This window comes from Lachnospira eligens, from assembly GCF_009680455.1.
Lineage (GTDB): Bacteria > Bacillota > Clostridia > Lachnospirales > Lachnospiraceae > Lachnospira > Lachnospira eligens_A.
This window is the reverse complement of sequence record NZ_WKRD01000003.1, coordinates 57,672-173,014: the sequence shown is the minus strand read 5'-3', so window position 1 is coordinate 173,014 and position 115,343 is coordinate 57,672. Positions and strand designations below refer to the sequence as shown.

Annotated in this window: 98 protein-coding genes, 1 pseudogene and 1 other annotated feature (1 of these 100 only partly in view); of the genes and pseudogenes, 21 read left to right on the top strand and 78 right to left on the bottom strand. The window is 37.5% G+C overall.

Annotation, left to right across the window (positions count from 1 at the left end):
* Window positions 1–225: 225 nt before the first annotated feature.
* Window positions 226–1,095 carry a DegV family protein gene (locus GKE48_RS04800; RefSeq protein WP_022097929.1) on the top strand — a complete coding sequence of 290 codons (870 nt, stop codon included), beginning with the start codon at window positions 226–228 and terminating at the stop codon, window positions 1,093–1,095.
* Between the two features lie 25 nt (window positions 1,096–1,120).
* Here GKE48_RS04800 and GKE48_RS04795 read toward each other — a convergent pair whose 3' ends face one another.
* Genes GKE48_RS04795 through add form a run of 3 tightly spaced genes read right to left on the bottom strand, consistent with a single transcriptional unit; the run spans window position 1,121 to window position 4,416 of the window.
* Window positions 1,121–1,501: a response regulator gene (locus GKE48_RS04795; RefSeq protein WP_022097928.1), complete on the bottom strand. Its 381-nt coding sequence runs from the start codon at window positions 1,499–1,501 to the stop codon at window positions 1,121–1,123.
* A gap of 26 nt (window positions 1,502–1,527) precedes the next feature.
* Entirely contained in the window at window positions 1,528–3,357 is a 1,830-nt protein-coding gene (locus GKE48_RS04790) for a hypothetical protein (protein ID WP_055214389.1), read from the bottom strand.
* Between the two features lie 3 nt (window positions 3,358–3,360).
* Entirely contained in the window at window positions 3,361–4,416 is a 1,056-nt protein-coding gene (gene add / locus GKE48_RS04785) for an adenosine deaminase (RefSeq protein ID WP_022097925.1), read from the bottom strand.
* A 218-nt stretch (window positions 4,417–4,634) separates the two neighbouring features.
* Between add and GKE48_RS04780 the strand changes: the two genes are divergently transcribed.
* Entirely contained in the window at window positions 4,635–4,997 is a 363-nt protein-coding gene (locus GKE48_RS04780) for a metal-dependent transcriptional regulator (protein WP_022097924.1), read from the top strand.
* A gap of 79 nt (window positions 4,998–5,076) precedes the next feature.
* Here GKE48_RS04780 and GKE48_RS04775 read toward each other — a convergent pair whose 3' ends face one another.
* A complete protein-coding gene (locus GKE48_RS04775; protein WP_022097923.1) occupies window positions 5,077–5,937 on the bottom strand; it encodes a CAP domain-containing protein in 861 nt (286 codons plus the stop codon).
* Window positions 5,938–6,155: 218 nt separating this feature from the next.
* Between GKE48_RS04775 and GKE48_RS04770 the strand changes: the two genes are divergently transcribed.
* A complete protein-coding gene (locus tag GKE48_RS04770; RefSeq protein WP_022097922.1) occupies window positions 6,156–6,503 on the top strand; it encodes a helix-turn-helix transcriptional regulator in 348 nt (115 codons plus the stop codon).
* A gap of 68 nt (window positions 6,504–6,571) precedes the next feature.
* Here the strand turns inward: GKE48_RS04770 and pflA are convergent, their stop codons facing one another.
* The 3 genes from pflA to thrS all read right to left on the bottom strand — a co-directional run bounded on the left by pflA (window position 6,572) and on the right by thrS (window position 11,019).
* Window positions 6,572–7,333 (bottom strand): pyruvate formate-lyase-activating protein, encoded by a 762-nt coding sequence (gene pflA, locus GKE48_RS04765; protein ID WP_022097921.1) that lies wholly within the window; start codon window positions 7,331–7,333, stop codon window positions 6,572–6,574.
* Window positions 7,334–7,516: 183 nt separating this feature from the next.
* Window positions 7,517–9,148, bottom strand: coding sequence for a helicase-related protein (locus tag GKE48_RS04760; protein ID WP_022097920.1), 1,632 nt, complete (start codon window positions 9,146–9,148; stop codon window positions 7,517–7,519).
* Window positions 9,149–9,243: 95 nt separating this feature from the next.
* Window positions 9,244–11,019 (bottom strand): threonine--tRNA ligase, encoded by a 1,776-nt coding sequence (thrS, locus tag GKE48_RS04755; protein ID WP_154300556.1) that lies wholly within the window; start codon window positions 11,017–11,019, stop codon window positions 9,244–9,246.
* 220 nt (window positions 11,020–11,239) lie between these two features.
* Window positions 11,240–11,445: a binding site (T-box leader), on the bottom strand.
* Between the two features lie 122 nt (window positions 11,446–11,567).
* On the opposite strand from thrS, the gene GKE48_RS04750 reads away from it, so the two are divergent.
* A complete protein-coding gene (locus GKE48_RS04750; RefSeq protein ID WP_243138439.1) occupies window positions 11,568–13,004 on the top strand; it encodes a methyl-accepting chemotaxis protein in 1,437 nt (478 codons plus the stop codon).
* 109 nt (window positions 13,005–13,113) lie between these two features.
* Here the strand turns inward: GKE48_RS04750 and GKE48_RS04745 are convergent, their stop codons facing one another.
* The 17 genes and pseudogenes from GKE48_RS04745 to GKE48_RS04670 all read right to left on the bottom strand — a co-directional run bounded on the left by GKE48_RS04745 (window position 13,114) and on the right by GKE48_RS04670 (window position 31,148).
* Window positions 13,114–14,208, bottom strand: coding sequence for a PTS sugar transporter subunit IIC (locus GKE48_RS04745; RefSeq protein WP_154300554.1), 1,095 nt, complete (start codon window positions 14,206–14,208; stop codon window positions 13,114–13,116).
* A 221-nt stretch (window positions 14,209–14,429) separates the two neighbouring features.
* Window positions 14,430–14,582, bottom strand: a complete 153-nt coding sequence (locus tag GKE48_RS14510; RefSeq protein WP_022097916.1) for a hypothetical protein — start codon at window positions 14,580–14,582, stop codon at window positions 14,430–14,432.
* Between the two features lie 88 nt (window positions 14,583–14,670).
* Entirely contained in the window at window positions 14,671–14,847 is a 177-nt protein-coding gene (locus tag GKE48_RS04740) for a hypothetical protein (protein ID WP_022097915.1), read from the bottom strand.
* Window positions 14,848–14,862: 15 nt separating this feature from the next.
* Entirely contained in the window at window positions 14,863–15,207 is a 345-nt protein-coding gene (locus tag GKE48_RS04735) for a MerR family transcriptional regulator (RefSeq protein ID WP_022097914.1), read from the bottom strand.
* Window positions 15,208–15,388: 181 nt separating this feature from the next.
* Window positions 15,389–15,835 (bottom strand): DUF4230 domain-containing protein, encoded by a 447-nt coding sequence (locus GKE48_RS04730; RefSeq protein WP_022097913.1) that lies wholly within the window; start codon window positions 15,833–15,835, stop codon window positions 15,389–15,391.
* Between the two features lie 486 nt (window positions 15,836–16,321).
* Window positions 16,322–17,947, bottom strand: a complete 1,626-nt coding sequence (ptsP, locus tag GKE48_RS04725) for a phosphoenolpyruvate--protein phosphotransferase (RefSeq protein WP_022097912.1) — start codon at window positions 17,945–17,947, stop codon at window positions 16,322–16,324.
* A gap of 16 nt (window positions 17,948–17,963) precedes the next feature.
* Window positions 17,964–18,221: an HPr family phosphocarrier protein gene (locus tag GKE48_RS04720; protein ID WP_022097911.1), complete on the bottom strand. Its 258-nt coding sequence runs from the start codon at window positions 18,219–18,221 to the stop codon at window positions 17,964–17,966.
* 18 nt (window positions 18,222–18,239) lie between these two features.
* On the bottom strand, window positions 18,240–20,144 hold the full coding sequence (locus GKE48_RS04715; RefSeq protein ID WP_154300553.1) for a PTS fructose transporter subunit IIABC: 1,905 nt from the start codon (window positions 20,142–20,144) through the stop codon (window positions 18,240–18,242).
* Window positions 20,145–20,161: 17 nt separating this feature from the next.
* Window positions 20,162–21,082, bottom strand: a complete 921-nt coding sequence (gene pfkB / locus GKE48_RS04710; RefSeq protein WP_055288018.1) for a 1-phosphofructokinase — start codon at window positions 21,080–21,082, stop codon at window positions 20,162–20,164.
* 255 nt (window positions 21,083–21,337) lie between these two features.
* Window positions 21,338–21,936: pseudogene (locus GKE48_RS04705) on the bottom strand (ECF transporter S component).
* A 30-nt stretch (window positions 21,937–21,966) separates the two neighbouring features.
* A complete protein-coding gene (locus GKE48_RS04700; protein WP_012740791.1) occupies window positions 21,967–22,443 on the bottom strand; it encodes a hypothetical protein in 477 nt (158 codons plus the stop codon).
* 109 nt (window positions 22,444–22,552) lie between these two features.
* Window positions 22,553–23,458 (bottom strand): DNA/RNA non-specific endonuclease, encoded by a 906-nt coding sequence (locus GKE48_RS04695; protein ID WP_154300552.1) that lies wholly within the window; start codon window positions 23,456–23,458, stop codon window positions 22,553–22,555.
* A complete protein-coding gene (locus GKE48_RS04690) occupies window positions 23,455–24,384 on the bottom strand; it encodes a DMT family transporter (RefSeq protein WP_022097906.1) in 930 nt (309 codons plus the stop codon). The genes GKE48_RS04695 and GKE48_RS04690 overlap by 4 nt, the downstream gene beginning before the upstream one ends.
* Window positions 24,377–25,930, bottom strand: coding sequence for a Na+/H+ antiporter NhaC family protein (locus GKE48_RS04685; RefSeq protein WP_022097905.1), 1,554 nt, complete (start codon window positions 25,928–25,930; stop codon window positions 24,377–24,379). Before GKE48_RS04685 ends, GKE48_RS04690 begins: the two co-directional genes overlap by 8 nt.
* 32 nt (window positions 25,931–25,962) lie before the next feature.
* Window positions 25,963–28,620 carry an AAA family ATPase gene (locus GKE48_RS04680; protein WP_154300551.1) on the bottom strand — a complete coding sequence of 886 codons (2,658 nt, stop codon included), beginning with the start codon at window positions 28,618–28,620 and terminating at the stop codon, window positions 25,963–25,965.
* Entirely contained in the window at window positions 28,620–29,741 is a 1,122-nt protein-coding gene (locus GKE48_RS04675) for a metallophosphoesterase family protein (protein ID WP_154300550.1), read from the bottom strand. The genes GKE48_RS04680 and GKE48_RS04675 overlap by 1 nt, the downstream gene beginning before the upstream one ends.
* Before the next feature lie 30 nt (window positions 29,742–29,771).
* Window positions 29,772–31,148, bottom strand: a complete 1,377-nt coding sequence (locus tag GKE48_RS04670; protein ID WP_154300549.1) for a M56 family metallopeptidase — start codon at window positions 31,146–31,148, stop codon at window positions 29,772–29,774.
* A gap of 153 nt (window positions 31,149–31,301) precedes the next feature.
* On the opposite strand from GKE48_RS04670, the gene GKE48_RS04665 reads away from it, so the two are divergent.
* Window positions 31,302–32,279, top strand: a complete 978-nt coding sequence (locus GKE48_RS04665; protein ID WP_154300548.1) for an aldose epimerase family protein — start codon at window positions 31,302–31,304, stop codon at window positions 32,277–32,279.
* A gap of 85 nt (window positions 32,280–32,364) precedes the next feature.
* Here GKE48_RS04665 and GKE48_RS04660 read toward each other — a convergent pair whose 3' ends face one another.
* The 4 genes from GKE48_RS04660 to GKE48_RS04645 all read right to left on the bottom strand — a co-directional run bounded on the left by GKE48_RS04660 (window position 32,365) and on the right by GKE48_RS04645 (window position 36,694).
* Entirely contained in the window at window positions 32,365–33,267 is a 903-nt protein-coding gene (locus GKE48_RS04660) for a carbohydrate ABC transporter permease (protein WP_154300547.1), read from the bottom strand.
* Between the two features lies 1 nt (window position 33,268).
* Entirely contained in the window at window positions 33,269–34,219 is a 951-nt protein-coding gene (locus GKE48_RS04655) for a carbohydrate ABC transporter permease (protein WP_022097899.1), read from the bottom strand.
* Between the two features lie 88 nt (window positions 34,220–34,307).
* Window positions 34,308–35,663 carry an ABC transporter substrate-binding protein gene (locus tag GKE48_RS04650; RefSeq protein WP_154300546.1) on the bottom strand — a complete coding sequence of 452 codons (1,356 nt, stop codon included), beginning with the start codon at window positions 35,661–35,663 and terminating at the stop codon, window positions 34,308–34,310.
* 32 nt (window positions 35,664–35,695) lie between these two features.
* Window positions 35,696–36,694 carry a LacI family DNA-binding transcriptional regulator gene (locus GKE48_RS04645; protein ID WP_022097897.1) on the bottom strand — a complete coding sequence of 333 codons (999 nt, stop codon included), beginning with the start codon at window positions 36,692–36,694 and terminating at the stop codon, window positions 35,696–35,698.
* Between the two features lie 274 nt (window positions 36,695–36,968).
* Here GKE48_RS04645 and GKE48_RS04640 point away from each other — a divergent pair, with 274 nt between their 5' ends.
* Together GKE48_RS04640 and GKE48_RS04635 are read left to right on the top strand one after the other, a co-directional pair.
* The gene (locus GKE48_RS04640) at window positions 36,969–39,422 is read left to right on the top strand and encodes a glycoside hydrolase family 94 protein (protein WP_154300545.1); all 2,454 of its coding nucleotides are present in this window, start codon (window positions 36,969–36,971) and stop codon (window positions 39,420–39,422) included.
* Window positions 39,423–39,445: 23 nt separating this feature from the next.
* Window positions 39,446–40,831: a GH1 family beta-glucosidase gene (locus GKE48_RS04635; RefSeq protein ID WP_154300544.1), complete on the top strand. Its 1,386-nt coding sequence runs from the start codon at window positions 39,446–39,448 to the stop codon at window positions 40,829–40,831.
* A gap of 325 nt (window positions 40,832–41,156) precedes the next feature.
* Here GKE48_RS04635 and GKE48_RS04630 read toward each other — a convergent pair whose 3' ends face one another.
* Genes GKE48_RS04630 through GKE48_RS04615 form a run of 4 tightly spaced genes read right to left on the bottom strand, consistent with a single transcriptional unit; the run spans window position 41,157 to window position 45,651 of the window.
* A complete protein-coding gene (locus tag GKE48_RS04630) occupies window positions 41,157–43,016 on the bottom strand; it encodes an ATP-dependent nuclease (RefSeq protein ID WP_154300543.1) in 1,860 nt (619 codons plus the stop codon).
* Window positions 42,982–44,898, bottom strand: coding sequence for a DUF975 family protein (locus GKE48_RS04625; protein ID WP_055214450.1), 1,917 nt, complete (start codon window positions 44,896–44,898; stop codon window positions 42,982–42,984). Before GKE48_RS04625 ends, GKE48_RS04630 begins: the two co-directional genes overlap by 35 nt.
* A gap of 16 nt (window positions 44,899–44,914) precedes the next feature.
* Window positions 44,915–45,226: a hypothetical protein gene (locus GKE48_RS04620; protein ID WP_012740807.1), complete on the bottom strand. Its 312-nt coding sequence runs from the start codon at window positions 45,224–45,226 to the stop codon at window positions 44,915–44,917.
* A 2-nt stretch (window positions 45,227–45,228) separates the two neighbouring features.
* Window positions 45,229–45,651, bottom strand: coding sequence for a hypothetical protein (locus tag GKE48_RS04615; protein ID WP_154300542.1), 423 nt, complete (start codon window positions 45,649–45,651; stop codon window positions 45,229–45,231).
* Between the two features lie 191 nt (window positions 45,652–45,842).
* On the opposite strand from GKE48_RS04615, the gene GKE48_RS04610 reads away from it, so the two are divergent.
* From GKE48_RS04610 to GKE48_RS14920, 3 genes are all read left to right on the top strand, one after another.
* Window positions 45,843–46,241 carry a hypothetical protein gene (locus GKE48_RS04610; protein ID WP_154300541.1) on the top strand — a complete coding sequence of 133 codons (399 nt, stop codon included), beginning with the start codon at window positions 45,843–45,845 and terminating at the stop codon, window positions 46,239–46,241.
* 92 nt (window positions 46,242–46,333) lie between these two features.
* Complete coding sequence (locus tag GKE48_RS14505; RefSeq protein ID WP_022097890.1) at window positions 46,334–46,477, top strand: hypothetical protein; 144 nt, start codon at window positions 46,334–46,336, stop codon at window positions 46,475–46,477.
* 22 nt (window positions 46,478–46,499) lie between these two features.
* Window positions 46,500–46,628, top strand: a complete 129-nt coding sequence (locus GKE48_RS14920; RefSeq protein ID WP_278286691.1) for a hypothetical protein — start codon at window positions 46,500–46,502, stop codon at window positions 46,626–46,628.
* A 57-nt stretch (window positions 46,629–46,685) separates the two neighbouring features.
* Here GKE48_RS14920 and GKE48_RS04600 read toward each other — a convergent pair whose 3' ends face one another.
* On the bottom strand, window positions 46,686–47,681 hold the full coding sequence (locus tag GKE48_RS04600) for a J domain-containing protein (protein ID WP_117914329.1): 996 nt from the start codon (window positions 47,679–47,681) through the stop codon (window positions 46,686–46,688).
* Window positions 47,682–47,845: 164 nt separating this feature from the next.
* Here GKE48_RS04600 and GKE48_RS04595 point away from each other — a divergent pair, with 164 nt between their 5' ends.
* Genes GKE48_RS04595 through GKE48_RS04585 form a run of 3 tightly spaced genes read left to right on the top strand, consistent with a single transcriptional unit; the run spans window position 47,846 to window position 49,688 of the window.
* On the top strand, window positions 47,846–48,199 hold the full coding sequence (locus GKE48_RS04595; protein WP_119211548.1) for a GntR family transcriptional regulator: 354 nt from the start codon (window positions 47,846–47,848) through the stop codon (window positions 48,197–48,199).
* A gap of 19 nt (window positions 48,200–48,218) precedes the next feature.
* On the top strand, window positions 48,219–48,908 hold the full coding sequence (locus GKE48_RS04590; RefSeq protein WP_119211547.1) for an ABC transporter ATP-binding protein: 690 nt from the start codon (window positions 48,219–48,221) through the stop codon (window positions 48,906–48,908).
* Window positions 48,909–48,923: 15 nt separating this feature from the next.
* Complete coding sequence (locus GKE48_RS04585; RefSeq protein WP_154300539.1) at window positions 48,924–49,688, top strand: hypothetical protein; 765 nt, start codon at window positions 48,924–48,926, stop codon at window positions 49,686–49,688.
* A gap of 374 nt (window positions 49,689–50,062) precedes the next feature.
* Here GKE48_RS04585 and GKE48_RS04580 read toward each other — a convergent pair whose 3' ends face one another.
* The 19 genes from GKE48_RS04580 to GKE48_RS04495 form a co-directional block, all read right to left on the bottom strand.
* Window positions 50,063–50,779 (bottom strand): DUF6198 family protein, encoded by a 717-nt coding sequence (locus tag GKE48_RS04580; protein ID WP_119211545.1) that lies wholly within the window; start codon window positions 50,777–50,779, stop codon window positions 50,063–50,065.
* Window positions 50,763–51,209, bottom strand: coding sequence for a MarR family winged helix-turn-helix transcriptional regulator (locus GKE48_RS04575; RefSeq protein ID WP_154300538.1), 447 nt, complete (start codon window positions 51,207–51,209; stop codon window positions 50,763–50,765). Before GKE48_RS04575 ends, GKE48_RS04580 begins: the two co-directional genes overlap by 17 nt.
* 50 nt (window positions 51,210–51,259) lie before the next feature.
* On the bottom strand, window positions 51,260–53,107 hold the full coding sequence (locus tag GKE48_RS04570) for an ABC transporter ATP-binding protein (protein WP_154300537.1): 1,848 nt from the start codon (window positions 53,105–53,107) through the stop codon (window positions 51,260–51,262).
* The gene (locus tag GKE48_RS04565; protein ID WP_243138438.1) at window positions 53,107–54,834 is read right to left on the bottom strand and encodes an ABC transporter ATP-binding protein; all 1,728 of its coding nucleotides are present in this window, start codon (window positions 54,832–54,834) and stop codon (window positions 53,107–53,109) included. The genes GKE48_RS04570 and GKE48_RS04565 overlap by 1 nt, the downstream gene beginning before the upstream one ends.
* 77 nt (window positions 54,835–54,911) lie before the next feature.
* The gene (locus GKE48_RS04560) at window positions 54,912–56,237 is read right to left on the bottom strand and encodes an MATE family efflux transporter (protein WP_154300611.1); all 1,326 of its coding nucleotides are present in this window, start codon (window positions 56,235–56,237) and stop codon (window positions 54,912–54,914) included.
* Between the two features lie 74 nt (window positions 56,238–56,311).
* Window positions 56,312–59,197, bottom strand: a complete 2,886-nt coding sequence (locus GKE48_RS04555) for an FtsX-like permease family protein (RefSeq protein WP_243138437.1) — start codon at window positions 59,195–59,197, stop codon at window positions 56,312–56,314.
* A 31-nt stretch (window positions 59,198–59,228) separates the two neighbouring features.
* The gene (locus GKE48_RS04550; protein ID WP_070098743.1) at window positions 59,229–59,897 is read right to left on the bottom strand and encodes an ABC transporter ATP-binding protein; all 669 of its coding nucleotides are present in this window, start codon (window positions 59,895–59,897) and stop codon (window positions 59,229–59,231) included.
* Between the two features lie 28 nt (window positions 59,898–59,925).
* The gene (locus GKE48_RS04545) at window positions 59,926–62,781 is read right to left on the bottom strand and encodes an ABC transporter permease (protein ID WP_055214469.1); all 2,856 of its coding nucleotides are present in this window, start codon (window positions 62,779–62,781) and stop codon (window positions 59,926–59,928) included.
* Window positions 62,782–63,167: 386 nt separating this feature from the next.
* The gene (locus tag GKE48_RS04540; RefSeq protein ID WP_243138436.1) at window positions 63,168–63,848 is read right to left on the bottom strand and encodes a response regulator transcription factor; all 681 of its coding nucleotides are present in this window, start codon (window positions 63,846–63,848) and stop codon (window positions 63,168–63,170) included.
* A gap of 56 nt (window positions 63,849–63,904) precedes the next feature.
* On the bottom strand, window positions 63,905–65,080 hold the full coding sequence (locus tag GKE48_RS04535) for a sensor histidine kinase (protein ID WP_055287998.1): 1,176 nt from the start codon (window positions 65,078–65,080) through the stop codon (window positions 63,905–63,907).
* A 369-nt stretch (window positions 65,081–65,449) separates the two neighbouring features.
* Window positions 65,450–66,577, bottom strand: coding sequence for a YibE/F family protein (locus GKE48_RS04530; RefSeq protein ID WP_154300534.1), 1,128 nt, complete (start codon window positions 66,575–66,577; stop codon window positions 65,450–65,452).
* The gene (locus GKE48_RS04525; RefSeq protein ID WP_154300533.1) at window positions 66,565–68,658 is read right to left on the bottom strand and encodes a purple acid phosphatase family protein; all 2,094 of its coding nucleotides are present in this window, start codon (window positions 68,656–68,658) and stop codon (window positions 66,565–66,567) included. Before GKE48_RS04525 ends, GKE48_RS04530 begins: the two co-directional genes overlap by 13 nt.
* A gap of 176 nt (window positions 68,659–68,834) precedes the next feature.
* Window positions 68,835–70,187 (bottom strand): aspartate aminotransferase family protein, encoded by a 1,353-nt coding sequence (locus GKE48_RS04520; protein WP_022098916.1) that lies wholly within the window; start codon window positions 70,185–70,187, stop codon window positions 68,835–68,837.
* Window positions 70,156–70,287: a hypothetical protein gene (locus tag GKE48_RS14915; protein ID WP_012740830.1), complete on the bottom strand. Its 132-nt coding sequence runs from the start codon at window positions 70,285–70,287 to the stop codon at window positions 70,156–70,158. Before GKE48_RS14915 ends, GKE48_RS04520 begins: the two co-directional genes overlap by 32 nt.
* Window positions 70,288–70,335: 48 nt before the next feature.
* The gene (locus GKE48_RS04515) at window positions 70,336–71,856 is read right to left on the bottom strand and encodes an extracellular solute-binding protein (RefSeq protein WP_022098915.1); all 1,521 of its coding nucleotides are present in this window, start codon (window positions 71,854–71,856) and stop codon (window positions 70,336–70,338) included.
* Window positions 71,849–72,658, bottom strand: a complete 810-nt coding sequence (locus GKE48_RS04510; protein WP_022098914.1) for an ABC transporter permease — start codon at window positions 72,656–72,658, stop codon at window positions 71,849–71,851. The genes GKE48_RS04515 and GKE48_RS04510 overlap by 8 nt, the downstream gene beginning before the upstream one ends.
* Window positions 72,658–73,443: an ABC transporter permease gene (locus tag GKE48_RS04505; protein ID WP_012740833.1), complete on the bottom strand. Its 786-nt coding sequence runs from the start codon at window positions 73,441–73,443 to the stop codon at window positions 72,658–72,660. The genes GKE48_RS04510 and GKE48_RS04505 overlap by 1 nt, the downstream gene beginning before the upstream one ends.
* Window positions 73,444–73,455: 12 nt before the next feature.
* Entirely contained in the window at window positions 73,456–74,898 is a 1,443-nt protein-coding gene (locus GKE48_RS04500; protein WP_154300532.1) for a polyamine ABC transporter ATP-binding protein, read from the bottom strand.
* A 151-nt stretch (window positions 74,899–75,049) separates the two neighbouring features.
* On the bottom strand, window positions 75,050–75,394 hold the full coding sequence (locus GKE48_RS04495) for a HEAT repeat domain-containing protein (protein ID WP_242865567.1): 345 nt from the start codon (window positions 75,392–75,394) through the stop codon (window positions 75,050–75,052).
* Between the two features lie 108 nt (window positions 75,395–75,502).
* Between GKE48_RS04495 and GKE48_RS04490 the strand changes: the two genes are divergently transcribed.
* Window positions 75,503–76,390 carry a LysR family transcriptional regulator gene (locus GKE48_RS04490; protein ID WP_055214485.1) on the top strand — a complete coding sequence of 296 codons (888 nt, stop codon included), beginning with the start codon at window positions 75,503–75,505 and terminating at the stop codon, window positions 76,388–76,390.
* Here GKE48_RS04490 and GKE48_RS04485 read toward each other — a convergent pair.
* Both GKE48_RS04485 and GKE48_RS04480 read right to left on the bottom strand, forming a co-directional pair.
* Window positions 76,387–77,817 (bottom strand): sensor domain-containing diguanylate cyclase, encoded by a 1,431-nt coding sequence (locus GKE48_RS04485; protein WP_055214487.1) that lies wholly within the window; start codon window positions 77,815–77,817, stop codon window positions 76,387–76,389. The two genes, GKE48_RS04490 and GKE48_RS04485, sit on opposite strands and share 4 nt — an antisense overlap.
* Before the next feature lie 140 nt (window positions 77,818–77,957).
* Entirely contained in the window at window positions 77,958–78,302 is a 345-nt protein-coding gene (locus GKE48_RS04480) for an Hpt domain-containing protein (RefSeq protein ID WP_154300531.1), read from the bottom strand.
* A gap of 193 nt (window positions 78,303–78,495) precedes the next feature.
* Between GKE48_RS04480 and GKE48_RS04475 the strand changes: the two genes are divergently transcribed.
* On the top strand, window positions 78,496–79,818 hold the full coding sequence (locus GKE48_RS04475; protein WP_154300530.1) for a sodium-dependent transporter: 1,323 nt from the start codon (window positions 78,496–78,498) through the stop codon (window positions 79,816–79,818).
* Window positions 79,819–79,931: 113 nt separating this feature from the next.
* Here the strand turns inward: GKE48_RS04475 and pdxR are convergent, their stop codons facing one another.
* The gene (gene pdxR, locus GKE48_RS04470) at window positions 79,932–81,323 is read right to left on the bottom strand and encodes a MocR-like pyridoxine biosynthesis transcription factor PdxR (RefSeq protein WP_243138435.1); all 1,392 of its coding nucleotides are present in this window, start codon (window positions 81,321–81,323) and stop codon (window positions 79,932–79,934) included.
* A gap of 153 nt (window positions 81,324–81,476) precedes the next feature.
* Between pdxR and GKE48_RS04465 the strand changes: the two genes are divergently transcribed.
* Window positions 81,477–82,265 carry an SDR family oxidoreductase gene (locus GKE48_RS04465; protein WP_154300529.1) on the top strand — a complete coding sequence of 263 codons (789 nt, stop codon included), beginning with the start codon at window positions 81,477–81,479 and terminating at the stop codon, window positions 82,263–82,265.
* Between the two features lie 18 nt (window positions 82,266–82,283).
* Window positions 82,284–82,616, top strand: a complete 333-nt coding sequence (locus GKE48_RS04460) for a nuclear transport factor 2 family protein (protein ID WP_012740843.1) — start codon at window positions 82,284–82,286, stop codon at window positions 82,614–82,616.
* Between the two features lie 268 nt (window positions 82,617–82,884).
* On the opposite strand, the gene GKE48_RS04455 is transcribed toward GKE48_RS04460, so the two are convergent.
* Genes GKE48_RS04455 through GKE48_RS04445 form a run of 3 tightly spaced genes read right to left on the bottom strand, consistent with a single transcriptional unit; the run spans window position 82,885 to window position 86,241 of the window.
* Entirely contained in the window at window positions 82,885–83,346 is a 462-nt protein-coding gene (locus tag GKE48_RS04455; RefSeq protein WP_154300528.1) for an NUDIX hydrolase, read from the bottom strand.
* A 5-nt stretch (window positions 83,347–83,351) separates the two neighbouring features.
* Entirely contained in the window at window positions 83,352–85,829 is a 2,478-nt protein-coding gene (locus tag GKE48_RS04450; protein ID WP_154300527.1) for a glycosyl hydrolase family 95 catalytic domain-containing protein, read from the bottom strand.
* A 16-nt stretch (window positions 85,830–85,845) separates the two neighbouring features.
* On the bottom strand, window positions 85,846–86,241 hold the full coding sequence (locus tag GKE48_RS04445) for a hypothetical protein (RefSeq protein WP_243138434.1): 396 nt from the start codon (window positions 86,239–86,241) through the stop codon (window positions 85,846–85,848).
* Window positions 86,242–86,524: 283 nt separating this feature from the next.
* Here GKE48_RS04445 and GKE48_RS04440 point away from each other — a divergent pair, with 283 nt between their 5' ends.
* Window positions 86,525–88,702: a sodium-translocating pyrophosphatase gene (locus GKE48_RS04440; RefSeq protein ID WP_154300526.1), complete on the top strand. Its 2,178-nt coding sequence runs from the start codon at window positions 86,525–86,527 to the stop codon at window positions 88,700–88,702.
* Window positions 88,703–88,767: 65 nt separating this feature from the next.
* Here the strand turns inward: GKE48_RS04440 and ttdB are convergent, their stop codons facing one another.
* The 3 genes from ttdB to GKE48_RS04425 form a co-directional block, all read right to left on the bottom strand.
* Window positions 88,768–89,400, bottom strand: coding sequence for a L(+)-tartrate dehydratase subunit beta (ttdB, locus tag GKE48_RS04435; RefSeq protein WP_022098899.1), 633 nt, complete (start codon window positions 89,398–89,400; stop codon window positions 88,768–88,770).
* A gap of 12 nt (window positions 89,401–89,412) precedes the next feature.
* Entirely contained in the window at window positions 89,413–90,318 is a 906-nt protein-coding gene (gene ttdA, locus GKE48_RS04430) for a L(+)-tartrate dehydratase subunit alpha (protein WP_022098898.1), read from the bottom strand.
* Between the two features lie 78 nt (window positions 90,319–90,396).
* Complete coding sequence (locus GKE48_RS04425) at window positions 90,397–91,662, bottom strand: SLC13 family permease (RefSeq protein WP_154300525.1); 1,266 nt, start codon at window positions 91,660–91,662, stop codon at window positions 90,397–90,399.
* Window positions 91,663–91,851: 189 nt separating this feature from the next.
* Here GKE48_RS04425 and GKE48_RS04420 point away from each other — a divergent pair, with 189 nt between their 5' ends.
* On the top strand, window positions 91,852–92,739 hold the full coding sequence (locus GKE48_RS04420) for a LysR family transcriptional regulator (protein WP_154300524.1): 888 nt from the start codon (window positions 91,852–91,854) through the stop codon (window positions 92,737–92,739).
* On the opposite strand, the gene GKE48_RS04415 is transcribed toward GKE48_RS04420, so the two are convergent.
* On the bottom strand, window positions 92,732–93,526 hold the full coding sequence (locus GKE48_RS04415) for an AAC(3) family N-acetyltransferase (protein ID WP_154300523.1): 795 nt from the start codon (window positions 93,524–93,526) through the stop codon (window positions 92,732–92,734). The two genes, GKE48_RS04420 and GKE48_RS04415, sit on opposite strands and share 8 nt — an antisense overlap.
* A 121-nt stretch (window positions 93,527–93,647) precedes the next feature.
* On the opposite strand from GKE48_RS04415, the gene GKE48_RS04410 reads away from it, so the two are divergent.
* Entirely contained in the window at window positions 93,648–94,589 is a 942-nt protein-coding gene (locus GKE48_RS04410; RefSeq protein WP_154300522.1) for a M15 family metallopeptidase, read from the top strand.
* Window positions 94,590–94,624: 35 nt separating this feature from the next.
* Here GKE48_RS04410 and GKE48_RS04405 read toward each other — a convergent pair whose 3' ends face one another.
* The 11 genes from GKE48_RS04405 to GKE48_RS04355 all read right to left on the bottom strand — a co-directional run bounded on the left by GKE48_RS04405 (window position 94,625) and on the right by GKE48_RS04355 (window position 108,386).
* Window positions 94,625–97,477, bottom strand: a complete 2,853-nt coding sequence (locus tag GKE48_RS04405; RefSeq protein WP_154300521.1) for an ABC transporter permease — start codon at window positions 97,475–97,477, stop codon at window positions 94,625–94,627.
* Window positions 97,474–98,154, bottom strand: a complete 681-nt coding sequence (locus GKE48_RS04400; RefSeq protein ID WP_154300520.1) for an ABC transporter ATP-binding protein — start codon at window positions 98,152–98,154, stop codon at window positions 97,474–97,476. Before GKE48_RS04400 ends, GKE48_RS04405 begins: the two co-directional genes overlap by 4 nt.
* Window positions 98,155–98,220: 66 nt before the next feature.
* The gene (locus GKE48_RS04395) at window positions 98,221–99,384 is read right to left on the bottom strand and encodes a sensor histidine kinase (RefSeq protein ID WP_055214510.1); all 1,164 of its coding nucleotides are present in this window, start codon (window positions 99,382–99,384) and stop codon (window positions 98,221–98,223) included.
* 18 nt (window positions 99,385–99,402) lie between these two features.
* Window positions 99,403–100,074, bottom strand: coding sequence for a response regulator transcription factor (locus GKE48_RS04390; protein ID WP_055214512.1), 672 nt, complete (start codon window positions 100,072–100,074; stop codon window positions 99,403–99,405).
* Entirely contained in the window at window positions 100,071–100,430 is a 360-nt protein-coding gene (locus GKE48_RS04385; RefSeq protein WP_022098889.1) for a hypothetical protein, read from the bottom strand. Before GKE48_RS04385 ends, GKE48_RS04390 begins: the two co-directional genes overlap by 4 nt.
* A gap of 5 nt (window positions 100,431–100,435) precedes the next feature.
* Complete coding sequence (locus GKE48_RS04380; RefSeq protein WP_330583088.1) at window positions 100,436–101,443, bottom strand: glycoside hydrolase family 5 protein; 1,008 nt, start codon at window positions 101,441–101,443, stop codon at window positions 100,436–100,438.
* Window positions 101,444–101,479: 36 nt separating this feature from the next.
* Window positions 101,480–102,046 (bottom strand): cellulose binding domain-containing protein, encoded by a 567-nt coding sequence (locus GKE48_RS04375; RefSeq protein WP_154300519.1) that lies wholly within the window; start codon window positions 102,044–102,046, stop codon window positions 101,480–101,482.
* 85 nt (window positions 102,047–102,131) lie between these two features.
* On the bottom strand, window positions 102,132–103,478 hold the full coding sequence (locus tag GKE48_RS04370; protein ID WP_041689145.1) for a citrate/2-methylcitrate synthase: 1,347 nt from the start codon (window positions 103,476–103,478) through the stop codon (window positions 102,132–102,134).
* A gap of 41 nt (window positions 103,479–103,519) precedes the next feature.
* Complete coding sequence (locus tag GKE48_RS04365) at window positions 103,520–104,884, bottom strand: MATE family efflux transporter (protein WP_041688986.1); 1,365 nt, start codon at window positions 104,882–104,884, stop codon at window positions 103,520–103,522.
* Between the two features lie 231 nt (window positions 104,885–105,115).
* A complete protein-coding gene (uidA, locus tag GKE48_RS04360) occupies window positions 105,116–106,951 on the bottom strand; it encodes a beta-glucuronidase (RefSeq protein ID WP_055214516.1) in 1,836 nt (611 codons plus the stop codon).
* A gap of 34 nt (window positions 106,952–106,985) precedes the next feature.
* The gene (locus tag GKE48_RS04355; RefSeq protein ID WP_022098883.1) at window positions 106,986–108,386 is read right to left on the bottom strand and encodes an MFS transporter; all 1,401 of its coding nucleotides are present in this window, start codon (window positions 108,384–108,386) and stop codon (window positions 106,986–106,988) included.
* 352 nt (window positions 108,387–108,738) lie between these two features.
* Between GKE48_RS04355 and GKE48_RS04350 the strand changes: the two genes are divergently transcribed.
* Window positions 108,739–109,950, top strand: a complete 1,212-nt coding sequence (locus GKE48_RS04350; RefSeq protein ID WP_022098882.1) for a helix-turn-helix domain-containing protein — start codon at window positions 108,739–108,741, stop codon at window positions 109,948–109,950.
* Window positions 109,951–110,003: 53 nt separating this feature from the next.
* Here the strand turns inward: GKE48_RS04350 and GKE48_RS04345 are convergent, their stop codons facing one another.
* From GKE48_RS04345 to GKE48_RS04325, 5 genes are all read right to left on the bottom strand, one after another.
* Window positions 110,004–110,666 carry a GntR family transcriptional regulator gene (locus GKE48_RS04345; protein ID WP_012740864.1) on the bottom strand — a complete coding sequence of 221 codons (663 nt, stop codon included), beginning with the start codon at window positions 110,664–110,666 and terminating at the stop codon, window positions 110,004–110,006.
* Window positions 110,667–110,711: 45 nt separating this feature from the next.
* On the bottom strand, window positions 110,712–112,319 hold the full coding sequence (locus tag GKE48_RS04340; protein ID WP_154300518.1) for a mannitol dehydrogenase family protein: 1,608 nt from the start codon (window positions 112,317–112,319) through the stop codon (window positions 110,712–110,714).
* A gap of 39 nt (window positions 112,320–112,358) precedes the next feature.
* Window positions 112,359–113,426, bottom strand: a complete 1,068-nt coding sequence (uxuA, locus tag GKE48_RS04335) for a mannonate dehydratase (protein WP_041688990.1) — start codon at window positions 113,424–113,426, stop codon at window positions 112,359–112,361.
* A 136-nt stretch (window positions 113,427–113,562) separates the two neighbouring features.
* Complete coding sequence (locus tag GKE48_RS04330) at window positions 113,563–114,777, bottom strand: VanZ family protein (protein WP_055214521.1); 1,215 nt, start codon at window positions 114,775–114,777, stop codon at window positions 113,563–113,565.
* A 3-nt stretch (window positions 114,778–114,780) separates the two neighbouring features.
* Window positions 114,781–115,343, bottom strand: the end of a protein-coding gene (locus GKE48_RS04325; protein WP_330583087.1) for a pyridoxal phosphate-dependent aminotransferase. The gene runs 622 nt beyond the window's last position; 563 of the gene's 1,185 nt are visible here — the last part of the coding sequence; its start codon lies off the right edge, out of view; its stop codon occupies window positions 114,781–114,783.

Below are 115,343 nucleotides of genomic sequence, written 5' to 3'. Positions count from 1 at the left end.
ATTCTTAAATATCAACCCGAGTCGCCCTATGCGCTGAGGTGAGAGTGGATACTCTGCTTTGCTTTGCAACCATTGTATGATATCATCCTAAACAATATATGTCAACCCCATTATTAAAATTTATTCGCAAAATTTATTACAATGCAATTAATCTTATATCTTGGAATATCACTTCATTAATGATATTATAATACAGAAAATAAATCAAGAAAGGATCTGACATTTATGAAAGATTTTCTTATATCAACTGACACAACTGCCGATTTACCTGCAAGTTATGTTAAAGAAAACAACATTGATATCCACACTCTTTTTTATGCATTTGGTGAAGTAATCTACGGAACAGATAACATTATGCCTGAGAAGGAATTCTTTGACCGCATGCGTAACGGCGAGATGCCAACAACTATGGCATGTAATCCGCAGGATTGTAAGACAATATTTGAAAAGCGTATCAATGAGGGCTTTGATATTCTTCACATTGCATTTTCATCTGCACTTTCAAGCAGTTACAATAACGCCTGCATAGCAGCCAATGAAGTTATGGAAGAACATCCGGGAGCTAGAATCGTTGTAGTAGATTCATTAGCTGCTTCAATGGGTGAAGGTCTTATCGTGTATAAAGCTGTTGAGATGAAGAAATCAGGAAAATCTATGGATGAAATAATAGATTTTGTCAACAATCATAAGCTTAATGTAGTACATAATTTTACGGTTGATGACCTTAACCACTTATACAGAGGAGGTCGTGTTTCTAAGACTACTGCCATTATCGGTACGCTTGCCAACATCAAGCCAATCCTTCATGTAGATAATGAAGGCAGACTTATTAATATAGGAAAAGTCCGTGGCAGAAAGAAATCACTTATTGCTTTAGTTGACCGTATGGAGGAACATATTGGTTCATACAGAGATAAGAATGATGTTGTATTCATCAGTCACGGTGACTGCTTACAAGATGCACAGTTCGTAGCAGGTCTTGTTAAAGAAAGATTCGGCATAGATAACATATGGATTAATTATATATGTCCTACAATCGGAACACATTCCGGTCCTGGAACAGTTGCACTCTTCTTTATGGGTGAATCAAGATAATATACACGCAAAACTGGCAGAGTGTTTACCACCCTGCCAGTTTTGTTATATGTTCTACCAATGTATTCACATCCACAGGCTTAGATATAAGTCCGTTCATGCCTGCCTTTTGCAGCATACCTATATCTGTTTCAAAACCATCTGCTGTCATTGCAATTATTGGCACTTCCATACATTTTCCATTCTTAGTCCTTATAATCTTAGTGGTCTCTATGCCATCCATTCCCGGCATTCTCATGTCCATAAGAACTACATCTATGTCGTCCGCCTGTTCACTTTCAAGCAGTTCAATCGCCGAACTGCCATCTTCTGCCTCATAAACTGTTATATCCTCGTCTTCAAGAATATCTTTTACAAGTTCCCTGTTAAAATCATTATCATCAACTATCAGGACACATTTATCCATTCTGTTCTCTCCTAATTTAACACTTACTAAAGTACGTTATTCTCTCTTATTTCTGAAACAAGCTTTCTTCTGTATGCCCTGCAGCCATTTTCATTCCAATATTTTCTCTTTTCAACCTTAATAACTTCAAATGTTGTATGGAATATATCTGTCTTATAGCTTGTATAAGGCTCTCTTCCCGGATAAAATACTGTTATCGAATCTGCACATTCATCTATCTTAAGGCCGTAATCCTTAGCAAATTTTCGTGATTCATAAGGGCTTCTTATCATCTTGATATGTGCATAATAACCCACAAGATAAGCGAAATAGTTCATATCAAATTTATCAAGCCATCTGCCATCACTTGCCATAAATACTATAACAGGAAATGTTCTTTCTTCCTCTGCAATCAGTGTTGTAAGATCATCGTAATCCTTGCTGTCCTCAACGTATCTTACAGACTCCCTCATTCTTTCCACATCAACAATTCCTATATTGTCTGCAATCTCTCCAAAGAAATTAGGTCTTGAAAACAGAACATTTTCATTATCTCTGTATCTGTCTGCTGGTTCTGCATATCTGTTAGATACCGTGAATTTCAGTCTGTCACCTTCCCTGCATATAACCGCTTCAGATATCCATACTCTTGTTGGTATCTTAGTATCAAGATGTGTAGTTTTTTCAGAAAAATACACATTTTCTGCATCATACGAAAGATTAACTGAATATCCAGGCTCTGCATTAACATAAGTTTCTGCACTCTCAGGTAAATCTGTGAATACATCCTCATATCTTGACTTAACCCATGAATATATGTACCCTGTGGCTTTTCTGAAAGCATCAGGCATTGCAAGATTGCTTAAGTCGATATATGTATCAGCCTTAAATACCATAAAAGAGCCAAGCTGTTTAAACGGCTCAAATCTTCTTCTCTTGGCAACGCTTTCTGTCTCCTGCTTCTTCTCATGTTCTATCTTTACAAATGCTTCTTTGAGTCTCTCATCCTCAGGTCCTATCTGATTAACTATCTTAACAATATTATTAACAGTAATCTCCGGACCTTTATCTCCTGTATTATCCCATAGCTGTCTTAGTAACGGTTCTCTTTTAAATTTATAAAACTTCTTGGCAAGCTCTGTATCTTCATCAAATATCTCTTCAATATATGGATGCAGCGGTTCTCTTGTAAACTTCAGTCTGTAATGACATCTTAACATATAGTTCCATTTTCTGTCTTTGTAATGCTGATGTCCTAAATCTTCAATCAGACCCACAACTGAATCATCACATAACTCCAGCGTTGCAAGAATACTGTTCATCTTTCTTGCAAGTGCTTCATTACCCGTGCCAAAGGCTGAGCCTTTATATCTCATATCATGTTCAATCTCATGCCAGCCCTCAAAAGAATTAGTTCTTACCTGTATCTCAAATGTATCATCCACATAATCTCCAAGCTCCGGATTAACAATGGTCTTGCTAAGATATCCCGGCAGCTTGAATATGCCGTTAATCTTCATTGCCCTGAACTCATATTCATTAGCCTCTGTTGTATTCCACACGCCCGGCATAGAGAATATTGTATCAAGAAAATTCTTAACAATTTCAACATCATCCGCATAATACAGAATAATTCTTATTCCTATAAGATCCTGCATCTTTTTATCCTGATTCTCTGTCCCCGGTCTTCTGTAATCCTTTAATATAAGTTTATCAAGCATTGAATCAGGAGCTTTCACCCTGTATGCAACCCTGTAATAGAATCCTGCTTTCTTAAGCTTTTCTTCTATAATACTTAGCAGATCATCCTTAACAATATCCGGAACATATATCTTTTCTACATTTTCTTTAGTAAATAATTCATTAACTTCATTCATACCCTAACCTCTGATTCCAGCCACTTTGGCAAACTGTGTCTCCACTCTTGCCCTTAAGCGGTTTTTTATTCCCTCTGTTGTAAATGCAGCTTCAACACCATTCATTATCAGCTTCTTAACATCTTTCTTCTCCATATTGAATGTATCTGCAACTAATGCAAGTTCCCTCGCCTCTGTTGTGTTAGAAACCATCATATTATCCGTATTAACAGTAACTTTTATCCCCTTATTCATAAGCTTCTGTATCGGATAATTCTCTATTGTATCGTATATTTTAGTATTCAGATTGCTTGTCGGACATAATTCCAATGCAGTCTCTCTGTCTGCAAGCTCCTGCATAATTAAAGGATTCTCTGTACTTCTTACGCCATGTCCTATTCTTACAGCTTGAAAATTCAATGCACATTCAACACTTTCTGCTCCGGCTGCCTCACCTGCATGAATAGTAAACGGAACGCCTCTCTGAACGGCATCTCTGAATACATCTGCAAATGTATCTGTTGCATAAAGTCCTTCTGCACCTGCAAGGTCTGCCGCCACAACACCTCTTCCCCTTTCGGCATATAATGCAGCAAGTCTTACTGTTTCCATATTAGCATCCTTATTATCATCCGAACGCATACAACATAATATCAGATTGTGACAGGAATATGACTTCCAGTACTTTCTTGATTCATCAAGTCCCTCACATGCTGCTTCAACAATCTCCTGCTGTGACAATCCTTTTCTTGTATGAAGCTGTGGTGCAAATCTTATCTCGCTGTATATTACTCCCTGTTCTTCCTGCTCTTTAACAAGCTGACACACACTATATTTAACAGCCTCACGCGTCTGCAAAAGCTGAAGCGGAAACTCGAATTTTTCAAGGTATTCATTAAGATTCTTACAATCTGATGATACGCTCAGCTTTTCTGACAATTCTATCTCATCACCTGTTTCTATATTCTGCATATCACAAAGATGTCTTACAGATTCAAGCGACAGTGAACCATCAAGATGTACATGCAGGTCTGTAAGGCAATCCAGTTTTTCTATCCATTCTATATTGCTGATTTTCAAAAAAACACCCTCTAACATAATAATATCTTACATACACTTCTTTACATTTTAAACTGCATTCAGTATATTTGCAACACCGATAAGCTTTTGTCTCCATATTTTACCAAGTATTTTGACAAATTTTATGATTAATTTATATTCAGCACATTTGCATTAAATATACATGCGTGTTATAATCTATGTATCAATATCGTTATAAGTAATCGGGGGATATAATTATGTCAGTTATTCATGAATCAGCAGAAAACTATCTTGAATCAATATTAATGTTAAGCAAAAAGCTTCCTGTGGTTCGTTCAATAGATGTTGCCAATGAGTTAGGTTTCAAGAAATCAAGCGTCAGTATTGCGATGAAGAATTTGAGGGAATCTAATCATATAACGGTAACTAAAGAGGGGTACATATATCTTACAGAATCAGGTAAAGAGATTGCTGAGATGATATATGAGCGTCACCAGCTCCTTACATCATGGCTCATAAGGCTTGGTGTTAATCCTAAAGTTGCTGAAGAAGATGCCTGCCGTATCGAACATGATATAAGCAAGGAATCATTTAACGCTATTAAGAAAGCTATATCTTAATTTTTCTCATATAATTTCCTTCTCGGAAAGAGCCATACCTGATTATCCGGCATGGCTCTTTCTATTTTACATATTCTTTTTATCCAGCAAATTCCTGTGCCCAGTAATGACTGTACCTTCCTGCTCCACAGCCTGAATTACTATAACCCAGCCCCATTTTTGTATATATAGGATCTAATATATTCTCTTTATGTGCAGGAGAATTCATCCAACTTTTTACCAATTCTTCTGGTGTCATTTCGTAAGTTGCTCCTGCGATATTCTCACCACACTCTTCCCATGAGACTCCGCATTCATCCAAAGCTGATCCCGACATATTATCATTTTGAGGTCTGTTAGGTCTACTATGGCTCAATTTTCCTGTGTAATCTAACTCAACCGCTCTTATACCAGCCGCCTTACACATTGCTGCATCTAATTCAAGCGGTTCAATACCGCACTTTTGCCTTTCAGCGTTCACAAGTTTTATAACATCTATGTCATATTGTCTAAAAAAACTTGTATTATAATTTTCTTCACAGGAATTTCCCAATTCAGCTTTATTGTTCTCATTCTTTTCTCCTAAATGTTCCACATCTCCCGAATCACTGTCTTCCCATGATTCCTGTCCGGAATTATTCTCATAACCACCTGCCTGTGACAAATCATCAAAAGCCTGTTGTTCTGATGCCTCTGTATTACCAGCAATATCATTATCTGTCAGGTTATTCTCTTCACTGGTTACTTCCTGTGTAAAATCCCCGGTTTCTTTATCAGCTGTCTTAACATTATTACCATCAGTTTTGGTTTCTCCATTGACAACGGTTCTTACTGTAGTCTGTGTCTCTACAGTATTGTCAGAATTCTTCCCATTAGCATTATTGTATGCACTGCCACAGCTTGTAAGCAGTCCTCCAATAATGACTGCTGTCATTAATACAGCTGCATTTTTTCTTTTCATAATTGTATACCCCTGTTTCCTCTCTACAACAGCAATGCTGCTATTTAGAATAATAACACAATATCATATATTTTACCATATATCTTTTTTACCCTTTATTACCATATCAGCCTATATAATTACCATATTTTACCATTCTCACCACTAATATCAGGCTTATAAAATGTTATTTTTCTTATAGTGGATTTGCAATCAGATAAACTATGGAGGAATACCAGATGCAGGAATATCATAACAGAATCCGTGAATTACGCGAGGAAAAACATATAACACAGGTAAGATTAAGCACCGAGCTTGGAGTTGCCCAGGAAACAATAAGTGCATACGAACAAGGAAGGCATCTTCCAAGTGTCTCATCTCTTATGAAATTAAGCAGTATATTAGATGCAAGCATGGATTACATAATGATGAAATCTAATGTCAGAAATATGATTCAGGTTCAGTCTTTATCCGACAACGAGACAAGATTATTAGGCTACTATAAGAAGCTTAATGCTTCTGGAAAGGAAAAGGCTCTTTCATATATTGAAGGTCTTAATGACGGTTTAAGGTCAGGCTGCAAATAATTTCATTAAACACATTAAGCCCCCGGACGCAATCTTGTCCGAGGGCTTATTATTTCTGTTCCAATATCTTATTTTTCAAGATATCCTGTGTATTCTGCTGTTCTTAATATATCATTAGCTCTTGCTATCTGTTCCTTATCAGGTGGCATTACATCAGAAAGTGTATACGGAATTCCTAATTCCTCCCACTTAAATACTCCAAGTGTATGATATGGAAGCACTTCAAATCTCTTAACAGTCTTTAAACTGGCAACAAAATCCCTTAACTGTTCAAGGTCTTCCTGTGCGTCTGTCACTCCTGGAACAAGAACATTTCTTATCCACATATCCTTATCATGGTCAGAAAGATACTTTGCAAGGTCAAGGATGTTCTTATTAGTCCAACCTGTAAGGTCCTTGTGCTTCTCATCATTAATCTCCTTAATATCAAGAAGAAAAAGGTCTGTAACAGCCATCAGCCTGTCAAACTTTTCCAGATATTCCGGCTCCATCTTAAAAGGATTACCTGACGTATCAAGAGTTGTATGCACACCATTCTTTTTCGCAATTTCAAAGAGTTCTGTCACAAATTCCATCTGAAGAAGCGCCTCTCCACCACTTACAGTGATTCCGCCACCATTCTTCCAGTAATTTCTGTAACGATAAGCTTTATCGAACACTTCCTGCGCTGTTTCTAATGTTCCGCCTTCTTCTTTCCATGTCTCAGGATTATGACAATATCTGCATCTCATATGGCAGCCCTTAAGAAATACAATATATCTTACCCCTGGTCCATCAACCGAACCAAAGCTTTCTACCTGATGAATTCTACCTTTAATACTTTCACTCATAGCATTTTCCTCTTCCAATAATTATTACTTTATAATGTATTATCACTTAATAACGATAATTTACTCCAAAAATGTCTACATTTTATAAAAACATATATTTGGTGCATTAAATATAACATATCCCCTATATATTGTCAGTTCGAATTGCTTATGTTCGCATAAAAAAGCAAAATGTAGACCTTTTTATCTCCATTTATCTGCTTTATAGCGCATTCTTTCCAGCTTATTTATCTCGTAACATTTTTCACACATGCCAAATCTATGATTCCATTCCAGTCTCTTCCCACAGCGTTTACATTTGTTGAAGAATTCACCATTAGTAAGTTCTCTTACTATGCGTTCTGATATCTCCTCTTTAAGCATTCTGATACGCTCATCATATTCTGATATATTAAGAGCATTACAGTACGAATTAAGCAGATCCATCTTCTTATACAACTGTTCAAGGTCATCCAGCTTCATGGCTTCTATATCTTCAGATTCAGTATCTACATAATACCACATCCTGCTTACCGGTTCACCGTCAGCTGTCATATCAACAAGATCCTGCCACAAATATTTAAGTTTCTCGCTATTCTCATCAAATGGAATGTTAATAAGACTGTATTCAAGATCTTTATTAATCTTCTCACCATGTTTTTTCTCAATGTATTCAGCAAGTTTAATCCTGTTCTTTAAGTCAGCAACTGAAAAGCATTTCTTTTCAATCGTCTTTAACCATATCTTAAATATCTCTGAAAGGCTGTATGGCATATCCAGAACTTTTCTTGGCGGCTGTATAACGCAGCTTGTTATCTGCTCATATCTTCCATGAAGCAGTTCACCTATCTGGTCCCTGTCCTCTATTGAGTTGACATACCCCTGGTCATACATCCCCTTTCTTCCTGCTCTTCCGGCAATCTGCTTAACCTCACTCATGTTAAGAAATCTTTTGGATTTGCCATCGAATTTTTTCGACTCAGTAAATATTATTCTTCTTATAGGAAGATTTACTCCCATTCCAATAGCATCTGTACATACTACAATTCTGCTCTCTCCATTTAAGAATCTGGCAACCTCTGCTTTTCGCACACTGTATGGAAGTGAACCGTATATAACACTTACTTTATACCCTTCCTTCTTTAGAAGGGTTGCAAGCATAAGAACTTTTCTACGTGAAAATGCTACTAAAGCATCTCCATCCCGTATATCATCCGGAAATATGAAATCATGGTCTTCAACTATAAGTCTTGAATTCCTTTTATGTCTTATATCCGTATATGTATCTCCACACATTTTTATAAGCATTTTAACAATATGTATTGCATTCGGCGACATGCATACATGTACAACATCAGCATTAACGCCAAGAATTGCCTCTGTCCACGCCCAGCCTCTGTCTGAGTCGGCTACCATCTGTGCCTCATCTATTACACAGACATCAAAATGTCTGCTCATATCCATTTTCTCAACTGTACAGGATAAATGCTTTGCACCATCTCTTATATCCTTCTCCTCGCCTGTCGTCAACGAACAGTTAATTCCTCTTGCAAGACTCATCTCCTGAATCTCAAGTGCAAGAAGTCTCAGGGGTGCAAGATACATTCCTGAACCGGCATTATAAAAATCTTCTAGTGCATCATGTGTCTTTCCTGTATTAGTCTCCCCTATATGAAGTATAAAATGTCTCTTTATATTTCTGGCTTCAGGATACAGCTGTGTTATATCCTCAGGAATACTCTCCATTAATGCAGTCTTTATCTTAAGTTCTTTAAGACTTGCTAAATCTTTAGGTACGAATTTCTTCTTTTTCTTTTTATAGTAATATCTAGCCATTTATTTTCCTATTGTTTTATGAAATATAAACAAGAAGCATGACAATACATAAAACATTACATATTGTCACGCTTCTTTCTGTAAGGTCAGTCTGATTATTTAGCTGCTACAGGATTATTCTTCTTAGTAGCAATCTCATCTTTAAGCATTGCAACAAATTCGTCCTTAGATACTGTAGTTGACTTCTGCTCTCCGTGGAGTCTGTAGCTTACAGTTCCTTCTGCTGCTTCATTCTTACCAAGTACAATAAGGTAAGGAATCTTCTTTACCTGAGCTTCTCTTACTCTGTATCCAAGCTTTTCTGCTCTCTCATCAATCTCAACTCTGATTCCATTATCTGCAAGATAATCATAGAGCCCATGAGCATAAGCATTTAACTCTTCATCTTCATTCTTAACCGGAAGAATTGTAGCCTGTACAGGAGCAAGCCATAATGGAAGGTTACCCTTTGTCTCCTCAAGTATATAAGCCATGAATCTGTCAAGAGAACCAAGGATAGCTCTGTGAAGAACTACAGGTGTCTTTCTCTGTCCATCTTTATCAATGTATGTTAAGTTGAACTTAGATGGAAGACAGAAATCAAGCTGGCATGTTGATAATGTATATTCATTACCTATAGCAGGCTTAACATTTACATCAAGCTTAGGTCCGTAGAATGCAGCCTCTCCGATTTCCTCTGTGTACTCAATTCCGATATCATTAAGAACCTTTCTTAATGCGTTCTCAGCATTGTTCCACATTTCATCATCATCATGATACTTTACCTTATCCTCTGGATCTCTTAATGAGAGAACACAGCGGTAATCTGTAATATTGAAATCCTTGTATGTCTCAAATATAAGGTCTACAACCTTGGCAAATTCTGACTCAATCTGCTCTGGTGTTACGAAAAGATGGGCATCATTCTGGCAGAAATGTCTTCCTCTCTCAATACCCTTTAATGTTCCACTTGCCTCAAATCTGAAGTCATGTGCAATCTCACCGATTCTTATAGGAAGATCCTTATAAGAATGCATTTTGTTAGCATATATCATCATGTGGTGAGGGCAGTTCATTGGTCTTAAGACAAATGATTCGCCTTCAACTTCCATAGCTGGGAACATGTTTTCCTTGTAGTGATCCCAGTGGCCTGATGTCTTGTAAAGATTAACTGTACCAACACATGGTGTCATTACATGAAGGTATCCAAGCTTTCTTTCCTTGTCCTTAATGTAATTCTCAAGCTCCTGCCATACTGTATATCCCTTTGGTAAGAACATTGGAAGTCCACGGCCGATTAAGTCATCTGACATGAAAAGTTCCATTTCCTTGCCAATCTTTCTGTGGTCACGCTCCTTTGCTTCCTCAAGAAGCTTAAGATGTTCTTCAAGCTCCTCAGCTGTTGGGAAACATACACCATAGATTCTCTGCATTACATGATTGTTAGCATCGCCCTTCCAGTATACACCAGAATATTTAACAAGCTTGAAATTCTTGCAGAGCTTAGTATTATCAACATGAGGGCCACGGCAGAGGTCTGTGAAATCGCCCTGGTCATATACTGTAATGTTGCCATCTTCAAGACCGCTTATAAGGTCAAGCTTATACATATCATCCTTGAACATCTCAAGGGCTTCTTGCTTAGAAACTTCTCTTCTGTATATCTTCTTGCCTTCCTTGCAGATTTTCTTCATTTCTTTTTCGATAGCTTCAATAGCTTCGTCATTGATTACATTATCTCCAAGGTCTATATCATAATAGAATCCCTCTTTAACTACTGGTCCAACCCAGAACTTAGCATGTGGATATAAATGCTTAACTGCCTGTGCCATAACATGTGCACATGAATGATTAAGAGTATTCAGTCTTTCATCTTCCTTAAAATTAACCATGATAAATCTCCTTTTGTGTTAATATTTTTGTTGCTATTCTCATCGCTGCTTGTGCTCGTAGCTCATGTTCCAGAGCTTCGCTCTGTCACTGTCGCGGTGCTCCTCGAATATCCATGCAAAGTCCACACCCTGTGCAAGCACAGCTGTTGACTTTCCCTGTATATTCTCATCGCTACTCGCGCAAAAAAGCCCCTTATACAGTGGCTTTCCAGCTTGCTGTATAAGGGGCGAATATTCAATCCGCGGTTCCACCCTTATTATTCTCTCAATCAGGAGAACATCTCATTATGATTATAACGGAATCACCGTGCCGTATTGGGGCCGCTCAGAGGTGGTTTTCCCATATCCGTATTCTAAAGCACTTCCACCATATATGCTTCTCTCTGTAGAACCGTAACATAGTACTCTTCTCGTCAACGCTTTAGTAAGAAGTATATTTCAAATTTTACATAATGTCAACCTGTTAATCATTGATTTTTGTATTTAAAAATGCTATTATTTTTATATTAATTTTCGAACAATTTAATATTATTTTTAGGGAGGAACTAATGGATAAATTACATTCACACAACTATCTTATTGTTTTAGTTGGAACAATTGCATTATCAGTTATGACATTTTTTTCAGAAGGGATTAATATCCGTGCATTTATCGGAATTGGCATAATGCTTGCCAGTCTTATTGCTGCTGGTATTGGTAAGTTCTTAATTCAGAATCATTTTATTAAAGCTTTGCTCATTAATCTTACGCCTTCAATTGCTACATTTGTATATGCTTTTGTTTTAGGCGGCAACTCAGTTGCATTTCTTGCCAACTTTGTATTTCTATCAATGATGGCATTATATTTTGATAAGAAGTACATTATATATTACTCTGTTCCTGTTGCTAATATTGCACTTATATGTACCATATTTTTCCCATTCGTTATTGATGGGGCTAATTACGACAGAGTAGATGCCTTTACAAAGGTATTCCTTTTTGACCTTGTTGCTATTATTTTATACAAAGCTGTTGACAGAGGACGAGAGCTTCTTTCTCAGAGTGAAGAAACACTATCTACTATTAACAGCAACTCACATGCAGCCAATGACATAGCCATTAATCTTAATTCAGCTATCGAAAATTGTAAAAACGGTCTTGATAACTTATCTGAACAGGCAACTAAGGTAAATGAAGCTGCTTCTCAGATGAATACCGTTATTGACGATACAACCAATGCAACTATATCTGTAACTGAGAGAATTCAGGATGCCACCGATGAAATCAATAAGAATTATGAGCTTTCCAAAGAGCTTGATGCTGGCTTCGAAAAAGTTGATACATCAGTCAGAGCCGGTAATAACGAAGTAAATGTTGTTAAAAACACTCTTTCGGAGATGGCAGAAACTGTTGGCTCTGCCAGAGGAGCTATGTCTGAGCTTATGAACGAGATGTCTAAGATTACTTCAATTCTTGAAGAAATCAACGCAATTGCAGCCCAGACTAATCTTCTTTCCCTTAATGCCTCAATTGAAGCCGCAAGAGCCGGTGAACATGGTAAAGGATTTGCTGTAGTTGCAGATGAAATCCGTCATCTTTCTGAACAGAGTTCAGAAGCTGCAGACAATATACACAAAATCATTAACGGTCTTTCAGGTATGACAGATGAAGTTTCTAACCGCGTGAATGCAGGTGCTGAATCAGCTAATGATGTTGTTTCCAAGATGGACACTCTTGTCAATGTCCTCACCGGAATTAATGATTCAACAGAAGTTGCACACAATCTTGTAAGGGAACAGTATAAGGTAATCGAATCTGTCAGGACAGCTTTTGACAACGTTAACTCAGACATTCAGACGCTTGTTGCTACCTCTGAAGAGAACGCTGCAATGATATCTAATATTTCAGAGAGCATCCGCCAGCAGGAAGAAGCCGTTTCGAATGTTGACGATGGCATCGAGCATGTCTTAAAGCTTTCTGGTGAATTGAAAGAACATTTTAATTAATATGCATATAAAAAGTGGCAGTCTTCAGAAATACCTGAAGTCCTGCCACTATTTTTAACATAAACCTATCTTTTTATCCAATCTAGTTTCTCCAATTAAGTTCCCCCAATCAAGAAAGCTTCATATCTCCATCTTTAACCCAGCCAATCTTTTTAAGAAGCATATTAATAAGCGGACATATCACTGCCGGAAGAATGAATGATATAAGTATCAATCCAGCCCAGTCAAATCCTGTAATTGCAGTCTTTGTTCCATTAGCAATATCAGCTACCCAACCAGAATATACACCAATCTGTCCAACAAATCCGCAAGTTCCCATACCAGATGATACCGGAGTGCCATTCATCTGCAGCTTAAACAGGCATGTTGCCATAGGACCTGTAATTGCAGACGTAACTATCGGTGCTATCCATATTCTCGGATTCTTAATTATATTTCCCATCTGAAGCATAGATGTACCAATTCCCTGAGAAACAAGTCCTCCCCATCGGTTCTCCTTAAATGACATAACTGCAAATCCAACCATCTGCGCACAGCAGCCTGCAACTGCTGCTCCGCCTGCAAGCCCAGTAAGTCCAAATGCAGCACATATCGCGGCTGATGATATAGGGAGTGTAAGTGCAATTCCAACAAGAACTGATACTACAATTCCCATAAGGAAAGGCTGAAGATTAGTTGCAAGCATAATAAGTTCGCCAATCTTCATTGCCGCTTTTCCCAAAGCCGGTGCAATAAGAGCCGCTACTCCTGTTCCAACACCTATAGTAACAAGCGGTGTAACAAGAATATCTATCTTAGTTTCTTTAGAAATCATCTTACCTGCTTCTGCTGCAATAATGGCAACAAAATATACTGCAAGTGGACCACCTGCACCGCCAAGCGCATTAGATGCAAATCCAACAGTTATAAGTGAAAACAGTACAAGTGGAGGGCATTTCAGTGCATAACCGATTGCCACTGCCATTGCCGGTCCGCTCATTGCTGACGCAAGCCCTCCAACTGTATAATTGACACAGCTCACTGTTGCCACAGTATTAGTAAGAAAACCAATATGCAGCTGTGTTCCCAATGTATTAAGAATTGTTCCTATAAGAAGTGAGCAGAACAATCCCTGCGCCATCGCACCCAGTGCATCAATTCCATACCTTTTAACTGAAACTTCAATATCCTTGCGTTTCAGAAATGTCTTAAATTTCTCCCACATAATAAACCTCACTTTGTAAATTTTCTTTATGATAGCATATTATGGGGGGGATTGTGAATATAGCAATTTTTACTCACCCTATATCATCCAAATTTCTTTATAATATAACTCATTCGTCAGCTTCCTTTCGGCTGATTTCTATTTTTATTATATTTTAGCCGAAGCATAATTGTTTTATTCCAAGAGCCATCATTATATGAAAAATTTTATAGCATTATTATTCAAAGCATTATAATTCTAATTAATCTGGTATTAAACAGACTGAATATAGCAAATCCGAAAGCATCAAACTTTCTAAGGTATGTGTGATTTACATATCTTTGTTTATCGGCTAATAATGTGTAATCTTTGTTTACATCTAATTTTTCCAACATAATAAACCTCCCTTTTGCAAATTTTCATCATGATAGCATATTATGGGGGATTGTAAATTGTCCATGGCGGATTAGAAATTAATGTTTATCAGAAAGTAATGGTGCCTATTATCCCATCCATTTTCCCAAGAGCTGATTTTCTTTCTCTTATAGCCCTCTCTAATGACATTTTTTCATAAGATGTACCTTTAAGTTCTTCAATAGTCCATTCATCTCCTAAATCTGCCATCTCATCAATAAAAATTTCTTTTTCATTTTCTTTCATAACTATATATCCTCCTTAATGTGACCTCAAATTTTCCAATAATTGTTCTGCCATCTCAATAAGTTCTGCCGTTTCTGACTGATTATCATACATATTATTAATCTTTTCTTTAAGACTCATTACCTGCTCATCTACTGTCATGTATTCAAGCTTTGCAATTTCTGATAATCTGTATCCAAACCGTTGATACAATCTTATCTTTTTAATCTTTTTTACTGCAGCATCATCATATAGCAGGTAACCATACTTATTCTTTTTAGTTGCTTTAACCAAGCCATAGTTTTCATATGTCTGCACAATCTTTCTCGTCACTCCTGTTTCCTTGCATACTTCTTTAAGTGTCATTAAATCATTCCTCATAGGCCCTCCTTTAACCTATGACTGCTCCAACGGAGCAGTCAAATGGTTTTTACAAAAAATTTGATTTTCATAAAAGGCCATGTAAATTTCGCGAAAAATGATTGTGATGATGCAGGTGAAGGTAAGAAAAAAGCGCCCTAGTCAATTAACTAGAGCGCTACTCTTAATATTCAACCCCCAATTACATGTAAATAATTCTATAATCTTCATATCCCGACAAAAATCCTTTTATAATATTTTTTATATTTTCAGACGCTTTATCATAAATGCCCTTAGATTCAACATCTTCAAGTCCCATTCGTTCAATTTCATCTACTATTTCCTCATACTGCGAAAACTCAATAGGATTCAAAATATTATTTGATTCTGAACATGTTACTGTGTCCCATATTACATAATTATCATTCAGCTGTATTTCAGGCAACTTAATATATATTTTACTACTATCATTATCAACATTAATAACCATTTTGCTCATATCATATCCAACTTTAACAACACCACTTGCTTTAATTTCAATAGAATTCGTTGTTCCCAAAATTTTGATGTTATCAAACCAATATCTTGCAGTATCTTTACCATAAGTTACAGTATACTCACCACTATAACTTGATATATGAAATAACATATCAATTCTAATCCCTTAAATCTCTCCTATTTTTAAGGGAATAAGCAATATAATAAGCGAATATCTCCTTAGAGTTCTATCCATGCTCAGTTCTCAATATACTAATCATATATATTCTGCCACACAAATATAATACAATCTAACACCTGATACCTATCAATAGTCGCATTTTACAACTTCTTATGGGTAATTTTTCCATCAAATCATCATATTCAAGTCAATACTGCATCAAAAAAGCCTATAAGATGTTCAAGCAAAACAATCTTATAGGCTTTTCAACTCTAAGTATTCAATTTACCTGCCAAAACTACCTATCAGTCAACATAAAAAATGTTTCTTATAGGAAGACGACAATTCCACATTATATTTTATACATTAACGACTGAATTTCCTCATGCGAAATCGCCAAATCTACCAGATCTCGCCGATGCAGTGATGCTGCCATCACCAACGCCGCAGCAATCAAGCAAACTAGCCAGCAAGCCCCTAAGACACTCTCGTCTCACGAATCACCTTCCTCACAGCCAGCACCTTGCCTGCTGAAACTGAAAGCTCATCGACACCCATCTTAAGAAATTCTTCTGTGAGTGTTGTGTCTGCACCGAGTTCACCACAGATACCTGCCCAGATGCCCTCTGCATGTGCATTCTCAACAACCATTCTTATCATGGCAAGAATGGCTGGATGATGAGCATCGTAGAAATCATCAAGCTTTGTATTCTGACGGTCAATCGCTAGCGTGTACTGTGTCAGGTCATTAGTTCCGATACTGAAGAAATCCACCTTCTTAGCAAGCTGGCGGCTCATAATTACAGCAGCCGGAGTCTCAATCATAATTCCACTCTTAGGATTACCAAATTCAATTCCCTGCTCTGTAAGCTCAGCCTTAACTTCATTCTCAATAACCTTAATCTTATCAACTTCCTGTTCACTGATTATCATAGGATACATTATAGATATGTTTCCATACGCACTTGCTCTGTAAAGGGCGCGTAACTGTGTCTTGAATATCTCAGGTCTTGTAAGACATATTCTTATTGCACGAAGACCAAGAGCAGGATTATCCTCTTTATCGAGTCCGAAATAATCACACTGCTTATCAGCACCGATATCAAGAGTTCTTATAATTACCGGTTTTCCAGCCATGCTTTCAGCTACAGTACGGTATATGTTGAACTGTTCTTCTTCTGTTGGAAATGTATCAGATTCAAGATATATGAATTCACTTCGAAACAGTCCGATTCCTGCTGCATCATTGGCAATAACATTTGCGAGATCCTTAATGTTACCAATATTAGAGTAAAGCTTAATCTTCTTGCCATCTAAAGTCACATCTTCCTTGCCTTTAAGTTCCTGCAAAAGAGCTTTCTTCTCATTGTCTTTGCGCTGTTCCTCCTGCATTGCTGACAGGGTTGCCTCATCAGGTTCAATATATACGACACCGTTAGTTCCATCGACAACGCCAAGCTTGCCATTAAGAGATTCATCAATAACAATATCTGAACCAATTAAAGCCGGAATTCCCATTGTTCTTGCAAGAATGGCAGTATGTGAATTAACTGAACCCTTCTGTGTAACAAATGATAATATCTTGCTCTTATCCATCTGGACTGTCTCTGATGGTGCCAGATCCTCTGCCACCATAATAACAGGCTCGTCTACATCTACACCGCTTCCTGTATTGCCAGAAAGTATTCCTAACAGTCTTTCTGTAATATCTTTGACATCTGCTGCTCTTCCACGCATATATTCATCGTCCATGGCTGCAAACATCTGTGAAAAATTATCCCCTGTCTGGGCTATGGCATATTCTGCATTCACCATCTGACTCTCGATAATATGCTCAACAGATTCCTTATAATCGTCATCCTCAAGCATCATCTGATGAATCTCAAATATTGCCGCATTAGCCTCGCCAACTTCGCGAAGTGCTTTATCATGAAGTTCCCCCAGTTGTTTAAAGGCTATTTCTACAGCTTCATAATAACGGTTCTTCTCTGCTTCTGCATCAGTAATCTTTACACGCTTAACCTGATGTTCACCTTTCTCATACACCATTATCTTACCTATAGCAATGCCTCCAAATACACTTTTTCCAGTATATTTATTCATGTGCACCTCCTGACTGCTACATATTGCTCTTCATGAATTCTTCAATCTTAGCTGCTGCAGCCTCTTCATCTTCACCTTCTACAGTAATTGTAACTTCATTTCCACATTTTACTGCAAGTGCCATAACACCGAAGATTTTCTTGCAGTCTCCTGACTTGCCATCCTTAATAATTGTAATCTTACTGCTAAATTCCTTAGCAGCCTTTACAAGCTCTCCTGCTGGACGAGCATGTATGCCTTCTGCATCTGTAATAACGTACTTAAATTCCTTCATAATTAAAAACCACCTTTCTTAGGCTGCTTTCTTCTTAAAGAGCCCTAAACATATTGTTGAGATGATAGTTCCTGCCACAAGTGCAATCACATAATATATTGCATTGCCTACTACAGGGAATACGAAAATGCCGCCATGTGGTGCCATTAAAGTACATTTGAAAAACATACTGACAGCACCTGCTGCACCTGAACCTATGATACATGCTGGTATTACATGTAAAGGATCTGCTGCCGCATATGGTATTGCACCTTCTGTTATAAATGCAAGTCCCATAATAAAGTTAGTTGGACCAGCATCTCTTTCTTCCTTAGTAAACTTATTCTTAAAAAGTATTGTTGCAAGAGCAATCGCACATGGTGGAACCATACCACCTATCATTACTGCTGCCATTATATCATAATTACCTGCTGCAATGGAAGCAGTTCCAAAAACATATGCTGCTTTATTGAACGGACCACCCATATCAATTGCCATCATGGCTGCAAGTATGAATCCAAGAAGAACCCTGCTTGTACTTCCCATTCCTGCAAGGAAGCTGTTAAGTCCTGTGTTAATCCCACCCATTACAGGCTCTACAATAAATGTCATTCCAAGTCCTATTACCAGAATACCCACTACCGGATATATAAGTACAGGTGCTATCTTTTCCAATGCCTCTGGTAACTTATCACATATCTTTCTTAAAAGAACTATAATATATCCTGCTGCAAAACCTGCTACCAGAGCGCCTAAGAATCCAGACTTTCCATTAGCTGCGATATAACCACCAACAAAACCAAGTGCAAGTGCCGGTCTGTCACCAATGGCCATTGCAATAAATCCTGCCAGAACAGGGAGCATGAAGCCAAATGCTGCTCCACCGATAGACTTAAACAGTGCCGCAACAGGTGTTATCGTACCAAAGTTGCTTCGTTCTGCCTCTGACAGTGCATTCATATCAACATTAAGTCCATCAATAAGAAATGCTATGGCAATCAGAATACCTCCGCCTACAACGAAAGGTAACATATGTGATACACCATTCATAAGCTGTGTATATATCTTATGTCCAATTCCGCCGCCTTTCTTTGCTGATGTGCTTTCCTTCTTTTCAGAAGTTCCTGCCTTATATACAGGTGCATCTCCTGCAAGAGCTTTCTTTAAAAGTTCATCTGCTTTATTAATTCCATCTGAAACCTGACACTCAATTACTTTCTTTCCATCAAATCTCTCCATTGGAACCTGTGCATCTGCCGCAACAATAATACACTCTGCCGATTCAATATCTGCATCTGTCAGTACATTCTTAGCTCCGCCAGAACCTCTTGTCTCAATCTTAATTGCACATCCAGCCTTAGCTGCTGCCTTCTCAAGTCCTTCTGCTGCCATGTAAGTATGTGCAATACCTGTAGGGCAGGAAGTAACTGCAAGAATCTTAGCCGGCTTATTGTCTTCCTTTTCAAGTCTTTCATCTATACTCTTGGCTTCTTCGTCAGCCCCATCTATGATTTCAATGAATTCCTCAGGGCTTCCAGCTTTCATAAGCTTTGCTACGAAATCCTCATCCATAAGAAGCACTGATAACTTACTTAATACATCAAGATGTACGTTATCCTTAGTATCCGGCGCTGCAATAAGGAAAAGAACCTTTACCGGCTCATCATCAAGCGATTCAAAATCAACTCCATCCTTAATAATCATTGCTGCAAGTCCTGGTGCATTAACAGCACTGCATTTGCCATGAGGAATTGCTATTCCTTCTCCTACACCTGTTGTACTTTCTTCTTCTCTTGCATATACTTTAGCCCTGTAGCTTTCAATATCATCAATCTTTCCGCTCTTTGCCATAAGTTCTACAGCCATATCAAGAGCCTCACTCTTTGTCTTAGGAGCAGCATTAAGATTAATGCTTCTCTTATCAAGTAAATCTGTAATTCTCATAAAATACCTCCTTTACATTATCTCTTGCAGGTAACCTCTACCCGCTTTAATACCTCTGAAATCTCTCTTTTTGTTGCAAGATTTTCTGAAAATGCACTGGCACTTCCTGTTGCAACGCCCATTCTGAATGCATCTTCATAATTACATGTCTGAAGATATCCCGCCATAAATCCTGCAACCATTGAATCACCTGCACCTACTGAATTCTTAAGCTCGCCCTTTGGTGCATCTGCTTCATATACGTTTCCATGTTCATCAATAAGAACTGCGCCTTTTCCACCCATCGATATAAGCACATTGACAGCTCCCATATCCTTCAGCTTCCTTGCATATGGAATAACCTCTTCCTTAGATTCAAGCTTAACACCAAATATATCTCCAAGTTCATGCTGATTAGGCTTGATAAGAAATGGGTGATATTCAAGGACATTAAGTAAAAGCCTGCTTGTCGCATCAACTATAATCTTAACATCTCTTCCCTGTAGTCTTCCCATTATTCTTCTGTATATATCGTCTGATATACATGAGGGAATACTTCCTGCAAGCACAAGAACATCTCCACTTGAAAGTCTGTCAATCTTACTTACAAGAGAATGGAGATTATCTTCTGATATCTGAGGTCCCATTCCGTTAATCTCTGTTCCATCTATGTTCTTAATCTTCATGTTTATTCTTGAAAAACCATTATCAACCTGAATAAAATCTGTATTAATGCCATACTCTGATACCATGTCACATATCTGTTTTCCGGTAAACCCGGCTACAAAACCAAATGCTGTTGTATCAAATTCAAGATTATTAAGAACTATTGAAACATTAATTCCTTTACCCCCTGGAAGCATATGCTCATATGATGTTCTGTTCGTCATCCCCAGTTCAAAACTCTTAACTTCCACTATATAATCCAGTGACGGATTAAATGTTACTGTATATACCATTGTCTCTCCTTTCTGGCTTCACGACCTTTTTGTTATAATTATAATACAATCGCATTCGTTCAAAATCAATCACATTCATTCACAAACTTTTAGATTATTTTTGTGCATTTTTCACAAATTATCATCAAAATATTTTCTCTAAATATGCATTGTGTATCAACTTCATAACTTTCAGTATCGGTCAAAAACAAAAAAATATGCCAGAACTTCAGACTCAGCCAAAGTTCCGGCATATTAGTATTATATATTATTATATTAATGTTTTCCCTTAAGAAGTGGTGATAATGGCTTATATATAAGCATTGATATTCCTACATCTATAAGACCTTTAACTATTGTAAAAGGAAGATTAAAGCATATCAGACACTGCATGATTGATTTCATGATGGAATTATAGCCTGATACAGACTTAATATTACCACCTCTGGCATTGCCAGTTTATAATACACAGGATACACTATTAAATAATTCGAGAACACACTGAATACACCCATTGCCATGGCACCGCATAAACCGCCAAGCAATGCTCCTGTCTTAGACTTTTTCTTCTTATAAACAATTCCTGCTGTAAACACGAATACGGAACCGAGTATAAAGTTAGAAAGTTCGCCAACAAGCATACTCTGTGAAGCTGCCAGATGTACAACATTCTTAATGAGACATATTATAATGCCTGCCACTGGTCCGAGTGCATAAGCACCAAGTAACGCCGGAAGATCCGAAAAATCAAACTTAATAAATCCTGGCATAATAGGAATCGGTATCTCCAGATACATAAGAACTACTGCTACTGCTGAAAGCATACCCGTCACCGCTATCGTTCTCACATTATTCTTAGTATTAACATTACTCATTGCTTTTATTCTCCCTTATATTCTGTAATATTATTCTGCCTCCTTAAGGTGCATCTTTTTTGATGCATGCTCCATAGCTTCAACAAGAGTTCTCATATCACTAAGTATCTGTGTAGTTCTTTCTTCACCAAGTTCAGCAATAACATTACCATAATATTCTCTGTTATTGTCCTCTCTTTTTTTCAAGAAATCCCTTCCGGCATCAGTGAATACGAGATATGTACCATCTGTTCCTTTGCCATCATGTTTCCATAAAGCATAGCCCATATCCTTAAGACTGCTTGCGATTGCCGATGTCTGTGGAATTGATATTCTCATAAATGAAGACAAATCCTTAAGATATGTCTTATCCTTGCCATCAATACAATCTTTCTCCATTACCTTGAGCGCAATATAATCTGCCAGCTCAAGACCATTGTAAAAATTCTTTCTTCTCTCCTTATCCATCAGGAACCTCTGAAATATAAGTTCTGTAGATAATTCGAAGCTTTCAAAACTATTGTTCATGCCCCTATCTCCTCTCTGTTTTAAAATAATGATTCGATAGATTTATATTATCAGAAAAATCCTTATATGTCTGTATAACAATCATAAACAATTGTAAAAAAGTTATAAACTATGGATTACAGCATTCCGCTGCCGTATATCCCGCTCCAATAAGTTCTTCTCTTTCTGCATAAGAATATATCTTATTCTTAGTTCCAATTCTTGATGCCTTTTCGCATTCCGGTTTATGAAATGTCATTGTTTTACTGTTAAGAATATAATTGAAATCCATTGATGAATCCTTCATCTGTGCAGCCATATCTAGGAATTCTCCTGTATATTCAGACTCTCCTGTTGAATATATGTAATTAATACCCGGCTGTACATTATATAAAAATATATTAAAGCATATTCCTTCTCCACTGTCCTCTACAGAATAAGCCTCCATAAGAACCCCCCGGCACATAAGTTCTTCACCAACAAATACCGGAGTAGTCCTGTACATAACGTGATTAGAAGTTTTCTCAAGATATCTTGCAATCTTTACCACATATGCATTCATATAGTTCTTCATATATGGAGTTGCTGTTATATAATTCTTCTTATCAGTATCAGAACCTCCAAAGCACCATGCAATGCTCTGCGCTCTGCTCTGGCAGTATCCATCTCCCGCAATACTGTCATACTTGATATTATTCCATCCTGTAGGACAGATACTTTTTGATTCACCTTTCTTATCATCTTCAGATGGCATTGAATCATAATCTAAACATGCCATCGCAGAAGTAACCCTTTTGATACTGTCAAGCGGTCCATATTTTATATATGAATCCTTAACTATCTCAGAGCTTGTAAAATACGGCTTATTATCATTAACTACAACATATGGATTATCTCCATTATATGCCGGAATATCCTCATAGGAAAACTGTATACTGTTTGAATTAACATTATTAGCAGACACATTTGCAAAAAGTTTATATCCGCCAAACACAATCAACACAAGTAATATTATCCCTATTATTTTCTTTCTCATTTCGTATCACCCTTCTTCATTCCTGGTATCTGTGCCAGAATAACCGCTGTAAACACAAGTACACACCCCATTATCTCTTTTGGTTTTAACAATTCCCCAAGTACAATCCATCCGGCAAGCACTGCAAACACTGATTCAAGACTCATGACAATAGATGCCACCGAAGGCTGTGCATATTTCTGTCCAACCATCTGAAGTGTATATGCTATACCGCCTGACAATACACCTGCATAAAGTATCGGAATAAGCGCAGCTTTAATTCCTGCAAATGTAACATTTTCCGTAAATATCATAGCAAATGTTGAAATAATTGCAATAGCCATAAATTGTATACAGGACATTTTCATGCTGTCAGCACTTGAAAATTTATCAATAACCAGAATGTGTATTGTAAAGCATATTGCTCCCAGGAACACAAGGACATCTCCAAGATATATTCCTGATACACCACCAGACATACATAAAAGATACATTCCGGCAACGCATCCTGCAACAGAAACGCCGGTTATCCAGTGCATTTTCTTACCCATAAAAACCGAAACTACCGAAACCATAACAACATAAGTTGCTGTAATAAAGCCCGACCTTCCTGATGCCGCGACCCCTTGTGGATATACACTTATTCCATACTGCTGGAAAGTCATCGCTGCAAAGAGAACAATTCCACATATTATGCCTGCACCCAGTGGCCATGTCTGTAAACGGCTTCCATTCTCTGTACTAATCACTTTCCCTGAATTATTTCTTTTATCCAATACATTTTTAATTATAATTACGACTGCCAGAAATAGTGCTCCGACTATAGACCTTGCAGCATTAAATGTAAATGTTCCCACTGCTCCTGCACCACTTGTCTGTGCAACAAATGCCGTTCCCCAGATAAATGCAACAAGAAGCAGTATCAGGCTTCCCTTTATATTATTCATTGCTCTTACCCTTATTAATATATTTGATACCTGTAAATGCACCTATAAGAATAACTAAACCTATAATAAGAGGAACAACAGGATTCTGTACAAATCCTGCAATAACATATGTCACACAAGAAATAACTGCAACTACAATTACATATGGAAGCTGTGTAGACACATGATTCATATGATTACACTGTGCTCCTGCCGAAGCCATAATTGTCGTGTCAGATATTGGTGAACAATGGTCTCCACAGACAGCTCCAGCCATACATGCTGAGATTGATATAATCATCATTGTATGGTTCGTTCCTGAAAATGTATTTACAACAATAGGAATAAGAATTCCAAATGTTCCCCACGATGTTCCTGTTGCAAAAGCAAGGAATACCGCAACCAGAAATATAACTGCTGGCAGAATATTTAACCAGCCGCCCGATACTCCTTTTACAAGTCCGGCAACAAACTCCTTAGCGCCCAGACTGTCTGTCATTGCTTTGAGTGTCCATGCAAATGTAAGAATAAGGATTGCTGGTACCATTGCCTTGAATCCTTCCGGTATGCATGAGCATGATTCATTGAATGAAAGTACCCTTCTTACTGCATAGAACACAATTGTTATTATAAGTGCAAAGAAACTTCCAAGCATAAGTCCTACCGAAGCATCACTTCCTGAAAATGCATCAACAAAACCTACTCCCTTGAAAAAATCTCCTGAATATAGCATTCCAATTATGCAGCAAACTATAAGTGTAATAATTGGAAACAGCAGATCTAACACTCTTCCGCGTCCCTTAATTACATCTTCTGTTGCGTTAGCATATGGCCTGTCAGGAGTTGTATACAAGTCTCCCTTAGCTGCATTTGCTTCATGAACTGCCATTGAACCAAAGTCAACCTTTAACGCTACAATAAGAATCATTGCTGCAATAGTAAATAACGCATAATAATTGTAAGGAATAGCCTTAATAAATATTCCAAAACCATCTTCGCCCTCAACAAAACCTGTTACCGCTGCTGCCCATGAAGATATAGGCGCAATAATACAGATTGGTGCCGCTGTTGCATCAATAAGATATGCAAGCTTTGCTCTCGAAACATTATGCTTGTCTGTTACTGGACGCATAACGCTTCCAACAGTAAGACAGTTAAAATAATCATCAATAAATATAAGAATTCCAAGAAGCACCGTAACAAGCTGTGCTCCAACTCTTGTCTTAATATGTCTTCCAGCCCATTCTCCAAATGCTGCAGAACCACCTGCTTTATTCATCATGCACACCATGATTCCCAGTACAACAAGGAACACCAGAATTCCTACATTGTAAGGATCTGACAATACTCCTACAAGACCATCTTCAAATATATGAAGAACTGATTTTTCAAAACTGAACCCGCTCTGGAATATATTTCCATAGAACAGTCCTCCTATTACAATTCCTACAAAAAGTGAACTGTAAACCTCTTTAGTAATTAATGCTAATATAATAGCAACCAGCGGTGGTATAAGTGCCCAGAAGGTTGCATACAGATTAGGTACATACTGAATAACTTCTTCCATTGTATCTCTCCTTAATAAATGTATATCCTACACTAATTGTGTATTCTGCTTTCACTGCAAGTAAAATATATAACCTGATAATTCTTTGCAATCTCGTCGAGAAGCTTCATAGCCCCCTTAATATTATTATCATCAAGATTGACAAATGGGTCATCAAATATAAGAAATGGTTTCTCTTCTTTATACATTGCCTCAACAAGCGCCATTCGCATGCATACGCCAACCAGATCCTGCTTTCCTGCACTAAGATATCCAATATCTCTTGGCATATTCTGCTCCATGACAGTAAGCTTTGTATCTGCATCAAGATTGTATGCATCAGGCTCACATCCGGTAAGTATAGTATAATACTTCCTAAAGCCCGACATAACAGGTCCCATATATTCAGAAGTAAAAGACTGCTTTGAATCCTCCATAATCTGTTTTGTAAGCTTCAGCAATCTCTCTTTATTCTTTTCGCTTTCCTGAATATCTGTAAGCCGGTTAAGTTCCTGCCTGCAGTTTTCACACTCATCAGCCTGAATCTGAAGATTCTCTAACTGCTTATTGCACTGAGATATCTGTTGTGCATATTCTTCAATCATGTTGTCAATCCGTGTCATATCTGACGCTATCTCTTCCAGTGAAATCTTATCAGCATCATTTTGTGCCGCAAACATACTGATATCATTCTCTGACTCAAAATCAGCTTTAATCATCATTGCATTATCATACTCACTTTTAGCACAATAATATCCATCAAGCTTTTTGTCAAGGTTTCTAAGTGTTTCTCCAATACTTTCCTCGCCATTAAAGCTTTTAATATATTTTTCCAGAAAGCATTTAATACCTGACATATTCTGCTCGTACTGGTTTCTATAGATATCTTGTTTAGACATTTCTTGATTAATTCTTTTATAGTCAGCAATGTCATTTCTTATGCGTTCAATTGCCAGACTATAATTATTACCATTAGCGGCACAGTTATACCGTTTCAGAAATACATCCAGCCTGTTCTCAAGCTGTTTTATCTGTTCAGATAATTCGTTGTCCTGACCAGCCGCCCGTTTCTCAAGTTCACGATAATCTTCTATATCATGACATAAACCCGAAAGCTCCCATGCAATATTATCTCTGCTAAATGTAATCTCATATTCTTCACAGAACTGCCTTACAACATTCTCCGTTCCGCTGATAAAATTCTTATCATCATTAATATCCGCTTCAATTGCCTTAATCTTATTATCAGATTCAGCACTTATATTCATAAATTCACTATCATGCTGTTTCTTCTTCACAGTTCCAATCACTGAAAATACTACTGCCATACACAAGCCGACAATAATCATGGCAATTCCAACTTCCATTACAGGCACAACAAGCACACCGCCTATTACAGCCATTACGATTCCTGCTATAATTCCAGGCACACATGAATTTTTATATAACTTAGCTCTTTCAAGTCTTGCTTGTTCATTCTCTCTTGCAAGATCCAGCTTCATTTCCTTGCCAACAATAGAATTCTGCTTGTTCTGTGCTGAAATCCAGATATCATGAATCTTCCCGACTTTGTTTTCATCGGGAATTCCTCTTGCAAACCTTTTCTTATACCCTTCAAGCTTTTCCAGTTCATCATCAGACAAACGGTTCTTCGCAGCAGCTTCTTTAAGTTCATCTAATTGTCTGGCAGTATTCTGCCATTCATCAATAGTTTCACTATCAGGAACCCCCTGTTCAAACATACCTCTAAGTTGTTCAAGCCTTTTACTGTCATCATCATCAATGTGTGTGAATTTTCCACTTAATCTTCCTGCTTCATCAAAGATTTCAATCTGCTTGTGCACATCTTCCTTTTCAGGCAGTTCCCCATTAAAGTAATGTTCATATTGTTCAAATGCATTCTTCTTATTATTACATTCCTTATCAAGCAGCTGATACTTCTCTTTCAATGCCTGTATATCCTTCTGCACACTTAAATGCTTCTGCTGTTCCTGCATTTTCTTTCTGTCAGCTCTAAGTTCTTCTCTCTTAACACACAGATTATCTCTTATATCTGTCTGCTCTTCAATAATTCTGTCTGTCTGTGAATAATTGTTAATCCTGGCAGCAAGCTCTGTTATTCTTGATTTCCTCTTAGATATAGATCCTGTAGACCTCGTACTTGTTATATTATTAAGCACCGCGGTCAGTCTTCCCACAGCAGTTTCAAAATTATTAATATCATCTGTATTATCTGCAAGATTTCCAATCTTGGCATTTATGCTGTCAGTAGTTGACGTAACACAATCACTCTGACCTATAAACACAGTTCTCTCAAAAGACTGTGCATCTATCTTGAACAATTCTTCTCCAATATCACACGAAAAATCATCACATTCAACATTAGTGTCTTTTCTTACAAGCAGGAATTCATCATCCGCCTGCTTTTTTCCAAAGGTTCTTCTAAGTGAATAAACCACTCCACCAGTTTCAAATACTATCTCACCACCATAAACACCCTTCTGCCACGGCATAAGACGATTTCTTTCCTTATCGACTAATTTCTTCTTGCTTTCATTCTTAAATCCATAAAACATAACACGGATAAATGATGCAAGTGTACTCTTTCCCCAGCCATTATCCTCACATATCGTATTACATTCACCAGAGAAATCATATGTAACATTATTCAGTTTTCCAAAATTTTCGATTGTACAACTGATAAGTTTCATCAGACTATCTCCTCCCCCTGCAATGCCTGTAATCCATATCGTATAATTACAGCTTTATCTTGTTCATTGATATCGTCTCTCCCCATAACATTTCTAATAAACTCTCCCTTAAGTGAAACATCATGCTCATAAGACATATAATCAACTCTATAAGCGGTGCAGTCCTTTATCTTAAATGCATAAAACCTGTTCTCAAACTGCTTACACAGATAGTCCGTATCTTTCTCACATTCAACATCCAATTCACCTGTAAGTTCAAGCTTAACCAGACTATCTTTCGTAAAACCTGCATTATTAAGAAAACTGCTTAATTTCTGTTCAATTTCAAATGTGCTTTCACACCCTGTAACATCAACCTGTGCAACATAAATATTTCTTCTTGCAAATGGAACAAAATATGTATCAGAACTTCCAGAAGTTTCATCAATATCAAGTACTACAAAGCCATGCTCTCCAGCCTCATCAAAGCCCCTTCCCTCAAGACATCCCGGATAACAATACACTCCTCTGGCATCCAGCCTGTCACTTGAATATTCATGCACATGTCCAAGTGCAAGATAATCAATTCCACGGCTTCTTAAATCCTTAAGACTTATTATCTGTGCGTTATTCTTAGAAACATGAGAAGCCTCCTGCCCATGCAGTACAACAATATTATAATTGCCTGCATTGAGAGAAAGGCTTCCATATATCTTACCAACATTATCACTGTCAAGCTCCACGCCGGTAATAACAATATTCTTTGTAATACTGCCATTATTGATTATACCGGCGTTATAACTTGTCCATTCTTTTCCAAACATACGAAGATTAGCAGGAATCTCATCCAGATACGACACAAAGCTTCCATTGTCATGATTACCCTGCAGATAATAAAATGTAATACCTGGATTGTTAATTATTATATTATATACTTCTTTCTTTGCTCCGACTGATATGTTCCTTGTATCAAACAAATCCCCCGCAATTATAATAACCCCGATACACTCCTTCACAGCATATCCGACCATATCCTTAAAAGATGCCAGCAGCTCACTCCTGCGTTCTCTTGCCTTATCTTTATCAAGATTAGCCGTCATTGCTGAATCCAGATGAATATCTGCACAATGCAAAATCTTCATATCTTCTCAACCTCAACTAATACATACTAATTAATATGTAGAATACGCTCCTTCAACATGAACACTCTCTGTTGTTTCATTCTGGATATATATTCTGTATGATCCGCTCATTGTCAGCTCAAATACGTGTGAATCATTGCCATTGGCAATAATATATCTTTTCGAACCATCAGGCTGTATAATTCCTGCTCTGACACTATGAAATGGTTCCACCGAAAATACACTTAAAACTATCCTCTGTCCAGAAGATGCATGAAAGCTTGATGTTGACCTCCTTACCCCGGCATACACATCCCATGAGATTGTACCATTTGAAGCGCATGGCATTATTTCATCAGGATTAACATCTTCTTCATACATGTCTGTAACAGCTGAATCTTCATAATCAGCAGCCTCATAATATTCTGTTTCTAATACCTGTATCTCTCTTTTTTCATCAGCAGTTACCTCCGCAACCTTAACTGATGTTTCAGTTACGGTTGTAGCTGCTCCCGCCACCATAACAGAACTCATAGCAACAAATAAAGTCAGTATAGCTGCTGCAACAGCCATTGGTCTTTTCTTAACATTATAACTCTTCATAACATGCTCCATTCTTTCTCTTAAACTGCTTTTATTTTCATACAGACTTGCAGACAGCATGTCATAAAGATTATTATTTCTCACAGCAAGATTAAATATTGTTTCATAATATTCATGTAGTCCATTCTCTGACATACATACAGAATAGTCACATGCATACTCAGCATATTTAATAAATCTTCTGTAAAAAATCCATATAACCGGATTAAAGAAATTAAGTATACTTGCCACCGCAAGAAGATATCTGAACCATATATCATTATGAACCACATGTGTAAGTTCATGTGCAAATACAACTCTCATCTCTTTCTCAGAAAAATGATCTGCATTAACAACAACACACGGTCTGTGTATTCCTGTCACGTATGCAGTAGTTGTTCTGTATGACTGCCTTAATGTAATTTTACATTTTCCAAGTCCCATCTGTTCTTTTATCTCATAGAAAATCCTGTTCATCTCCTTATTACAGGCAAATGATTCTTTCCTTATTGATAAAATTCTAAATCTCTTAAACACATAAATCATTATTGCAACAGCCAGACCTGTTATCCACACAATAGCAACAGCTCTTGTCACATTAATAATAAGCGGTGATGTATCAAATGCGTAACCATTCCACACGAACCTTAAGCGGTCAATCATTCTTATCGCGTAATACATTACCGGAATTATCCAGAACAATACAACAACTTTTCCAAGTCTGTATGACATATTAAGATATCCTGTCTTATCAAGTAAATATGAAGTTATAAGCCATGCAACAGTAAGTACGCTACCTGTAAATGTAGTTATGACAATCATGTAAAACAAATCTGTCCATAGCATAATCTGCTGCACTCCTAAGTTAAATATATTAATCCGACATATAAATAAATATATCACATTTTTATATAAAAACATAGAACTTCTTTGTATAAAATGGTATACTTAATTCATATTTATTGTTCGTATTAATCATATACACAGAAGGGAGTATTTATGCAATATAATGTGAAAAAATGGGGGCTTCTCCCCGATGGTACAATGTGTCATATTATTCAACTTTCATATAATGACATATCGCTTTATGTTTCAGACTATGGTGCAACATTTCAGTCAATGTTCGTGACTGATTCATCCGGTACACAACACGACATAATCCTTGGTTATGATACCCCGGAAGAATATTATTATGACCAGCAGAACTTCGGTGGGACAATGGGACGATTCGCCAACAGAATTGCAGGGGCATGCATAACTCTTAATGGTAAAGACTGGCATCTTCCTGCCAACGAAGGTAATAACACTCTTCACAGCGGACACGGCTTCAACAAATGTATGTGGCAGTATGATGTTAATCCTGAGGCTCTCATCCTCACACTTAACAGCCCGCATCTTGAGAATGGATTCCCTGGAAATCTTAAAGTTACCCAGACAATTACTATTACTGACAGGAATTCAATACTTGTGCATTATGACGCAGTATCAGATATGGATACAGTATGTAGCTTCACCAATCATAGTTACTTTAATTTTTCCGGAGTAAAGAATGTCTGTAATTATATAGTATCTGTAGGAGCAGATTGCTACACCCCTGTAGACAGCAGCAATATCCCCACAGGTGACATTCTGCCTGTTGAAGGAACAATGTATGATTTCCGTAATCCAAGAAGAGTTGGAACAGATTATATTGATATCAATTACGTTCTCTCTGATGCATATGAATATGCCGCTAAAGTAACCGACCCAGAAGCAGGCATAAGCATGTCTGTAAAGACCAGTTTCCCAGGATTGCAGCTGTATAACGGTAATTATATAGGTAACTGTACCGGTAAATACAATATGCCATACAACGATCAGCATGGCATATGTTTTGAACCTCAGTTTTTCCCTGACTCAATGCATCATAATAACTTTCCGTCCCCTGTTCTTAAAGCCGGAGAGCATCTTGACAGATATATAGAATACATTTTCTAAACAGAAACTGCATTACCAAAGCGCACGACGCAAAAAAAGAACCGCCCCTGAAATCAGGGCGGTTCTTTTTAATCTAAAAGCATATCTAACCTTTAACACCACCAAGTGTAACTCCTCTTACAATGAACTTTGAAAGACAGATATATACTATAATTACCGGAACAATAGCAAATGCTATCATCATATATACCTGACCCATATCAAACTTCAGGAAATCTGCACTACGAAGCTGTGCTATTAACAAAGGAAGTGTTTTCTTACTTGCCTTGTTAATAAGGAGTGAAGGTATAAAATAATTATTCCATGATGATACGAAAGTAAATATCAACTGAACAGCCAGAGCTGGTTTCATAAGAGGCAGAACAATCTGGTTAAATATTCTAAATTCTCTTGCGCCATCAATTCTTGCCGCCTCTATAAGTTCCATTGGAAGCACACTGTCCATATACTGCTTAATAAAGAAGAATACTACAGGCGCTGCGATTGAAGGAACAATAAGAGGTATATATGAATTCAGAAGTTTCCAGTCTCCGATCATCTTAACAAATCCAAGTGCTGACACCTGTGTTGGCACCATCATTACAAGAAGAATGAATGTAAATGCAAACTTCTTTAGCCTAAAGTTATATGCATGAATAGCAAATGCTGTAAGTGCTGAGAAATACACCGACAGAACTGCTGAGCATGCCGCAACAAACAAACTGTTAAACATACCCTTAATAACCGGAATATTCTCATTAGCAAGAACATTCTTCATGTTGACTATAAACGACTTTCCTGGAAGGAACGAGAATCCTTTCTGGATATCAGGGTGTGATCTTGTTGTATTAATAATAAGTACATAGAATGAGAAAAGGCACAAAAATGTTATAAGAATAAGTACAATATAACATAACACTCTCTCTGTTGTAAGTATTATCCTGTCTTTCACTCCAGCATTAGCGCCTTTAATATCAGCACTTGCAGAGGCTTTACCTGAATTACTCATATTACTTCGCCTCCTTTGCTTTTTTCTTCTTAGCTTTTCTAATTCCTGCTGCTTCCATATCCTTTGTTATATAATTAAATACAAATATACTAAGTACTGCTGTTACAATAAACAGAATAACTGAAAGCGCACCTGCCATGCCATAATTCTTACTATAAAGATGCTTGTTAAGATACATGATAACCGTCATACTTGTTCTATCCGGATTACCATTACCATTCGTAAGAATCTGAGGAACATCAAACATCTGGATACCACCAATCAATGATGTAATAAGTGTGTATGCCAGAATAGGCTTAATAAGCGGAAGTGTAATCTTTCCAAATATCTGTCTTGAATTAGCACCATCAATTCTTGCTGCTTCAAAAAGACAAGGGTCAACGCCCATGATGGCAGCCATAAGAATAATTGTTGTATTACCAAACCACATAAGGAAGTTCATAAGAGCAATCAGTCCTCTCGCTCCTGCTACCTCCGCAAGGAATCTATATGTAGGCAATCCCATACTGTTAAGCATGTTATTGATTGGACCCTGATCTGCAAATATTGCGTAGAATAACATGGCAAATGCAGATGCCATAATCAAATTAGGCATATAGATTATAGTTTTGAAAAATCCTGTACATTTTAATCTTAATCTAAGATCTGTAAACCATGACGCCAGAAGCAATGATATAAGAATCTGGGGAATAAATCCCATCAGCCACATTATCATTGTATTCTTCAGATAGAGCAATGTATCACCGTTAAACAGTATGGCCTTGTAATTGTCAAATCCAACGAACTTAGGTCCGACCTGCATAAGTCCAACCATATAGTTCTCAAAAAAACTATTATAAAATGTAGATATCAGTGGTATTAATGAAAACACAATATATACTGCAAAGAACGGTATAAGAAATATGTATCCCCATTTTGCATAGCTTACAAACTTTTTCTTCTTTTTATTCATACATATCTCCATTCCTGCCATATAAAAAGGCACAGCCATATAACATACTTATTATAATGACTGTGCCTTAATGACTAGCAATTACTAATTACTTTGAAAGGTTTGGATATTTCTCAATAGCTGCTTTATAGAAGTTATCAAGAGCCTTATCCTTAGTTACATTGCCATCGAAGTAATCCTTCATAGCCTTCTGGAATTCTTCGTTAAGACCCTGGTCATAAGAAGAAATATTCTTCATGCTGATCTTAGGAGCTGACTTAGCAAATAACTTGATATGATTCTGACCGCCAAGGAAATCTGACTTGAAGTTACTGCTAGCGATTTCATTCATACCTGATGCTGTATTAGTGTAATCCTGAGTATCTTCTGTAATCTTCTTCATTGTAGCCTTATCACAGCAAAGTGTCTTCATAACATCTTTTACAATGTTAGCGTTATCTGTTCCTGCTGCTGCACAGATCCATGTACCACCCCAGTAGTAGCTCTGTGGACCTTCACATACTGCATAGTCGCCGTAGATACCGTTGCCAACTTCTTCCTTACCACCTTCCTTAACAGGTGTAGCAAGTGAGTTACCTAAAAGTGTAAAGTTAATTCCCCATGTTGAGTAGAAGAATCCGAATACCTTACCAGAAGGTCCCTGATCTGCTGCCCATGTTGAATCCCAAAGAGATGACTTATTATTATAGCCCTTATCTGTATATTTCTTAGTCTGATCAACCCACTTCATAATGTTATCATCAATAACAATCTTGTTATTAGAATCAACCCAAGGAGCTGATACATTATTAGAGAATACTCTGTATGAATCATCATAACCTGAAAGCATCTTGTAACCCTTAGCAGCAGCCTGTTCAGCTACCTTATCAAACTTATCCCAAGTTGAAAGTGCTTCCTGAACCTTATCCGGATCATCTGTTCCAAGAACATCCTTAGCAATAGAACGTCTGTAAGCAAAGAGTCCTGGAGTTGCCTGCCATGTTGTAGCCTTAAGTTTTCCTTTGCTGTCAGTTGCGATATCCTTTGTGTACTGATACATGTCCTTAAGATCATCATCTGTAAGACCTACATCTTTTACATCAAGTGTGTAATCACTGTTAACATACTTTAAAGCATAATCAGCTTCGATAAGGAACATATCAATCTTATCATCTGCTGCTGCATCCTTCTGCTTTAATAATGCAGCATCAAGAGCATTCTGATAAGCGTTGTTTTCGTTAGGAGTAATTACCCAGTTTACCTTAACATCTGAAGGAACATTCTTATAATATCCTTCAAATCTGCTCTTAAACTCATCGTTCCAGCAGTAAATGTTAAGTACCTTACCCTGTTCCTCAGGCTTAGTATTAACTGTTGCCGAACCACCATCCTTTGATCCACAACCTGCTAATGTGGAAAGCACCATCATTGTACCAAGTGCCAGACTTAATAATCTCTTTTTCATAAAAAACCCTCCATAAATCTTAGACGACACCTTTAGTTTCCTATTCTTTTAATTGTTTCCCCTTCGATTAGTTCCGCATCTACAACAACCCTCTTTACTATCGTTGCCCTGGGATTCTCTATAGCACTTATAAGCTCATCTGCGGCAATCCTGCCGATCTCCCTGGTGTTCTGACGAATTGTTGTAATCTTAGGATTTAACATCTGCGAGAATCTTGTTCCATCGTAACCTGCAACAGACACATTCTTCGGACTATGCAATTTCATATTCTTAATAGCATTCTTGCCTCCAACAACAGATAAATCATCTGGATAAAAAATACATGTTGGCGGTTCCTTTAATTTTAACAGCTCATATGTAAGCTTCTCAGCTTTTATCGAATCAAGATAGGTTGATTCTTTAATGTATTCATCTGGAACTTCTACCCCTAATTCACCCATTGTCTTATAAAAGGCTGCCAGACGTTCTTTCGTAACCTCTGATTCAACGTTTCCATAAATATAAGCTATCTTTCTGTGTCCCCTGCTGTACGCGTAACGTACTAATTCACTCATCCCTTTCACGTTGTTAGAATTGACCGATGTACTGCCATTGAAAATGTAGTCGATGGTCACAACTGGTAATCTCCCGTTAACCATTTCATAGATTTCAGGATTGCTGAAATCCTCACAAGCTACAAGCACGCCATCAAAATTCCTGTATAAACAGTGTTCGTAGAAAGTCATCTTCTTAGAGTGATTGCTTACAAATGTAATATCATACCCCTTCTTCTCTGCTTCATTCTTAAAACTCTCAAGAACCTCGGCAAAATACTCATGTGCAAGACCATTATTAAGAAGAACTCCTATGTTATATGAACGGTTCGTCTTAAGTGCTCTGGCTGCTGAATTCGGATAATATCCAAGTCTGTTAGCTGCCTCTTTAACTTTCCTGCGTGTCTCTTCACTGATGTCACTATGGTCATTGAGAGCTTTACTTACTGTAGCAATTGAAACTCCACATTCTACAGCAACATCTTTCATAGATACCATAGATTCATTCCTTTCATGCATTACTTAATCGTTTTCGTAGCTTTACTATAACTCATATCAGATATAAATGCAAGTACTTTTGTAAATTTTACTTATTTTTCTATATATCATCGTATTTTTTGTGCATTTCTACCAATTCTTATTCAAATTCAAAATAATCATTGATTTAATCCAAGCCTTAAAATATACTTATTACTATAAAATCAATATTAGAACTTGTACCTTAATGCACTTAATCGTTTTCTATAAATTATATGTGTACAGGAGGTATAATATGCAATTCGGTTTTTTTGATGACATCAATAAAGAATATGTCATAACCACACCAGAAACTCCATTGCCATGGATTAATTACTTAGGCTGCGAGAATTTTTTCAGTCTTAAGAGCAATACCGGCGGAGGATACTGTTTCTATAAGGATGCCAAGCTGCTCCGACTCACAAGATATCGCTATAATAATTCTCCTTTAGATAACAACGGCCACTACATTTATATTAAAGATGAGGATACCATATGGAATCCTGGATGGCAGCCATCCCAGACACCAGTTGAGGATTATACATGTCGTCACGGACTTGGATATACAGTGATTTCTTCATCTAAGAATGACATTAAAGCTACACAGACTGCTCTCGTTCCTATTGGAGATAATTGTGAACTTGATAAACTTACTATTAAGAACACAGGAAATTCTGTTAAACATTTATCTGTATATTCTTATATAGAATTCTGTTTATGGAATGCAGTTGATGACTGCAACAACTTCCAGCGTAACTTCAGCACAGGCGAAGTTGAAGTTCAGCCAGAGATTAATATTGGCACCGCTGCCATGTCAGCAATATATCACAAGACAGAATACCGTGAGCGGCGTAACCATTATGCTGTTCATGCCGTCAGCACTGCTGCCAACGGTTTCGATACAAGCAGAGAAAGTTTCATCGGTACATACGGAAGTCCTGCAATGCCTAAAGCTGTTAAAGAAGGTATATCTTATAATTCTATTGCAAGCGGATGGTCACCTGTTGGATCTTTCAGAATCGATATTAACCTTGAGCCGGGCGAGGAAAAAGAATATGTATTCATTATAGGATATGCAGAGAACCCTGATGATAAGAAGTGGGAATCATTCGGAATCATTAACAAAGAACCTGCATATGCCCTTCTTGAAAAATACAACACTCCGGCAAAATTTGATACAGCTCTTGCTGCTTTAAAAGATTACTGGACTCATCTTCTCTCGTCTTATATTGTTGACACAGAAGACAAGAAGCTCTGCCGTATGGTTAATATATGGAATCAGTATCAGTGCATGGTAACATTTAACATGTCAAGATCTGCTTCCTATTATGAGTCTGGAACCGGACGTGGTATGGGATTTAGAGATTCCTGCCAGGATTTACTTGGCTTCGTACATCTTATTCCTGATTCAGCAAGACAGAGAATTCTTGATATTGCTGCTACTCAATTTGAAGATGGAAGTGCTTATCACCAGTATCAGCCATTAACTAAGAAAGGTAATTCTGATATTGGTTCAGGCTTTAACGATGATCCTCTCTGGCTTATTGCAGGAACAGCTGCATATCTTAAAGAAACAGGCGATTTCAGCATTCTTGATGAAAAGGTAGCATTTGACTGCGATACAAGTAAGGCACAGCCACTTATGGAACATTTAAGAAGGTCCTTCAATTATACAACTACTCATCTTGGACCGCATAAGCTGCCACTTATCGGAAGAGCTGACTGGAATGACTGTCTCAACTTAAACTGCTTCTCTTCTGCTCCGGGTGAATCTTTCCAGACTACCGGACCATCAGAAGGACCTGTTGCTGAATCGGTATTTATCGCTGGAATGTATGTAAAATATGGCAATGAATATGCAGACATATGCCACATAGTAGGTCTTTCAGAGGAAGAAAATGCTGTACGTTCCCATGTTGATGACATGTATAAAACTGTTCTTGATGCAGGCTGGGATGGTGAATGGTTCCTTCGTGCATATGATGCCGAAAGCCGTAAGGTTGGTTCACATGAATGTGAAGATGGACAGATATACATTGAGCCACAGGGCTTCTGTGTTATGGCAGGTATAGGTGTCAAAGAAGGACTCGCACAGAAAGCTATGGATTCAGTAGAAAAAATTCTTGATACAAAGTACGGAATTATGATTTTACAACCAGCTTACAGGTCATATCATCTTGAACTCGGCGAGGTATCTTCTTATCCGCCTGGATACAAAGAAAATGCTGGAATATTCTGTCATAATAATCCTTGGGTATCTATTGCTGAAACCGTTATTGATGATAAAAACAGAGCATTCGAAACATACAAGAAAATATGTCCGGCATATCTTGAAGAGATAAGTGAGATACACAGGACTGAACCTTATGTATATTCACAGATGATTGCCGGCAAAGATGCCGCAAGCTTTGGTGAAGCCAAAAACAGCTGGCTTACAGGCACCGCTGCATGGACATTTACAAGTATATCTCAATATATACTTGGTGTAAGAGCTTCATTTGAAGGACTCACCATTGACCCTTGTCTGCCTGATTCCATTAAGAATCTGACAATTACAAGAAAATTCAGAGATGCTGTATATAACATTACTATCAGCAATGAGAAGCACGAAAGAGTTTCTTCTCTTATTGTCAATGGCAGTGAAATCAGTGGCAACACTGTTCCATATAATAAAGACACTAAAGTATATAATGTAACTGTTAACATCTGACAACTATAAAGAAAGGAATTATTATGTTTGATAAGAACTTTTTATGGGGTACCGCCTCTAGTTCCTATCAGATAGAGGGAGCCTTTACCGAAGATGGCAAAGGTCTTTCTATCTGGGACACATTCTCTAATAAACCGGGTAATATTGCACATGATGAGAATGGCAATAAAGCATGTGACCACTATCACCGCTATCGCGAGGATATTGCACTTATGAAAAATCTTGGTATTCAGGCATACCGCTTTTCAATTTCATGGTCACGAATATTTCCTGATGGAATTGTTAAGGATTCTGACGGCAATATCCGCTACAACAAAGCCGGACTTGATTTCTATGATAAGATTGTAAACTTATGCCTTGAAAATAATATCAAACCATTCATAACGATTTATCACTGGGATTTACCTCAGGCACTTGAAGATAAAGGTGGATGGCTCAACCGTGAGACAGCTTTCGTATTTGCTGATTACGCTGAATTCATATGTAAACATTTTTCAGACCGTGTAACTAATATTGCTACCATCAATGAACCACAGATTATATCCGGACTCGGATACATGCTTGGACTTCATGCTCCTGGCAAGAAGCTTGACACAGTATCTGTCCTGTCTGTAATCCACCATCTTGCACTCGCTCATGGTCTTGCTGTCACTAAGATGCGTGCCGTTGCAAAACAGCCTGTAAAAACCGGTTTTTCCAGCACTGGCGACTTGTGTTTTCCTGCAAGTGAATGTGACGAAGACATTGATGCTGCAAGAGCTGAATGTTTCAATATTGTTAAAGGCAACATGACATTTAACCACACTATATTCTGTGACATGACATGCCTTGGCAGATATCCTGACATTGCTGGTACAGAATTACATCTTGAACCTGATCTTGAAAAAATCGGACATTATGAAGAACTGCCATTCGTAAAAGATGGCGATATTGAACTGATACATCAGCCAATTGACTATCTTGGCATAAATGTATATAACGGACATGAAATAAATGCAGCCGGCCATATTAACAAAAAACCAGGCAGTCCACGAACAGCTCTTGGCTGGCCTGTAACTCCCGGTGTTATGAATTATGGTATAAGATATCTGTATGAAAGATATAATCTTCCAATATATATATTTGAGGATGGACTTGCCTGCAACGATATCATAAGTCTTGATGGCAAAGTCCACGACAGCAACCGTATCGACTTTCTGACAAGATATCTCACAGAGCTTGAGAAAGCCTACAAAGCCGGTGTTCCAATACTCGGCTACTTCCACTGGTCATTCACAGATAATTTCGAATGGCACAGCGGCTACGACCCAAGATTTGGGTTAGTATTCGTAGACTATGAAACACAACAGAGAATTCCTAAAGATTCCGCTTATTGGTATTCTGATTTAATTAAGAAGTCATCCAACTAAATATTGGTATTCATAAGTGTGCATGACGCCGTGGCATCTGTATATATGACATGTTCTCATGGATTCCTGCATCTAGTGTGAGTAAATGCTGCCATCTATAGAGTTTATTACAGTGCTGGAAATCAAACGCGCTTCGCTTGAACGAGATTTCCAGCACTGAACTTTTATAGATAACGGCATTAACTCACACACGATTCGGAATAAATCGAACATATCATATATACAGACGCCACGGCTGTTATTCACTTAATATACGGCAATTCATTAGGATATGCATATATAGAAGTACCTCGGCGGTTGTACGCCCTCATGCCCATAACCCAATTTAATCATTCCTACGATTATTAAAGTACACAAAATTATCAATTGCATCGAATATATCATCAAAATTCTCCCTTGGAGCTGCGTCTATGTATGCTTTTAGAATTGCATTTTCTTTCTCGCCCTTGTAACGTCCATAGAATATGTCATACAGGTTATGTCCTCTGACATATTTTCTGATATTCTCCATGTTGTCTATGATGTCCTGTCTTGTCTCAATTGTTATGTTCAGTTTTTCTAACATATTCTTAGTGCTGACAAGGCGGTACAGGTATTCTTTATATTTGGCATATAATATATCATAGAACTGGTCTACACTTTTTACGACGCCTATTTTAGTCATTATCTCAGGGTCAAGAAAATAATTCTCAAATGAATAATATTTTAATATAAGCACATTACGGTCTGTTACTCTTGGCAGATTGCCATAATCCTGCTTTGCACGCTGCTTATAGTAATTGGTAAGCTGGTCTCTTAAACGGTCAGCATCCTTACCATCTCCATCTCTTATCATAAGGAACTCATCCTTAAGATATAATGTATTTATATATTTCAGATTGGCATAAGTCTTGATGTTTGTACAACTGTTAGTTGCAATTATCGCTATACGATTGAGATTGCCATTCTCATCTATAACTTCTGAATAATATTTCTCCAGAAGTAGCGGCAGACGGCTTCTGTCCTGTTTTCCTTCCACTATAAATACAAAGCTCACATTCATAAGGTCATTAGCAGCATACCCAAGATCATCTAATATATCATCAATATCCGCCTCCGGAGTAGCAACTGTATTATTATCTCTATCGTTAATCACCTGACGAATCTGTCTTGTAGTAAAGTTAAATAACATCTGCGGTGAATGCGTGCAGAATATAACCTGATTCTTTCTTGAAAGCTTGTACAGAATTTCACTTGCTATCTTCTGTAACTGAGGATGAAGATATATTTCCGGATCTTCAATCAGAATAATGTATGGCACAGTACTTCCATATTCCGCATAGGTTTCAAGCAGTGACAGGATGTAGATACTGTTCAGTCCATCAGAAAGGTCATTGACATCCCCATCAGTGTCACGCATTTCATTGTGAACAATTGTATCAACATGCATGAGTTTTTCTGCATCAAATGTAATCTGATAATGAATTCTTTCTCCAATGCCACCATTGTTCTTAAATTTTTCATTAAGTTTGTTCTCAAAATTAGCAAGATTAAAATTAAACAGCTTATACTGCATAAGTCTCGCTGTTTCTAATAAAGATAACTGTTCCGGTTTCTTGCGGTTAATAATTCCTATGCAATTAAAGCACTGATTACACATCTTATGCTTATCAAATATACACACGTTATCTTTAAGGTCTGCATATTCCGTTCCACCCTGCAGCATGATAAGATCTTCCTGAATTGATGACTTACGTCTCTCGTGGTCAACATAGAATATTCTCGGAAGGACTGTTTTTATATAAATATTGTTCTTCTTAACTCCGTCCCTGTACTTAATCTTACCATCACGGCTATATACATATTCAAATTCAAGAATACCATCCTTTAACGATGGAAGTTTATTGCAAAAATCCTTATACCACAAGTCATAATGCTTAAAAGAACTGACCTGTCCCTTCTGATACAATACAGCCAGATCCTCATCTTCAATACTGATGCGAACTGTAATGCTTATATTACCTTCGTTATCATTGAAATCTCTTAATGAAACTTCATAATCCCCGGTAACCGCTCTTATTGCGTCAAGAACCACACTCTTTCCTGCATTATTTCTGCCAACAAGAATCAGTACATCTTCAATATCATTAATCTCAAGTTCTCTGATTGATTTAAAATTTCTGATTAAAAGATATTCTATCCTCATACCTGTCCTCTGCCCCCTGATACATTTCTGCCAGCATATATTCTGGTGTATTATCATTAAATGTTGATATTCCTTTACCCGTATTAGGATTCTTTTTGGAATATACCATATCCACAATGAATGCAACTATCAATGCCGCACACACTGCACCAACAACCCTCAGTTTAATCTTTCTGAAGAAATTATCAAGAAGCGGTGCAATAATATATACAATTGCAACTCCGCCAAGTCCAAATACTAAAAGACCTTCCGCACATATTCTTCCATTAAGGTTAAGAAAATATCCGTTATAATTCCACCATCTTCTTCCGCAGCTGATTTCCAGATACAGCGATGTAAAATATTCAACAAATCCGCATAAAACTACTGATGCAAAGAATTCCACAACAGGCTTATTTCTTAATTTTTTAAGACATATCAGTATGAGTATCCCACCTGAACCATATATAGGAAGCCATGGCCCATGAAGAACACCTCTGTTTACAAATGTATGTGACGATATCAGATGAAGCGTAACCTCCCATATCCATCCCACAAAACATAACGAAAAGAATATCAGTATAAGCGATGGTATTGAATAATTACGCATATACACTGTATTTTCAAGGTCAACTCTGTGTTCCTTAAGATTGAAAAGGCGGGCAGGATAGGCTTTTCCAACTGCTTCTGCTTTATTCTTACTCATACGAAGCATTTCCTTCTTTTTTTCTTCAAATTCCAGCTCTGCCTTGCTGTTAATAAGTATTATGCCAAATGTGTTGGCTAAAAATACTCTTAATTTCTTCAATCTTCTTATTCTCGAATTGTGGTAATCATCAAAATCCATCTGTGGCTGTGGGCTATCTATAAGTTTAAACACATCTGCATATGCATTTTTAAGCTGCTCTTCTGATGGTCTTTCATACAGATATGAATCATTAAGCCACTGAACCGCCTCTGGTTCTTTTTCAAGATATACTGCTCTTACATTTGCATAGAATTCTGCATAAAATGCAGCTTTATAAGGATTCACAAACAGCACTCCTACAACTCCTAATGTTGCCATTCCAATCACTGTCCAGCCAATGAATGATAATCCATACAGAAATGCCCTCCATTTGTAGCCTTTCATCATCTTTCTTGATAAGGTTATAGCCTCATTTGCCTTCATATCAGGATTCTCCGCGATAATGTATGGCACAAGCATGTAAGAAAAATGCTTCACAAATATACCTACAATTGTAAGTGACCATAATATTTCATATACATTATTGACAATAAGCACCCACGATGCTTTCATCCATCTTTTTACCCGGAGAAGAAACATGAACTTTCCAGGTGGAACAGCATCATATGTGCGCGTTTCAAGCACTATTCTTCTTGATATAACAAGATAAGTTTTCTTGATAAAAAATGTTATAAACACATATACCATAAGTGCCGCTATAAGAAGTATAAGCACTACTGCTCTTCTTGAACTTATGACTGATGATAGTGAATCCACAAATGTAAATACAATTCCACCTGATGTTATAGCATTAACTAAAGATGCAAATACTCCTCTTGTTCTGCCCAATACCTTGGTTGAATTGTCTTTGGCCTCTGAAACCTTCGCATCAGACTGCGTCCTTCCAAAATCATCGTCACCCGTGATTACTGCGCCCATTGCCTGAACCACAGAACTTACAACCGAACTGTTAGCGACAGTATCAACATTTGCTTCAACCGATGCTGCACCCTGAATTTCATTGTTAACTGTTCCTAAACTTTTAAAGGCTTCCATTGTCTCTGTAAATTCAGAGCCAATGAAAGCCGCAAAAAGGCAGACTGCTACTAACAGCCAGTAATGTTTTTTTAAGTTCTTCTTAGCATTTTTAGCAAGTTCTTTTCTCTTAAAATCCATATCCCAACAATCTTCTTTACTTATTAAGTACAGTCTTGCGTACTACTCCAAGCGGATCTTTAACCATAAGTATAACAATCCATATGATAAGTCCGAAAGCTACCACTGATAAACCCAAAAATGCGTCATTAAGCATATCTGATGATGCCGGAGTAAAATACTCTGCCCCCAGTTCAATATATTCCACAACTGCATCTACCATCCACATAAGTGATGCACCCCAGTACATAAGCGCAAGTGTTCCAAGTTTTAACTGCGAACGCTTGTCATTAGTATACCATATAATAGTAGTTATAACCGCTGCGAATACAGCTATAAGTAATGTCATAATTATCTCTCCAATCCTTTAACTTCTGCTTCCTTAGCTGCTTTCTTTTCTACTCCGGAAGCTATTGCTACCATGCCGACCCACACAGCTGTAACAACCACTGCCATGCCAACACCGGCAGTTGCCATCTCTTTAAGCATCTGCACAGCATCCTGAGCATTACCTGCTGCTGTTAAGAATGGAAAGAAAGGAGTAACTTCTCCATGCCATACATGCTCGAATGCAAGTAAAGCTGTTCCTCCCCAAAGCATATTATTAAGCCATCTTAGATTTCTTGAAAATGGAAGCACCTTTTCTTCCTTAACTGCTTCTACAGCTCCTTCTGTCTCGCACGAACATATTTCCTTCTTCTCTTTCTTTTCAACAATCTTAGTTATCGCTGTTGTAACGATAGCTTCAGTACCTGGTACTATAAAACATGCCATATTAAATTCCTCCTGATTCACGATGCATTTTCATGTCCCAAATGCATATATTTATATGTATTTTACCTATTTCACATTGGATTGTCAAACATTGTAAAATATACATTTTCACATATATTTTCTCTTTATTCCCTCTGCTGAATATGATATAGTAAAGCAGATGAGATTCACTTTGGAAAGGAGATGTTCTTATGAAAAAGAGCTTTAAAAGACTGTTAAGCTGCATATTTATAATAACTTTCTTCCTTGTTGGCATGTGCCTTGACAGAGCCAATGTATCTGTTCCTGAAGTGGACTCTTTTTCTGTATCAGAAGCTAAGGTATTCGCTACGCCTGAGCCTTCTGTCAGTGATACCATGCCATGTACAACTGAAATGCTTGGACTTGTGAGAACATCAATCACCAATCTTACAGCAGACAGAAGCAGTTCCCGCAATGTATTACGCATATTCCAATTCTTACTTTGCGGTCTGTGTGCAGCTATCGGTATCAGTATCTATTTCAAATCGACAGGCGTAATGCATGATTCTATCACATGCAGCACTACTGTCACTCTTAATTATATCCATCAGACTGACGGCAAAAAATAACAGATTATCATTAAATCAGAACATTTTCTGGTAATACATTATTTTTATATATTATTAGTAATATTAAACAACTATGTGAAGAGGCAATAAATATGAATATTTTAATGATAATCGGTATTATTCTGGGTGGAGGTGTATCTGTTGCATCCACCGTTGGAATAACTGTAGGTATTTTCGGGACCATTGTATATAAATTTTACAGAAAGCTTCGTTTCGGAATATCTATGTTTGACTAAGTTTGAAAGGATGAATAATAATATGTTAGGTAATATAACAGTAGGTATCGTCATTGTTCTTGCTGTTGCTGCCTGTGGACTTGGTGTGTGGCTTGACAGAGCCAAGTCAGACAGCCAGGACAACAGCACTGACGCACAGTCTAAGAATTAAATGATAAAGGCGGTCACATCAGATTATGTTCTGATATGACCGCTTTTCTTACCACTTTTACTTGCTTTCATGGTAGCTGTTAAGCAAATCTTCAATTCTCATATTAATATTTTCAGGAAATGTTGCATCATTTCCGATTTTAACCCACAAATCAATGTTCTTATATTTCTTCTCTCCCATTGTATTATGTCTGTCCTGCTTCGAAGATACTTCTATCTTTACCATTGCACGCTTCTGCTCAAGTATCGGAATAAGCACATAATATAATCTGTCATCTTTAAATGATATGTATCCCGCTTCTTTTCCCGAACGAGTCATTAAATACAGTCTATGCTTTTTTATTCCTGCCGGAAACAGCTTCATTCCAGCTTTGATAAATCCAGATTCAGGTGACATTTCAAGCATTGCTCCGACATAAAATACATTTGCAGCATCATCAATTGATGTAAGAATATTTCCCAATGTATCTGATGTTGCAGTAAACTGCTGTGCTAACAGATATGCAAGTTCTGCCTGATATATGATTTTGTATTCTGAATCATGCACTCTTCCTGTTTCTTCATCAATTCTGTTAAGAAGTTCCTCACTACATTCATATATACTGCGCAGAAACAACTTAAAATCCTCATCTGGCATCCACATATATCTGCCTCGTGCAACCTTAAATCTTCCAATGTTGTTGCCATTGTAATCTTCAGCATAATGATACACATTGCGTTGGCAAAAGGCATGTTCATTCTCTGGAGCTGTAAAATCATATTCTTCATTTTCCTGATCAGTGCCATAATATTTCTCATCATATTCGGAATATTTATAATCATATTTATAGTTACTCTTCAATGATTCCTGCCCAGTCTGATTGAAAAGAACAGTATATGCTTCATTAATTTCATATGCACTGTATCTATATACATTTTCTTTGTTTGATTTATCTCTGTTTAGCACAGCATCCGGATGCACCATATGCATAAGCCGTCTGTACCGCTTCTTCAATTCCATCTTAGTAATATCTGATCTGACATCAAATATTTTATATGCCTGCTGAACCGTCATAAATACTGTATTCCTTCTACATTTTTTCTAAGTTATCATACACCATTTTTAAAAATTTTACTATTTTTATTATTCCTGTTGACAGTTATATTGTTATAGTGTACTATTGTGCTAGTACACAGGTACGCGTCATGTGTACATTACCTATTACAGGAGGAGGGATTATGGATTATAAGGCTAATACACCGATTTATCTTCAGGTAATTGATGACATTAAGAGAAGAATTCTTACCGGAGAGATTAAGCTTGGCGACAAACTCCCTTCGACAAGGGAACTTGCCGTACAGTACACGGTCAATCCTAACACTGCTGCAAGAATATACAATGAACTTGAACAGTGTGGTCTGTGCTATACCAAAAGAGGTCTTGGCACATTTGTATCAGAGGATGTGCATCTGATTGATACATTAAAGGCAGAACTTTCCAGTGAAATGATTGAGACTTTCGTTTCCGGAATGACAAGCCTTGGGTTTTCTAAAGATGAGATTATTAATCTCATTAAGAATTATCACGAATAAAATATGGAGGGATTTAATTATGCTGCAATGTAAAAATGTTACTAAAAAGTATATGAAGATGACTGCCGTTAATGGTGTTTCCATCGACTTCATGCCTGGCAGAATATACGCTCTGCTCGGCTCTAACGGAAGCGGTAAAACAACTTTAATGAAGATGATAGCAGGTCTGGTAAAACCCACTTCCGGGGACATCACTCTTTCAGGTGTTCCAATAGGAGTAGAAACTAAGAAACACATAGCTTATATGCCTACTGAAAGTTATTTTTATAACTATATGAGCTGTGCTGATATTGGAAAATATTATGATGATTTCTTTGAGGATTTCTCACTTGACCAGTACTACAACTATCTTAATGAGATGAAGCTTACGCCTGACATGAAAGCCAGCAAGATGTCATCAGGAATGATGGCTAAACTTAAGCTTGCTGTTAATCTTTCAAGAAATGCATCTGTTATTATGCTTGATGAACCACTTAACGGTGTTGATATTGTTGCAAGAGAGCAGGTTATCAATGCGGTAATCAGCAAGGCTTCACCTGATAAGATTATCATCATGTCGAGCCACCTTGTTGATGAGCTTGAAGCTGTTATTGACTACGCAGTATTTATCAAAGACGGTGTTATTGTTTCACAGGGAGATGCTGAAAATTTACGAACAGCTTCGGGCATGTCAATCGTTGACCAGTACAAACGCATTTATGCATATTAAAAGGGGGAATCTTCAATGTTAAAATTAACAAAATACGAATTGAGAAAGAATCTTCTCGGTATAGGAATCGTGGCAGGTATTATCTGTGTACTTCAGGCTCTGTTTATGTTTTTCTGCCTGACTGAAAATCTTAACTATACAAGCCTTTTCGGAGGACTTTTAATAATAGCTGCCTCTGTAAGTTATTTTATTGTATTTATATTTGGAGTTGTAACATATTATAGAGAACTTTCAAGCAAAAGCAGTTACCTGATATTCATGACACCTAATTCATCTCTTAGCATAATTACATCAAAGCTGCTCTATACACTGATTATTGGAATAGGAATTTCAGCAATATTCATCGGCTTTGGAGTTCTTGATATATTCATGATGGCTGGTGTCTTTGGTGATCTGGCTGACGCACTCAAGAATTTCTCAGAAATGTTAAAGATTATGGGTATTGATGTTGTCAATATAATTATTAATATTGTAGCTGGAATAATATCATTCCTTATAGCTTTCTTCTTCCTTATATCACTTGCATACTTTGCCATAACACTATCTTCAACTGCCTTGCAGAACAATAAGATTAAAGGATTTATCTCAGTTATATTATTCTGTGTCCTTGCATATGCAACAATTAAGATTTCTTCTTTGTTGCCTGAACTTTATAAGAATCCAGACAGCTTATCCCAGGCATTAATGTCAAGCCTTCCAGCTACCATATTCCAGTTATTAATGGTGGTTGCATGCACATTCGGAAGTGCTGTGCTTCTTGATAAGAAGGTAAGTCTGTAATCATATTCTTATTGAATGAAATGTTGACTGTTTACATTTTTTGGGATGATACATTTCACTGTCTCTGGATAAGTGACAAAACCTACCAAAAGCTTCATGGTATTTAATTGTGTAGGTTTAATTCTTACAAATACATATGAATTTTACTTAAAAGACCTACCAACTTGATGTTCTCATCGAATATAGTAGGTCTTTTTATAATTATTCTATTGTTCAAAGACAGATTTCATCTCCAAAACACCTACTAAATTTCAGATATCATTCTATCTAGTAGGTTTCCAGACCTTACATGCCATACATCTCACAGCCAATTGACCTACTAATCTCCTAATTCATCTCTATCCAGTAGGTTTTCAACCTGCAATTCAAGTCTCTTACTCTTCCACATAATCAAAAGCAACAGCTTTCATGCGCTCCTTGAACAGCTTGTTAAACACTGCAATTACACGACCAACGCCAATCATCGAAAGAATTGTTCCAAGTCCAAGACCAAGAAGTATATGTCCAGTAAAGAGTCCTATTAAAAATGTTGTGCAGACATTGAATATATCAAAACAATTCTTGCAGAAGCCCACACCCTTGCCGGTTCTGCCTTTAAGCCTTGTAGTATCACTTATTGCCTGTACAATTCCATCTCCCGGATTAGGTATAATTCTCATATTCAGTGACATTGCTGCTCCTATTCCTGTCAATAATACAGCAAGCAGCAATACTACAATCTGTAATACAATGTTGTTATGTACAGATGGAATAAGTGCTGAGAACACATTCAAGAAGCGGGTAAATACTATACTTACCGGTATCTGTAAGGCATCTCTTATAATATACATTCCAAGATACTTAGCTTCTTTTCTGTCTGTAAGATACCACACAGTATGCATTATCATCTCAATCAAAACAAAGATAAAATATACAATCATCGTCATATTGGCGAAGTTAAATCCTATGATATGAGATATCGAATATGGCACTGAAATTATTGGTGAAACACCAAGATTAGCTTTCGTATTAAGCATAATTCCAAGTGCAAGTATCAGTAATCCCAGAAGATAAAACACCCATCTGATAATAAGTTTATTTCTGCTCTTCATTCTTAATTGCCTCCCAGAGGTTTTTCTCAACTTTGCCTGCCATAACAGATAGTGTCTGCACCTCTTCTTCACTGAATCCATTATATATAACATTATCGATTCTGTTAAATATCCTGATAACTTCATCAGCCTTCTGGCTGCCATAATCAGTAAGTAACACATTCCACGACCTTCTGCTTACCGGATTATTTTCTCTCTTTAACAGACCATCCTTTTCCATTCTGTCTAATGTTCTTGACATCGTAGTTACATCCATAAGGCAAGCATCCGCCAGCTCTTTCTGATTCATAATCCCATGTTCTCTTAATTCCTTAAGAATTCTTGGCTGCCCCTGGCCAACTGTAAGCCCAAGTTCAATAAAAAATGGCCTTATCAGCCGTCTTCGAAGCATTTCAATATCAAAGAACACATTTTTAATTTCATTATCCATAATTACATTTCCCCTCTTAAGCACTGATTTCATGCGGTATACGACACTGTCTAATCAAGCTCAAATTGTCCTGTATACAACTGGTAATATCTTCCCTTCTGCTCTAACAGTTCATCGTGGCTACCTCGTTCAATGACTTCACCCTTTTCAAGAACCATTATAGCATTGGAATTTCTTACTGTCGAAAGTCTGTGAGCGATAACAAATACTGTTCTTCCCTCCATTATTGCGTCCATGCCATTCTCAATAAGCCGCTCAGTTCGCGTATCAATCGAGCTTGTCGCCTCATCTAGAATAAGCACCGGCGGCTTGGCAATCGCTGCTCTCGCGATAGCAAGAAGCTGTCTCTGTCCCTGCGAAAGATTGCTGCCATCAGCAGTAAGCATCGTGTCATACCCTTGAGGAAGTCTTGTTATAAATGAATCAGCATTAGCAATCTTAGCTGCCTCCCTGATTTCCTCGTAAGTTGCATCAAGCTTTCCATATCTTATATTATCTGCAATAGTTCCTGTGAACAAATGTGTATCCTGAATTACCATTGCAAGTGAACGCCTCAGGTCGTCTTTCTCAATATCCTTTACATCAATGCCGTCATAAGTAATCGTACCTGACTGGATATCGTAAAATCTGTTTATAAGATTAACAATAGTAGTCTTTCCCGCTCCTGTCGAACCAACAAATGCTATCTTCTGTCCTGGCTTTGCAAACAACGAAATCTTGTTAAGTACCCTCTTTTCAGGCACATATCCGAACACAACATCATTAAATCTTACATCACCCTTAAGCTCAATAAGCTCCCCTGCCGGCAGCTTCCATGCAAATAATCCTGTCTTATCAGAAGTTTCTGTAAGGGTATTATCCGCATTTTTAATGACATTGCACAAAGTTACTTTCCCTTCGTCAAGCTCCTCTGCCTCATCCATCATGTCAAATATTCTCTCAGCTCCCGAAAGCGCTGAAAGTATGAAATTAACCTGCTGTGTGAACTGGTTTAATGGCATGGCACTCTGTCTTACATACACAAGATATGCAGATATGCTGCCAAGGTCCATGATTCCTTTTATTACAAATATGCCTCCAACGCAGGCAGAAAGCGCATAATTGAAATATGACAGACTTACAATTATCGGGATAAGCATGCCCGAATATGCAAGTGCATTAGTCGATTCCTTTCTAAAGCTCTCATTCATCTCACAGAATTTTTCAAAATTCTTCTGCTCATGGTTAAATACCTTTTCAACCTTCTGACCTGCCATCATTTCTTGAACAAAACCGTTGATATTGCCAAGCTCCTTCTGCTGTCTGTGATAATATTTCTTGCTGCGTTTACCATTGTATTTGATAAAGATGAACATAAGAATAAGAAAAACAACAACAATAATAGTCAGCCTTACACTTAATACCAGCATCATTGTTATAGTTCCAAAAAGCGTAAGAAAGCTCTGTATTACCATGGCAAAACTATTGTTCATTGCTTCCTGAACCGTATCAACATCATTAGTGAAATGACTCATAATCTCACCATGTGTATTATTATCAAAATATTTTAACGGAAGCTTCTGTGTGTGCTTAAAAAGGTCCATTCGAATCTCGCTTACTACCTTCTGGGAAGTATGCACCATAAGCCTGTTGTAGCCAAGCGTTGAGAGCGCACCGCACGCATACATGACACCCATTCCGCACACAGCAATGATAAGCCCCTTCATATTGCCCGGCACGATAAAATTATTAACTACAGGCTTTATTAAAAATGTTCCCATAATTCCTGCACCTGCACTTATAAATACAAGAATTGCTATAAGCAGGAATGCCCATTTATAATGACCCAGATATGAAAGGAGATGCTTAACAGTCTTTTTTGTGTCCTTTGGTCTTTTATATCCAACATACTTAGCCATTAAAGATCAGCTCCTTCCTTCTGTGATTCATATATTTCCTGATATATCTTATTAGTCCTTAACAGGCTTTCGTGTGTTCCGATTGCGTCCACACGACCGCCGTCCATAATAATTATCTGGTCTGCATGACACACTGACGATATTCTCTGTGCAATTATAATCTTTGTCATATCAGGCAGCTTCTTTGCAAGTGCATTTCTTATCTTTCCTTCTGTTGCAGTATCAACCGCACTCGTTGAATCATCAAGAATAAGAACCTTCGGCTTCTTTAATATTGCCCTTGCAATACATATTCTCTGCTTCTGTCCTCCTGATACATTGACACCTTCCTGTCCCATCTCTGCATCAAGTCCTCCAGGGAGCCTGTCTATGAATTCATCAACACACGCTATGCTGCATGCCTCTTTAATCTCATCCAGAGTCGCATTTTCATCGCCCCATCTTAAGTTATCAATAAGTGAACCTGAAAACAGTGTATTCTTCTGCAATACAACTGAGATTGCATCTCTTAAATGTCTTACCGGGTATTCCTTAACATTTATTCCATCTATCTTAATCTCACCCTTACTTGCATCATAAAGTCTTGGAATAAGCTGGATAAGCGTCGTCTTTGATGAACCTGTCTGGCCAATTATTCCGACTGTCTGTCCTGCATTAATGTGAAATGAAACATCTGACAGCACATATTCTTTAGCAGTATCCTTATATTTAAACCAGACGTGATTAAATTCAATCTCACCCTTCTTAACTTCAATGTCCTTTGCATTCTCATCAGTTATATCAATCGGCTCGTCAATTACCTTCATAATTCTTTCTGCAGAAGCAAGTGACCTTGTCATAAGAAGGAACACATTTGACATCATCATAAGAGAATTAAGTATCAGAAGGACATAGCTTAAGAAAGAAGTAAGCTGTCCAATCATCATCTGTCCTGAATTAATCAGTCTTCCGCCTATAAGAAGAATACCAAGAATTGTAGAATACATAACGAACTGCATAGCAGGCATGTTAAGTACAGCTATTCCAAATGCTTTCTCTGATTCGTTTTTCAGATTATCATTAACATTCCTAAATTTTTCAATCTCATAGTCACCACGCACATATGATTTAACAACTCTTACTGCTGTAAGATTCTCCTCTATACACCTGTTTACAAGGTCGACTGCTCCCTGCATTCTTCCATATCGTGGACCAACATTAATGATTATTATGATGAGCATGACTGCCAGAACTGGCAGTGCCACAAGAAAGACCAGTGCCAGTGTTGAATTAATCTGAAATGCCAGAGTCGTTGCAAATATCAGCATTACCGGACTTCGTCCAAATGGACGCATTCCTGTCGATACAGCATTCTGAATATTAGTTACATCACTTGTGAGTCGTGTAACCAATGACGAAACACTGAAATGGTCTATATTAGAAAATGAATAAGACTGAAGTTTCTCGTACTCAGCCTTTCTTATATTAGCACCCAGTCCCTGACCTGCAAGTGCAGAAAATCTTGCACTTCCCACACCTAATATAAGCGCAGCAACTGCACATACAGCCATCTGGATACCTTTGTTTATTATATATGGAACATCTGAATTGGTCACACCTATATCAATCAGGTCAGCCATCAGCTTAGGCACCATAATCTCAAGCACAACTTCAACACCTATACATATAAGCGCCAGCCATGCGTATTTCTTATATTCTTTCATATAAGAAAAAATTCTTCTCAACATTACTTGCACCTCCAATTGTTGCATATGCAACTATTGTATTTTCAAGTTCAAGCAATGTCAAGAAGGCATTTTTATAATTATTTTACATTTTTCTTATATACTATATAAGAAATTACTGATGTAATCACTTCGGTAATCCAAAAAGCATGCCATACACCAACAGCACCTGTTATCCTTGACATAACGAATGCAACCGGAATTATTACCGCAACATATCTGCACACAGATATGATAAGTGATGGAAATCCTTTTCCAAGTCCTTCAAGTGCCCCCGCCGAAGTAACTGATACAGTTGATACAATAAATCCGGCACTTATGATTCTTAATGCTGTCTCTCCTTCATTTATTGTGTCAGGATTGCTTGTAAACAGACCGATAAGTGAACCCGGTATTGCAAGACAGAGAATTGTACCTGCTGCCATAATAGCAAATATAAGTACCATTGATGTCTTATATATCTTTCTTACTCTCTCATGCTCTCCTGCTCCGTAATTATATCCCATAAGTGGTCTCATTCCCTGCACAACTCCGTTGGCTGGAAGATAAAGGAATGTCTGCAGCTTGTAATACACGCCAAGCACGAATACATACACAGCCGAGTAAGCCGCAAGTATTACATTAAGCACTGATATAAGAATAGATGGAAGTGCTAGGCTTAAGCTTGCCGGCATACCGATAGAATAAAGTCTCTTTGCCATTGAACCTTCTATCCTCATCTCTGATTTTCTGAATTTAACCGGAATAGGCTTAACAATATATATTATTATATATAGCACTGCTGCCGAAGTCTGACCTATTCCTGTCGCAAGTGCAGCGCCCTCAATTCCCATTGCAGGAAATGAGCCTATTCCGAATATCATCATCGGGTCAAGCACAATATTAACTATACAGCCTGTCATAAGACAGACCATAGAAGCATTCATTCTTCCAACTGCCTGAAACACCTTCTCAAACATAAGCTCAATTCCAAGCATTATTGAAAATGCAAATGCAATATTGGAATATTTAAGTCCCAGTGAAACTATCTCTGCGTCCTTTGTAAACATTTTTAAAAATACCGGCATGCCTGCTATGCATATCACAGTAAGCACAACAGCGTGTATGCAGCTTAAGAGCATGCCCTGACTGGCTGCCTTGTCTGCCTGCTTCTGATTCTGTGCACCCATAAAAAATGATATGACTGCATTAATTCCTATTGCAAATCCTATCATAACCGAGCTTATAAGATTCTGTACCGGAAATACAAGTGACAAGGCTGTCATCGCATTTTCACTTATCTTAGCAACAAAGAAGCTGTCAACAATGTTGTACAATGAATTAACCATCATTGATATTACCATTGGAAGCGACATTTTTAATAACAATGGGAGTATCTTCTGCTCCTTCATATATGTCTGATTCATATTATCTACCTGTCCTTTTCGTAAAAAAAGAGCCATCGAGTGGCTCTTTTTTAATGATACACGATAATATTTAATTATTCAACCAGATTCTTTCTCGTATACATAAGCAGTTCCATTATAAGTATCAGTGGCATTGTGAATATGCACCATACTGATTCTCTTAATGCTTCAAGCATACAGATTCTTACTATCGTTCCCCTTCTCATCCCCAGACCATGAAGCAGCTTATATCTTTCTTTTCTGCGTTCAATCCTGTTTCTTACAATGATTGCCATTATAAGAAGCTGGATTACAACTGCCGCTGCTATTGTTATTCCATATTGAAGAATATTGTTGATAAGCTGTGTTCTGTATATATTCTTTGCGTCAACATTAGAACCATATGCAAGGTCATTATTCTCGAAGTACACTGACAGCTTGTTATTAGTTGCTGAAAATGCTGATGATAAATCATACTGTACACTCAACTGGTTATAATGCAGGCTGAAATCAAGGTCACCCGTCATCTCATCACCTGTCATTCTCTCCATAAGGTTTCGCTGGTTATCAACTGCCTGCTCTGCCAGTGACATTCCGGCAAGTGCTGTGTAATAACCATAATCGACCATTATTCCGTTGAAATCCTCTCTTACATCATTGGTTACTTTTATAACTGCTGCAACAGTTGGTGATACACATGCGTCAAATAATACTTCGTATCCGTCCAGAATCTGTTTATCATTAGTTTTATCATAACCACCTATACTGCTTCCCCCATGACCATCATAATCAACATACAGATTGATTTTACCGGAATTATTATATTTTTCATAAAATGCCTTATCATACGGATATACGTAATTTCCTGATGTCATATCGCTCTCAAGATGTATGTTTGGATCTACCGGCAGCTGATAATAATTATAATTAAGGGTATCACCTGCTTTTAGTGTGTCATCATATGTTCCGTCAGGGGCGTCCTGCAGGAATACTACAACCTGTCTGCCATTAACGAAATCATCATAATTTCTGTACTTTTTATCAATATATTTCTCAAGCTTATTATACAGTTCTTTAGTAGGATTAACATACTCTGTAGAATATATATAACGATACCCATAATCTGTAATTGGTGTATCTCTTCCGTAACCATTATCTGGTGAAATAGTATCCAGTCCCATCTTGTGGTAGTCCTGATTATCCCAGAACCATGTCCTTTCTGATTCAAATGCAAAATATGATATTGATTGTATTCCTCCGATATTATCAAGCTCTGCAAGGAATTCTTCGGTAAATCCATCAAGCAGATTGGTATTACCCCTTTTACAATATCTGTTAAGATAATTTACTAATAAAGGTTCCAGCATTATCAAATCTTCATCATTATATTTTATAGAATAGACAGGTCCTCCGTCATCTTTAAGTTTATTCTTTAATTCACCAAAACTTATATTGAATCTGTTTCGTTCTTTCCACGGATTATTTAAAAGCTCACTTCTTTCCTGGCTATAATCATCACCTTCCGGTATATTATAAAACCCTTTTACATACGCATAATAATATATATACATTTCATACACTGAATCTGTCGGGTCTAGATATCCATATATATCAGGAAGCGCATTGTTAGCCTTATATGCTGTATATGATTTTCTTATCATTAACGCTGAGAACACGAGTATTCCGCATATACATAATGCAAATGCCCTGAGTCCCACAGCCATAAATATGCCATCTCTTCTCATTAATCTCGAGCTTATTGTCCTGACAAGATTAGCTGGCTTAATGCGAGATGGCTTTCCTGCGACACTGACAGATTCATGTGTCCTGCTCTTAACTTTTTTCTTACCGCCTTTATGTTTTCTTAACCTGTTAGCGATAAGTCCCGCAAGTTCTTCTACCACAATTGCAGCAATTACTGAGCACACGCTCTTTATTATTATACCTGCAGTAATTTTATAGAAATGGAATCCATTATGAATCTCAAGTCCCTTTCCTATCGCAAATCCTGTGAGCAGTGCCAGAATAAGCCCCACAATACCTGCCGGAATAATTATAAGTGCATTCTCAGTGATATACATTTTACGCATCATGGACTTGTCCATGCCAAGTCTTCTGAATCTCTGGTATGCTGTCTGTCTCCTGCCACGGTACTCTATTAACTGGTATGAAAGTGCAAGAATTCCAATTACCATAACAACTATGTACATATAAGCATATACAAGTGCTGAACTCCAGGGCTGGTAATCATATACTGCGGAATTATATTCTGTCTCTGTCTTTGCGTCTTCTTTAATCTTCTTATACACAGTATTGTAATCTGATGTTCTGACCGATTCTTTCAATGAATACAAATATGAATTCCTACTCTTTGTGTTAAATACTGAAAGTGCATTTTCAGTTACGACAGCACCTGGCATCTTCCTGCCATATTTCCATATGCTTGTGTAATTGGCAAATATGCCACACAGACGGAACTGTCTTTCCTGTCTTGCTGACGCATTATACACACTGTTTTCTTCACAATATCTGATTGTGATTGTCTCCCCTATCTCACCCACATAGCCAAGCGACAATAGTGTGTTCCAATCCATTGCTATCTCGTCATCATTCTCCGGAAGATGTCCCTCATCAAGCTTAAGTCTTCCCTGTTTTACAAATGCTTCATCAAAGCTTCCTAGTATGTACCCTGTCATCTTCCAGTCCTGATTGAACATATCAACACATGTAACTGCCTTAACAGGCGGATTAAGATATGCATGTTCACTTAAAGACTTATTAGGTTCTTTAGATGTAACTTCACATAAAAACCAGTCCCCAAATCTTGATTTATTAGACGACATCTGCCACTGGTACATATTCTCCTGAAATATAAGAACCGCTGTTACAAAAAACACGGCTGCAAGCGTGGTACACGCTGCTTTGATAATCTGCGGCATACGTCTTTTAATGCTCAACAGAGTAATCCCAAATACCGACATACGCAATCCCCCTTTCGTATGTACTTCTATGTTACTGACACACACCATCTACTATAGTAATTATCTTATCCGCATAATCTGCCATCTGTCTGTCATGCGTAACCATAATTATTGTCTGATTGTGCTTCTGGCTTGCCTTGGATAACATCTGTGCAACTGTTCCCGCACTTCCTGCGTCAAGATTACCAGTCGGCTCATCAGCAAGGATTACAGCCGGATGAGTAATCAGCGCTCTTGCTATCGCAACTCTCTGCTGTTCACCACCTGACATCTGCGATGGAAACTTATTCTTACAATGCGATATTCCCAATTCCTCTAACAAATCATCAACTTCATTCTCATCAGGCTTCTTGCCATCTATAAGAATCGGCATAACAACATTTTCATATGCTGTGAATTCTGGAAAAAGGCTGTAATCCTGATATATATATCCTATATTTCTTCTTCTGAACTCTGACAATTCCTTGTCCTTCATTCCTGTTATCTTCTTTCCGGCAATAATAACACTTCCGGTATCCGGCTCGTCAACACTTCCAAGAATCCTCAAAAGTGTTGATTTACCTGAACCACTCTTTCCTATTATTGCTGTAAATTCCCCCTGTCCAAACTCAAGTGTGCAGTTCTTGAGTGCCGGAACATCAACGCTTCCGGCATGATAAGTTCTTTCAATGTTCTCCGCTCTTAACATAATCTCGTTCATAATATACCCATCCCTTCTATCCATATTTTTATAGTTTCCTCACAAATCCAGTAAACATCAGCAGTTCCATTAACAATAACAATGGCATTGTAATCACGCACCATACCGATTCCCGAAGTGCCTCAAGCATACATACTGAAACAATCTTTCCACGCCTCATTCCCAGACTGTGCAAAAGCATCATTTTTTCTTTTCTTCTGTTAATACGGTTTCTTATAACAATTGCCATAATTAACAGCTGCATAACTATCATTGCAATAATAGTGATTCCATACTGCAGTATACTGTTGATAAGCTGTGTTCTGTATGTATTCTTGATATCAACATTACTGCTATAAGAGATATCGTTATTGTTGAAATACACACCTATCTTATTATTGGTTGCTGAAAATGTTGATGTCAGGTCATACTTTATGCTTATCTGGTTGTAACACAGTTCAAAATCCATATCACCGCTTAACTCTTCTCCAATAAGTCTCTCCATAATATCTTTCTGTCTGTCAACCGCCTGCTGTGCCATGTTAATACTTGCAATTGCGGTATAATAACCAAATGTCGGAATTATTCCATTGAAATCCTCCATAACCTCGTCAGTAACTTTGACAACAGCAGCAACCTGTGGAGCAACGCATGCATCATAAGCTGCTTCGAGCTTTTCCATAAGCTTATAATCAGGATTAAAATCATGTGTATTGTTGTAATCTAATAAATACCTGTTATATGCTTTATCATAAGGAAATATTGAAAAATATGAAGAATCAATTATATTACTCTCATCACCATACGTATTCTCATCTACTCTGTAATAATTATAATAAAGTGTATCTCCGGCATTAATAGTGTCATCATATCCACCCTCTGGCAGATCTCTTAAGAATAAAACCACCTGTTTTCCTTCCTTAAATGCTTCATAATCAACATACTCTTTATCTATATATTTCTCCAGTTTGCTGTATAGTTCTTTGGTTGGCTGTGCATATTCTGTAGAAAACAAATACCTGTCTCCATAATCAGGAAGATGCTCTTTATGATATGAACTTTTTTCAGGATGAAATGTAAATGTCTGCATCTTTTCATAATCCTGTGAATCCCAGAACCAGCTTCTTTCTGATTCAAATACAGAATATGACACGGAATTTATTCCATTAATCTCCATCAGCTCGTCAATAAATTCCTTAGAAAATCCTTCCAGAATATTATTATTAGGATCTTTTAAATATTTACTCTGCCCCATATTAATAAAGCCAAGTGACCTTCCTATGCTGTCACTGTCATTAACCTTGATTGCATCATTCCAGTCCCACATATTTCCGGCTTCAACTAATTCCTTTATCTTATCAAAATGTATGTTATATCGTATTCTCTGCTTACTGACATACTCACTCATGTCATTCCTGCTTGTGATTTCACCAGTATAATTCATTGACTTCAGCGGCAGATTATTATAGTCCTTAAGATAATACCAGTAGTTCATAAATAATGCCGTTTTATCCTGATTAACATCAATATATCCATATATATCCGGCACACTGTCATTGCTCTTATATTCTTTAAAAGCATTTTGAATCTTCAAAGCAGAAAATATAATAACTCCACATATACATAATGCAAAAAGCCTTATTCCGACAGCCATCAAAGCCCCATCTTTTCTTATAAATCTTGAACTTACAGACCTTACAAGATTATGCCTGTTCATACGGCTTTTCTTATAATGCATATGTACCGGTCTGCTTACCCATTTCTTGGACACTGCTTTCTTTCTATAGAAATGTATGTTGGATATTATTCCGCTAAGTTCCTCAACTATAACTGCAATCACCACCGAACTGGCACTTTTAATAATAACCTCCATATTCACCCTGTAGAATTCATAACCAGACTTGGCTTCAAGTGCCTGTCCTGTAAAGTGTCCTACTGCCAGTGCAAGCAGAATGCCAATAATTCCTGCCGGAATCAGTATAAATGCGTTCTCTGTTATATACATTTTACGGATGCCTGCTTTAGTCATTCCCATCTGGCTGAACATATTATACGACTTGCGTCTTGTATTCCTGTATTCAATAAGCTGGTATGACAATGCGAGAATTCCAATAACCATGACTACAACATACATATACATGTAAACTGTTGCTGACTTCCATGGTGAATAATCATATACTGCCGCATTATATACTGTCTCGCACCTTATGTCTTCCTTTATCTTCTTATAAACATTTGCATATTCACTTGTTCTTATCGAATCCTTGAATCCATACAGATACAGATTATCAATTTTATAATCAAAATCGTTTAACTTCTCATCTGTAACTAATGCTCCTGGAATCATTTTCCCGTTCTGCCATATATTGGTATAATTCTGAAATATTCCTACTAATGTATATGTTTCGATTCTTTGATCTGACTCATAATTAATATTATCTGCACGATAATAATATATTGTTATCTTCTGTCCTAACTCCCCTGCATATCCAAGCTTTAACAATGTATTCCAATCCATTGCAATCTCATCATTATTCTGTGGCATACGGCCTTCGTCAAGTTTTAATCTGCCCTGCTTAATGAAATCGTCTGTCATGCTTCCTATATGCAACTTCGTCTCATTCCATTCACTGTCATATAACTCCACACTGCTTTTCGCGCTGACCGGCTCACACAGATAATTATGTGTGCTTAATATTTCGTTAGCTTCTTTCTTACTTCTCTCACATATGAACCAGTCTCCGAATCTTGACTTATTGGATGACATCTGCCACTGGTACATATTCTCCTGAAATATAAGAACCGCTGTCACAAAAAACACCGCCACAAGTGTTGTAAGCGCCGCCTTCCATATCTGCGAGAACCGTCTCCTTATACTTTTGAAAGTAATCTTTAAAACATTCATTCAAGTACCCCCTGTAAGATTTATGTATATACCTTATTACCATGCTTATACATTATCATGCGAACCTTACAAAAACCTTACAGCCAAATATTTTTATAAGACTTCGCAGTTCTTTGTCCATTTTATATGTGTAATGCTGGTATGAGTGTCTATAGCACAAAATTTGAATATGACGAGCTGTCCAGGAGTTAATGCCGCTATATACATAAGGTCAGTTCACAAAAGCTCGTTCAAACGAAGTGCGTTTGCTTTTGTGGACTGTAATAAACTTTGTAGATAGCGGCATTTACTCCTGCTAAGCGATGTCATCCTGAAAGTTTTGTGCTATAAACACTCATACTGACAGGGGATATATATGATATGGACAAACAACTGCGAAGTCTCTCTTAATTAATCTTCCACCGGTAGCCGATTCCGCGGATTGTCTCTATATAAGCTCTGCCGTCCTCACGGTTTCCAAGCTTTGTCTTTAGCCTGCTCACAGTAACTGTCAGCGTATTATCCTCTACAAATGTTCCGTATCTGTCCCACATTTTCTGAAAAAATGTATCTCTTCTTACAATAAGTCCCTTGTTGTTTATAAGTATCTCTAATACATGAAATTCTGTCGGAGACACACATATCTGTTTATCTTCATGAATAATTGACTTATTCTTAAAGTCTACTGTAAGAGTTCCATCTTTATAAATGTCTGTGCCACCTGATATTCTTCTAACATTAGCCATTATTCTTGATACAAGCTCCGCAACCCTGAACGGCTTCACAACATAGTCATCACCGCCGCAGTCAAGTCCTTTAATAATACTGTCTTCATCATCACACGATGTTAAAAATATTATTATCTGACTTCCGTGTTCTCTTATCTTCCTGCAGACATCAAATCCATTGCCATCAGGCAGATATACATCTAACAAGAATACATCTATTACAGCTTCTTCCTGTTCATATATATTATTAAACTGTCCTACGCTTGCCGCTTCCACAACTAAATATCCTTTTTCCTGTAATATTCCTGCAAGCTGCTGCCTTATAAAATCATCATCTTCCAATATAAGTATCTTGGTCATATTCCCTCCCAGACAGTACATTTTCTATATTGTAATGCACTAACCTTACACGTATCTTACAATTCAGCCTTTCTCTTAAGAACATATCTTGGTATCTGTACCCTTATAACAGCACCCTTTCCGTCCTCGTTATTACGCACATCTACGGTTCCATGATGTGCTTCAATAATGAGCCGGGACAGGTTAAGTCCTATACCGGCATGCCCTGCGGCAGCACTTCCCGTTGTCTCAAACCTGTCAAATACATACGGTATCCGGTCCTCTTCAAATCCACTTCCATTATCCTTAATATTGACTATACATTTGTCATCACGGCATGCAGCTTTAACTTCAACCTTATCGCACAACTCGCTGCTGTTCTGTATTATATTGATAAATGCTTCTCTTATCCATTCTTCATCAGCATTGATGCAATAGTCTTTGTCATCACATTCCACCGTTATATTGCAGTCATTCTTAGGAAGCTGGTTCACAACATCACAAAGCATGCTGTTCACATTAATGTCCTGCTCTGTCATGATTATCTTGCCTGCTTCCATTCTGCTTATTGTCATCAGCTTACTTATAAATGACCTGATTCTTTCAATCTGTTCAAAACATCTTTCAAGAAGCTCCCTGTTCTCACCGCTCTCCTCTAATCTGTCTAATGCAAGACTGAGTGCAGTAAGAGGTGTCTTAATCTGATGTGCAATATTCTCTGTAAAATTCTGCAGTTTCTCATTACGCTCAACAAGAAATCTTTCATCTGCTTTCTGTTTTTTCTTTAATTGCTGGTTCTCTGTATCTAGATTAATAACATATGAATAGATATCATTATGTCCGATTTTTACAATCATCCTTATACATGCTGCCATTACAACTATAATTATAATTATTCCTGCCACTGCAATTATCCACTGACCACTTCTATAATACATATATGATGCACCATTCTCTGTATAGCCGCACTCCTTGACTACGTTCTTATACTTTGATACATCACTCAATGAATACCTGTTATAAAACATCATATCTATCAGATATTCTCCTGATTTTTCATCTATGTTATACAAGCCTGCTGCCAGTGCCCTGAATTTTAATTCATAAAATCCAGTCGTAACAGCAATTATAAGTATAGCAATTCCTGCCATAACACAAAAAGCAGCCATCATCTTTTTTCTGATGACGGCTACTTTCCTTGTTGCTATATGTTCTATATCTTTTTCTTCCTCTATTAATACTGTATCTGACATAAATCCCCCTTAACTACATGCATTAGTTTCTGGAAGTATTATATCATTTTATTCTGTTAAAGCATATCTGTTAATTAAAATGAATTGATTGATGGCCTGTTGGCAACAGTTTGTTGACCAAAGTCCACTAAACTCCTGTGAATTCTCGATTTCGTAGGTATATTTTCCAACTTAATACGTTGATTTCAACCATTAAACCCACTCATTCATTATCCAGATACATTTTAGTAGGCTTTTCCCATCAATTATTCTCTGAAAGAGCCACATCTCAACTGAAAAAAGCATACTAAACTTGATATATTTGCCCACTTAGTAGGTTTCTGCCTCAAAAAGCCAGAAATCCAACTCACATCACGGCAAGCTCATATCTTACTTCTTCCCCTTCTGTGTCAGCAGAACTGACATTATCAATGAAGTTATCGGCACTGTAAGTATTATGCCCATTGTTCCTGATATTCCACGCATTATCTCAATTGCAACCGAGTACATGTTAAGAATCTGGTGCATCTGGTATGAATATGCGTATATTATCATGACAAGTCCCAGACTTCCTCCTGCATAAGCAAGAATAAGTGTGTTAGACATTGTTCCTATCATATCACGTCCAATATTAATTCCTGCATGGAATATTTCCTTTGCTGATATGTCAGGTCTGTTTTCTTTAATCTCATGTAATGATGATGAAACTGACATTGCAACATCCATTACTGCTCCTAACGATGCAATCAGTATTCCTGAAAACAGCATACCGCCTATGTCAAGCTTTGAATTCTGACCTACATATATTAGATTCTCTATATCATCAACATTATATCCTGTTACATGTCCAAAATGTCCGAAAACAAGTGCTATAAGACCTGATACAACCACTCCGGCTATTGTACCAAGCATAGCGCCAATTGATTTCTTCTGAAAATCTGCCAGCAGGATAAATGTTATTAGCGTAATTATGACAACTGATAATGTAGCTGCAATAAATGGTGAAACACCTATATACATCATCGGAATATACATCATTACTACAACTGCAAATGTGAATATAAGCGCGAGTACTGAATTGAAACCTTTCTTTCCGCCAACCAGCCACATAAGTCCGAAAAATGCTGCTAATAACGCAATTATCTCCGGTTCACGGTCATAATTATATACATTGGCTGAGAGGTTTCCATTATATTCACTTATATTAGCTATTACCCTTGTTCCAACCTTACAGTTGGCTCCGTACAGATATCCGTTAAGACTATACGCTTTTACTTCTTCTCCCTTGTGGCTTCCTGATTTAATACGTAAAACAACCTCCTGGCTGTCGCCGCTTTCTAAGTCAGCGGCAGCCTGAAGGTCTTCATTATCATTCTGTATAACCACTGCCTTAACAAACTTAGTATTGTCTTTGGCAAGCAGTGGTTTTCTTTCTACACTTGTGTAGAATAGAAACATCGCAATCATAATAAGTGCCACAACAAGGTATTTACCAAATGTGTCTATTATCTTTCGCAAATGTCTTCCTTCTTTCTGATTCCAACTATAACAGCGCCGATACCTGCTGCGGCGGCAGCCATACAAGCATATACTCTTGCAAGCATGTTATCTCCTGTCTGTGGAGCTTTGCCATTATCAGCTGATGAAGATGAATTGGTTGAAGTATTATCTGCCGGTGCAGATGGTTCTGTTACAGTATTGTTATCTTCCTGTACAGTAAGTGCATTAATTGCATTAACAACTGCAGTTTTTGCATCCTCTAATGCCTTGGCATCAATCTTAGGTGCATTCTCAGACTTATAATCCGCAAGCTGTGCCTGTGCACCTTCCTGTGTCTGAATGTATATAGTCTTGTCCAGAAGTGTTGATACACCCTTCTTAAATCTGTTAACACTCTTTCCACTTTCAGATGTTGACTTATCTGCTGCATTCTTTACAGAACCATATCCTGACACTCTGTCAGTATCCTTACCATAATTATTTACGATATCTGCAAGCATTGGATCCTTGTCTGTTGTATATGCTGCCTTAATCTTCTTTAATGCTGAAAGAGCATCTTTAAGAGAATTCATGCTGGCTTCTGTATAATTAACCTCTGTGCCGTTAATTAAAGCTTCTGCATTATTAATAACCTCATCCACTGACATATCTGTATTAGTCTTATTGATTGTAAAATCATCAGCATATTTATTACCATTGTAGTCATATGTCTTGATGGTAAGTGATCCGCTCGAAAAATCAATTGTTGAGAATGATGGGAGACATGCATTAGTTCTCTCTGCAATGTAGTATGGTGTGTAGTTAAGCAGATTGTAGTACTTAGAACCTGAGCCTGAACCTGTTGTTATATAAAGAGTTCCATCCGGATTAGTTACTGAACCGCTGCTTATATCATAGTCAACTACATTTCCATCAAGAATCTGATAACTTCTTGAAAATGTGTGGTCATGTCCTGTAAGACATATATCAATGTTAAATTCGTCCATTAATGGTGCAAATACAATTCTGTTAGTAGCAGCATCTGTATCTGCATGTGGCTGTCCTGAACCATAGATATCGCTATGGAATATTACAACCTTCCACTTAGCATCAGGATTGCTTGCTACAGCTTTTTTCATAAATGTTCTGTGTTCCTCCTGATTACGGTTATTGCTGTTTAATGATATGAATAACACATCTCCATAATTGAAATAGAAATCACTTCCTGCTGCTGTGCTTCCTAACTTATCCTCTGAATTAGGATTGTTAAAATGTGCTGAATAATCTGCACCAGCCATATCGTGGTTACCAATTGTGGCAGCGATTGGGAGGCTTCTGAATACTGATGGATAAAGATATCCTGCATACTCACTCTCTCTTGTCTTTTTATCATCATCCTTAGCTGCACCAGACTGGTTAATCTGATCACCTGCTGACAAAAGGAATGATGCATCTGGACATGTCTTTAATGCCTGCTGCATTGTCTTGTTCCAGTTGTATGCATCTCTTGCAACACTGGCATCATTAGCTGATTTATCTGAACTGCTTCCTGAAGCACCAACCTGAGGGTCACCGGTAAGAATAACTGAAAACTTATCAGTTGCCTTAGTTGTGTAATCATATTCAGCAGACCATACACTGTCATCTCCTGTGTAATTGTCTGTGTACTGGTAATGATACTGTGTGTTCTCTTCAAAGTAATCAGCTATGTTTACCTTATTAGCTGCACTGTATGACTTTCCCTGCCAGTTCTCAGCACTGATAGACTCGGCATTACCTGTTACAACCTTGGCTGATGACTTTGAGCCATCCTTCCATACCTTTACTGCCGGTGTTCCTTTTCCAGCTGAATACCATGAAAAATTAAGATCTGCCGCATCTGAGCCTGGAGTTAAAGCTACATTTTCAGTCTGTGCATAAGCTTTTTCTCCTCCCTGCCATACATTAGAAAGCCAGTTCTGGAAATCCGCTGAATTATCTGTATCCTGCTTGAATGTACTCTGACTCACATCCGCCTCACCATATGCAAATGCATTAATGAGTGGCGCCTGACTTACAAGAACTGTTGACATTGCAGCAAGTGCTGCACCTTTTCTTAATAAATTCTTACTTCTCTTCATTTTTTCCTCCACATAATGAGATATATTTATTCGTATACTGTTGTGCAACGAATTGTCATTACTATATCCCTATGTGGTAAACTTACAATAATTGCCCTGTAAATCTTATGTAAAATTTTTGTTGTAAGCAAAAAATAAGACACAGATGTTTAATGTCTGTGTCCGATTTTTTCAATTTATTTGTTTTCAAGCTTTGTAATACATTTATCCAGAGATGTTGCAAACCAGTCTATATCGTTCTCTGAAAATACCATTGGTGGACGAAGCTTTAAGATATTTCCATAATGACCTATAACTGATGTAAGAATATGCTCATCTCTTAACATCTCTATTACATTCAACGCCATATCCTTATCAGGTGTCTTATTACCATCATTCTTTACGAATTCAAATCCTAAAAACAAACCTGCACCTCTTACATCACCTACTGATTCAGGGTGTCTCTCCTGTACCTCTTTAAGTGCCTTAAGAAGTGCCGCACCTGCTTTCTTACAGTGTTCCTGAAGATTTTCATCCTTAATATATTTAAGAACAGCCTGGGCAGCGGCTATTGATACAGGATTACCGCCAAATGTGTTAAAGTAAGGAAGCTTGTCGCTGAAGGCTGCAAGTACATCCTCCTTTGCAGCTAGTCCTGAGATTGGAATTCCGTTACCCATCGGCTTACCCATTGTTATCATATCAGGGACAATTCCGTGTCTTGCAAATCCAAAGAATGCCTGTCCGGTTCTTGCAAATCCCGGCTGAACCTCATCTGCTATAAATACTCCGCCATTCTTATGTACAACATCTACTGTTGCTTTTAAGAATCCTACAGGGTCAGGATATATACCATCTGATGAGAATATTGAATCAGCAAGGAAACAAGAAAACTTATATCCTGCCTCATTTAATTCATCTATAGTCTTTTGCATCTCTGACGCATACCATGCTGTGAATTCTTCTGGTGTTCCACCATGACGGTAATAATCTGGTGCTGTTATAAGCCTTACATTAGGAAGTAATGGCTGACCGGCTCCAAGTGAAGGTGAACAGCCTGATGTTAATGCACTTGTTCCGTGGTAGGCTTCCTGTGTGATAATTATACCGGTACCACCCGTATAGGCTTCTGCCACACGAAGTGCAAGGTCATTAGCTTCTGAACCTGTACACATATACATTATCTTATTAATCTCATCAGGCATAAGTTCAAGCAGTTCTTCACTATAATCAAGAATCTTTTCATGAAGATATCTTGTATGCGTATTAAGAGTTTTCATCTGCTCTGTAACAGCCTCTACAACAGCCGGGTTACAATGTCCGACGCCTGCTACATTGTTATACATATCAAGATATTTATTGCCTTCACCATCCCACAGATAATCTCCTTCTCCACGGACAATGTTAAGTGGCTTTCTATAAAAAAGTCTGTAAGCACCTCCAAGGTATTTTTCTCTCTTACTAATCATTTCCCTTGTTTTAGGACTTAACATAGATGCATATTCTTCCTTAAAACTGTTAGAGTCCATAATACTTGATTCTGTTGCCATAATTTCCTCCATTCTGCAAAAAGAAAAAGCACAGAACCTCTGATTTCTCAGAAATTCTGTGCTCCTTTGCACTGTCATACAGATTCATTCTGTCTGACATATATAATAGCAACATTTGGTTATTTGTCAATTTATAATCAAATGCTTATTAATCATATTTCTTATTTATCTTAAGTTTTACAGATAATGCTATTAAAGCCACGACAATAATACCTGCAAGAACCCATACCCACACAGGAACATTCTTAATGTTATAACATCTTACATTAATCCACATCTGATTAATTCTTGTTGTCTCTTCAGCATCAAAATACTGCATAATAGCACTTCTATCCATAACCTCCTGCGTAGGATACTGTGCTGATAACTGTCTGTATGTCTGTTCTTCTGGAACTTTAAGTATATATCTTTCATCATCAGAATCCCCAGAAAAGAAATATCCCAGAGGATAATCTACAACATCTGTATCACTTTCATCTGCTCCGTAGTTCCACTTTACATAGTCGAATACAACATCACTGTCACCACCTGATATAACTGATGTATATCCAATATAGCTCATGTTTCTTACAGCATTTTCAGGTTTTGACAGAAAGTTAATAAAGCTCTGTGCTGCCTGCTTTTTCTCTGAATTGCCATTAATTCCAGACTTTAACATTACCCAGCCGTCAAAATAAAGGTTAGTACATTCTTCAGGTACTGCAAAATTAAGCTGAAAATCATCCTCGTCAGCCTGGTCCATAGTATATACAGCATCTCCAGACCACTGATAACCTGCGACTACCTTTCCTGTTATCATATCAGTCTTGGCACTGTCAGTCTCGAATGAATAGGCATTATTCTTAACTGACTGAAGATACTCCTGAATCCTGTCCACATTTGCCTCAGAAGTATCATTCATCTCCTCGGCAAGTTTTTCACGATAATCAGGACTGTTTATAAATGACGCTGACTTTAACTTGTCTGACTTAATTGCACCAACAGCTGCAAACATGGAATCTCTTACATTATCCTTAATCGTTATCTGACGTCTGAATTTGCTGTTATCAATTATCGTCCATGTAGATGCTTCTTTTTCTGTCACCTTATCAGGATTGTACACGATTCCTGTTATACCCCACATATATCCTGCAGCATAGCGGCTCCATGACTCACCATTAATCTTATTCTCGTCAAATGTTTTCTTGATAAATGGAGATACACCCTTAGCATAGTAATTATTAGCAATCGAAGTATCATAGAAATCATCTGAAAATGGCTCAAGCCAGTCCTCTGCCATAAGCTTCATTATCATATATTCTGAAGGACAGATTACATCGTAATCATCACCCAGAGTAAGCATGTTGTACAGTTCCTCGTTAGTTCCAAGACAACTGTACTGTACCTTAACTTTCTTGCCATAATTCTCATAATACCAGTTCTCAAAATCAGTAATTATCGAATTCTCACCCTTTATGCTTCCGCTCTCAAGGTCAATTATATCATCATCACTCCAGTCTCCGGTATCAATATATTCTTCCCAGTTGCACACACGGAGTATGATTGTATCGTCTGCTGCCACCGCTGTAAGACGGTTTGTATTAAACACTCCTGTTACTGCTGCTGTACCGCTTACTATCATTAAAGCTGAAAGTATTAACGCATTTATCTTTCCAATAATCTTATTCATCAGCTCCAGCCTCCTCTCGTACAGCTTTTCTTGCTGGTGCAAGATTAATTGCTATCTCAACTACAATAACAATAAGGAATATTATTGTAGATAAAGCCCACAAAGCAGTCTTGATATCAGTCTGTGAACCCTTGGTTGCATTAACAACATAAGTACTTATTGTGTCAAATGTTGCAGGCTTAGTGTATGTTGCAACGAAATAATCATCCAGTGATAATGTAACTGCCATAACAAATCCTGATGCTATACCGGAAACAATCTGAGGTATTATTATCTTAAAAAGTGCATACACAGGTGTTGCACCAAGGTCAAGTGCTGCTTCATACAGACTTGGATCCATCTGTTTTAATTTAGGAACAACAGCCAGATATACGAACGGTGCACTCAGTATAACATGTCCCACAACAAGAGGAATATACGTATCCTTACTGACACCTAATACAACTACAAGAAGAATACAGATAGAAAAACCTGTAACTACATCTGCATTGACAACAGGAACCTGATTAAGAACTGACATTGCTCCTTTTACTTTTCCCTTTGAATAAAATGCACCTATAGCACCTGTTGTTCCAAGTATTGTTGCAAGTACAGCACTTCCAACAGCAAGCAGCACAGAACCGATTATCATATTAATAAGCTCCGGAGTCGTAAAAAGTGTTACATAATTATGCATTGAAAATGCATGTATTGCTCCTATATTAGCGGCATCCGTAAAACTGTATACTGCAAGCACAAGAATTGGAATATACATGAACAAAAGGACAATGCATATAATCATATATTTCAGAAATTTCTTCATTATACAAGTCCTCCTCTTCCAGCATTTTCTGATTCTTTATCACCCGAAACCAGAGTGACAATACATATAATAACAAGAAGTATCAGTGCTATCATTGAGCCATTGTGCCAGTCATATGCACTGAAATAACTTCCAATCAGACTACCCATAATATATGTGCTGTTATAAAGCATATCAAGAACTACATAGTTAGTCATTGCCGGAAGGAATACCATTGACACACCACTGACAATTCCCGGAACAGACAATGGCAGTATAACCTTGATAAATGTCTGGAAATTATCCGCACCAAGATCCGATGCTGCTTCAATAACACTCTTATCAAGCTTTGAAAGCGTTGTATATAACGGAAGTATCATGAATGGAAGAAAATCGTATGTCATTCCTATTATCGTATTGATAAACGGATAATACGCAAGATTTCCCTCAATCATTGATAATATCTCTTTAAGTGCGGTAATTCTTAATGTGAAATTAATCCACATAGGCATAACAAAAAGCAGAAGTATTACCGCTTTTCTCTTTAACTTACTCTGTGAAAGTATATACGCTACAGGATAAGCAATTATAAGACAGACTGCAGTTGCAACAAATGCAAGTACAAGACTGTAACACAGAGTTCCAAGTGTATTAGGGTCTGTAAAAAAATTCTGCAGATTAACCATGCTGAATTGTCCCTGTCCATTAGTAAATGCATAATATACAAGGACAAGCAGTGGTGCTGCAACAAATAATATAAGAAACAGCCCATAAGGGATTCCAAGATATTTGCGTGAAAAAGACATATTTCTATCCCCCTACTTCTTCAACTGGAATTTCATCTTCTCTTCAGGCATGATAAGACCAACCTGATCATCCATATTCCAGAGATATTCATCATCTACAATAAGGTCATGTCCATACTCAGTTCTTATTACATAACTGTAATGGTCACCCTTATAGATAAGATTAATAATCTTACCTGATACAAGACCTGCTGTTACATCATCGCTCATTTCAATATCATCAGGCTGGATTGAAACAACAACCCTGAACTTTGAAACATCTACATTTTCACCATTTTCATCAACAAGCACTCCATCTGACATCTTAGTCTTAGGAATAACCTGTGTTAAATCACAGCTTATTATCTTGCCATTAAAGTCGAGCGTATAATCTCCATTAATTGTTGTAACAAAACTTGTGGTATGGTCCTCTGCAAGCATTACATGAATTCCATCAGGCTCAAGCTGCATTCCTACTGTATCACCGACATGATAACACCTGGTAGTTCTTATTATCATCTCATACTTTCCGGATTCAACAGCAACCTCGTAATGCATTCCCTTGAATATAACTGAAGTAACTTCACCAACAACAGTTCCATCCTCCGGCTTTGTAATAATTACATCTTCTGGTCTTATAACAACGTCAACTAAAGTTCCCTCTGGAACATCATCCATTCCGACAAACTCTCCGCCACAGAATCTTACTTTCATGTGTCCTGTCATAATACCTTTGAAAATATTGCTCTCTCCAATAAAGTCAGCAACAAAAGCATTCTTAGGCTCATTATATATATCCTCAGGAGTTCCTATCTGCTGAATCTTACCCTCTGATAAGACAACAATCTTATCAGACATTGTAAGTGCCTCTTCCTGGTCATGTGTTACATATATAAATGTAATTCCAAGCTGGTCATGCATATTCTTAAGCTCAATCTGCATCTCCTTACGCATCTTTAAATCAAGTGCCCCCAGAGGTTCATCAAGCATAAGAATTTCTGGCTCATTGACAAGTGCTCTTGCAATTGCAATTCTTTGCTGCTGTCCGCCTGACAACGTAGATATCTTTCTGTCCTCAAATCCTTCAAGGTCAACCATATCAAGAACATGCTTAACCTTTTTTCTTATTTCTTCTTTAGGAAGCTTCTTTAACTTAAGTCCAAATGCAATATTTTCATATATATTCATATGTGGAAACAGCGCATAACGCTGAAACACGGTATTAATCGGTCTTTTATTAGCTGGAAGCTGTGATATATCCTCTCCGTTAAGAAGTATCTGTCCGTCTGTCGGAAGTTCGAATCCTGCTATCATTCTTAGTGTGGTTGTCTTTCCACATCCTGATGGTCCTAAAAATGTTACAAATTCCCCCCGCTTTACTTCAAGATTAAAGTCATCAACCGCCTTAAATCCATTATCACTATATACCTTACTGATATGTTTAAGTTCTATTATATTTTCTGATTTACCAGACATATCCAACCTCCGCAATTAACATCCTTCGTTACACCGTCCAACAACTATGCAACCACTTCCTATTTAATATCAAAAACGGGTACAAATCAAGTAAATTCTTGATTTGCACCCATGGTTTTTTCATTATGTAAACAACTGGCAAATATATGTTTTAAGGTCTGTGATGAAGCTCCTGGACAGTCTTTCCTATTTCTTCCCTTATAGTCTGTCTGTCTTCCGGAATCTTCTGCATTCTTGCAAGTAAATCCGCTGTATCATGCTCAGAACCAACTTTTCTTAACGACTCACATGCTGCGAATACAACATCATCATCTGCATCATCAATAAATCTTAACAGCAAGTCCACACTGGTCTGATCATCACTTGCACCAAGAGCCTTAGCTGCTGCAATCTTTTCTTCTTTACTTCCTGTAATTACTTCCTGTATAGCATACCAGTCATGGTGCTTTACATATTTCTCCATTTTTTCATCTAATGTCTTTTTCTTAAATAACATACCGATGCCTTCTTTCATCTTTTTCTATATTATAGTATTGCATTTTCGATATGTAAAATGTATATTTAATATGTCACTTATATCATAATTATATATTGGAGAATTACTATGACCTTAGATTATTACAGAATATTTTACTATGTTGCAAAATATAAGAGTTTTTCAAAAGCAGCCCGCATGCTCGACAATAACCAGCCTAACATAACCCGCTGCATGAATATATTAGAAAGTGAACTTGACTGCAAGCTGCTTAACCGTTCTCACAAAGGCATCACTCTTACACCTGAAGGAAATACATTGTATTCTCATGTATCAATCGCAATGAAACAGCTTGAAGACGCTGAGAATGCCATTATCAAAAGCAAAAGTCTGTCCGGTGGTACAATATGCATAGGAGTAAGCGAGATTGCTCTTAGAATATTCCTTCTTAAAAAACTTGAGAAATTCACAGAACTTTTTCCCGATGTCAAGATAAAGCTTACCAACCACTCTACTAATCAGGCTGTTAATGCTCTAAAAGCCGGTCTGGTAGACTTTGCTGTCGTAACCACACCTGTCAATTTAACTGGCGATATGAAATCTGAAAGTCTATGCTCATTCCATGATATACTTATTGCAGGTCCAAAATACAGTCAGCCGGATAATAAAATAATTCATCTGGAAGAATTGCAGGATTATCCTTTCATAAGTCTGGCAGAAGGTACCGGTACACATGACCACTACACCAAATTCTTCTATGACAACAATCTTCACTTTAACCTTGACCTGGAGGCTTCAACTACAGATCAGGTTCTTGCAATGGTTCAGGCAAACTTAGGGCTTGGCTTCTATCCGGAGGAACTTGCCTCTGAATATATAATGCGTGGTGAAATATTTCCTGTAAATCTATACGAATCCGCACCTGACAGAGATATTGTTCTTATACGCGAATCAAAACATACTGAAAGCATTGCAGCCAAAAAGCTTATTAATTTCTTAAAGCATACAACTGATTAAAATGTCTTAGTTACGCATTCAAGTGTCGCACAGTAGCCTGTATTATTCTTGCTCTTATACATGGCACTGTCGGCATGTCTGTACAGTTCATCAAAATCAATATCCTTTTCCCCTTTATAAAACGCTTCACCCATGCTTACATATATCTTCTCATCTCCCATCTCTGGAATTCTTATGTCCTTAAGCTTTGCAAATACTCTCATCGTGAAGCTTTCAGCATCTTTAGTTTCTGTTATTCCCGGGATGAACATTGCAAATTCATCACCTCCCAGGCGCATGCATATATCATGTTCCCTGCATACACTCTGAAGACTTCTTGCAACCGCTATAATTACTGCATCCCCGACAACATGTCCATATGTATCGTTAACATTCTTGAACTTATCACAATCAAGAAGGCACATAAGCCCCTTAGTTCCTTCCTTAATAAGGTCTGTAATTGCTTCCTCTCCGCTTCCTCTATTTCTTATTCCCGTCATAAGGTCTGTTTCTGAAAGATATAAAAGCCTGTTCTCCTTACGTTTCTCTGCATCGATAACTTCAACGGCATATACAACATGCCACAGTTCTCCGTTGCTATCCTCATCTACCCTTATGAATCTTTCACGACACCATCCAGAGTAATTTCCAAGGAATTCATGAACAATCGTAGTCTTGTTCTTCATTCTCTCCGGAAGTGTTGATATATCAACAAATTCAAGTACACTTTCTACATACTTTCTGGAAGGAAGAATCTTCATTACACTATTTATCTGTTCTGCAAAAGTATGCTCGCCTTTTATCATATTATCCCTTATGAAATCTGTTGACTTTATTTCATGAAATTCCCCTGTCTTTAAATTGATAATATGCATTGACAGATATATTCCGGCAAGTGCTGAATATGCACTGAACATAGCCTCACGCTTGGATTTTTTAAATACATTTCTCTGTTTTAATAGCAGTACTAAAAATGTGCCTATCATATCAAGAAAGCGCGAAATCTCGTCCATCTCACTTTCTGGTGGATTGTCAACACCAAAGAAGCCATATATCTCGTCCTTATATCTGAATGGACTTACTGCCAGGCTCTTTACATTCTGAACTTTGAGCAGTTCATATGCTGCAGGATATTCATCCTTAATCTCCTCAATATCCTTAGTACTAATATTTCTTCCATCATTAAATGATGTATACCACCAGTCTATAATTGACATATCTACATTCTGAAGAAACTTTATCTGAGGCTCAATCCCATCCGCACACCACTCATAAGTATTATTAGTAACCTTTTTTCTAATATTATCTTCAAATATGTATATTCTTTCAGACCCGATATGTTCTCCAAAAAATCTGATAAATTCATTAATCTGATCATCTGGATTTTCATAATTCATTGCTGCCTTCATTGCTTTATTCATAATTGATTCGTACTTTTTCGTCTTCATATGCATCTCCAATTCAATACATTTATAACTAACAACATAGTAACATATATTGACAAAAAACGCACCCTTTTTCACACATTAAAATTGTGAAAAAAGTGCGTTCTGATATTAAACAAACCGCATTCGCCGCTAATAATTCTCTACATAGCCTTAATTGCATTCACTGTTATATTGTACTGTTTCTCAACTTCTTCAAATGCTTCCTTAGCTCCTGCAAGTTCTCCTGCACGAAAAATCTCTGTAATAGCTAAACTCGCCTTATAAAGATTATCAAACCCAAGATTTAAGCATACTCCCTTAAGTGTATGTGCTGCCCTGAATGCTTCTTCTACATTTCCAGCAGCTATAGCCTCTTTAAGATTGGCGTAGCTGTTGTCATCTAAAAATTTCAATACAAATTTTTTAATAAAAGCCTCATTTGGAAATCTATTCAAAGTATTCTGATAATCTGCTCCCATCGCATCATAGCATTCTTTAATTGTCATGTGCCTACCTGCCTATATATTGTTAAATTATAACTATGCATATAATGATAAATGATATCACGATTAATATAGTATTGTCAAAGAATGATTTAATAATAAAATATAATTTCAGATAATTATTTTACATATCCGCAAATATACTGTATATTAAATATATTGCTGTCTGGCAAAATATATGCGGGGGAATTGTTTTATGAAAAAACGAGATTCTTTTAACAACAAATGGGGATTCATCCTTGCCTGTATCGGCTCTGCCGTTGGTATGGGTAATATCTGGATGTTCCCGACAAGAGTATCAATGTATGGCGGTGGATCATACCTGATACCATATTTCATATTCGTTGCACTTATTGGTTTCACTGGTGTTATCGGAGAAATGAGTTTTGGTCGTGCTACTAAGTCAGGACCTGTTGATGCATTTGGATATGCATGCGAAACTAAGAATAAGAGAAAGCTTGGTGAGGCTATCGGCTTTATTCCAGTACTTGGCGCACTTGCAATGGCAATTGGTTACACTGTTGTAATGGGCTGGATTCTTAAGTACATGATTGGAGCTTTTACAGGAAAGGCACTTGCACCTGCTGACACAGAAGGCTTTGCTGCTTCATTTGGAAGTATGGCAAGCGCATTTGGTAATAATGTATGGCAGATTGTAGCTCTTGTTATTGGTATTATTATCCTTATGTTCGGTGTCGGACGCGGAATTGAAAAGGCCAATAAAATCATGATGCCTGTTTTCTTTATTCTTTTTGCTGTACTTGGAATATATGTTGCTTTCCAGCCTGGTGCGATAGAAGGCTACAAATACATTTTCAGAGTTGACCCTGAGGCATTCGCTGACCCTAAGACATGGATATTTGCTCTTGGCCAGGCATTCTTCTCTCTTTCTGTTGCTGGTAATGGTACTCTTATATATGGTTCTTATCTTTCAGATAATGAAGATATCCCTGCTGCTGCCGGACGCGTTGCTCTGTTCGATACTATAGCAGCCTTGCTCGCAGCTCTTGTTATCATTCCTGCAATGGCAACAACCGGTGCCCAGCTTAATCAGGGTGGTCCCGGACTTATGTTTATCTTCCTCCCGGCACTTTTTAAATCAATGCCAGGTGGATACATAGTCGCAATTATATTCTTCGTTGCTGTATTTATGGCAGGACTTTCTTCTTTAATCAACCTGTATGAAGCACCTATTGCAACTATTCAGGAAAAGCTTCATCTTGGAAGAAAGGCATCTTGTGCCATAATCGCTGCAATAGCACTTGTAGTTTCAATATGTATTCAGGGAATTGTCTCTGGATGGATGGATATACTTTCTATCTACATCTGCCCACTTGGTGCAGGTCTTGCCGGAATTATGTTCTTCTGGATATGTGGTAAGAAATATGTTGAAACTCAGGTTAATACCGGTCGCGATAAGAAATTCACTGATAAATTCTATCCTATATGCAAATACATTTTCTGCCCTGTATGTTTCCTTGTTCTTATACTTGGAATTGTTCTTGGCGGAATCGGCTGATTAAAATATTATAATAAAAGGAATCCTGTGAGCAGGGAGGTATTGCCTTTCTGCTTATGGGATTCCTTTTTTCATATATTTAATTATGCTATTCATGCTTTGCATCACATTTTTTACAGGAATATTTCCTCAAAAGCAGCAATTACAAGCTTAAGAGTTGCTTCGTCCATATCCGAATAATGAATTACAAGTATTCCGTGGTACTTATCCGCATCAGCGAAACAATACTCTGAAAGGCAGTTAATCAGAATCCCCTTCTGCCTGACTGCCCATTTAATCTCAACATCACTTAAGGAAGTCTTCACATGCAGCAGGAAATGTGTTCCCGCATCGTCCTGATATATCGTACTGATTTCATTAAGCCTTGATTCACGAAACATCCTGCAAATCTTTTCACGGCGTCCCCTGTAATCATTGACAAGCCTCTTAATGTGGCGCTCAAAGTATCCCTTCTCAATAAATGCCGCCATCGCATACTGTTCAAAGCCCGACACCGTACACGAATAAAAATTCATTGTTGAGATATATTTTTCCATCAGCTTTTCCGGCAGCACCATATATCCTATTCTAAGCGAAGGAACCATTGTCTTTGAAAATGTATTCATGTATATTACCCTGTGACTTCTGTCTCTCGACTGAATGGACGGAATTGGTTTGCCCTGCATACGGAATTCACAGTCAAAATCATCCTCTATTATATATCTGCCTGGCTCCTCCGCCGCCCAATTAAGCAGTTCCTGTCTTCTTGCAACCGGCATAACAAGGCCAATTGGAAAATGATGTTCAGGACTTACATGTGCTACATTTATGTCTTTCATTCTAAGTTCATCGACTTTCATACCCTTATCATCAATATTAACATAATCCCAGTCCACACCATTTTCATCATATATCTTGGTAATCTTACGGTATCCGGGATTCTCAACACCAAATTTCACATCTGGACCTAAGAGTTGTAACAGCCTGTTATACAGATATTCCGTTCCGGCCCCTATAATAATATGGTCTGCTGAAACCTGCATTCCACGGTATCTGTTAAGATGGTCTGCAATTGCTTCACGAAGCTGCAACACACCGTTAAAAGGTACAGTCTTAAGAAGAGAAGTGTTATAATCGGTCAGGGTTTCCCTCATAACCTTTGCCCATGTAGCAAATGGAAATCTATCATACCGGATATTATTTGCCGTCAAATCAGCAAGATAAGTCTCCTCCTGGAATCTTTTCACAGGAGCAGCATACCCTGGTGCACCACCTGTAACCACGGCAATCTTATTAACATAATACCCTCTTTTTTCCTCAGATCGGATATAACCTTCCAGAAGAAGCTGCTCATATGCGTTCTCCACCGTCTTGACACTTATCTGCAAATGCTGTGAAAACCCTCGCTTTGATGGCAGCTTCTCATCAGCCTTAAGCTTCCCGTCAGCTATATCTTCCTTAATCAGTTCATACAGATATTCGTACATTGTTTTGTTTCCGCGTTTATCTAAATCATATGTAAGCAAATCTGGTCTCCTATTATATATGTGTTTTGGATATTTAAAAAATATCAGTTCTAATTATAATAAGCTCATAAGCAAAAAACAAGGAGGAAAATCCCTCTCCTCACCTGAAGGGTTCGGATTTTTCTTCGAAAAACAAGGAGGAATAGAAATACTATGGGAATCTATGCTATTACTGGTGCTTCAAGCGGTATCGGTGCGAAAACTAAAGAATTGTTAATACAGCAGGGACATAAGGTAATTAATATTGATCTTAAAGACGGTGACATCTGCGTAAACCTTGCATCGCAGGAAGGCAGACAGTCTGCTGTTGATCAGTTACATACTATGTGCCCTGACGGACTTGACGGAATGATATGCAACGCTGGTGTTTCAGGCGCATGCGGTAATCTCGGACTCATTATCTCTCTTAACTACTTCGGAACAGTAGCCATTGCAAATGGTGTATATGATCTTTTAAATAAGAAGCACGGAAGCTGTGTTGTAACTGTTTCTAACACAATTTCACAGGGTGCAGGCCGTAAGGATATCGTTGATCTTCTTAATAACATCGGTGATGAAAAGCGTGTATTAAGCCTTATTTCTTCTATGGACAGCACTAACCTTTCAGTAGGAAACAGTCTTTATGTTTCTACTAAATACGCACTTGCAAGATGGGTACGCCGTGTATCTGCAACATGGGCTGCCAATGGTGTCCGTATAAATGCTGTTGCTCCTGGTAATGTACACACAGCCATGACTGCAACAATGAGCACTACAGCAAAGATGGCTCTTAATGCCCTTCCTATCCCAACCAAGTACGGTCAGGAGTGCCTCATGGCTCCAGAGGAAATTGCTGAGGTTATGGTATTCCTTGCTTCAGATTCAGCAAGAGGCGTCAATGGAAATATCATGTTCGTTGATGGTGGAACAGACGCATTATTAAACACAGAGAAAGTATATTAATTAAGGAGGGCATTAAACATGACAGCAATTGAAAAATATGTAGAAGCAATGGAAAACAAAGATTACGCAGGACTTGCCAATCTCTTTTCTCCAGACGGAATAATCAATGATTATTGTACTAACTCAGCAGCCCAGAACGAATATCATATATATGGACGTGAAGCTATCAACATGTTCTTCCGTAACAAGTTCGGCTTCCGCAAATACTCTATCTTAGATGGTGAAGTTGTGAATTCTACCCAGGCAGAATTCATCGCTAACTTCGGCGGTTACAACATCATGGCCATCGCTACAGTCCGTGAAGTAACAGAAGATGGGCTTATCAAGAGACTTACTGTAAGACCTAAGTAATTAAATATTAAAAATCGTGTATAACCAATCAGGGCATTTGAATTGCAAGTTAATCCCTTGCAATCCAAATGCCCTCATTTTTCTTTTTAACATAAACAATAAACTTTTCAAGAGATGCCTTTTCTCTATCTCGATGTCCAATCTGCCACTTTCTCGCAGTCGATTTGGACTTTCACTTACCTTCTATTCGCTTCTAGGTCCAATCGGTTATACCTGCGCGGACTTTTTGGACATCCACTTGGCTCTTGAATATATTCAAACCTGTATTTTAATACAGATTGACCTGTTTTTCCATAAGTCTGCTGCCTTCATACTTAAGCTTTATCGAGAAAAATCTCTCCTCCCCCGAAAGAAGAATGTTAAGAAATACCCTGTCGCCCTCCCATGTCGGAAGCTCGGGAACTTCTTCTTTATCAACCCAAGCCAGTTCTCCTTCATCACATTCAATAAGCTCACCTGTAAAGCCATCTGCCGTAAATACACACATAAGCTCTGGCTCACATTCATTACTTATAAATGTTACAAGCCCGCGGAATCTGTATGAAGTAAGCGTAAGACCTGTTTCTTCCTTTACCTCACGCACAAGACATTCCTCAGGAGTCTCCTGATTCTCAGCATGTCCGCCTACTCCAATCCATTTACCTTCATTAATATCATTATGCTTTTTCACTCTGTGAAGCATAAGATACTTCCCATCCTTCTCTATATAACATAAAGTTGTAGTTATCATCAATTCTACCTTTCATGTCCGATTTTTTCAATTTCATAATTTCTGCATACAACATTAATACCTTCAGTCTTACCCCAGTCAAGACTTACATACACTTTCTTCTTATTAACATCCCACTTAAGTTCATCAATAGTTATTCCGCATCTTGTACGAAGTCCCTTAACCATTCCGCTTCCAAGCTTGTCTGACCATGCCGGAAGCAGTTCAATTGTGTGTTCATCCGAATATACAAGCATTTCATTAATAATTCCAACCAGTCCAAATGCAGTATCTGTACAATATACACCTTTGCTCCTGTCAGTATTGTGGTCTGTAAATAAAGTTGTGTAAAATATGTCACTGTGTACAAGCAGATTAAGCGTATCATATACAGCATCTGCATTTTTAAGACGAGCCTCTACTAACGCCTTATGTATCCAGCCATGTGAAGCGGTATCATCTTTTCCTTTATTCTCATGGTTTCTGTTAATGATTGCCTGACGACACGCAGATGCTAACTTACTGTCATGCTGAGTCTGCAAAGCCGGCCATGCCGGATAAAGATGGCTTATATGCCTGTGAGCATTATTCTCGCCATACTCCTTCATAGACCATTCCTTAACTGCGCCCGACTCATCATACATAAAATCAGGTAACATTCTTAAGAGTGCTTCCGCCTCTGATACAGCCTGCTCATATCCATCAACCTTCGTATAATTAAGCATCTCCGTGTACATATTAATTACATCTTTAGCCGCAGAGATATCCATTGCCGCATTGGCAGTAATCGCACTATGATATCCAAAAGGCTTATTCTCCGGTGAAAATGATGGAATAATAAGATAATGTTCACTCTCATTAAGGCTGCATTTACCCTTCTCATACCTTGCATTACCGTCTGTATCTGTGTAATACTCAGGATTTCCAATCTGTTTCCAGAAATTATAAGTCTTTTTAAGTAGTGGCTCATATACATCTTTTCTTACATCAAATGTATCTTTGCCGTACATCTTAATCAGCGCCACATCATCAGTTGTTATCACAGCGTCACCGTAAGTCTGTAAGAATTCATATATAGGAATAAGCATCCAGCCAGCACCGGCATTCCAGTACTGGAATGGATAATTAATATCGTACTCTACCATCATTGCCCTGTGTCCATCAGTATTAACCGGAATAAGCACTGCATCCTTCATTCCATACACCATTGCTGCATTGTTAACCCAGTCAGGTATCTGCCGCAGAATAAACCACATATAACCAACACCTGCTTCATACAACCCTGAGCCATTCATTCCCGAAACCTGAATATTAACATTGGCATCCATTGTGTACGCACTTCTCCACAACAGATTCCACTCACCAACCCACAAGCCGCTGAGTCTTGGTGCTGTCGTTCCTGCGCATGCCTGCATTCCATACAGACCGTTATAATATAATTTTTCCAGCAGATGAGGCATAATGTCATATTCATTTTTCTGCAAGTCAAGCAGTTCTTCATTAGCAGACTCGCAAAAATATCCGCCGTCAAGCTTAAGCTCTATATTCTTATGATCTAAGCTTACCGGTTCTTCCGTTATATTGACACTGTTAACTTTGTTAATACATTTGTCTACCAGTGCAAATGTATCCTTGCCATTAACTCTGTCCCTGAACTCACAATATTCCCCCAAATCATCTGTCCAGTCTGTGTAAGTTATAAGTGTTATACTCTCTGCATGTGATATATTAATAACCGGCGCAGTCTCATCAATACAAGTGTACGCCCGGCTGTCTTTAGGCTTTGATGAAACCCTCATATCACCATCTGTCAATATCCTTGTAACACCTGCAAATCCACCCTTTGCAAGCTCACTTCCCTCATATTCAGGATAATGCACAACCGTACCTATTATGTTATCTCTTACAAATCTTGAATACAGCATATTTCTTTCAGGCGCAGGGATATTGTTCTTCTGAACTCCGAATTTCGGCATAGACTCAAAATCATCTGTTGATATCGACATATTCACAGACTTTTCAGATATTATTTTAGTTATAATCACATTCTGTTTTCTCGATACATATGTACTTTTTGAAACAGAAGCTCCGTCTGATTTAAATGTAGTATTTATTGTACCAGTCTTATAATCTGTCCATCTTCTGTAACCAGAAATATCCGGCTCTCCTTCAAGTGTCAGTCTTATCATATGGCCTGGATGATAACAGTACATATTCGTTCTTTTTCTATCATGTATATTCCATGTATCATCAAAATTAATAACTGACTGTCTGGCTTCATCTAACTGTGCTGTAACATCGTAAGGCACATGTCTTGGCTCTTCCGATGGCATGACAAATTCAACATTCTGATATATAAGACTGTCCTCTATAGGCGCACATGATTCAAGCACGCCAAGCCTTCCATTACCTGCCACCATAGCCTCATGCCATGGTACATCTGTGACATTATAATTATCGTAAGGTTTAATCTGCCTAAACTTCTTTGAAAATGAACTATACATTTTTAGACTTCCTTTTCTACTTATCTTGTTTTTCTTCTTTCTCTTCAGTTCCAAATGATTTAGCGTAAAGAAACTTATGTGTTGCAAATAATCCCGCAATTGCAGCCACCCCAGCCAGTACCTCAAAACCTGATACATGTCCTACTATCATCTGTCTTGAAATAGCAAAAAGCAGAACTTCAATAACCGTACCCGGAGTATGAGTGCAGAGCATCTTTACAAACTCAACTCCAATTGCAAATGTCATAACTTTTTCAAGAAAATACTCAAGCGTGGCGTTATCATATCCTATCCCCATCACGCTTTCGACAATAAATTCCCCTGCAAGAAATATTATAACCATCAGTAAAAATGCAGATAATACAATCTCGATATATGATGCAGCCTGCTGCATTAATTTTCTTAATTTCATTTTCATAGGGTAAACTATCCTTTCAATTAATTTTATATATAGTGCCTTATTTAAGCATTAATTATATCTTATTCTTAATAATTAAGCAATTGTGCCCCTATCGCTTTCATTAAATAATTTAACATAATTATATAGTGAATATGCATAATTCAATTTGACTTTCATAATGTTTTTTAGTAAACTTTAACAAGTTGGTGTTTTGAAGTATGATAATAAATGACGCCACATTTATTATCTCTACAGGCACGCGTAACGGACATAATTTTTTAACGAGGAGAAAAACATGGAAGCTTTATTAATTCTAGTCATCGTTGCAGCCCTGCTTGCGCTCGGTTATGCAGCATTCAACTTCATCGGTGTTAAGAAACTTGATGAAGGAACTGACCGTATAAAAGAAATCGCAGCAGCCATAAGAGTTGGTGCTAACGCATTTATTACATACGAGTACAAAATCATTGCAGTAGTAGTTGTTATTATTGCAATCGCATTTGCAGCTATATTCACTGTCCAGTATGGAGAATTCAGCTGGGAGCCATCTGTATGTTTCATGATTGGTGTTATCATGAGTGCATCAGCAGGCTGGGTAGGTATGAAGATTGCTACTTACGCTAATGTAAGAGTTTCTAATACAGCCCGCAACACTAAGAACATTGGTTCAACACTTAAGGTAGCTTTAAAAGGTGGCTCAGTTATGGGTCTCTGCGTTGGCGGTTTCGCACTTTTAGGACTTTTCCTTGTATACATCATATTTGGATTTGGTCTTAACATGCTTGACATTGAGGCTCTCCGTGGTGCTCATGTATTCACACAGTGTCTTTCATGCTACGCACTTGGCTGCTCTATTGTTGCTATGTTCAACCGTGTTGGTGGCGGTATATATACTAAGGCAGCTGATATGGGAGCTGACCTTGTTGGTAAGACAGAAGCACACATTCCTGAAGATGATCCAAGAAATCCTGCCACTATCGCAGATAACGTTGGTGATAATGTAGGTGATGTTGCCGGACTTGGTTCTGACCTTCTTGAATCATTTGTTGGAGCTATATCTTCAGCAATTATTCTTGCAGTAAGTCTTTACCTTTCAAATGTAGCTAATAACCTTGAAGTTTCAGACGAAATGCTCTCTAAGATGATGTATTTCCCACTTGTATTCGCTGCAATCGGACTTATCGCATCTATTCTTGGTATCGCTTATGTTCTCTTAAAGAATGGTTCTGATAATCCTCACAGAGATCTTAATATCTCAACATGGAGTGCTGCCGGAATTACAATTATCGGCGGATTCGTTGCTACATATCTGTTATTCAATGGCGAGAATGCAGATATTCTTAAGGTTGCAGGATTTAACATTGGTTTCATATCACCTTGGATTGCTGCTTCACTTGGCGTAGTGAGTGGTGTTATCATCGGTGGTATCGCAGAATACTATACAAGTTATGATTACAAGCCAACACAGACAATTGCACAGGCTTCTAAGGAAGGTGCAGCTTTAACTATTACACAGGGGCTTTCAGTTGGTATGAAGTCTTGTATGTACCCACTTATTGTTTTAGGTATTACAACTTATGTTTCATACGCAGTTTCAGGCATGTTCGGTATTGCTATGGCTGCCGTAGGTATGCTTTCATTCGTATCAGCAACTGTTTCTGTTGATACTTATGGACCAATCTCTGATAATGCCGGTGGTATTGCAGAGATGTCAGAGCTCGAACCTGAGGTAAGAGAAATTACTGATAAGCTTGATTCCGTTGGTAACACAACTGCTGCCATCGGTAAAGGCTTTGCTATCGGTTCAGCTTCACTTGCAGCACTTTCACTTATGGTTAGTTTCCTTTATGCATTCCAGCCAGAGGGAAGCAGCCTCGACCTTAACTTCACTAACCCACTTATTCTTGCCGGTGCTTTAGTTGGTGGTGCTCTTCCATATCTGTTCTCAGGTATGCTTATTGAAGCCGTTGCCAATGCTGCCCGTAAAATGGTTGAAGAAGTAAGAAGACAGTTCAGAGACATTCCTGGTATCCTTGAAGGAAAGGCTAAACCAGACTATAAGACATGTATTGAGATATCTTCTCAGGGTGCATTAAAAGAAATGCGTATGCCAGCTATCATCTCAATCATCTTCCCTGTAATTGCCGGATTCCTTTTCGGACCTTACTTCGTAGGCGGTCTTCTTATAGGTGCTACTCTTTCAGCTATCATGCTTGCTATCTTTACAGGTAACGCTGGTGGTGCATGGGATAACGGTAAAAAGTACATTGAATCAGGTGCTATCGAAGGACAGGGCAAAGGCTCTCCAGCACATGATGCAGCCGTTGTTGGTGATACTGTAGGTGATCCATTAAAGGATACTGTAGGACCATCTCTTGATATCCTTATCAAGATTATGTCTACTGTTTCACTCGTTGCAGCAGTAATGTTCTATAACTACAATTTACTGTACCTTATCTTTGGTATAAGATAATATTCCGTATAAAGGAGTTGGGGCGACAGACCATAAAGGTCTGCCGCCCCTGTTTTTATGTATATTTATTTTATGAATTTGACATTAGGATATATTGCCTTCTTGGCTTCTTCTTTTCTTTCATTGAATGTAACCTTATTCTGTTCAAATAGGTTGTCACCATTAGCATCTATTGATACTATAAGCGGTCCAAATTCCTTAACCTTACAGCACCATAATGTTTCTGGCATACCAAGCTCATCCCAGTGATGCTCAGCAATTCTTTCAACCTCTGTTGCTGCTACTACAGCACATCCGGCAGGGAATACGCAGTGGATAGCACCAAATTCCTTACATGCTCTCTCTGTATTAGGACCCATTCCACCTTTTCCTACAATTACTCTTACACCTGTCTGCTTAGTAAATTCGTATTCGAATTTCTCCATACGCATTGATGTTGTTGGTCCTACAGATACCATCTCATAATCATTCTCTGTTCCTTCAATCTTTCTTACGATAGGACCTGCATGGAATATTGCCTTGTCCTTAATATCATAAGGAAGCTCTCTTCCATATTCTACAAGTCTTCTGTGTGCAACATCACGGCATGTCATTAAATCTCCGTCAAGCCATACAATGTCACCAATCTTAATATCCTTTAAGTCCTCTGCACTTACTGGTGTAACAAGAACCTTTTTATCGCCTCTGATTTCTACCATTTTCTAATCCTCCTATGCGTTCAGGTCTATTGTTGAATGTGTATCACATACTGCATTTAAGTCTTTATCAAATATTACATGACCTCTTCTGTGTGACCAGCAACCTACATTTACAGCTACACCAATTGTTGATGGATGTCTTGCTGTATTTTCAATATTAACTCCCATAACGGAGAATTTACCGCCCATACCCTGAGGTCCAAGTCCGATAGCATTGATTCCGTCTTCAAGTAACTTCTCCATCTTAGCTGCATTTTCATTCTCATTATGTGAACCGATTGGTCTCATAAGTGCCTTCTTAGAAAGAAGTGCTGCTGTCTCAACAGATGTTGCAACGCCTACGCCTACGAGAAGTGGAGGACATGCATTAAGTCCATAGCTTGTCATCTGGTCAAGTACGAAATCTGTTATTCCTTCATAACCTGCACCTGGCATAAGAACCATTGCCTTACCTGGAAGTGTACAGCCGCCGCCTGCCATGTATGAATATATCTCGCAGTGGTCGTCATTAGGAACGATATCCCAGAATACTGTTGGAGTTCCCTTACCAACATTTCTCTTAGTGTTGTACTCGTCAAATGTTTCAACAGAGTTATGTCTTAATGGTGTTGCAAATGTTGCCTGTACAACAGCTTCCTTTAACAATCCCTCCAGCTCATTAATAAGCGGGAAGTTAGTTCCACATTTAACCCAGAACTGTAATACACCTGTATCCTGACAGCTAGGTCTGTCGAGTGATACTGCAAGTCCCTGATTCTTAGTCATTGTCTCATATAAAACCTTAGGAAGTGGTGCTGTTTCCTGGGCTGCAAGCTCCTCAAGCTTTGCAATTACATCATCTGGTAACTTTTTACCGATATGGCCAACAAATTTAGCCATCTTGTCTGTCATCAGCTTTACGCTCTCTTCTTTGTTCATATAAATACCTGTTCCTTTCTTCTACCTGCATGCTTTATAATGCAGACATATATTTACTTTTGCTGACCCATTCTTCTCCTATGGATAGAACGGATATAATATTGGTAACAAAATCATACACAGCACAAACGATACGAGTATAAGCGGAAGTCCTGATTTTACATAATCCTTGAACTTATATCCGCCAACGCCAACTACCATTGTGTTAGCCGGCATTCCGATTGGTGTTGCGTATGCACATGATCCTGCAATAACTGTAGCAATTACTACCGCTCTTGGATCTGCGTTAAGGCTCTCTGCCAGTGATACGGCAATTGGAACCATAAGCGCTGTTGTTGCTGTATTGGACATGAAGTTCGTAAGTACACATGTGACTACGAATATCACAAGCAAAAGAACTATAGGACTTGGATTAGAACCCATAATTCCAACAATCTTATCTGCTATAAGTGTTCCTGCTCCTGTTTTTTCAAGAGCACTTGCAAGTGCAAGTGAACCACCGAATAACAGTACAACCTTTAAATCAATTGACTTCAGCGCTTCCTTCTCAGATATAACACCTGCAAGAACAAGTATTACTGCTCCGAGACATGCTGAAACCTGTATCTTAATTCCTATCTTATCCTCAAATATCATGGCAAGAATAACAAGAATTAACACAATAAGTGACATTGCCTGTTTCCATTTTGGAACATTGCTGAAATCTTTTGTCTGCTCTGGGGCATCCTCTGTAATAACCTTCTTATCTGGAAGAAGCCTGCAGCCTATTACAATGAAATAGATAATTCCACATATAAGCATTGGTATTCCAATCGGTGCATACATGAAGAAGCTTGTTGAAAGCCCTAATTCTTCAAGAGCATTTACACCCATAAGATTTCCCGGTGCTCCAATTATTGAAAGGTTTCCCCCAAGTGCTGCTGCGAATACCAGAGGCATTAACAGACGGCTTCTTGAATATCCTGATTCATCTGCTATTCCACAGACAACAGGGATAAGTACTGCTGCTGTTCCCGTATTAGAAAGGAACCCTGACATAATTCCTACGATTAACATTATCGCAATAATAAGTATCTTTTCAGATTTGGCAAATTTAGTAACAATACCTCCGATTTTATTAGCCATACCTGTTTCAAATAGTGCCTGTCCGACTACGAACATTCCGACACACAGTATTACATTGCTGTTTACATATCCTGCAAATGTTTCCTTTACCGTAAGTACGTTGGTAAGATTCAGACCAAGTGCAACTATTGTAGCTGTAAGCCCCAGCGGAATCTTTTCAAGTATGAAACTGACTACAGCAAACAATAAAAACAGTAATGTTATTGTGGTTTGAGACATAACGTTCCCCCTTTCACATATTATTAATTAACTTTCTGTCCGGACTCATCTTTAATGTAATTAAAGCATAATCCTGTTCTCGTAAAAAAACAATTTAATGATTTTTATGTTTCAATAAAAAATTTTTATGCTAAAATATATGTATAAAATGCACTAATTTTTGTAGCATTTAACAGGAGGAAGCGCGCTATGACACTTAACCAGTTAAAATATTTCTGCACTGCATGCCGCACCCGCAGCATAACCAAAGCCTCAGAAGAGCTTTTTGTGACGCAGCCTACAATCTCGATTGCCATTAAAGACCTCGAGGCTGAATTTAATATTATTCTTTTTGCAAGAAATGGTAATCATCTGGAACTAACAAGTGCCGGTGAGACATTTTATGAAAAAGCTAAAGACCTGCTAAAACACAGTACAGAAATGCAGAATGAATTCTTAGAATTAGGCAACCGGGTTCCGGTTCTTAAGATAGGAATACCACCTATGTTCAGTACAATCTTTTTCCCTGAAGTACTTAATGCATTTGAACAGAATCATCCTGATATCCAGACAGAGCTCGATGAATTCGGCTCTGTGCGTGCATGTGATCTCGTACAGGATGAAAAGCTTGACCTTGCAATTGTTAATATGGAGCAATTTAATATAGATAAATTCGAAAGCTGTATTCTTGCTAAAGAACAGCTTATGTACGTTGTCTCTAAGAAACATCCTATGGCTAAGAAAAAATGTATGACAATTGAAGACTTCAGAGATGAGAATCTGCTTATGTTTAATGTGGACTCTGTGCAGAATGAGCTTTTGAAAAACAGATTTGACCAGCTAAAGCTTAACCCGAGAATTATTATGCGAAGCAGCCAGTTATATACTACATTGAAATTCATTGACAACGGAAGCTGCGGTTGTTTCCTTTTCTCAGATATGCTGCCTCATTTCAAGCAATATAAAGGAATTCCCCTTGAACCACCGATTGATGTTAATATCGGAATCGTATGGAAGAAGGGGAATTTCTTGAGCCACAGTGCCCAGTTATTTATAGATTTTGCGATACAGTACTGTTCAGAAAACATTACTACTTAACAAGTGCTTCCCAGCGCTCCTTTGGAATTGAACTGCTCGTCACAATACATTCAGGGTCTGGTGCAATGACATGCCTTACAACTTCAAACACCGCCTGTGCATCACACAAAAGACACTCTGCGTCACCAAATGTTACTTCACGCACAGCCTTACAGTCAAGAAATGCCTGATTAAGCTTAACAAAATCCTCTGATATGTGAGGCTGGTCTGCGTTGTAATGCTTTCTCATATATGAATCCTTAATGCTGCCATCAGGCATTACAATCTGTAACTTCATCGGCTTATCTGATAATCTGTGTGGTACATTAAGTACCTCTTCAACACTATGAATAAATGTATTGCGCTCATGTCCTACTCCAACAAGCAGAACTTTTCCTCCACAGCTTCTTAATCTGTCGTAACATCCGCCTGGTGTACACGGTGTATTGTTGTTCTCCTCCCCTGCAAGATATTCTGCCGCTTTCTTTCCAATTCCTGCCATGCTGTGTGTAGGATGTAGTGACCTTATTACTCCGTCTCTTTTAAGAAACATATTAGTAAGCAGTCCGACACATGATGGTGTTTCTTTAGGATTATATACCGGTGAGTCCGCATTTATATTCTTCCATGTATGTGTTGGAAGAAGTAAAAGTCCATGTCCGAAATATTCAATCCATGCATCAAGTACTGTATCTGCCCCACCTTCAACTTCACCGATAGATTTCATTGATGAATGAATAAGAATCGTCTCATCACCTGTTAAGCCCATATTCTCTAACTGCTTCTTTAACTGTTCTTTTGTATACATATTAGTCCTCGCTTTTCACATATCAATATAGTAAACATATTAGCACATTTATCCTTGAAATATCCAGTAAACAATGCAATAATTACTTTTAAATAATTTAATTGAAAGGAATTAATTCATCATGACTAAAAGACGATTGACACGCAGACAGCGTCAGGTAAGAAGAAACCGTATTATTCTCGCCTGTGCAGCTGCTGCTTTACTTATCATTATTATTGTAATAATATCTGTTTCCATGAAAGGCTGTTCTAAGTCTAAGAAAACAGATAAGAATGGGGAATCTACAACTGCCAAGGTTGAAGAATCAACACAGACAAAAGAGAATGAAATTACAAGTGAAGAAGTTTCATCAACTGATACTTCATCTTCAATTATGTCAGATGCAACATCAGTCTCTGCTTCATCTGACAGTTCTGAATTTGCACCACCTGTAGTTCCATCTGGTAATACAGTTTCCAAAGGTACTACTTCTAAAGGCTTCCAGATTCAGGAAATTAATGGAGCAACTTATATTGACGGAGTACTTATTGCCAATAAGACATATGCTCTTCCTCAGGATTTCATTCCCACTAATCCTGACCAGCCTGTTAATGCAGACAGAAGCTCAACATGTCTTGACAAAACTCTTATGAGTGCATGGAACACTATGTTAAAGGATGCAACTGCTAAATGTCTTAATATATATATTGCCAGTGGATACCGTTCATATAATTATCAGGTTAATGTATATAACAGATATGTTAAAAGTGATGGTGCTGCTGTAGCAGACACATATTCATCAAGACCTGGCAACTCTGAACATCAGACTGGTTTATGCTTTGACCTTAACACTATTGAGGACAGCTTCCAGTACACCAACGAAGGTAAGTGGGTTAATGATAACTGCTACAAATACGGCTTCTGTATCCGCTTCCCTAAAGGCAAAGATTCTGCTACCGGATATCAGTATGAATCATGGCATCTTCGTTATGTAGGTGTTGACCTTGCAACTAAGTTATATAACAATGGCGACTGGTTATCTCTTGAAGAGTACTTTGGAATTACTTCACAGTATCCGAATTAAAAACATAAGGCGCGGAAAAATCCGCGCCTCAATTGTTATAATTGTTTTACAAATCTTCTTACCATTACCAGACATATCAGAAGCTCTAACGGCATCAGTACTATAAACCACATCGATTGCCAGATACATTCATACATGCATATAATTACAATTTTATCTCTTTCCGCTCCTGTATTGATAAGAAGTTTTATTCTTTCTGTATACCTTTCCAGCCTTCCTTTCAGAATAATTGTACTTACCATAAGATATATTACAATTGCAGCAATTCCTGTAATTCCATATGTCATCAATGCTTCTATTGTCTTCTGTCTCATCTGGTTCTTTTCATCTGAATATGATGCATACGCAAATCCGGCTGAACCAAGATATGAAGAAACAACATTATCTGTTGCCATTACAGACGAACCAAGATTATACTTTATATTAATCTGGTTAGGACTCATCTTTAATTTCATATAATCAGGCAGCTCATCAAGGAACAGGTATTTTTTAATAAGTTCATTCTGGCTGTCCAATGCATTATGTAAAAGCTGTGTTGAACCAATTACTGTATACTGGCCAAATTCAGGTATTATGTATTTGAATTTTTCTTTTATTTCATCAGTTACCTTTACTACTTTAACCACTTTAGTGCTGGCTGCTGGTACAAGATATGTGTAAAATCCATACTGACTATACCACCACTCCTGTGAAATAATTGATCTCCAGACACCACTGTAATACTCATCTGAACCTGAAGCATCGAGCAATTGTTCTTTACTTATATTCCCAGCTTTATACTGATTATATGTATTTATAATATAGGCATTATCATGTGTCTCGGCATATACATCTAAAATTTCTGTTATCTGCTGGTCAGTTATATTTTTACATATATAATCTTTTATTGATTGTGTATCTGTCTGGCCTTCATATCCATCAATTGTCTCCTCAAGCAATTTATTATAGGCATTGATATATTCATCGCCTGATTCGTAACTGTCATTTCTTTCTAAAACCATTTCATAATTATGAAGTTTAAGAGTAACACCATCCTTCATGCTGTCATCATATACCCCAGAATTATTTACATCCAGAAATACAACAACTTCTGAACCTTCTTTGAATCCATCATAATCCAGATTTCCCCCAGCATAATCATTAAGAGAATTATATATATCCTCCTCCGGTTCCACATATCCGGCAGCAAAAATATATTTTTTATCTGCACCACCTGACTTTAATGATCTTGCCAATGATATACCATTTCCAACATTATCAGTATTGATACCTGTCCATGTAAATGTTCTTGCTGTTTCGTAATATCCCATGATTATATCATCTACGCCATCTATATTTTTAAGATAATTCAAAACATCATCACTTATATTCCTGTACATACAGCTGTCGCCAAATTTAACATCATTAAAATAATATTCTGATATGGAATGATTCTGAAATGGAGAATACTCCCATGTATCAGGTATTTTTTTCTCTATCTGCTCTGCAGTATGCACATCTCCTTTTTTCACAAGACTGGCTGTGTAATCATAATAAACTGTATATGAACGGGGAGTCTCTTTTACCGCATAGCCTACAATATCAGGTTTATCCGTTATCCTTAAGTACTCTCTGTATGCAATGATACAATTAATGGCACATACAACAGTAATAACAGCCATTGCCAGAGAAAACACTCTTATTACTATATTCTGGAAACAGCCATCAGACCACTTAAATCTTTTCGCAGTAGTTTTAACAAACGTTTTTTCTGTCATAACATTTTTAAAATTGTATGTCCGTTTTTTTCGGTTCAGGCTGCTTAATCTGTCCGTAATAATTTCCGACATAAAACTGACTGCTACTGCAATTACAAGTGTCAGAATAATCCTTATCAGGGTATATTGTCCTATTGAGAAAAATGACACATTTTTAAAATATTTTATTAAAGCCTGTATGACATACCCTGTTCCAGATGCTATACCAAAACCTATGACTGCCGAAATTAAAAGTATAAATATATTCTCTGTTAATATCATAAAAATTATCTGCCCTTTATCAGCCCCAAGGCATTTTTGAATAAATCGGACATTTTTTCTTGTCTTATTATACATTGTAATCTGATATGATATTATCGTTATTCCAACAAGCATAATAAATACATAAATATAATTATTAACTTTTGCATATCCCCACGGCTTATAATCATACACATTACTATTATATGTAAAATTAAACTTAAGGCCTGATTCTTTTCTTAAATTCTCAGCTATACTGCTATAATCCTGTTCATCTATGAAACTTTGTAATGAATATGCATATATGTATGTTTCATCCGTCGCAATATTGTCTGCCTCATTTTCCGTAACAATAATTCCCGGAAGCTTTTTACCATCATTCCATACATTTGTATAGCTGTTCATTATTCCGCAAAGCGTATATTCTTTATCATTAAGTGTTATATTATCTCCAATGTCTGTGCCCTGCCCAAGCCTGATAAGAGAGTTCCTGTCTATTGCTGCCTCATTGTCATTATCCGGCATCTTACCTTTCTCAAGTGCTATACTGCCCATGCTGATAAAGCCATCTGACATTGTACCAATCATAATATCTGATAAATTGGTTCTATCCTTTACGCTTGTTACAGTTTTTGCAGTGTACACATTTCCGGTATAAGGATGTTTTTTAATGCTTTCGTTTTCCTCTGGCTGTTTAGACCTGTACATTACAAACCAGTCTCCAAAATGCTTTTTATTATCAGCCTTCTGCCAGTTTGACATATTTTCCTGCAATAACAGTACCCCTGTAACAAATGTAAATGCGAGCACTACTAATACCATGGACCTTAAAATGTTTTTAAATCTCCTGCGAAGTCCCCTGAATGTCAATGCTATAATTTTGCTGTTCATACCCCCACACCCCCTGTCACATTTCCATCTGTGATTGTGAGTATGCGGTCTGCATATTCTGCCATCTGCCTGTCATGTGTAACCATAACAATAGTCTGCTGATACTTAGACGCTGCCAGAGTAAGCATTTGGGCAACTGTTTCTGCACTCGCCGCGTCAAGATTTCCGGTCGGCTCATCAGCGAATATAACTGACGGATGTGTAATCAGTGCCTTTGCGATTGCAACTCTCTGCTGTTCACCACCTGACATCTGTGCAGGAAATTTATCCTTACAGTAATCTATGCCAAGTGATTCCATTAATTCAGTGACTTTCTCCTCATCAGCTTGCTCACTGTCAAGAATTAACGGAAGTATTATATTTTCATATGCTGTATATTCAGGAATCAGCTTATAATCCTGATATATGAACCCAATATGCGTGCGTCTGAATTTTGCCAGTTCTGAATTCTTAAGATTACTTATGTCTTTTCCTGCTATGTACACCTTTCCTTCGTCTGGCTTGTCCATTGTTCCAAGAATTCTTAACAGAGTTGACTTGCCTGAACCACTTTTGCCGACAATCGCGGTAAATTCTCCCTTTCTTACCTCAATATCACACCGGTTCAACGCATTAATCTTCACCTGTCCTGCTGTGTAAGTTTTGGATATACCTTTTACGCTTAATATTATGTCCATACGTCTCCCCCTCTCATCCCCGATTTCTATCTGGGATAATTATATCTTACAAAACTTACACCCAGCTTACATGGACTGATATTTTGTCTTTAATCTGTACATCGGAAGCGTCGCAACAAACTCAGCTCCGCCATACTTTTCACTGTTTCCTGCCTTTATGCTTCCATGATGTGCCTCAATAATAAGCTTTGACAGGTTAAGTCCGATACCTGCCTTAAAATCCGCCGCACTGCCATTAGTCTCGAATCTGTTGAATATGCTGTTAAACTGCTCCGTACTTAACCCTTTGCCATTATCAGCAATCGTAACTACACAGTCATCATTCTTTCTTGTTACATCAACATATACCTTAGTATTGTCATCTGCTAAATATTCCGCACAATTGTCTAGAAGATTAATGAAACACTCGACAATCCAGCCTTCATCTGCATACATACACAATTTTTCGTCACCATAATCTGTGGTAATTCTATTTCTGTCTACAACACTGCTGTTAATGCTTTCCTGAAGTATTGCCGCAACATCAACCTCATCACTTGTCATGACAACCTTTCCTGCCTCAAATCGGCTTATATCAAGCAGCTTCTTTATAAATGTTTTGATTCTGAACGCATTACCTGTGCAATCAGCTATCTCCTTACGCCGCGGATTGTCATCACATTTTTCCTCAAGCATTTCCAGTTTCATAGTTATAATTGCCAGCGGCGTCTTAATCTGATGTGCTATATTTTCAATAAAATCCTGCATCTTCTGATATTGCTCTTTATTATAAATGTGTTCGTTATCTAACTGCTTAGAAAGCCTCTCGTTATCTGCATATACATCGCACACTTTCTTTACAAAACCCTTATGTCCAAGTCTGTAACAGTTATATAATCCTGAACCGAGTGCAATTAAAAGAACCACTATTATTGCAATTAAAGCATACATTTCCCCATTAAGTCTGCTCATATACGAAAAGCCATGGCTGCCGTATCCGGCACTTTCCATGGCTGTCCTACCCGCTCTGATATTGTTATCTGTTATCCCTGATGAAAACATTTTTCGTACAAATGCTTCACCGTATGCATTATCCTGTAAATACAATGCACCTGCCAGTACCTGCTCTTTAAGCCTGTAATACACTATAATTCCAGCTATAACAACCGCATTAATCAATCCATATATAATAACGAAAACAGTCTGCCTTTTTCTGAATACAGACAGTTTCTTCTTAACCGTGTTATCCATACATCCCCCTGAAAGTTATTAGTCAATCCACCTGTAGCCCACATTTCTGATAGTCTCTATGTATTGCTGATGTTTCTCTCCATATGTTCCAAGTTTTGCTTTTATTCTGCTCATTGCAACAGTCAGCGTGTTATATTCCACGAAATTACCGTGAATATCCCATATTTTCTCATATATAGCATCACGCCTTACGACTTTTCCTTTATTCTCTATAAGTATTCTTACAATATCGAATTCATTAGTCGATATATTTAGTTCATCACCCTGACAGCTTATCTTATATCTGTCAAAATCGACGACAATATCCCCCTTCTTATAGATATTTCCTGCATTGAACATGCTTCTTCTTAAGTTGGCACTTATTCTTGAAAGCAGTTCCTTCGTATAAAACGGCTTTGTTATATAATCATCTGCACCTATATCAAGCCCTGTAACTATCTCTTCCTCATTATCACATGAGGTTAAGAATATAACCGGCACTTCGCTTGATTTTCTTATCTTCCTGCATATGTCAAATCCACTTCCATCAGGCAGCTTGACATCTAACAGAAACATATCAATCTGTGGATTGCCAATATATTTATCCGCTTCATCGCAGCTTCTGGCAGTAACTATCTCATACCCCTTCTCAGTCAGCAGCATTTTAAGGCTTTCACATAATTCCTTCTCATCTTCAACAACAACTATCATAATTTCCGTTCCTTTTCACATATCCTGTCATACTGCTTATACATTTTCTGCACCTCGTTTTCAAGCAGATAGTAATGCTTGATGTATGGAACAAGAAGGATAAGTATTGCAATTGCAAGGACAAGCAGAGGCATGCTTAATGCAGAGTCTATCGCCCCAACTATCACATATGCGCACACTGTCAGCAGCTCCAATATTGCAAATGTTATGGTTACAATCAAATGCACAAGCCTTTCATGCTGAAAGAATGCCACCTGTGTAAGATGCTCCTGTTTGATGTATTTCCAGTCGCAGTCTTCTTCTGACTGTAATAATGAATCTATGTATTTTCTGTATGTTAAAATACGGTTTTTCATAACTATCACCTTCCCGATATCGCACTCTTAAACCATCTTCCCGTCTCAGACAAATCACCATCACTCCAGCCGCTCTTGGCACTGCAGCCAGATGATATAAGTGCTGATGTCTCTGCCTTATTGCTAAGACTCCATGCAATAAAACTCAGCTGATTGCTGTTCATGAAGTCAAGCCACTCGTTGGCAGATGCATAATCTATTCCACCATTGCCTGATGCGTCACATATACTACATTCACTGATAAACACTGGAACTCCTGCATTAAGTGCTGTGCTTATCTTATTTCTTATATTTTCTTTATGTGTTCCTGCATAAAAATGTGCCACATACATAACATTTCCATCATCAAGCGTATTGCCAACAACGCTGTCAACATCCTGTGACCATGTGTTAGTTCCTACAAGTATAAGTGCATGATCGTCGAATTGTCTTATTGTGCCTATTACAGTCTCTGCATATGGCTTAATGTCTGAATTCCAGTCAGCACCAACAGGTTCATTACATATTTCATATATTACATTGTCATGGCCTGAATACTTAGATGCCATTTCTGCAAAGAAATCACATGCCTCCTGTGTGTGTCTTGATGGTGCATAATTAAGCACATGCCAGTCTATGATTACATACATTCCAAGCTCTGTTGCATAATTAACACCGTTATCAATAATCTGCTTTAATGCCGCTTTGTCTCCACCTGAAAGATATCCATTATATTCTTCAGGATACATAGCAATTCTCACTACATTTGCACCCCAATCGTCCCTTAAGGTTGCAAATGCATCATAATTAACATAGTCTGGAAACCATGATATTCCGTGTGTACTTACCCCTCTTAGCTGGATAATGTTACCTGATTCGTCAGTTAATTTCGTGCCGGATACCTGAAGTCTTCCTGTTGGAACTGTTGTGACTATGCCTGCATTGCTTCCTGTATCAGAGTTATTTCCTGAATCATTTCCAGAATCACTTCCACCCGGCTGTGCTGTATCATCTCCTGATGCTGTATTTTCCACCACTGTTGATTCTTCACTTGAATCTGCAATTTCTTCTCACGCTTTATATGCCTTTCCATCATCAGCAAGCACTATCTCCATTCCCGATTCCAGCTTGAAATCAAGTGTATATTTCTTAAGCTCCTCCTTAGACGCGAAACTGATAATAAAGCCCACATTATTCATCTGCGCCTGACTCTCAATTATCTTATTATAATCAACCGGCACGACACTCCATTGTAAATCCGAAGTATCAACTGTACAATTCCAGCTCTGCTCCAATGTAGTGCCATTGGTAGTATTAATCTTAAATGTCCAGTCCGATATCTTTGCCGTCTCTTTATTATCAATAACAAGGTCGTACTGTGCATAGAATCTGCCATTGCCCTCCCACGAATTAGACTGCTTAAACTGCATTGTTACAGATGTCTGTACCTGTTTTCTCTCATCTGCCTTAGCTGCCTCTGTCACAGAATCTGTCTGTTTCTCGTTATTCACTGTAGTTTCTTCATTAACATTTTCTTTATGTTTACCTGATTTTGATAATACTGCAAATGTAACAGCTAATCCTGTTACAATTATAGCTATAACTATTATTATACATAATTTCTTTTTATTCATCATATGTTTTCCCTCCCCATTTTTTATTATAGCAAAATATACAAAAATACACCATATCCTGCATTATAATCAGAATATGGTGTTAAAATTATCTTTTTTCTCTGTCAATATATTCTTTTTTAGTTACAAGACTCTTATATGCAGGACGTATTATCTTATCTGTAGTTATTAATTCTTCCAGTCTGTGTGCACTCCAGCCAACTATTCGGGCTATAGCAAATAAAGGTGTATATAACTCTCTTGGTATATCAAGCATATCATATACAAATCCACTATAGAAATCTATATTAGGACTTACTCCCTTATATATTTTTCTCTGTTCTGCAATAAGCCTTGGTGCAATTTTTTCAATATTATTATATAAAAGCATATCTTCATTGCGCCCCTTATCTGTTGCAAGCTGCTCCACGAATCCCTTAAACACTTTCTCTCTTGGGTCTGAGATAGAATATACTGCATGTCCCATACCATATATAAGACCTTTTTTGTCAAATGCCTGCTTGTTAAGCAATTTATCCAGATATGCAGCTATTTCTTCTTCATCTGCATAATCTTTAACATGCTCCTTAATATCATCCATCATATTCATAACCATAAGATTAGCGCCACCATGTTTCTTTCCTTTTAATGATGACATAGCTGCGGCAATAACAGAATATGTATCAGAACCAGAGGATGTTACAACTCTTGTAGTAAATGTAGAGTTATTACCACCACCATGTTCCATATGCAGCAGTAATGCAATATCAAGAACCCGTGCTTCCAAATCTGTAAAACATGTATCTGGTCTAAGCATTCTCAGGAAATTCTCTGCTATAGATAATTCCTTTTCTGGTCTGTGAATATACATGCTCTGATCCTTCTCATAATGATTATAAGCATGATATGCATATGCTGCAATCATCGGAAATGTTGCAATAAGCTGCATACTCTGTCTTAACACATTAGGTATATCTAAGTTGTCTTTTTTCTTATCATATGAGCCAAGAGTCAGAATACTCCTGGTCATTGAGCCCATTATATCCGCTGTAGGAGCCTTCATTATAACATCTCTTGTAAAATTAGTTGGCAGCTTCATACACTCTGATAACTCATCACGGAATTCCTTTAACTGGTCATTGTCAGGAAGTTCTCCAAACAAAAGCAGATATGCTCCTTCTTCAAAAACATACTTTTTCCCTTTGCTTCCTGCAACAAAATCTCTTATATTGTATCCTCTGTATGACAGTTCTCCATCACATGGACACTTTTTACCATCACGGTATTCAAAAGCCTTTATGTCAGATATATTAGTAAGCCCTGTCAATACTCCCTGACCATTTTCATCTCGTAATCCACGCTTTACGCCATACTCCGAATACAGGTTCTTGTTGATACTGTCATTGTTTTCACAAAGAACCGCCATCTGCTCCATGTAATTATCCATATTGTTCATTCCCATTACCCCTTTCCTGCTACTCATTAAAATTTTTTATATTATTCATTTTCAGATAATATATTATTAAACTTAAACATAAATACTATCGTTGTTACAATAGCCGCAATAATATCACTTACCGGCTCTGCAAGAAATACAGCAAATACTTTATCTTGAAAAATCAATGGTAATATGAATATAAGCGGTATCAACAATATAAGTTTCCTTAAACATGCCAGTATAAGACTGACTTTTGCCTGTCCCAACGCCATAAAACTCTGCTGACAGCTTACCTGGAATCCCATTGCAAATATTCCTGCCATATATATTCTCAATGCCCATGCTGTATAATTCACAAGTACTTTGTCACTTGTAAATATACCGGCAAACAGCTGTGGTGTAAGCATCATAATTGCCCAGCTTATACATGTGAATATTACACATGCTTTAAACTGCGTAAAAAATGCTTTCTTAACCCTGTCATTATTCTTTGCTCCATAGTTGTAACTGATAACCGGCTGTCCACCCTGACATATTCCCTGTAACGGCATAACAATAAGCTGATTAGTGCTTGTTATAATTGTCATTGCTCCTACCGCAAGGTCTCCGCCGTATCTGGAAAGACTTGAGGTAAAGCTGATTGACAAAATACTCTCTGTAGATAACATTACAAATGTTGATATTCCGAGTGCAAGACACGGTCCGATTATCTTCGCATCAAGTCTTAGGTTAGCTTTCTTAAGACGCAGTATTGTCTTGTTACCCGTCAGAAAATGCAGAATCCACACAGCTCCGACAGCCTGACTAAGCACTGTTGCCAGTGCTGCTCCTCTTACTCCCATATTAAATACAAATATAAATATAGGATCCAGAACAATATTAATCACTGCACCAATTACTGTAGTCAGCATGCTGATCTTAGCAAACCCCTGTGTTGTGATAAACATATTCATTGCCATAACAATCAGGACAAATATGCTTCCAAGAATATATATTCTTGCATATGACAAAGCATATGGAAGCGTTGCATCACTTGCGCCAAACCATCTTAAAAGCTGTGGTGCTGATACATAAAACACCGCCGTCAATACAACCGCACATATCATTATAAATGTAAAACAGTTTCCTATAATTCTCTCAGCTGTATCATTGTCCTTCTTTCCCATAAATATTGCTGCCCTTGGTGCTCCTCCTGAACCGGCGAGCATTGCGAATGCATTAATAAGCATAAGTATAGGAGTAAAAAGTCCGACCCCTGTAAGAGCATTAGCCCCAATACCCGGAATATGTCCTATATATACACGGTCAACTATGTTATACAGCAGATTAACAACCTGTGCCACAACTGCAGGAATTGCAAGCGAAGCAAGAAGCTTTGATATATTTCCCTCTCCAAGATTTCTTGTCATATTATTATTCTTCATCATAAACCTCTTCGTTCTGTTTAATTGCCAGATGTCTTTCACACATATACTGACCATTAATTTATTTAACTATAATATCATTAATTATTTACATAGTATATAGATTTTTATCTGTTTACGAAATTTTCATAAATATCCACATTAGCAACATGCCTCACAAGAAGCACATAAAAGCTGCCACTCATTTACTATAAAGTGGCAGCTTTTGTATGACATTTTTATTATAATAATTTATTTTGTCTTATAACCAAATTCAGGAATTGCACTCCATCTGTTACGGAAGTAATGAGCAACCATCTTTGGTTTTCTGTCTCTTGTGAACAGTCCTTTCTTATTACCTTGTACTCTTAACAGGCTCTGGCTTGTTGCAAAGTCTGCGAAGTTCCATGCCTGTTCACCTACAACAAAGTCGAATTCATCAAATACTTTATTATTCATCTCATAATATTCTACCTGATATTCTTCTGTATACATAACAGATGTTGTGTCATGGAGTCCGCTCACTGTATCAGCTCCATATTCTGTGAACATAACAGGCTTTCCAAGTTTACCCCAGTCTGAGAGTTCTTTACGAAGTCCAGTCTCTGATACCTCAAGATCAGGACCACCAAAATACCATCCATAATATCTGTTAAGACATATTACATCACTTAATTGAGATGAACAGTCTGTATCAGCAGTTGTTCCCTGAACACTTACTAATGTACATGGTCGTTTCTGAGGATCTAATTCTCTTGCAAGATCATATAAAGGCTTAAAGTAGTCATATGCACCTTCTGCTGCTGAATCAGGTTCGTTAGCTATGCTCCACATAACAACACATGCATGATTCTTATCTCTTGATATCAAATCACGGATAACATCCTTATGATGTTCCTGTGTCTGCACTCCATGCTCCTTATCAAATGTTCCTATTCTCTCTCCACCAAAATTAGCTCCTCCGCCGAACTGAAGATTGACTCCTACTGCTGTTGTTTCATCGATAACAACAATACCTTCTTCATCACAAAGTCTCATCATCTCCTCACTATAAGGATAATGACTTGTTCTGAAGCTGTTAGCATGCTGCCACTTCATAATTGATATATCCTTTGTATTCATAGGAAGATTTATTCCACGTCCATTAGGAAATGTATCTTCGTGCTTTCCGTAACCTTTAAAGTAAAATGGCTTTTCATTAATTAAAAACTTTGTGCCATCTACTCTTACACTTCTTACACCATATGGAAGTGTATACACATCCTGTCCTGCTGTAACCTTTATCTTATAAAGATAAGCATTTAATGGCTGCCATAATCTTACATTACTTATCTCAAATGTGCCTTCTGACCCTTCTGTTTCTGAAAGCTTTGTGCCTTCTTCATCAAATAATTCAACTTTACATGTTATGTTGTTGTAATCTTTTCCTTTAATTTCAACATTATAATTAAGTACTGCCGATGGTTCTTCTTTTGTGAAATCAATATCAGCTGTAACTGTAATATCATTGATATATGTCTCAGGTGTTGTGTAGATTTTTACAGGTCTTGTAATTCCACAATAATTAAAGAAGTCAAAGTTAGGATTGTTCTGTGGTTTGTCAGATGCACCTGCACCCATGCCCCCCATCATTCCACTCATCATGTTAGCCTTACCACCAACTGGCAGAGTTGTATAATCAATAACATTATTAACCGCAATGGTAAGGAGATTATCTCCATCCTGTAAATGATCATTTAATTCTACTTCAAATGGAAGAAATCCTCCTTTATGCTCACATATCAGTTTGCCATTGAGATAGATCATGGCATAATGTGTAACTGCTGCACAACGCAGTACAATTCTCTGGCTCTTTACATATTCTGGAACTGATATATTTCTCTGATAAAATACCCATCCATAATGATCTCTGAAATCTGTCCCCTCCTTAAGATCATTATAAGAAGCTGGCACAGGCATTGTATCTGCATCTTTCAAAGGTTTCTCATACCATTTTTCTTCAAAACCTTTTCCGTTATCTAACTTAAAATTCCAAACCCCGCTTAAATCGCTTAATAATCTTGACTGTGTTAAAACTGGATATAACATAATTAATTCCTCCTGATTTATATTTATAATATTTTTACTGCTGTTCCTTAGCTGCTCTAATTTCTCTTAACTTAGCTGCATTTGCTTCTACTCTCTTTTTATTCAAAGGATATAAGAATATTAATGCAAGCAATAATAATGTCATTCCGGCTGCCGGCATAAGACATGTCACATTGTAGATTCCGTCAATAACCTTAGGATCAAATGCTGTAGCTGTTGTATAACCAACAATCGAAAGAAGTACGCCCGCTAAACCTGATGAACATGCCTGTCCTAACTTTCTTGCAAATGAATATACTGAGTAAATTGTACCATCCTGACGTACACCATTCTGAACTTCTGATTCATCGATAACATCCGTAATCATCGCCCATATAACCATGTTAAACATTGAAGTACCGATTGTTGCTATAATTATTAAAGCTATCCAGATCCATACATTATGAGTGTGAATTATAAATAATGTTATAAATGAAGCTGCACTGATAATACATCCTATAACTGACAATTCTTTCTTTCCAATTTTTGATGCAAGCTTTGTAATAAATGTTGAAAGTAAAAGTATTACTATTGTTCCTGAAAGACTTGCAATCGACATTGCTTTTATATTGCCAAAATAATTTGGATAAATATATGCGTTCATGTTACTTAATGATAACTGTGCAAGTAAAAATACCAGTGCACAAACTATAATGCCTATTAATGATCTGTTATGGGCAAGTTCCTTTATAAGCTCTCCAAACGAAAATTTCTGTGTATTCTGTCCAACCTTAACTCTTTCCGTTGTCATTTTATAGCAAAGCATATAGCAGATCACTGCTCCTATTGAACATACCAAAGCACCAAGCATCATTTTCTGACCGGATAATACTGAATTTCCTGCTTCGTCTGTATAATATACTACAAGTGGTAATACAACACCTATCGCTGTCTGAGCAAGTGTAGCTCCTATTGTTCTCCAGTTAGAAAGAGAAGTTCTGTCTGTCGGATTGTCTGAAATCGCTGATGCCATTGAACCATAAGGAATATTAATTCCTGTGTAGCATATACTTCCCCAAAGAAGGTAAGTGAAAAACATCCAGAAAATCTTAAATCCCATCGGCATATCTTTAAACCATGTCGCATACATCAGAAATGATGCTAATGCAACAGGACCGCACATTCGTCTGAGCCATGGTGCAAATTTGCCTTTCTTTCCCGGCCTGCTCCTGTCAACTATCTGTCCCATTGTTACATCAGTTATAGCATCAACAAATCTTGCCGCCATCATCATAAGACCGACCAGTGCTGCTGAAACCCCCATAACATCAGTGTAAAACTTCAACAAAAACATAGCTGATAACAAAAAAGTAAAATCGTTACCGAAATCACCAAACATATAACCAAGCTTGTCTTTTATACCAAATGGCCTCACCTTTCCATTGTTATCTGTCATAATAAAACCTCCATCACTTTATTAAATATTATAGATATTTTTTCTTTAAAGACCGTCCTTAAATATTATGTGCACTATTATGTGCTCTCTTTTCTATGTCTTTATATTAACCTATAAATAACATACCCGTTATTACAGATTTTAGTATATCTAGTATTATTTTTACCCATACATTTTTTATAGCAAAAATTGTACTATAAAAAATCAAATCATTACTAACATGTCAGTATCAGTTTTATAACATGTTAGTATCAGTCAGTGTGACATGTCAGTTTATTTTTATGCTTTGAATTTTTGTTTTCTTCTGTTATTATAATATAGTAATAAAAACTGATAGAGATTGGAGGTTTATATGGACTATAAAGTATATCTGGACTACACCATGGAACTATTATCTAAGATAAAAATACCATCTTATATAATTGACACACCATTTCTCTGGGATGACAGATATGATGGTGAATTAAGAAAAACTATCCTCAGTGATGCATTTTTAATTAATCATAAAGAAACATTTCAGAACTTTATTAACTGTTCTGGCAAAAATAATACAATTCTTCTGATTCATGACAGTTTTGCCTGTGATTATATATATATTAAATTGCCCGACTCAAAAAAAGCTTTCTTTGCCGGACCTTTTTCATTTGAAAAGTTTACCAATCAAAGAATTGATGATTTATGTTCATACAATTCAATACCACCAAAATTTACTGATTTTATGCAGCTTTATTATGCCGCACTCCCGGTATTTGCAGATGAACGATGTATAGAAGCAATTATAAACTGTTTATGTAGTAAATTATGGAGCAGTTACACACTTGAGAAAAAACATTTTCTTAATAAAAATACTTCTGAATACATGTACAATGATTATTCTCCCGAGCCAACAAAGCAATCCATTGAGGTTCTTGAACAACGCTATAATGATGAATCTCTTCTGATGGAATATGTTGCTCATGGTGATTTTGCATCAATTGACAAGCTTGCTCATCTTAATTCATCTGGAATTAAGCCGCGCCTTTCGGATTCAATACGCGATAGAAAGAATTTCATGATAATTCTTAATACCCTTTGCAGGAAAGCTGCCCAATCAGCATATGTTCATCCTATTCATCTTGATGAAATATCACGCAAATTTGCTATCCGTATAGAATCCTGTACCACAATTGCCCAGCTTGAAACCCTGGAAAATGAAATCACGCGTAAATACTGTCTGCTTGTTCAATCTTATTCTTTAAGAAAATATAGCAAACCTGTTCAAAATATTATTAATTATATCTCATTTAACCTTACTGACGATCTCAGCCTTAATGCAATTTCTGCTGAGTTTGCTTTAAACAGCAGTTATGTATCTTCTCTATTTAAACGTGAAACCGGCTCAACGCTCACTAATTTTGTTAATAATAAACGTATTGAACACGCTATCTATCTGCTCAATACAACCAAGCTTCCTATACAGGACATTGCTGTACAATGTGGAATTACAGATGTTAATTATTTCACCAAGCTTTTCAAAAAAATCAAAAACATGACTCCTTCTCAATATAGAGAAATGATTCAATAAATAAAAACAACCATCTGGATACCTGTTGATTTCCGGTATCCAGATGGTTGTTTTTAATTGTTTTCAAAATAATCAGGATAAATTATTCTTAACTTATCAATCTCATTAAAAATTCTGTTAATATGTCCTTTAATAACACGAAGATACATTCTTTTATCTTTTTTCCTTATTGCATCTATAAGCATTTCATGTTCCTCATTAGTTTTAACACTAATAGAACTATTAAGTTCCGCTAAGAATCGTATTCTGTTATAATGACTCATCTGCATTTTAATTATATTAGCAGCGAGCTGTTCTCCAGAGCTTTCATATATAAGTTCATGAAAAGCATTATCGATTTCAATCCTTGGAACTTTTTCATTACATTTATCATAATTAATGAGACGGCTGTTTAATTCTTCCATCTTATCAAGCATCTCATTGCTGACATGCTCAAAAACCGGGTCTACCATACCCACTTCAAGACTTTTTCTGACAAACCATTCCTGTTCAAAACGTCTGCAATTAATACTTGCAACATATGTGCCTGACTGAGGTATTATTTTGAGAAGTCCCTCCTTTTCAAGATTAACAATTGCCTCTCTTGCCGGTGTTCTCGAAACATTATACCTTACAGCTATCTTCTGTGCACTTATTGAATCTCCCGGTACAAGCTTGAAATTCATGATATCGTATTTTAATTTTTCGTATGTGTCTTCGTTTAATGATTTTTCCATAACCCTGCGGCCTTTCTTATACTATGAGCCTGCTTGTTATATATATTAAAGGTATTTTTTAAGTGTATTTCTTACAGCACCCTTTCCTGCTATCTCTTCAACAAACATCTCTTCTATTTTATCGCCAATTCCTGCTTCATATAAATTTATACCAAATATATTAGCATTTGACAATAAATTCTTAAGCTGTCCTGTATAAGATGATATGTCACCTATTTTTATACCTGATAAATGCTTCTTTAATTCATCTGCCATCGGATCTGGAGACAATTCGAAGCTTTCGCCATTATCATCAATTCCAAGAAGATATCTGCACCATCCTGCAATTGCCAATGGAATCGCTATTAATTCTTTGGCACTTCCATCCTTTGCAACATATGACTTAATTGTTTCACCATACCGTATTCCTACCTTCTGTGAAGTATCTGTCGCTATTCTTTGCGGTGTATCAGGCATAAAAGGATTAGGTATTCTTACATTAAGAACTTCATCCACAAACTTCTGTGGTGAAATTATCTTCGGATTAATTACCACAGGCATTCCCTCAGATAACCCAATTCGTCTCACAAGCTCTGAAAGTTCCTTGTCTTTCATTTCATCAGCAATCAGATTATATCCTAATAAGCAGCCATATACTGCTAAGGCTGTGTGTAACGGATTAAGGCAGGTTGTTACTTTCATACGCTCAACCTTATTAACTGTCTGTCTGTCAGTCATAAACACACCTGCTTTTTCAAGCTGAGGTCTGCCATTAGGGAACCTGTCTTCTATTACAAGATACTGTGGTCCTTCAGCATTTACAAATGGAGCAATATATGTCTTCTTAGATGTTATCACCGGACTCATATCCTCAACACCTGCTTCCTCTAATGCTTTAGCAACACTATCTGCTGGTCTTGGTGTAATTTTATCAATCATAGACCATGGAAATGATACAAGCTCTTCATTATTCACATAATCAACAAAATCATTACCAACAAATCCTTTTTTATTCCACTCAGTTACCATCTCGGTTATCGAATTTCTAAGTTTCTCTCCGTTATGTGAGCAGTTATCCATTGATACAACTGCAATCGGTGCCTTACAGGCTTTAAAACGTTCATACAAAAGTGCTGCTGTTACTGCCATTGCTGATGTTGCTTTTTCTGGTCCATTATCAATGTCTTCCCTGATAAAAGAGAAAAACTCTCCTTTAGAATCCTTCAACGCATAACCTTTTTCTGTAATAGTAAATGACACCATCTGAAGCCCAGGGTCAGCAAATATCTCCTTTAATCTTTCCCATTCCTTCTGCGAATATGATTGTGCCTTAATAGCTTCTGTAAGTGAACCAAGTACCTTTTTTTCTGTATTTCCATCCTCCTTCAATGTAACAGCCATAACAAGATTATCAAATGGCTTATATATTTTATCTACTACATCGAAGTCAAATGTTTCAACACATGTAATGCCTTTATCTGAAACTCCTTGTTCTAATAATGAATCTGCAATTCCACCAATGAATATCCTGAAAATATTGCCAATACCAAAATGTACCCATACAGGTGACTTTTTTGTATCCTCTGCAACCTTTTCAACATCATATGAAGGCAGCTTTATGCCAGCCTTTTCCCAATCTGTCGTATTCTTAATACCATTTATTGAAAGTTTCATAATATCCTCCATTATGTCATAAAAACCCAATGTTAATAATTACTTTGATGATTTATCAATAGCTTCCCATAAGCCATTAAGGTATGTTGCACCTAAAGCCCTGTCATATAAACCATAACCTGGCATAGCCACCTCATCCCATATCATTCTTCCATGGTCAGGTCTTATAATGCCGTCAAAACCTGTATCATATAATGTTTTCATAATCTTATACATATCCATAGAACCATCAGATGATAAATGTGCTGCTTCTTCAAAATCCCTAGGTGAATTATATTTAAGGTTTCTCACATGTGCAAATGGTATTCTTCCTCTGCACGCCTTGATAATCTCACAAATATCATTATTCTGGTTAGAGCCAAATGAACCCGTACAAAGTGTTATTCCGTTATATGGTTTATTTACAGCATCAAGAAGTTTTGTAACAGAATCCTTACCTGTCATAATTCTTGGAAGCCCAAATATAGGCCATGCAGGATCATCCGGATGAATACCCATCTTTATATCATACTTCTCACATACTGGACCAATTGCTTCCAGAAAATATACCAGATTATTAAACAGTTTCTCTGCGTCAACATCTTTATACATTTCAAAAAGTTCTTTTAATCTGTCAAGACGCTCTGGTTCCCATCCTGGCATTACGAATCCATTAGACATCTTTGCAACTGATTCCTTCATATGCTCCGGATCAATCATATCAACTGTATCCTGATTATATGCAAGCACCGTTGAACCATCAGCTCTTTCTCTTGCAAGTTCTGATCGTGTCCAGTCAAATACAGGCATAAAATTGTAACATACCACATGAATATCCGCTTCTCCAAGAGCCTGCAGAGTCTTTATATAATTGTCAATGTGCTCATCTGCCTTAGCTGTGCCAATCTTAATATCATCTGACACATTAACAGATTCAATACCAGCGATTCCCAACCCGGCATCTTCAACAATCCTTTTAAGCTCCGCTATTTCCTCTGGAAGCCACCGCTCCCCAGCCTGCTTACCAAAAAGCGTTGTAATAACATTCTTTACACCTGGAATCTGTCTGATCTGCTTAAGTGTTACGCTGTCGTATCCTGGTCCATACCATCTCAATGTCATATCCATAACAAAAATCCTCCTTTTACATAACAACATTATTATTCTGTACTATATTTGCATAATTATTTGCTATGTGTATACTAACATGTCAGTTCTAACATGTCAATGTATTTTTTGAGTTTATTTTGTTATGTTTTTCAATTTATTTTGATATCTTTTCCTTCTGCTTCACCATATTGACATGAGTAATTCCCATCACCCTGTCATAGAACATCTGCCGTGTGCTGCTGAACAGACATAATATGAAATCTATCGCAAAATATGCCGTAACCATAAGGCACAATAGACATACTGCTATACTGACAGAGAATCTCCAACCATCAGCCTTAAGTGCCACATGATAAAGATTATATGCATATACAGGAGAAGGCAGGCTTAAAACATACAGAATAAAATATCTTCCCATAAGCCTGAAAACATTCACTCTCCTGTGAGTATCAGCCTCAATATTCTCAGCTTCGTAATCAGCAGTCTTGTTATCAGTTTTCTTACTATCTGCCCTCACTAGTCTTATATTAACAAGTGCCTTGCCTATAGTTCTTCCCTTAGTAACTGCTGTAACTATTGTAAATGCAATAACTATATATACAGCTATGACAACCAGATATCTTACATCGTACACAGCATTCATAAACTTTTCTTTATCTATTGCAAAAAATACGGCAACCGGAGCCATTATCACAAGCATATCCAACGCCCATGCTATTATTCTTCTGAATTCCGACACAATCTGTCCTCTGTTGTAAGCAACCTCATCCATTCTGTCACGCTTTGGAAGCATGAAAACAACCGCCGGCGCAACCCAGAAGCCCACCATTCCTCCAAGTGTGTTACATATCAGATCGTCCACTTCAAAGAATCTGTATGGATAAGGATATATTCCATACAAGCCTGACAACTGCGTAAGCTCAAAAAACAGGCTGTAGCAGAATGACATTATAAGCACCTGCCACCATTTTCTCTTAAAATAGTATCTCAGATACACACCAAATGGCACTAACAGCAGAATATTGAAAGCAATCTGCCAGAAGTCACCACATTTGAACAGATTAATATATGTTGCCGGATTCGATAAAGTAATATTCACAGTAGCAACAACTCTTCTTACTGCGTCAAATGGCACCAACAGCATACATGCCGAATCCGGTGTCACTGAATCAATCGGAGGCAGCGGAAGCACTGTCATAAAATATGAGGTAAGCATGTAGAATATAAATGTGTACACAACCCCTGTTCTTATTACAAGTATTGAGCCATATTTATGATATTCGTATATTATATATGGCAGTGTGAAAAGCACGGCAAGAACCGGGAACACATAACACGCTGAAATTATCGGTTTTAAGTATATTTCCATGAATTATCTCCAGTCCACATTCTTGGCATTCATCGCTTTTTCTTTAAGTGTTGCCAGTCTCTTTATTGCTTCATTAAGTGTATCGTCCTGCTTTGCGAAATGAAATCTCACAAGATTATGCACATCTTCCCTGAAAAAGCTTGAACCCGGAACTGCCGCCACACCAACGAACTGTGCCATCCATTCGCAAAATTTCACATCATCTTTAACTCCGAATTCACTCACATCAACAAGCACATAATATGCCCCCTGTGGGTCTGTGTATTTTAATCCCAGCTTCTTAAGACCACCTACAAATACCTCTTTCATATGTGCATAATGTGCGGCAAGTTCATCATAATAGCCATCACCAAACTCTAATCCCACAACTGCTGCCTCCATCAATGGTGCGGCTGCACCAACTGTAAGGAAATCATGTACCTTTTTAACTCTGTCGATTATCTGTGGGTTAGCAATAACATAACCTAATCTCCAGCCTGTTATTGAGTATGTCTTAGACAGCGAATTGCACACTATCGTTCTTTCTCTCATACCCTCAAGCGACTGCATGTAAATATGCTTATACG

What these genes read in the sequence shown, in the direction of transcription:
- GKE48_RS04800 (WP_022097929.1), top strand. Translation starts at nt 226, where the DNA reads ATGAAAGATTTTCTTATATCAACTGACACAACTGCCGATTTACCTGCA.
- GKE48_RS04795 (WP_022097928.1), bottom strand. Translation starts at nt 1,501, where the DNA reads ATGGATAAATGTGTCCTGATAGTTGATGATAATGATTTTAACAGGGAA.
- GKE48_RS04790 (WP_055214389.1), bottom strand. Translation starts at nt 3,357, where the DNA reads ATGAATGAAGTTAATGAATTATTTACTAAAGAAAATGTAGAAAAGATA.
- GKE48_RS04780 (WP_022097924.1), top strand. Translation starts at nt 4,635, where the DNA reads ATGTCAGTTATTCATGAATCAGCAGAAAACTATCTTGAATCAATATTA.
- GKE48_RS04775 (WP_022097923.1), bottom strand. Translation starts at nt 5,937, where the DNA reads ATGAAAAGAAAAAATGCAGCTGTATTAATGACAGCAGTCATTATTGGA.
- GKE48_RS04770 (WP_022097922.1), top strand. Translation starts at nt 6,156, where the DNA reads ATGCAGGAATATCATAACAGAATCCGTGAATTACGCGAGGAAAAACAT.
- pflA (WP_022097921.1), bottom strand. Translation starts at nt 7,333, where the DNA reads ATGAGTGAAAGTATTAAAGGTAGAATTCATCAGGTAGAAAGCTTTGGT.
- GKE48_RS04760 (WP_022097920.1), bottom strand. Translation starts at nt 9,148, where the DNA reads ATGGCTAGATATTACTATAAAAAGAAAAAGAAGAAATTCGTACCTAAA.
- thrS (WP_154300556.1), bottom strand. Translation starts at nt 11,019, where the DNA reads ATGGTTAATTTTAAGGAAGATGAAAGACTGAATACTCTTAATCATTCA.
- GKE48_RS04750 (WP_243138439.1), top strand. Translation starts at nt 11,568, where the DNA reads ATGGATAAATTACATTCACACAACTATCTTATTGTTTTAGTTGGAACA.
- GKE48_RS04745 (WP_154300554.1), bottom strand. Translation starts at nt 14,208, where the DNA reads ATGTGGGAGAAATTTAAGACATTTCTGAAACGCAAGGATATTGAAGTT.
- GKE48_RS14510 (WP_022097916.1), bottom strand. Translation starts at nt 14,582, where the DNA reads ATGTTGGAAAAATTAGATGTAAACAAAGATTACACATTATTAGCCGAT.
- GKE48_RS04740 (WP_022097915.1), bottom strand. Translation starts at nt 14,847, where the DNA reads ATGAAAGAAAATGAAAAAGAAATTTTTATTGATGAGATGGCAGATTTA.
- GKE48_RS04735 (WP_022097914.1), bottom strand. Translation starts at nt 15,207, where the DNA reads ATGAGGAATGATTTAATGACACTTAAAGAAGTATGCAAGGAAACAGGA.
- GKE48_RS04730 (WP_022097913.1), bottom strand. Translation starts at nt 15,835, where the DNA reads ATGTTATTTCATATATCAAGTTATAGTGGTGAGTATACTGTAACTTAT.
- ptsP (WP_022097912.1), bottom strand. Translation starts at nt 17,947, where the DNA reads ATGAATAAATATACTGGAAAAAGTGTATTTGGAGGCATTGCTATAGGT.
- GKE48_RS04720 (WP_022097911.1), bottom strand. Translation starts at nt 18,221, where the DNA reads ATGAAGGAATTTAAGTACGTTATTACAGATGCAGAAGGCATACATGCT.
- GKE48_RS04715 (WP_154300553.1), bottom strand. Translation starts at nt 20,144, where the DNA reads ATGAGAATTACAGATTTACTTGATAAGAGAAGCATTAATCTTAATGCT.
- pfkB (WP_055288018.1), bottom strand. Translation starts at nt 21,082, where the DNA reads ATGGTATATACAGTAACATTTAATCCGTCACTGGATTATATAGTGGAA.
- GKE48_RS04700 (WP_012740791.1), bottom strand. Translation starts at nt 22,443, where the DNA reads ATGAACAATAGTTTTGAAAGCTTCGAATTATCTACAGAACTTATATTT.
- GKE48_RS04695 (WP_154300552.1), bottom strand. Translation starts at nt 23,458, where the DNA reads ATGAGAAAGAAAATAATAGGGATAATATTACTTGTGTTGATTGTGTTT.
- GKE48_RS04690 (WP_022097906.1), bottom strand. Translation starts at nt 24,384, where the DNA reads ATGAATAATATAAAGGGAAGCCTGATACTGCTTCTTGTTGCATTTATC.
- GKE48_RS04685 (WP_022097905.1), bottom strand. Translation starts at nt 25,930, where the DNA reads ATGGAAGAAGTTATTCAGTATGTACCTAATCTGTATGCAACCTTCTGG.
- GKE48_RS04680 (WP_154300551.1), bottom strand. Translation starts at nt 28,620, where the DNA reads ATGAAACTTATCAGTTGTACAATCGAAAATTTTGGAAAACTGAATAAT.
- GKE48_RS04675 (WP_154300550.1), bottom strand. Translation starts at nt 29,741, where the DNA reads ATGAAGATTTTGCATTGTGCAGATATTCATCTGGATTCAGCAATGACG.
- GKE48_RS04670 (WP_154300549.1), bottom strand. Translation starts at nt 31,148, where the DNA reads ATGCTATGGACAGATTTGTTTTACATGATTGTCATAACTACATTTACA.
- GKE48_RS04665 (WP_154300548.1), top strand. Translation starts at nt 31,302, where the DNA reads ATGCAATATAATGTGAAAAAATGGGGGCTTCTCCCCGATGGTACAATG.
- GKE48_RS04660 (WP_154300547.1), bottom strand. Translation starts at nt 33,267, where the DNA reads ATGAGTAATTCAGGTAAAGCCTCTGCAAGTGCTGATATTAAAGGCGCT.
- GKE48_RS04655 (WP_022097899.1), bottom strand. Translation starts at nt 34,219, where the DNA reads ATGAATAAAAAGAAGAAAAAGTTTGTAAGCTATGCAAAATGGGGATAC.
- GKE48_RS04650 (WP_154300546.1), bottom strand. Translation starts at nt 35,663, where the DNA reads ATGAAAAAGAGATTATTAAGTCTGGCACTTGGTACAATGATGGTGCTT.
- GKE48_RS04645 (WP_022097897.1), bottom strand. Translation starts at nt 36,694, where the DNA reads ATGGTATCTATGAAAGATGTTGCTGTAGAATGTGGAGTTTCAATTGCT.
- GKE48_RS04640 (WP_154300545.1), top strand. Translation starts at nt 36,969, where the DNA reads ATGCAATTCGGTTTTTTTGATGACATCAATAAAGAATATGTCATAACC.
- GKE48_RS04635 (WP_154300544.1), top strand. Translation starts at nt 39,446, where the DNA reads ATGTTTGATAAGAACTTTTTATGGGGTACCGCCTCTAGTTCCTATCAG.
- GKE48_RS04630 (WP_154300543.1), bottom strand. Translation starts at nt 43,016, where the DNA reads ATGAGGATAGAATATCTTTTAATCAGAAATTTTAAATCAATCAGAGAA.
- GKE48_RS04625 (WP_055214450.1), bottom strand. Translation starts at nt 44,898, where the DNA reads ATGGATTTTAAGAGAAAAGAACTTGCTAAAAATGCTAAGAAGAACTTA.
- GKE48_RS04620 (WP_012740807.1), bottom strand. Translation starts at nt 45,226, where the DNA reads ATGACATTACTTATAGCTGTATTCGCAGCGGTTATAACTACTATTATA.
- GKE48_RS04615 (WP_154300542.1), bottom strand. Translation starts at nt 45,651, where the DNA reads ATGGCATGTTTTATAGTACCAGGTACTGAAGCTATCGTTACAACAGCG.
- GKE48_RS04610 (WP_154300541.1), top strand. Translation starts at nt 45,843, where the DNA reads ATGAAAAAGAGCTTTAAAAGACTGTTAAGCTGCATATTTATAATAACT.
- GKE48_RS14505 (WP_022097890.1), top strand. Translation starts at nt 46,334, where the DNA reads ATGAATATTTTAATGATAATCGGTATTATTCTGGGTGGAGGTGTATCT.
- GKE48_RS14920 (WP_278286691.1), top strand. Translation starts at nt 46,500, where the DNA reads ATGTTAGGTAATATAACAGTAGGTATCGTCATTGTTCTTGCTGTTGCT.
- GKE48_RS04600 (WP_117914329.1), bottom strand. Translation starts at nt 47,681, where the DNA reads ATGACGGTTCAGCAGGCATATAAAATATTTGATGTCAGATCAGATATT.
- GKE48_RS04595 (WP_119211548.1), top strand. Translation starts at nt 47,846, where the DNA reads ATGGATTATAAGGCTAATACACCGATTTATCTTCAGGTAATTGATGAC.
- GKE48_RS04590 (WP_119211547.1), top strand. Translation starts at nt 48,219, where the DNA reads ATGCTGCAATGTAAAAATGTTACTAAAAAGTATATGAAGATGACTGCC.
- GKE48_RS04585 (WP_154300539.1), top strand. Translation starts at nt 48,924, where the DNA reads ATGTTAAAATTAACAAAATACGAATTGAGAAAGAATCTTCTCGGTATA.
- GKE48_RS04580 (WP_119211545.1), bottom strand. Translation starts at nt 50,779, where the DNA reads ATGAAGAGCAGAAATAAACTTATTATCAGATGGGTGTTTTATCTTCTG.
- GKE48_RS04575 (WP_154300538.1), bottom strand. Translation starts at nt 51,209, where the DNA reads ATGGATAATGAAATTAAAAATGTGTTCTTTGATATTGAAATGCTTCGA.
- GKE48_RS04570 (WP_154300537.1), bottom strand. Translation starts at nt 53,107, where the DNA reads ATGGCTAAGTATGTTGGATATAAAAGACCAAAGGACACAAAAAAGACT.
- GKE48_RS04565 (WP_243138438.1), bottom strand. Translation starts at nt 54,834, where the DNA reads ATGTTGAGAAGAATTTTTTCTTATATGAAAGAATATAAGAAATACGCA.
- GKE48_RS04560 (WP_154300611.1), bottom strand. Translation starts at nt 56,237, where the DNA reads ATGAATCAGACATATATGAAGGAGCAGAAGATACTCCCATTGTTATTA.
- GKE48_RS04555 (WP_243138437.1), bottom strand. Translation starts at nt 59,197, where the DNA reads ATGTCGGTATTTGGGATTACTCTGTTGAGCATTAAAAGACGTATGCCG.
- GKE48_RS04550 (WP_070098743.1), bottom strand. Translation starts at nt 59,897, where the DNA reads ATGAACGAGATTATGTTAAGAGCGGAGAACATTGAAAGAACTTATCAT.
- GKE48_RS04545 (WP_055214469.1), bottom strand. Translation starts at nt 62,781, where the DNA reads ATGAATGTTTTAAAGATTACTTTCAAAAGTATAAGGAGACGGTTCTCG.
- GKE48_RS04540 (WP_243138436.1), bottom strand. Translation starts at nt 63,848, where the DNA reads ATGACCAAGATACTTATATTGGAAGATGATGATTTTATAAGGCAGCAG.
- GKE48_RS04535 (WP_055287998.1), bottom strand. Translation starts at nt 65,080, where the DNA reads ATGTCAGATACAGTATTAATAGAGGAAGAAAAAGATATAGAACATATA.
- GKE48_RS04525 (WP_154300533.1), bottom strand. Translation starts at nt 68,658, where the DNA reads ATGAAGAGAAGTAAGAATTTATTAAGAAAAGGTGCAGCACTTGCTGCA.
- GKE48_RS04520 (WP_022098916.1), bottom strand. Translation starts at nt 70,187, where the DNA reads ATGGCAACAGAATCAAGTATTATGGACTCTAACAGTTTTAAGGAAGAA.
- GKE48_RS14915 (WP_012740830.1), bottom strand. Translation starts at nt 70,287, where the DNA reads ATGTCAGACAGAATGAATCTGTATGACAGTGCAAAGGAGCACAGAATT.
- GKE48_RS04515 (WP_022098915.1), bottom strand. Translation starts at nt 71,856, where the DNA reads ATGAATAAGATTATTGGAAAGATAAATGCGTTAATACTTTCAGCTTTA.
- GKE48_RS04510 (WP_022098914.1), bottom strand. Translation starts at nt 72,658, where the DNA reads ATGAAGAAATTTCTGAAATATATGATTATATGCATTGTCCTTTTGTTC.
- GKE48_RS04505 (WP_012740833.1), bottom strand. Translation starts at nt 73,443, where the DNA reads ATGTCTTTTTCACGCAAATATCTTGGAATCCCTTATGGGCTGTTTCTT.
- GKE48_RS04500 (WP_154300532.1), bottom strand. Translation starts at nt 74,898, where the DNA reads ATGTCTGGTAAATCAGAAAATATAATAGAACTTAAACATATCAGTAAG.
- GKE48_RS04495 (WP_242865567.1), bottom strand. Translation starts at nt 75,394, where the DNA reads ATGTTATTTAAGAAAAAGACATTAGATGAAAAAATGGAGAAATATGTA.
- GKE48_RS04490 (WP_055214485.1), top strand. Translation starts at nt 75,503, where the DNA reads ATGACCTTAGATTATTACAGAATATTTTACTATGTTGCAAAATATAAG.
- GKE48_RS04485 (WP_055214487.1), bottom strand. Translation starts at nt 77,817, where the DNA reads ATGAAGACGAAAAAGTACGAATCAATTATGAATAAAGCAATGAAGGCA.
- GKE48_RS04480 (WP_154300531.1), bottom strand. Translation starts at nt 78,302, where the DNA reads ATGACAATTAAAGAATGCTATGATGCGATGGGAGCAGATTATCAGAAT.
- GKE48_RS04475 (WP_154300530.1), top strand. Translation starts at nt 78,496, where the DNA reads ATGAAAAAACGAGATTCTTTTAACAACAAATGGGGATTCATCCTTGCC.
- GKE48_RS04465 (WP_154300529.1), top strand. Translation starts at nt 81,477, where the DNA reads ATGGGAATCTATGCTATTACTGGTGCTTCAAGCGGTATCGGTGCGAAA.
- GKE48_RS04460 (WP_012740843.1), top strand. Translation starts at nt 82,284, where the DNA reads ATGACAGCAATTGAAAAATATGTAGAAGCAATGGAAAACAAAGATTAC.
- GKE48_RS04455 (WP_154300528.1), bottom strand. Translation starts at nt 83,346, where the DNA reads ATGATAACTACAACTTTATGTTATATAGAGAAGGATGGGAAGTATCTT.
- GKE48_RS04450 (WP_154300527.1), bottom strand. Translation starts at nt 85,829, where the DNA reads ATGTATAGTTCATTTTCAAAGAAGTTTAGGCAGATTAAACCTTACGAT.
- GKE48_RS04445 (WP_243138434.1), bottom strand. Translation starts at nt 86,241, where the DNA reads ATGAAATTAAGAAAATTAATGCAGCAGGCTGCATCATATATCGAGATT.
- GKE48_RS04440 (WP_154300526.1), top strand. Translation starts at nt 86,525, where the DNA reads ATGGAAGCTTTATTAATTCTAGTCATCGTTGCAGCCCTGCTTGCGCTC.
- ttdB (WP_022098899.1), bottom strand. Translation starts at nt 89,400, where the DNA reads ATGGTAGAAATCAGAGGCGATAAAAAGGTTCTTGTTACACCAGTAAGT.
- ttdA (WP_022098898.1), bottom strand. Translation starts at nt 90,318, where the DNA reads ATGAACAAAGAAGAGAGCGTAAAGCTGATGACAGACAAGATGGCTAAA.
- GKE48_RS04425 (WP_154300525.1), bottom strand. Translation starts at nt 91,662, where the DNA reads ATGTCTCAAACCACAATAACATTACTGTTTTTATTGTTTGCTGTAGTC.
- GKE48_RS04420 (WP_154300524.1), top strand. Translation starts at nt 91,852, where the DNA reads ATGACACTTAACCAGTTAAAATATTTCTGCACTGCATGCCGCACCCGC.
- GKE48_RS04415 (WP_154300523.1), bottom strand. Translation starts at nt 93,526, where the DNA reads ATGTATACAAAAGAACAGTTAAAGAAGCAGTTAGAGAATATGGGCTTA.
- GKE48_RS04410 (WP_154300522.1), top strand. Translation starts at nt 93,648, where the DNA reads ATGACTAAAAGACGATTGACACGCAGACAGCGTCAGGTAAGAAGAAAC.
- GKE48_RS04405 (WP_154300521.1), bottom strand. Translation starts at nt 97,477, where the DNA reads ATGAACAGCAAAATTATAGCATTGACATTCAGGGGACTTCGCAGGAGA.
- GKE48_RS04400 (WP_154300520.1), bottom strand. Translation starts at nt 98,154, where the DNA reads ATGGACATAATATTAAGCGTAAAAGGTATATCCAAAACTTACACAGCA.
- GKE48_RS04395 (WP_055214510.1), bottom strand. Translation starts at nt 99,384, where the DNA reads ATGGATAACACGGTTAAGAAGAAACTGTCTGTATTCAGAAAAAGGCAG.
- GKE48_RS04390 (WP_055214512.1), bottom strand. Translation starts at nt 100,074, where the DNA reads ATGATAGTTGTTGTTGAAGATGAGAAGGAATTATGTGAAAGCCTTAAA.
- GKE48_RS04385 (WP_022098889.1), bottom strand. Translation starts at nt 100,430, where the DNA reads ATGAAAAACCGTATTTTAACATACAGAAAATACATAGATTCATTATTA.
- GKE48_RS04375 (WP_154300519.1), bottom strand. Translation starts at nt 102,046, where the DNA reads ATGATGAATAAAAAGAAATTATGTATAATAATAGTTATAGCTATAATT.
- GKE48_RS04370 (WP_041689145.1), bottom strand. Translation starts at nt 103,478, where the DNA reads ATGAACAATATGGATAATTACATGGAGCAGATGGCGGTTCTTTGTGAA.
- GKE48_RS04365 (WP_041688986.1), bottom strand. Translation starts at nt 104,884, where the DNA reads ATGAAGAATAATAATATGACAAGAAATCTTGGAGAGGGAAATATATCA.
- uidA (WP_055214516.1), bottom strand. Translation starts at nt 106,951, where the DNA reads ATGTTATATCCAGTTTTAACACAGTCAAGATTATTAAGCGATTTAAGC.
- GKE48_RS04355 (WP_022098883.1), bottom strand. Translation starts at nt 108,386, where the DNA reads ATGACAGATAACAATGGAAAGGTGAGGCCATTTGGTATAAAAGACAAG.
- GKE48_RS04350 (WP_022098882.1), top strand. Translation starts at nt 108,739, where the DNA reads ATGGACTATAAAGTATATCTGGACTACACCATGGAACTATTATCTAAG.
- GKE48_RS04345 (WP_012740864.1), bottom strand. Translation starts at nt 110,666, where the DNA reads ATGGAAAAATCATTAAACGAAGACACATACGAAAAATTAAAATACGAT.
- GKE48_RS04340 (WP_154300518.1), bottom strand. Translation starts at nt 112,319, where the DNA reads ATGAAACTTTCAATAAATGGTATTAAGAATACGACAGATTGGGAAAAG.
- uxuA (WP_041688990.1), bottom strand. Translation starts at nt 113,426, where the DNA reads ATGGATATGACATTGAGATGGTATGGACCAGGATACGACAGCGTAACA.
- GKE48_RS04330 (WP_055214521.1), bottom strand. Translation starts at nt 114,777, where the DNA reads ATGGAAATATACTTAAAACCGATAATTTCAGCGTGTTATGTGTTCCCG.